At 66.3% G+C, this 110148-nt stretch carries 108 protein-coding genes, 3 tRNA genes and 2 pseudogenes (1 of these 113 only partly in view); 53 read left to right on the forward strand and 60 right to left on the reverse strand.

The genetic code is table 11. From position 1 onward, the window contains the following. Nucleotides 1–258: 258 nt before the first annotated feature. From EYE42_RS00005 to EYE42_RS00025, 5 genes are all read left to right on the forward strand, one after another. A complete protein-coding gene (locus EYE42_RS00005) occupies nt 259–846 on the forward strand; it encodes an HdeD family acid-resistance protein (protein WP_035715069.1) in 588 nt (195 codons plus the stop codon). Between the two features lie 63 nt (nt 847–909). Beyond that, on the forward strand, nt 910–1950 hold the full coding sequence (locus tag EYE42_RS00010) for a patatin-like phospholipase family protein (RefSeq protein WP_035715050.1): 1041 nt from the start codon (nt 910–912) through the stop codon (nt 1948–1950). A gap of 1 nt (nt 1951) precedes the next feature. Further along, on the forward strand, nt 1952–3388 hold the full coding sequence (locus EYE42_RS00015; protein WP_084684278.1) for a GntP family permease: 1437 nt from the start codon (nt 1952–1954) through the stop codon (nt 3386–3388). 29 nt (nt 3389–3417) lie between these two features. Beyond that, nucleotides 3418–3597: a hypothetical protein gene (locus EYE42_RS00020; RefSeq protein WP_130989279.1), complete on the forward strand. Its 180-nt coding sequence runs from the start codon at nt 3418–3420 to the stop codon at nt 3595–3597. Nucleotides 3598–3675: 78 nt separating this feature from the next. Next, nucleotides 3676–4902 (forward strand): IS256 family transposase, encoded by a 1227-nt coding sequence (locus EYE42_RS00025; protein ID WP_130989280.1) that lies wholly within the window; start codon nt 3676–3678, stop codon nt 4900–4902. A 76-nt stretch (nt 4903–4978) separates the two neighbouring features. Here the strand turns inward: EYE42_RS00025 and EYE42_RS00030 are convergent. The 3 genes and pseudogenes from EYE42_RS00030 to EYE42_RS00040 all read right to left on the reverse strand — a co-directional run. After that, nucleotides 4979–5452 (reverse strand): annotated as a pseudogene (locus tag EYE42_RS00030) (Bax inhibitor-1/YccA family protein); the annotation flags it as partial. Between the two features lie 52 nt (nt 5453–5504). Next, nucleotides 5505–6920, reverse strand: a complete 1416-nt coding sequence (chrA, locus tag EYE42_RS00035; RefSeq protein WP_130989281.1) for a chromate efflux transporter — start codon at nt 6918–6920, stop codon at nt 5505–5507. After that, entirely contained in the window at nt 6917–7753 is an 837-nt protein-coding gene (locus EYE42_RS00040) for a chromate resistance protein ChrB domain-containing protein (protein ID WP_130989282.1), read from the reverse strand. Before EYE42_RS00040 ends, chrA begins: the two co-directional genes overlap by 4 nt. Before the next feature lie 192 nt (nt 7754–7945). Here EYE42_RS00040 and EYE42_RS00045 point away from each other — a divergent pair, with 192 nt between their 5' ends. Further along, on the forward strand, nt 7946–8695 hold the full coding sequence (locus EYE42_RS00045) for an ABC transporter permease (RefSeq protein WP_130989283.1): 750 nt from the start codon (nt 7946–7948) through the stop codon (nt 8693–8695). Between the two features lie 178 nt (nt 8696–8873). On the opposite strand, the gene EYE42_RS00055 is transcribed toward EYE42_RS00045, so the two are convergent. The 14 genes from EYE42_RS00055 to EYE42_RS00120 all read right to left on the reverse strand — a co-directional run bounded on the left by EYE42_RS00055 (nt 8874) and on the right by EYE42_RS00120 (nt 22902). Further along, the gene (locus EYE42_RS00055; protein WP_425466546.1) at nt 8874–9128 is read right to left on the reverse strand and encodes a hypothetical protein; all 255 of its coding nucleotides are present in this window, start codon (nt 9126–9128) and stop codon (nt 8874–8876) included. Next, nucleotides 9125–9799, reverse strand: a complete 675-nt coding sequence (locus EYE42_RS00060) for a YcbK family protein (RefSeq protein ID WP_130989285.1) — start codon at nt 9797–9799, stop codon at nt 9125–9127. The genes EYE42_RS00055 and EYE42_RS00060 overlap by 4 nt, the downstream gene beginning before the upstream one ends. A 160-nt stretch (nt 9800–9959) precedes the next feature. Then, nucleotides 9960–10247 (reverse strand): DUF6127 family protein, encoded by a 288-nt coding sequence (locus tag EYE42_RS00065; protein ID WP_036708271.1) that lies wholly within the window; start codon nt 10245–10247, stop codon nt 9960–9962. A gap of 19 nt (nt 10248–10266) precedes the next feature. Continuing rightward, nucleotides 10267–11343, reverse strand: a complete 1077-nt coding sequence (locus EYE42_RS00070; RefSeq protein ID WP_130989286.1) for a DUF2793 domain-containing protein — start codon at nt 11341–11343, stop codon at nt 10267–10269. A gap of 10 nt (nt 11344–11353) precedes the next feature. Next, entirely contained in the window at nt 11354–15319 is a 3966-nt protein-coding gene (locus EYE42_RS00075) for a baseplate multidomain protein megatron (RefSeq protein WP_130989287.1), read from the reverse strand. 9 nt (nt 15320–15328) lie between these two features. Then, nucleotides 15329–15775, reverse strand: a complete 447-nt coding sequence (locus EYE42_RS00080) for a C40 family peptidase (protein ID WP_130989288.1) — start codon at nt 15773–15775, stop codon at nt 15329–15331. Beyond that, the gene (locus EYE42_RS00085) at nt 15772–16656 is read right to left on the reverse strand and encodes a DUF2163 domain-containing protein (RefSeq protein WP_130989289.1); all 885 of its coding nucleotides are present in this window, start codon (nt 16654–16656) and stop codon (nt 15772–15774) included. The genes EYE42_RS00080 and EYE42_RS00085 overlap by 4 nt, the downstream gene beginning before the upstream one ends. Next, nucleotides 16653–17279: a DUF2460 domain-containing protein gene (locus EYE42_RS00090; protein ID WP_130989290.1), complete on the reverse strand. Its 627-nt coding sequence runs from the start codon at nt 17277–17279 to the stop codon at nt 16653–16655. Before EYE42_RS00090 ends, EYE42_RS00085 begins: the two co-directional genes overlap by 4 nt. Then, nucleotides 17279–19696, reverse strand: coding sequence for a phage tail tape measure C-terminal domain-containing protein (locus EYE42_RS00095; RefSeq protein ID WP_130989291.1), 2418 nt, complete (start codon nt 19694–19696; stop codon nt 17279–17281). Before EYE42_RS00095 ends, EYE42_RS00090 begins: the two co-directional genes overlap by 1 nt. Next, on the reverse strand, nt 19689–19817 hold the full coding sequence (locus EYE42_RS16465) for a DUF7697 family protein (RefSeq protein WP_281277788.1): 129 nt from the start codon (nt 19815–19817) through the stop codon (nt 19689–19691). Before EYE42_RS16465 ends, EYE42_RS00095 begins: the two co-directional genes overlap by 8 nt. A gap of 98 nt (nt 19818–19915) precedes the next feature. Beyond that, nucleotides 19916–20353 (reverse strand): hypothetical protein, encoded by a 438-nt coding sequence (locus EYE42_RS00105; protein WP_130989292.1) that lies wholly within the window; start codon nt 20351–20353, stop codon nt 19916–19918. A gap of 18 nt (nt 20354–20371) precedes the next feature. Beyond that, on the reverse strand, nt 20372–21304 hold the full coding sequence (locus tag EYE42_RS00110; RefSeq protein ID WP_028718737.1) for an IS110 family transposase: 933 nt from the start codon (nt 21302–21304) through the stop codon (nt 20372–20374). 209 nt (nt 21305–21513) lie between these two features. Further along, nucleotides 21514–22458 carry a phage tail tube protein gene (locus EYE42_RS00115; protein ID WP_130989293.1) on the reverse strand — a complete coding sequence of 315 codons (945 nt, stop codon included), beginning with the start codon at nt 22456–22458 and terminating at the stop codon, nt 21514–21516. Nucleotides 22459–22482: 24 nt separating this feature from the next. Beyond that, nucleotides 22483–22902, reverse strand: coding sequence for an acyl-CoA transferase (locus tag EYE42_RS00120; protein WP_130989294.1), 420 nt, complete (start codon nt 22900–22902; stop codon nt 22483–22485). A gap of 156 nt (nt 22903–23058) precedes the next feature. Between EYE42_RS00120 and EYE42_RS00125 the strand changes: the two genes are divergently transcribed. Then, nucleotides 23059–23478 carry a hypothetical protein gene (locus tag EYE42_RS00125; RefSeq protein ID WP_165455661.1) on the forward strand — a complete coding sequence of 140 codons (420 nt, stop codon included), beginning with the start codon at nt 23059–23061 and terminating at the stop codon, nt 23476–23478. Here EYE42_RS00125 and EYE42_RS00130 read toward each other — a convergent pair. From EYE42_RS00130 to EYE42_RS00170, 9 genes are read right to left on the reverse strand one after another with little or no spacing between them, the layout of a single operon-like run. Next, a complete protein-coding gene (locus tag EYE42_RS00130) occupies nt 23466–24095 on the reverse strand; it encodes a DUF6441 family protein (RefSeq protein ID WP_130989296.1) in 630 nt (209 codons plus the stop codon). The genes EYE42_RS00125 and EYE42_RS00130 overlap by 13 nt on opposite strands. Next, nucleotides 24092–24403: a head-tail joining protein gene (locus EYE42_RS00135; RefSeq protein ID WP_130989297.1), complete on the reverse strand. Its 312-nt coding sequence runs from the start codon at nt 24401–24403 to the stop codon at nt 24092–24094. The genes EYE42_RS00130 and EYE42_RS00135 overlap by 4 nt, the downstream gene beginning before the upstream one ends. Next, complete coding sequence (locus tag EYE42_RS00140) at nt 24403–25416, reverse strand: major capsid protein (protein WP_130989298.1); 1014 nt, start codon at nt 25414–25416, stop codon at nt 24403–24405. Before EYE42_RS00140 ends, EYE42_RS00135 begins: the two co-directional genes overlap by 1 nt. Before the next feature lie 43 nt (nt 25417–25459). Further along, a complete protein-coding gene (locus EYE42_RS00145; protein WP_130989299.1) occupies nt 25460–25825 on the reverse strand; it encodes a head decoration protein in 366 nt (121 codons plus the stop codon). A 4-nt stretch (nt 25826–25829) separates the two neighbouring features. Beyond that, nucleotides 25830–26843 (reverse strand): head maturation protease, ClpP-related, encoded by a 1014-nt coding sequence (locus EYE42_RS00150; protein ID WP_165455662.1) that lies wholly within the window; start codon nt 26841–26843, stop codon nt 25830–25832. A gap of 4 nt (nt 26844–26847) precedes the next feature. After that, nucleotides 26848–28371: a phage portal protein gene (locus tag EYE42_RS00155; protein ID WP_130989301.1), complete on the reverse strand. Its 1524-nt coding sequence runs from the start codon at nt 28369–28371 to the stop codon at nt 26848–26850. A 3-nt stretch (nt 28372–28374) separates the two neighbouring features. Further along, nucleotides 28375–28584 (reverse strand): phage head-tail joining protein, encoded by a 210-nt coding sequence (locus EYE42_RS00160; RefSeq protein WP_246020529.1) that lies wholly within the window; start codon nt 28582–28584, stop codon nt 28375–28377. Nucleotides 28585–28593: 9 nt separating this feature from the next. Next, a complete protein-coding gene (locus tag EYE42_RS00165; protein WP_130989303.1) occupies nt 28594–30594 on the reverse strand; it encodes a phage terminase large subunit family protein in 2001 nt (666 codons plus the stop codon). Further along, on the reverse strand, nt 30542–31138 hold the full coding sequence (locus tag EYE42_RS00170) for a hypothetical protein (protein WP_130989304.1): 597 nt from the start codon (nt 31136–31138) through the stop codon (nt 30542–30544). The genes EYE42_RS00165 and EYE42_RS00170 overlap by 53 nt, the downstream gene beginning before the upstream one ends. A gap of 111 nt (nt 31139–31249) precedes the next feature. Here EYE42_RS00170 and EYE42_RS00175 point away from each other — a divergent pair, with 111 nt between their 5' ends. The 3 genes from EYE42_RS00175 to EYE42_RS00185 all read left to right on the forward strand — a co-directional run bounded on the left by EYE42_RS00175 (nt 31250) and on the right by EYE42_RS00185 (nt 32801). Continuing rightward, nucleotides 31250–31474, forward strand: coding sequence for a hypothetical protein (locus EYE42_RS00175; RefSeq protein ID WP_130989305.1), 225 nt, complete (start codon nt 31250–31252; stop codon nt 31472–31474). A gap of 90 nt (nt 31475–31564) precedes the next feature. Continuing rightward, nucleotides 31565–32131 (forward strand): DUF3489 domain-containing protein, encoded by a 567-nt coding sequence (locus tag EYE42_RS00180; RefSeq protein ID WP_130989306.1) that lies wholly within the window; start codon nt 31565–31567, stop codon nt 32129–32131. A gap of 115 nt (nt 32132–32246) precedes the next feature. Continuing rightward, the gene (locus EYE42_RS00185; protein WP_130989307.1) at nt 32247–32801 is read left to right on the forward strand and encodes a hypothetical protein; all 555 of its coding nucleotides are present in this window, start codon (nt 32247–32249) and stop codon (nt 32799–32801) included. Here EYE42_RS00185 and EYE42_RS00190 read toward each other — a convergent pair. The 16 genes and pseudogenes from EYE42_RS00190 to EYE42_RS00260 all read right to left on the reverse strand — a co-directional run bounded on the left by EYE42_RS00190 (nt 32798) and on the right by EYE42_RS00260 (nt 45707). Next, a complete protein-coding gene (locus EYE42_RS00190; protein ID WP_130989308.1) occupies nt 32798–33019 on the reverse strand; it encodes a DUF7220 family protein in 222 nt (73 codons plus the stop codon). The genes EYE42_RS00185 and EYE42_RS00190 overlap by 4 nt on opposite strands. Beyond that, nucleotides 33016–33498, reverse strand: coding sequence for a hypothetical protein (locus EYE42_RS16250; RefSeq protein WP_246020564.1), 483 nt, complete (start codon nt 33496–33498; stop codon nt 33016–33018). Before EYE42_RS16250 ends, EYE42_RS00190 begins: the two co-directional genes overlap by 4 nt. Nucleotides 33499–33706: 208 nt before the next feature. After that, nucleotides 33707–34288, reverse strand: a pseudogene (locus EYE42_RS16255) (DNA cytosine methyltransferase); the annotation flags it as partial. Further along, a complete protein-coding gene (locus EYE42_RS00200) occupies nt 34212–35606 on the reverse strand; it encodes a site-specific DNA-methyltransferase (protein ID WP_130989310.1) in 1395 nt (464 codons plus the stop codon). The pseudogene EYE42_RS16255 and the gene EYE42_RS00200, both read right to left, overlap by 77 nt. Nucleotides 35607–36010: 404 nt before the next feature. Further along, nucleotides 36011–36457 (reverse strand): DUF6362 family protein, encoded by a 447-nt coding sequence (locus EYE42_RS00205; protein ID WP_130989311.1) that lies wholly within the window; start codon nt 36455–36457, stop codon nt 36011–36013. After that, the gene (locus EYE42_RS00210; RefSeq protein WP_081969308.1) at nt 36450–36653 is read right to left on the reverse strand and encodes a hypothetical protein; all 204 of its coding nucleotides are present in this window, start codon (nt 36651–36653) and stop codon (nt 36450–36452) included. The genes EYE42_RS00205 and EYE42_RS00210 overlap by 8 nt, the downstream gene beginning before the upstream one ends. Next, nucleotides 36650–37168 (reverse strand): hypothetical protein, encoded by a 519-nt coding sequence (locus EYE42_RS00215; RefSeq protein ID WP_130989312.1) that lies wholly within the window; start codon nt 37166–37168, stop codon nt 36650–36652. The genes EYE42_RS00210 and EYE42_RS00215 overlap by 4 nt, the downstream gene beginning before the upstream one ends. 359 nt (nt 37169–37527) lie before the next feature. After that, nucleotides 37528–39822 (reverse strand): AAA family ATPase, encoded by a 2295-nt coding sequence (locus EYE42_RS00220; RefSeq protein WP_130989313.1) that lies wholly within the window; start codon nt 39820–39822, stop codon nt 37528–37530. Next, nucleotides 39819–40586: a hypothetical protein gene (locus tag EYE42_RS00225; RefSeq protein WP_130989314.1), complete on the reverse strand. Its 768-nt coding sequence runs from the start codon at nt 40584–40586 to the stop codon at nt 39819–39821. Before EYE42_RS00225 ends, EYE42_RS00220 begins: the two co-directional genes overlap by 4 nt. Beyond that, complete coding sequence (locus EYE42_RS00230; RefSeq protein ID WP_130989807.1) at nt 40586–40786, reverse strand: DUF6511 domain-containing protein; 201 nt, start codon at nt 40784–40786, stop codon at nt 40586–40588. The genes EYE42_RS00225 and EYE42_RS00230 overlap by 1 nt, the downstream gene beginning before the upstream one ends. 221 nt (nt 40787–41007) lie before the next feature. Beyond that, complete coding sequence (locus EYE42_RS00235) at nt 41008–42672, reverse strand: DEAD/DEAH box helicase (protein WP_130989315.1); 1665 nt, start codon at nt 42670–42672, stop codon at nt 41008–41010. 14 nt (nt 42673–42686) lie between these two features. After that, nucleotides 42687–43316, reverse strand: a complete 630-nt coding sequence (locus tag EYE42_RS00240) for a hypothetical protein (protein WP_130989316.1) — start codon at nt 43314–43316, stop codon at nt 42687–42689. A gap of 19 nt (nt 43317–43335) precedes the next feature. Next, nucleotides 43336–44208 carry an ATP-binding protein gene (locus tag EYE42_RS00245; protein ID WP_130989317.1) on the reverse strand — a complete coding sequence of 291 codons (873 nt, stop codon included), beginning with the start codon at nt 44206–44208 and terminating at the stop codon, nt 43336–43338. Further along, nucleotides 44205–44738, reverse strand: a complete 534-nt coding sequence (locus EYE42_RS00250) for a hypothetical protein (RefSeq protein WP_211657875.1) — start codon at nt 44736–44738, stop codon at nt 44205–44207. The genes EYE42_RS00245 and EYE42_RS00250 overlap by 4 nt, the downstream gene beginning before the upstream one ends. Next, nucleotides 44738–45091 (reverse strand): hypothetical protein, encoded by a 354-nt coding sequence (locus EYE42_RS00255; RefSeq protein WP_170309480.1) that lies wholly within the window; start codon nt 45089–45091, stop codon nt 44738–44740. Before EYE42_RS00255 ends, EYE42_RS00250 begins: the two co-directional genes overlap by 1 nt. A 22-nt stretch (nt 45092–45113) precedes the next feature. Next, nucleotides 45114–45707 carry a hypothetical protein gene (locus EYE42_RS00260; RefSeq protein ID WP_130989318.1) on the reverse strand — a complete coding sequence of 198 codons (594 nt, stop codon included), beginning with the start codon at nt 45705–45707 and terminating at the stop codon, nt 45114–45116. Between the two features lie 369 nt (nt 45708–46076). On the opposite strand from EYE42_RS00260, the gene EYE42_RS00265 reads away from it, so the two are divergent. After that, nucleotides 46077–46733 (forward strand): HNH endonuclease, encoded by a 657-nt coding sequence (locus EYE42_RS00265; protein WP_165455664.1) that lies wholly within the window; start codon nt 46077–46079, stop codon nt 46731–46733. A gap of 81 nt (nt 46734–46814) precedes the next feature. On the opposite strand, the gene EYE42_RS00270 is transcribed toward EYE42_RS00265, so the two are convergent. After that, a complete protein-coding gene (locus EYE42_RS00270) occupies nt 46815–47765 on the reverse strand; it encodes a helix-turn-helix domain-containing protein (RefSeq protein WP_130989320.1) in 951 nt (316 codons plus the stop codon). Then, nucleotides 47725–48966: a hypothetical protein gene (locus EYE42_RS00275; protein WP_130989321.1), complete on the reverse strand. Its 1242-nt coding sequence runs from the start codon at nt 48964–48966 to the stop codon at nt 47725–47727. Before EYE42_RS00275 ends, EYE42_RS00270 begins: the two co-directional genes overlap by 41 nt. Before the next feature lie 337 nt (nt 48967–49303). Here EYE42_RS00275 and EYE42_RS00285 point away from each other — a divergent pair, with 337 nt between their 5' ends. From EYE42_RS00285 to EYE42_RS00315, 7 genes are all read left to right on the forward strand, one after another. Next, complete coding sequence (locus EYE42_RS00285; protein ID WP_130989322.1) at nt 49304–49759, forward strand: DUF2924 domain-containing protein; 456 nt, start codon at nt 49304–49306, stop codon at nt 49757–49759. Continuing rightward, nucleotides 49756–51081, forward strand: coding sequence for a recombinase family protein (locus EYE42_RS00290; RefSeq protein WP_130989323.1), 1326 nt, complete (start codon nt 49756–49758; stop codon nt 51079–51081). Before EYE42_RS00285 ends, EYE42_RS00290 begins: the two co-directional genes overlap by 4 nt. Before the next feature lie 77 nt (nt 51082–51158). Continuing rightward, the gene (locus EYE42_RS00295; protein WP_425466547.1) at nt 51159–51479 is read left to right on the forward strand and encodes a hypothetical protein; all 321 of its coding nucleotides are present in this window, start codon (nt 51159–51161) and stop codon (nt 51477–51479) included. A gap of 154 nt (nt 51480–51633) precedes the next feature. Then, complete coding sequence (locus EYE42_RS00300) at nt 51634–54126, forward strand: type I restriction-modification system subunit M (protein WP_130989325.1); 2493 nt, start codon at nt 51634–51636, stop codon at nt 54124–54126. Then, nucleotides 54117–55325 carry a restriction endonuclease subunit S gene (locus EYE42_RS00305; protein WP_130989326.1) on the forward strand — a complete coding sequence of 403 codons (1209 nt, stop codon included), beginning with the start codon at nt 54117–54119 and terminating at the stop codon, nt 55323–55325. The genes EYE42_RS00300 and EYE42_RS00305 overlap by 10 nt, the downstream gene beginning before the upstream one ends. Continuing rightward, the gene (locus EYE42_RS00310) at nt 55318–58413 is read left to right on the forward strand and encodes a type I restriction endonuclease subunit R (protein WP_130989327.1); all 3096 of its coding nucleotides are present in this window, start codon (nt 55318–55320) and stop codon (nt 58411–58413) included. The genes EYE42_RS00305 and EYE42_RS00310 overlap by 8 nt, the downstream gene beginning before the upstream one ends. Further along, nucleotides 58413–59126 carry a M48 family metallopeptidase gene (locus tag EYE42_RS00315; protein WP_130989328.1) on the forward strand — a complete coding sequence of 238 codons (714 nt, stop codon included), beginning with the start codon at nt 58413–58415 and terminating at the stop codon, nt 59124–59126. The genes EYE42_RS00310 and EYE42_RS00315 overlap by 1 nt, the downstream gene beginning before the upstream one ends. 293 nt (nt 59127–59419) lie before the next feature. On the opposite strand, the gene EYE42_RS00320 is transcribed toward EYE42_RS00315, so the two are convergent. Then, nucleotides 59420–59509 (reverse strand) — tRNA-Ser (locus EYE42_RS00320). A gap of 48 nt (nt 59510–59557) precedes the next feature. Then, the gene (gene edd / locus EYE42_RS00325) at nt 59558–61360 is read right to left on the reverse strand and encodes a phosphogluconate dehydratase (protein ID WP_130989329.1); all 1803 of its coding nucleotides are present in this window, start codon (nt 61358–61360) and stop codon (nt 59558–59560) included. Nucleotides 61361–61484: 124 nt separating this feature from the next. Between edd and EYE42_RS00330 the strand changes: the two genes are divergently transcribed. From EYE42_RS00330 to pgi, 5 genes are read left to right on the forward strand one after another with little or no spacing between them, the layout of a single operon-like run. Then, the gene (locus EYE42_RS00330; protein WP_130989330.1) at nt 61485–62678 is read left to right on the forward strand and encodes an RSP_2647 family RNA methyltransferase; all 1194 of its coding nucleotides are present in this window, start codon (nt 61485–61487) and stop codon (nt 62676–62678) included. Next, nucleotides 62678–63232 carry an RSP_2648 family PIN domain-containing protein gene (locus EYE42_RS00335; protein ID WP_130989331.1) on the forward strand — a complete coding sequence of 185 codons (555 nt, stop codon included), beginning with the start codon at nt 62678–62680 and terminating at the stop codon, nt 63230–63232. Before EYE42_RS00330 ends, EYE42_RS00335 begins: the two co-directional genes overlap by 1 nt. A 44-nt stretch (nt 63233–63276) precedes the next feature. After that, nucleotides 63277–64728 (forward strand): glucose-6-phosphate dehydrogenase, encoded by a 1452-nt coding sequence (zwf, locus tag EYE42_RS00340; RefSeq protein ID WP_130989809.1) that lies wholly within the window; start codon nt 63277–63279, stop codon nt 64726–64728. 2 nt (nt 64729–64730) lie between these two features. Continuing rightward, nucleotides 64731–65402: a 6-phosphogluconolactonase gene (pgl, locus tag EYE42_RS00345; RefSeq protein ID WP_130989810.1), complete on the forward strand. Its 672-nt coding sequence runs from the start codon at nt 64731–64733 to the stop codon at nt 65400–65402. Nucleotides 65403–65425: 23 nt separating this feature from the next. Then, nucleotides 65426–67036: a glucose-6-phosphate isomerase gene (gene pgi / locus EYE42_RS00350; protein WP_130989332.1), complete on the forward strand. Its 1611-nt coding sequence runs from the start codon at nt 65426–65428 to the stop codon at nt 67034–67036. Nucleotides 67037–67042: 6 nt separating this feature from the next. On the opposite strand, the gene EYE42_RS00355 is transcribed toward pgi, so the two are convergent. Then, the gene (locus tag EYE42_RS00355) at nt 67043–67261 is read right to left on the reverse strand and encodes a SlyX family protein (protein ID WP_130989333.1); all 219 of its coding nucleotides are present in this window, start codon (nt 67259–67261) and stop codon (nt 67043–67045) included. Nucleotides 67262–67312: 51 nt separating this feature from the next. On the opposite strand from EYE42_RS00355, the gene hisS reads away from it, so the two are divergent. Genes hisS through hisG form a run of 3 tightly spaced genes read left to right on the forward strand, consistent with a single transcriptional unit; the run spans nt 67313 to nt 70529 of the window. Further along, nucleotides 67313–68794, forward strand: a complete 1482-nt coding sequence (gene hisS, locus EYE42_RS00360) for a histidine--tRNA ligase (RefSeq protein ID WP_130989334.1) — start codon at nt 67313–67315, stop codon at nt 68792–68794. After that, entirely contained in the window at nt 68794–69855 is a 1062-nt protein-coding gene (locus EYE42_RS00365) for an ATP phosphoribosyltransferase regulatory subunit (protein ID WP_130989811.1), read from the forward strand. The genes hisS and EYE42_RS00365 overlap by 1 nt, the downstream gene beginning before the upstream one ends. Next, nucleotides 69852–70529, forward strand: coding sequence for an ATP phosphoribosyltransferase (gene hisG, locus EYE42_RS00370; protein ID WP_130989335.1), 678 nt, complete (start codon nt 69852–69854; stop codon nt 70527–70529). The genes EYE42_RS00365 and hisG overlap by 4 nt, the downstream gene beginning before the upstream one ends. 68 nt (nt 70530–70597) lie before the next feature. Here the strand turns inward: hisG and ftsY are convergent, their stop codons facing one another. After that, nucleotides 70598–71608, reverse strand: coding sequence for a signal recognition particle-docking protein FtsY (gene ftsY, locus EYE42_RS00375; RefSeq protein WP_130989336.1), 1011 nt, complete (start codon nt 71606–71608; stop codon nt 70598–70600). 145 nt (nt 71609–71753) lie between these two features. On the opposite strand from ftsY, the gene EYE42_RS00380 reads away from it, so the two are divergent. The 4 genes from EYE42_RS00380 (at nt 71754) to ispG (ending at nt 75195) form a co-directional block, all read left to right on the forward strand. Beyond that, nucleotides 71754–73046, forward strand: coding sequence for an adenylosuccinate synthase (locus EYE42_RS00380; protein ID WP_130989337.1), 1293 nt, complete (start codon nt 71754–71756; stop codon nt 73044–73046). 71 nt (nt 73047–73117) lie between these two features. After that, entirely contained in the window at nt 73118–73330 is a 213-nt protein-coding gene (locus EYE42_RS00385; RefSeq protein ID WP_130989338.1) for a DUF2842 domain-containing protein, read from the forward strand. After that, nucleotides 73327–73989, forward strand: a complete 663-nt coding sequence (locus tag EYE42_RS00390; protein ID WP_130989339.1) for a thiamine diphosphokinase — start codon at nt 73327–73329, stop codon at nt 73987–73989. The genes EYE42_RS00385 and EYE42_RS00390 overlap by 4 nt, the downstream gene beginning before the upstream one ends. Before the next feature lie 75 nt (nt 73990–74064). Beyond that, nucleotides 74065–75195: a flavodoxin-dependent (E)-4-hydroxy-3-methylbut-2-enyl-diphosphate synthase gene (gene ispG, locus EYE42_RS00395; protein WP_130989340.1), complete on the forward strand. Its 1131-nt coding sequence runs from the start codon at nt 74065–74067 to the stop codon at nt 75193–75195. 242 nt (nt 75196–75437) lie between these two features. Here ispG and moaA read toward each other — a convergent pair whose 3' ends face one another. Continuing rightward, a complete protein-coding gene (gene moaA / locus EYE42_RS00400; RefSeq protein WP_130989341.1) occupies nt 75438–76445 on the reverse strand; it encodes a GTP 3',8-cyclase MoaA in 1008 nt (335 codons plus the stop codon). A 110-nt stretch (nt 76446–76555) separates the two neighbouring features. Between moaA and EYE42_RS00405 the strand changes: the two genes are divergently transcribed. Continuing rightward, the gene (locus EYE42_RS00405) at nt 76556–77065 is read left to right on the forward strand and encodes a hypothetical protein (protein WP_130989342.1); all 510 of its coding nucleotides are present in this window, start codon (nt 76556–76558) and stop codon (nt 77063–77065) included. Here EYE42_RS00405 and EYE42_RS00410 read toward each other — a convergent pair. Further along, the gene (locus EYE42_RS00410) at nt 77053–77727 is read right to left on the reverse strand and encodes a DNA alkylation repair protein (RefSeq protein ID WP_130989343.1); all 675 of its coding nucleotides are present in this window, start codon (nt 77725–77727) and stop codon (nt 77053–77055) included. The genes EYE42_RS00405 and EYE42_RS00410 overlap by 13 nt on opposite strands. A gap of 83 nt (nt 77728–77810) precedes the next feature. On the opposite strand from EYE42_RS00410, the gene aroA reads away from it, so the two are divergent. Beyond that, nucleotides 77811–79142, forward strand: coding sequence for a 3-phosphoshikimate 1-carboxyvinyltransferase (aroA, locus tag EYE42_RS00415; RefSeq protein ID WP_130989344.1), 1332 nt, complete (start codon nt 77811–77813; stop codon nt 79140–79142). On the opposite strand, the gene EYE42_RS00420 is transcribed toward aroA, so the two are convergent. The 3 genes from EYE42_RS00420 to EYE42_RS00430 form a co-directional block, all read right to left on the reverse strand. After that, on the reverse strand, nt 79139–79519 hold the full coding sequence (locus EYE42_RS00420; RefSeq protein WP_130989345.1) for a VOC family protein: 381 nt from the start codon (nt 79517–79519) through the stop codon (nt 79139–79141). The two genes, aroA and EYE42_RS00420, sit on opposite strands and share 4 nt — an antisense overlap. 54 nt (nt 79520–79573) lie before the next feature. Continuing rightward, nucleotides 79574–81466, reverse strand: coding sequence for a propionyl-CoA synthetase (locus EYE42_RS00425; RefSeq protein ID WP_130989346.1), 1893 nt, complete (start codon nt 81464–81466; stop codon nt 79574–79576). A 142-nt stretch (nt 81467–81608) separates the two neighbouring features. Next, nucleotides 81609–83888 (reverse strand): NADP-dependent malic enzyme, encoded by a 2280-nt coding sequence (locus tag EYE42_RS00430; RefSeq protein WP_130989347.1) that lies wholly within the window; start codon nt 83886–83888, stop codon nt 81609–81611. Between the two features lie 127 nt (nt 83889–84015). On the opposite strand from EYE42_RS00430, the gene EYE42_RS00435 reads away from it, so the two are divergent. The 6 genes from EYE42_RS00435 (at nt 84016) to EYE42_RS00460 (ending at nt 89549) form a co-directional block, all read left to right on the forward strand. Next, nucleotides 84016–84411, forward strand: coding sequence for a cytidine deaminase (locus EYE42_RS00435; RefSeq protein ID WP_130989348.1), 396 nt, complete (start codon nt 84016–84018; stop codon nt 84409–84411). Beyond that, nucleotides 84408–85691 (forward strand): thymidine phosphorylase, encoded by a 1284-nt coding sequence (locus tag EYE42_RS00440; protein WP_130989349.1) that lies wholly within the window; start codon nt 84408–84410, stop codon nt 85689–85691. Before EYE42_RS00435 ends, EYE42_RS00440 begins: the two co-directional genes overlap by 4 nt. Continuing rightward, nucleotides 85688–86887, forward strand: coding sequence for a phosphopentomutase (locus EYE42_RS00445; protein ID WP_281277790.1), 1200 nt, complete (start codon nt 85688–85690; stop codon nt 86885–86887). Before EYE42_RS00440 ends, EYE42_RS00445 begins: the two co-directional genes overlap by 4 nt. Continuing rightward, on the forward strand, nt 86884–87843 hold the full coding sequence (locus EYE42_RS00450) for an adenosine deaminase (RefSeq protein WP_130989350.1): 960 nt from the start codon (nt 86884–86886) through the stop codon (nt 87841–87843). The genes EYE42_RS00445 and EYE42_RS00450 overlap by 4 nt, the downstream gene beginning before the upstream one ends. After that, entirely contained in the window at nt 87840–88472 is a 633-nt protein-coding gene (gene upp, locus EYE42_RS00455; protein ID WP_130989351.1) for a uracil phosphoribosyltransferase, read from the forward strand. The genes EYE42_RS00450 and upp overlap by 4 nt, the downstream gene beginning before the upstream one ends. 66 nt (nt 88473–88538) lie before the next feature. Further along, complete coding sequence (locus tag EYE42_RS00460) at nt 88539–89549, forward strand: SPOR domain-containing protein (protein WP_165455667.1); 1011 nt, start codon at nt 88539–88541, stop codon at nt 89547–89549. Nucleotides 89550–89622: 73 nt separating this feature from the next. Here the strand turns inward: EYE42_RS00460 and EYE42_RS15885 are convergent, their stop codons facing one another. Next, entirely contained in the window at nt 89623–89766 is a 144-nt protein-coding gene (locus EYE42_RS15885; RefSeq protein ID WP_165455668.1) for a hypothetical protein, read from the reverse strand. A 122-nt stretch (nt 89767–89888) separates the two neighbouring features. After that, nucleotides 89889–91136 carry a tyrosine--tRNA ligase gene (tyrS, locus tag EYE42_RS00465; RefSeq protein WP_130989353.1) on the reverse strand — a complete coding sequence of 416 codons (1248 nt, stop codon included), beginning with the start codon at nt 91134–91136 and terminating at the stop codon, nt 89889–89891. Between the two features lie 59 nt (nt 91137–91195). Here tyrS and EYE42_RS00470 point away from each other — a divergent pair, with 59 nt between their 5' ends. From EYE42_RS00470 to EYE42_RS00485, 4 genes are all read left to right on the forward strand, one after another. Continuing rightward, nucleotides 91196–92317, forward strand: a complete 1122-nt coding sequence (locus EYE42_RS00470; protein ID WP_130989354.1) for an anhydro-N-acetylmuramic acid kinase — start codon at nt 91196–91198, stop codon at nt 92315–92317. 68 nt (nt 92318–92385) lie between these two features. After that, nucleotides 92386–92462 (forward strand) — tRNA-Asp (locus EYE42_RS00475). 23 nt (nt 92463–92485) lie between these two features. Further along, a tRNA-Asp gene (locus tag EYE42_RS00480) sits at nt 92486–92562 on the forward strand. Between the two features lie 147 nt (nt 92563–92709). Next, nucleotides 92710–93975 (forward strand): glutamate-5-semialdehyde dehydrogenase, encoded by a 1266-nt coding sequence (locus EYE42_RS00485; protein ID WP_130989355.1) that lies wholly within the window; start codon nt 92710–92712, stop codon nt 93973–93975. 7 nt (nt 93976–93982) lie between these two features. On the opposite strand, the gene EYE42_RS00490 is transcribed toward EYE42_RS00485, so the two are convergent. Continuing rightward, complete coding sequence (locus tag EYE42_RS00490) at nt 93983–94606, reverse strand: histidine phosphotransferase family protein (RefSeq protein ID WP_130989356.1); 624 nt, start codon at nt 94604–94606, stop codon at nt 93983–93985. Between the two features lie 39 nt (nt 94607–94645). Here EYE42_RS00490 and EYE42_RS00495 point away from each other — a divergent pair, with 39 nt between their 5' ends. From EYE42_RS00495 to arsJ, 8 genes are all read left to right on the forward strand, one after another. After that, complete coding sequence (locus EYE42_RS00495; RefSeq protein WP_130989357.1) at nt 94646–94825, forward strand: DUF3553 domain-containing protein; 180 nt, start codon at nt 94646–94648, stop codon at nt 94823–94825. Between the two features lie 129 nt (nt 94826–94954). Continuing rightward, on the forward strand, nt 94955–95764 hold the full coding sequence (olsB, locus tag EYE42_RS00500) for an L-ornithine N(alpha)-acyltransferase (protein ID WP_246020530.1): 810 nt from the start codon (nt 94955–94957) through the stop codon (nt 95762–95764). After that, nucleotides 95761–96621: a lyso-ornithine lipid O-acyltransferase gene (olsA, locus tag EYE42_RS00505; protein ID WP_130989358.1), complete on the forward strand. Its 861-nt coding sequence runs from the start codon at nt 95761–95763 to the stop codon at nt 96619–96621. Before olsB ends, olsA begins: the two co-directional genes overlap by 4 nt. A 62-nt stretch (nt 96622–96683) precedes the next feature. Further along, nucleotides 96684–98942, forward strand: coding sequence for an adenosylcobalamin-dependent ribonucleoside-diphosphate reductase (locus EYE42_RS00510; protein WP_130989359.1), 2259 nt, complete (start codon nt 96684–96686; stop codon nt 98940–98942). Nucleotides 98943–99186: 244 nt separating this feature from the next. Further along, nucleotides 99187–100425 carry an abortive infection family protein gene (locus EYE42_RS00515; protein ID WP_165455669.1) on the forward strand — a complete coding sequence of 413 codons (1239 nt, stop codon included), beginning with the start codon at nt 99187–99189 and terminating at the stop codon, nt 100423–100425. 366 nt (nt 100426–100791) lie between these two features. After that, nucleotides 100792–101664 carry a metalloregulator ArsR/SmtB family transcription factor gene (locus tag EYE42_RS00520; protein ID WP_130989361.1) on the forward strand — a complete coding sequence of 291 codons (873 nt, stop codon included), beginning with the start codon at nt 100792–100794 and terminating at the stop codon, nt 101662–101664. Nucleotides 101665–101669: 5 nt separating this feature from the next. After that, nucleotides 101670–102677, forward strand: a complete 1008-nt coding sequence (locus EYE42_RS00525; protein WP_130989362.1) for an ArsJ-associated glyceraldehyde-3-phosphate dehydrogenase — start codon at nt 101670–101672, stop codon at nt 102675–102677. After that, nucleotides 102674–103927: an organoarsenical effux MFS transporter ArsJ gene (gene arsJ / locus EYE42_RS00530; RefSeq protein WP_281277791.1), complete on the forward strand. Its 1254-nt coding sequence runs from the start codon at nt 102674–102676 to the stop codon at nt 103925–103927. The genes EYE42_RS00525 and arsJ overlap by 4 nt, the downstream gene beginning before the upstream one ends. Nucleotides 103928–104029: 102 nt before the next feature. Here arsJ and EYE42_RS00535 read toward each other — a convergent pair whose 3' ends face one another. From EYE42_RS00535 to EYE42_RS00545, 3 genes are read right to left on the reverse strand one after another with little or no spacing between them, the layout of a single operon-like run. After that, the gene (locus tag EYE42_RS00535) at nt 104030–104419 is read right to left on the reverse strand and encodes a GtrA family protein (RefSeq protein ID WP_130989364.1); all 390 of its coding nucleotides are present in this window, start codon (nt 104417–104419) and stop codon (nt 104030–104032) included. Further along, on the reverse strand, nt 104416–105411 hold the full coding sequence (locus tag EYE42_RS00540) for a glycosyltransferase family 2 protein (RefSeq protein ID WP_130989365.1): 996 nt from the start codon (nt 105409–105411) through the stop codon (nt 104416–104418). Before EYE42_RS00540 ends, EYE42_RS00535 begins: the two co-directional genes overlap by 4 nt. Continuing rightward, on the reverse strand, nt 105408–106937 hold the full coding sequence (locus EYE42_RS00545) for an ArnT family glycosyltransferase (protein ID WP_130989366.1): 1530 nt from the start codon (nt 106935–106937) through the stop codon (nt 105408–105410). Before EYE42_RS00545 ends, EYE42_RS00540 begins: the two co-directional genes overlap by 4 nt. 139 nt (nt 106938–107076) lie before the next feature. Between EYE42_RS00545 and EYE42_RS00550 the strand changes: the two genes are divergently transcribed. Both EYE42_RS00550 and EYE42_RS00555 read left to right on the forward strand, forming a co-directional pair. Then, nucleotides 107077–107748 (forward strand): winged helix-turn-helix domain-containing protein, encoded by a 672-nt coding sequence (locus EYE42_RS00550; protein WP_130989367.1) that lies wholly within the window; start codon nt 107077–107079, stop codon nt 107746–107748. 97 nt (nt 107749–107845) lie between these two features. Beyond that, complete coding sequence (locus EYE42_RS00555) at nt 107846–109120, forward strand: HAMP domain-containing sensor histidine kinase (protein WP_165455670.1); 1275 nt, start codon at nt 107846–107848, stop codon at nt 109118–109120. 48 nt (nt 109121–109168) lie between these two features. On the opposite strand, the gene EYE42_RS00560 is transcribed toward EYE42_RS00555, so the two are convergent. Next, complete coding sequence (locus tag EYE42_RS00560) at nt 109169–109846, reverse strand: PepSY domain-containing protein (RefSeq protein WP_165455671.1); 678 nt, start codon at nt 109844–109846, stop codon at nt 109169–109171. Between the two features lie 132 nt (nt 109847–109978). On the opposite strand from EYE42_RS00560, the gene EYE42_RS00565 reads away from it, so the two are divergent. Continuing rightward, nucleotides 109979–110148 carry the 5' portion of a VIT1/CCC1 transporter family protein gene (locus EYE42_RS00565; protein ID WP_130989370.1) on the forward strand. It continues 532 nt past the right edge of the window, so 170 of the gene's 702 nt are visible here — the first part of the coding sequence; it begins with the start codon at nt 109979–109981; its stop codon lies off the right edge, out of view.

Below are 110148 nucleotides of genomic sequence, written 5' to 3' on the forward strand. Positions count from 1 at the left end.
CTGGGAAACCCTTTCTCAGCCTCTAGTGCCGATGTCTCTTGACCTCGCGGCCTGACCGGAGCCAACGTTACATGCTCGGAGCGCGCTGCTCGCCAATTTCCACCACATTCGCGACACGACCGGCGATGAAAAATTGATTGTCTGGCATGGGCTTCACGGTCCTGTGCCAATTTTGATCCATATCCGGCCCTGCGGGTCGGGGAAGGCAACACCCGCTGCCCGGCGGGAAGCACCCTGTTGAACAAGGAAGTCAATGCCATGCCGATCAGTCTTGCCGCCGCTGCACAGACCTACCGCGAAGCCGCGCGCGATGCGGTGCGCCGCCATTCGACCTTCCACCTGGTACAGGCGGCGCTGCTGGTCGTCGCGGGGATCGTCGCCATCGTCTTCCCGGCCTTTTCTTCGGCTGCTGCCGTCGTGGTGTTCGGCTGGCTGCTGATCGCCAGCGGCATCATTCAGGCCATCGGCCTGATCAGCGCACGCCATGCGCCGAACTTCTGGCTGCAGATCATCTCGGCCATACTTGGTGTGTTGCTGGGCATTCTGCTCTTGCGCAACATCGCGCAGGGGATGCTGCTGCTGTCGCTTCTGCTGATCATCTTCTTCATGATCGAGGGGATGTCGAAGGTTGTCTTCGCATTGACGATCCGTCCCTTGCCCAACTGGCTTTGGGTTTTTGCCAGCGGGGTGCTCTCGGTCGTGCTGTCGCTTGTGCTTTTTGCCGCGATGCCGGTCACTGCGCTGTGGCTGATCGGGCTGATGCTGGGGCTCGACCTCATCGCCATTGGCGCGGCCCTTGGTGCGATGGCGTGGAGGCTTCGCGGGCAAGCGGTGCCCGCCGCCTGATCCCCTAGGGCGCCCGGCTTCGGGCGCCATTTTCTTGCAATGAATTGACTGAAAGGCGCCGAAATGGCCAGCAACCCGAAATCGCAGACGCGAAAAACCCTTCCCATCGACCTCGCCTTGCAGGGGGGCGGTTCGCATGGGGCGTTTACATGGGGCGTTCTGGACCGCATCCTCGAGGAAGACTGGTTCGAGATCGATGGCATTTCCGGCACCTCGGCCGGCGCCATGAACGCGGCAATCCTGGCGGCCGGCATGGCCACCGGCGGGCGGCAGACCGCGCGTGAGATGCTGACCGCCTTCTGGCGCCGGACGGCCGATGCCGCGCGCTTCAGCCCGTTCAAGCGCGGGCCGCTGGAGGTCCTGACGGGCAAATGGACGCTGGACAACTCGCCCGCCTTCATCGCCATGGATCTGATGGCGCGGCTGATCTCGCCTTATTCGCTGGGTGGGGCGGCAGGGAACCCGCTGCGCGACATCCTGACAGACCTGATCGATTTCGACGCGCTGGCGACCGGGCCGGTCAAGCTGTTCATCACGGCAACCAATGTGCACACCGGGCAAGGCAGGGTGTTCCGCAAGCATGAGGTGACGGCCGATGTGCTGCTCGCCTCGGCCTGCCTGCCATCGATGTTCCAGGCCATCGAGATCGACGGCGTGCCCTATTGGGACGGCGGCTATGCGGGCAACCCGACGATGACGCCGCTCGTGCGTGAATGTGAAAGCCTCGATACCGTTCTGGTGCAGATCAACCCGGTCGAGCGGCGCGAGACGCCGCGCACCGCGCGCGAGATCGCAAGCCGCCTGAACGAGATCTCTTTCAACGCCCAGCTACTGAAAGAGTTGCGGATGATGGCGCTGCTGCGCCGTGTCATCGACCCCGGCAATGGCGAGGCGCGGTACTGGAAAGAGATGCGCCTGCATCGCATCACCTCGGACATCATGGTGGACCTTGGACATTCCTCGAAGCTGAATGCCGAATGGGACTTCCTGAAGATGCTCTTCGACGAAGGGCGCCGCGCCGCCGAGGATTTCGGCCGCACCCATATTCAGGACATCGGGGTGCGTTCGACCTTCGATATCGACGCGCTGGCGGACGAGCTCTGACATGCTGGGTCTGCTGGGTATTCTGTTGGGCCTTGCCCTGATCATGGTGCTTGCGTTCCGCAGTTGGACAATCCTGCTGCTGGCGCCTTTGGCTGCTGCGGTGGCGGCGCTTTTTTCCGGTCAGCCGATGCTGGCGCACTGGACGCAGACCTTCATGCCTGCGGCGGCGGGGTTTGTGGCGCAGTTCTTTCCGCTTTTCCTGCTGGGCGCATTGTTCGGCAAGCTGATGGACGACAGCGGATCGGTTTCAGCGATCGCCGATTACATGACGCGCCGGCTCGGCCCCTCGCGGGCGATCCTTGCCGTGGTGGCTGCGGGCGCGATGGTCACCTATGGCGGTGTCAGCCTGTTTGTGGCGTTCTTCGTTCTGGCGCCAATGGGGCAGGCGCTGTTCAAGGCGGGAAGCGTGCCGCGCAGGCTGCTTCCGGCGGCACTCGCGCTTGGAACCTCGACCTTCACCATGTCGGCCATGCCGGGAACGCCTGCGATCCAGAACGCGATTCCGATGCCGTTCTTTGGTACCACCCCCTTTGCCGCACCTGGGCTTGGCATCATAGCCAGCATCATCATGGCGGCCATCGGCCTGGGCTGGCTTTCCTTCCGCGAACGTCAGGCCAAGGCGCGGGGCGAGGGTTATGGCGCGGCCGAAAAAGGCTCCGCCGTCTCGCGCGAGCTGGCCAGCACCGCACGCGAGTTTGACCCTGCCGAGATCAGCCGCGCCGGATCCTGGGGCGGGCGGCCACCGATCGGCCTGGCCATTCTGCCGCTGGTTCTGGTTGTCGTGGTCAACCTGATCCTGACGCAGTTCGTGCTGCCCAGCATGGATTTCGATTTCCTCTCGCAGCCCGCATGGGGCGAAACCACCCTGTCGGCTGTCGGCGGGGTCTGGTCGGTGGCGCTTGCGCTTCTGGTCGCCTGCATCGTGCTGGTTGCCATGAACCGGCGCCGCTTTCGCAATCTGCGCGAAAGCATCGACTCGGGCGCGACGGCCGCAGTACTTCCGATCATGAGCGTGGCAAGCCTTGTGGGGTTCGGCGCGGTCGTGGCGGCTCTGCCTGCGTTCGAGATGGTGCGGGACTGGGTTCTGGGCATCGGAGGCGGGCCGCTCGTGTCACTGGCGGTAGCGACGAACATCCTTGCCGCGTTGACCGGATCGGCTTCGGGCGGGATGACCATTGCGCTGCAGGCCCTTGGCCCCACCTTCATGCAGATCGCGTCAGACACAGGGCTGGACCCTGCGCTGATGCACCGGGTGGCCGTGATCGCCTCGGGTACGCTGGACAGCTTGCCGCATAATGGCGCGGTGGTCACGATGCTTGCGGTCTGTGGCTGCACGCATCGCGAAAGCTATCTGGACATCGTCATGGCCGCCATTGTCAGCGCGCTTGTTGCCCTTGTGGCCGTGATCGTGCTTGGCACAGCCTTCGGTTCCTTCTAACCCGATAGGGACAGAGCTTCGGGATCGTCATGACACAGCCCACGCCGACCGCCGCACCACCGGCCCTTTTGAACATCACGCTGGGCGTCATGCTGGCGCTGATGCTGGGGTGGTTCTTCCACATCGCCTCGGGCGTTCTGGTGCCAATGGTGCTGGGGCTGATGATCTCTTATGTGGTCATGGCGGTGGTCGTGTCTCGGAAGTGGTAGAAATTGTCTGGCGGCGTAATCTCCGGGTGAACCAACACCCACCCAACCGGCGGCGGCAACCGCCAGGGAGATCACGCCATGAAGCAGAATACCGATAGCTCGTCCTTTTCGCCGCTGCCCGACGCAGGCGGGTATGATCCGATCGAGGATCGCCTTCGGGCGAATGTCCGGGCCACCATTGAGGCCATGTTCGAAGAGGAACTGGCCGTCTTTCTTGGTCGGCTTCGTTACGGCCGCGGCAATGAGCGGGCCAGGGGCTACCGCCACGGGCACCGCGATCGGCAGCTGACCGGCACATTCGGCACCGAGACGGTGCGGGTTCCTCGTGCTCGGATCGAGAACGAAGCCGGCAAGATCACCGAATGGCGCTCGAAGGCACTGCCCCGCTACAGGCGGCTGACCAAGAAGGCCGAGGCCCTGATCGCGGCGGTCTATCTGGCCGGCACCAATACCCGGCGCGTCAAGCGGGCGCTGTTTGGCTTATTCGAAGGGGCGGTGAGCAAGGACGTGGTCAGCCGCGCCTGGCGCAAGGTGAAGGTCGACTGGGACGCCTGGTCCACCCGCGACCTGACCGGCGAAGAGATCGTGCGGCTCATCCTCGACGGCACCGTCATCAAGACCCGGCTGGACCGCAAGGCCACCAACATCTCGGTGCTGGCGGCGATCGGCATCCGCCGCGACGGACAAAAGGTGCTCCTCTCGATCAGGAACATGGGCGGCGAAAGCACGGCTGCCTGGAGCAGCTTCCTCGCCGACCTGGACGCGCGGGGCCTCAGGCGGCCCGAGCTCGTAATCGTTGACGGCGCCCCCGGCCTTGAAGCCGCGCTCGTGGCGCTCTGGGGCGGGGACCTGCCCATCCAGCGCTGCACGGTTCACAAGCACCGCAACCTGCTTGGCCACGCCCCCAAGCGCCTGCACGACGAGCTGAGCGAAGACTACCGCGACATGATCTATGCCGATACGGCCGCCGAGATCGAGACGCGCCGCAAGGCCTTCCTCCGCAAGTGGAAGCTCAAGTGCCGGGCCGTGGCCGATAGCCTCGAGGAGGCCGGCGATCGCCTCTTCAGCTTCACCCGCCTCGATCCGTCGCAATGGAAATCCGCACGGACCACCAACGCCATTGAGCGTCTGAACGAGGAGTTCCGCCGCCGCATCAAGACCCACACCGTGCTGCCCTGCGCCGAGACCGTGCCGATGCTGCTCTGGGCGCTCTTGGCGTCAGGGCAGATCCAGATGCGGAAGGTTGACGGCTGGGAAACTCTTTCTCAGCCGCTCGAGCCGATGTCCCTTGACCTCGCGGCCTGACTGGAGCCATCGTTACATGCCCGGAGCCCGCTGCTCGGCAATTTCCACCACATTCGCGACACGACCCTAGGCGCCCTAGGCGCAGCGCGCCCATGATTGCCGACTTCTGCAGCCACTCCTGGTCGCCTTGGGCGGCATGCGCAACGTATTCGTTCTTGATTGCCTGAGTGTCGTAGGCGGTGAGTGCGGCAAAGATGAGGACGCCGATGATCGAGATCGCGAACATCATCGCCGGCGACTGCAGGAAGATGTTGATGACCATGGCCACGATCAGACCGATCACACCCATCATCAGGAACGTGCCGAGACCGGACAGATCCTTTTTGGTCGTGTAGCCGTAAAGGCTGAGCCCGGCGAAGGCGACGGCGGTCACAAAGAAGGTCTGCGCGATTGAGACGCCGGTGAAGACGGCGAAAATCCAGCTGATCGACAGGCCCATGACCGCGGCAAAGCTGTAGAACACCAGCTGGGCGGTCGCGGCCGACATCCGGTTGATCATGCCGGCAAAAGCAAACACTATGATCAGCGGCGCGAACATCACCGCCCAGCCGCGGGCACGGTCCCTCTGCTTGCGACCATCCTGTCGAAAGAGGCTGAATGGATCAGCCGGAGAGCGAGGTCATCCCCAAACCATAAAGCATAAGGCCGAGAAGGGCGGACCCGCCCAGCACGATCGTCATGCCGAGTTTCAGCCGAAACACCGCGAAGAGCGCGAGTGCAGACAGTGCGGCTGCGGCCCAGTCGATCGAACCAAGGACCGGAAGCTCGAGCGAGAGCGGCCCCGCCTCGATCCGGCGCACTTCGATCCAGACGACGTGGATCGCGAACCAGATTGCGAGATTGAGGATCACGCCCACGACCGACGCCGTCACCGCCGTCAGCGCGGCCGAGAGGGACCGGTTCGAACGCAGCCCCTCCATGTAGGGCGCGCCGAGGAAGATGAAGGCAAAGCAGGGCGCGAAAGTGACCCAGGTCGCAAGAAGGCCGCCGAAAGTGCCGGCGAGGAGCGCATTGTCCCACCCGGCCTCGCGGAAGGCGCCGAGGAAACCGACGAACTGGAGCACCATGATCAGCGGCCCTGGCGTAGTCTCGGCCATCCCGAGGCCGTCGAGCATCTCGCCGGGCTCGAGCCAGCCGTAGGTACCGACGGCCTCCTGCGCCACATAGGCCAGCACGGCATAGGCGCCGCCGAAGGTGACCACCGCCATCTTGGAGAAAAAGGTGGCTATGTCGGCGAAGACATTGCCCGGCCCCAGGGCCAGCACCAGCACCACCACAGGCGCGAGCCAGAGCGCCAGCGCGACCCCGCCCGCCACGAGCGCGCCGCGCCGCGCCGAAGCCGGCATCTCAGCCATTTTTGGGCCAAGGAGCGTCTCGGCATCGTCGACATGGGTGCCGCCGACCGACCCGTGGCCACCACCAGGAGCAAACGCCTGCAGCCCGGCGCGCGCCCCGAGAAACCCGATGAGGGCGGCGGCGAGCACGATCAGCGGGAACGGGGCGCCGAAGGCAAAGATCGCGACAAAGGACAGCGCGGCGATCAAGCGCATCGCGTCGTTCTTCAAGGCTCGCCGGCCGACGCGAAAGACCGCCTGCAGCACGATGGCGAGCACCGCGGCCTTGAGCCCAAAGAAGAGTGCGGCAATGAAGCCGACATTGCCGAAGATCACGTAGACCCAGCTCAGCGCCATAATGGCGATGACGCCGGGGAGGACGAACAGGACCCCGGCGATCACGCCGCCCCAGGTCCGGTGCAGGAGCCAGCCGATATACACGGCGAGCTGCTGCGCCTCAGGCCCCGGCAACAGCATGCAGAAGTTGAGCGCATGCAGGAACCGGCCATCGCCGAGCCAGCGCTTTTCCTCGACGAGGATGCGGTGCATCACTGCGATCTGTCCGGCCGGTCCGCCGAAGGACAGCAGAGCCACGCGCGCCCAGACCCGCGTAGCTTCGGCGAGCGTCGGATACTCCTGCGCGGGCGCTCCGCTCCGCGGTGTGGCCAATGTCGCGTCCGTCATCGCACACCTCCCGGCCGGTTGGTCGGCCAGTTGTGCGTCTCGTCTGTGGCGTCGCGCGCCCACCGATAGAACGCGTCGTAGAGCGCCATGCCGGCATCGAGCTGCTCGAGGTCGTCGGCGTACATCCGGGAGAGTCCTAGGGAGGCGGCCAGAAGCCCTGCAGCCTCAGGCGCAAGGTCGAGACGCGCCGTGTCCGCCCCGCGAACGATGGAAGCCAGCCGGTCGAGCGCCGGGATCGAGAGCCCGAACTCCGCCAGCATCGTGTCGAAGGTGCAAAGCTCGCCGCGATGGCTCCAGAAGACCTTCTCTATGTCGTAGGGCATCGCCCCGAACAGCTCTGCCACGCCGACGACTTCCGCGGGCGCAACGTAGAGGAAGGTCGCGCGTGGGTCGACGAAGCGGCGGATCAGCCAAGGGCAGGCGATCCGGTCGATCTTGGGCCGGGAGCGCGTCACCCAAACCGTCCGGCCATCGGCGTCGCGTGCGGAGAGCTTGCCGGGATCGACGAGTGGAAGTCCCGCCGCGACCCACGCAGCCTGTCCGCCCTCCAGATACTCGGCTGGTATCCGCGCACTCCGGAGCACGGCGGCGACACCCTGACTGCGTCTGTGACCTTCGGCGCAGATGACGACAACCGGGCCGTCAAGCCTCGCCGTGAGGCGCGCCAAAGCATCGGAGGTGATCTCAGCCTCGCTGAGTGGCCGGGCAGCGGGAACGAGACGCGGCTCGGCGGCGCGGGCGGCTTCGGCGCGGACATCGAGCAGGATCGGGCAGCGGGGCGTGCCAATCAGCTTGGCGAGCTTGTCGGCAGGGATGGCGTCGGGCGCAGGCATCTGCGTTCCTCCTTGGAAACAAGGTTGAGGTGGAACGCGAGCTTCGGCTGTCGCCTCGTGGGGAGATCGCGGATCCCCATAGGAGAAGAATTTCGCAAGACGGGTGCGCTGTCAATTCCCGCCGCACCGGCCAAGTCGGACAGCGGGCCACCCACAACTGTCACCGATGGCCGATGCGGGTTAGATTGCCCTATGCTTTCAGAGAGCCTGGGGATTCTTTTCAGCCTGTGGGGATGGCTCGTCTCGGTTCAACGCGAGATCTCGGCCGAGCTCGCCCTCATGCTCCGCGCTTTCGCCGAGACCCGGGACTGGTCGGCATTGGCGGGCTTCCTGCCCTTCGGCATTGCATTCGGGGCGGCGCATGCCCTCACGCCCGGACACTCGAAGACCGTGCTGTCCCTGTTCGTTGCCGGAAGCGGCGCCAGCCTGTCGAGGGGCATCGGGACCGCTGTCATTCTCTCGGCCACGCATATCGCGATCTCCGTCCTCGTGGTCATTCTCGCCTTGCCGGTGGTTTCGCTGGCCTTTGGCGAAGTCGGACGAGCTCGGGTCCTGGAAGATCTGAGTCGAGGCCTGATCGGATTGATCGGCCTCTGGCTTCTCATCGCCGCCATCCGGGGACACGCTGCTCATGGCCATCGCGAGGGCGCGGCGTTCGGGGTGGTGGCCGGGTTGATCCCATGTCCACTGACCCTGTTCGTGATGACCTTCGCGAGTGCTCGAGGCGTTCCGGAAGCCGGGTTGGCTTTCGCGTCCATGATGCTGATCGGCGTTGCCGCCGTGCTGGCGAGCGTGGCGGCACTGGCAGTGGCCGCAAGAGCCGGTCATGGCGGCGCGCTCGCGCGCTTCACTCCGACCTTGGGTTGGCTTGCTCTCCTGGCGCTCGGAGCAACGGGGGCGGTTCTGATGCTGATCGCCCTCATGCAGTTGGGGCGCTCGTGATGAGGGCGCCGGGAGATCGGGTCAGCAGGCGCGATTCTGTGCACGCAGAACCGCATAGTCAGTCAGCATGATGGCGATCGCAGCCCCCTTGGGGAGTTGCGCCACCTCGTTTGACGCGCGGGCCTGAAACTCTCGGCTGTACTCCACCACCGGCGGACAAGCCGACACGCGACCTGATTCAGAACTCACCGTCGCGCAGCCGCTCAGCAAGCTCGTGGTGATCGCGAGGACGGCGAGCCGCCGCTTCCAGCATCCGGCGTTGGACATCATTGGCCTTCTCCGTGGTCACAAGGCGTTCGGCGAGGCGTCCCGCGCGCTCGCCGGACCGCCGAAGCGAAAGCAGGAACAGGAGCACGGCGAGCACGATCGCGCCGTAGCTCAAGGCAGTCCGCATCCATGGGCTGGCGGCGAACCCAGCGAGGAGCGCGATCACCGCCGCCCCCTGCGCCAGTCATCGAGACGCGCGTAGATCGTGACCGCGATGCCGCCGAGAGCCACCGCGATGAACACCCAGCGCAGCGTATCGAGATACGGGACCAGCGGAAGGATCGCGATCTGCGTTTCGGCCAGGGCGCTCTGCGCTACCTCGACGCCCGCCGCGCCCAGCGTCGCCACTCCGGCCGCGCCACCCCCCTTCATGGTGCGGCTGTCGGCGAGCACCTCGCGCGCGGGCGGCGTCTCCGCCGCGAAGGCAGTCGCCCGGGCCGGGAACCGCTCGCCCCACTGACGCGCAGGTCCGAGATCGACATGAATGAAACCCGAGCGCGGATAGAAACCGAAGCCGAGGAACCCGACCTCCCGTGCCGCTGCCTCGAACGCCGCAGGATCGTGGTTCGCCATGGCGATGTCGAAAGCCGTGCCGTCGAGGTGTTTGGAGCGGGTTGCGCCACCGACGGCGCGGTTGTGTTCCGGGCTACGATAGGCGGAACGCACAATCAGCGGCTTGCCGAGCCGATCACGGAGCGCCTGCAGCTTGTCGAGAGCGGGCTCGTTGATCAGCAGCTTGCCGGTGCCCCGGCAGGCGATCTCTGCAGGCGAGAAGTTCGGCCAGCGCCAGGTACGCTCGGGCACGTTGCGCCAATGGCCGTGGAATGTCGTTGTCATGGGGTCCTCCAAAAACAAGTTTCCGGCCCCTCGCAGGGCTCGGTGCGTTCGCCGTTCGGGAAGGTCCACTGGACCTTCCCGTCTGCCTGTCAGGCAGACCACTGCTCACCCCGCCACGAGGGCGGGTGCGGTTGGGCTGATGAACAGGGATGGCGAGCGGCTACGGGCTGCCGCCGAAGATCTTCAGCTTGATGGCGATCCCCGCCAGCAGCGCCAGCATGACGCCGGTGGTGATCATGCGGACGGCGGTCTGCATGGCGGTGCGGCGCACCAGCCGGATGCAGTCTACCAGGGAGCGCAGATCGCGGATGTCGAGCGCGGCCTCGTCGCCATCGAGGCCGACATCGGCGAGCGCGCGCTTCGCGCCTTCCTCCGCCGCCCGCGTCAGGATCGCCTCGAACTCGGCGTCGGGCATGCGCACGAAGCCCTCGGATCGGGGTGGGTTCATCGGTTCCTCCCTCCGCCGCTCAGCCGATCTTGCAGCCCCAGAAGGACGTGTGATCGGCGGCGAAATAGCCGTCCGCGACCCGGAAATACCCCTGCAGCTCGACGGTATCGCCCGCGGTCAGCGGGACCATCGTCTGCAGCCAGATGGCGGTGGCGAGCGAGACATGGGTGGCAGAGATTTCGCCGAGGGAGCCGCGGATTTCGGTCGTGCCGTTCAGCACCAGCCGCCCGCGCATGCGGGCCGTGGCGCTGGCGTTGATCTTGTAGAGCAGCGTCGCGCCGAAAAGGTAGGTGCCGTCGACCGGAGCCACGAAATGGTTGTTCGCGGCGTCGAACGCCCCCTGATCGTTGGTGTCGGTGTTGTTGAGGCCGATCTTCGTCCAGGTCCCGACGCCGACGTAGTTGTCGTAGTTCGTGTACGCCTTGAACCGCGGCAGCCGGGGCTGATCGACGATGCCGTTCGCGTTGTCGACGCTCAGCCCGTCGAAGAAAGTGCTGCCGTCGGCCGAGACCGCGAGGCGGAACCTGTCCGAGCCGAAGAGCCCCACAAGCGCCTTGGTGACGAAGCCGGTCTGGAGCGTCAGCCCGAGATCGTCGCCCGCCGCCTCCTTGTTCATGGTGTAGAACAGATCGCCGGTGCCACCCTCGGCGACGGTCTTCGCCGTCCAGAGCGCGGCGTTCAGCTTGGCCGAGAACGGGTTCGACCCATCCGCCGTGGTGCCGAGCCCCAGGAGTGCCATGTTCTGCAGCGCCGCCGGTGTGGTGCCGATCCAACTCGCGCCGTCATAGACCAGCAGCAGGCCCTCGCCTTCGACCCACGCGCGCCAGCCGGACCTCGGTGGCAGACGCATCCACGCCCCATCCGTCCAGAGCGCCACGTTCAGGTCCCAGCCCGCCCAGTCGCCCGTCGCGGCCGAGCCGACGATGTAACGGTCGCCATCGGCGGGACTTCCTGGCGGCAAGGTCAGGTCACGGGCGAGGACGGAGAGCTGGACGAGCCCGTCGAGCAGCCGCAGCGCCTCGTTGTGGGTGACGTGCTTCTGGGCCTGCGCCGCCAGGATGTAGGGCAGCAGGAGATGGGTCGTGGCGTCGGACATGGGATGGCCTTCAGAACAAGAGCGTGACGGTCTCGGGCGCGCCCCGCCCGACGAGGGCGGAGAGCTGGAAGATGCGGACGGTGAGGCTCTCGCCGGCGTCGAGTGGCGCGCCCCAATCGGCGGTCTGCTGGGCGGCGGTATAGACGGCGCTGGTGGTGGATGCGCTCAGCACCCGCTTCACGGTTGCGCCGTCAAGCATCTCGACCTCGTAGGCTTCGAGCTCCTCGGCCAGCGGCACCTCAAGCCCGCCCCAGCTGTCGGCCGCGAGCGCGCGGGACCGGCGCGTCCAACGGATGGTCAGATCGCCGGGCATGCGCGGCGTGCGCCATGGCTGCTCGACATGGGCGACCGAGAACGGCCGCAGCCCCACGCCCACTGGAGTGAAGGCCTGCGCCACATAGGTCTCGTCGCTGACCGGACGGCTCGCGGGGCCGATGCGCCAGTTCCACGGGATGCCGAGATCGGCCTCGGCGGTGGGCAGGGACGCGAGGCTGTCGTCCAGCACGACTACGCGCGCGCCTGCGGGCGCCGGATTGCTCATGGCGCTTTCGGTCCCGCGCTGGCCGCGCAGGAGCCGGGTCAGACGATACCGGCGGGGCGCCAGCAGCTCGGCCGCGCCCGCCTGCACGATCTCCCAGACGCCCGACGCGCTCTCGATAGCCAGCGCGTTGGCGCCGCCGAACAGCGTCAGATCGGTGACGCTTTCCAGCGTGCCAGTCAGCAAGTCGACCACAAGCGCATTGCCGAGATCAAAGCGCGAGGTGGGACCTGCGTAGAGGTCCGAGACCAGCGTGCCGATCCGTGCTCGTGTGCCGAAGCTGGTGAGCAGCTCGAACCCATCGGTCGACGGGCTGCGGAACACCGCCATCTCTCCCGGCCAGGGAACGGCGTGCGCGGCGACCAGCGGCCGATGCGCGGGCTGGTCCTCGGTCAGCTGCGGCAGGTCCATCAGCACCGCGTCCGGCACGCCGAACACGACGGCCCGCGTCAGCGAGGCTGCGCGGGGATCGCCGGGCGGCAGGTCGTAGGTTGCGCGGTCCTGGCGCACCGCCTCGATCCCGCGCGCCTCCGCGTCGGCGATGGAGACAAGCCGCAGATCGACCAGCCGCCCGTCATGCTCCAGCCGGACCGCATCGGCCGGATCGAGCGCGAGGCGCGAGGGCGGCAGACGGAACGCCGCCGTCTCGCGCCCGACCCATGCCTCCATCAGCGCGCGGCGGCAGCGGCGTTCGGCCTCCTCGGGCGGCACCGCCATCGGGAAGGATTCGGACGCGATCCGGGTCGTGTCGACCGTGATGCGCCGCGCTTCGACAAGGGCGGCGTCGTAATCCTCGTCGGCGCGGGCGACCTGCCACTTCAGCGCCTGCGGCAGTTCGGTCTCCTGGCCGCGCGTCAGTTCCAGCACGTCGCCCTCACGGGCGGCCACCAGGTCGTCGGGCCCGAGGGTGGCGACGGAGGCACGGCCGCGCATCACGAAGCGGATCACCCCCTCGGTCTCCACAGCGTCGAAGCCGAAGTGGCGCGACAGCGTGGTGATCGAGGCGCGCGGGCTCTCCAGCGCGGTGATGGCATAGCCTTCGACCGCGCCCCAGAGGCCGGTGACGTCGATGCGGGACTCGGGCAGCCCGGCGCGCAGACAGAGGTGCCGGACGAGCGCCGCCAGCGACACCGCGCCGAGCCGCCCGGTCAGCCAGTGGCCGAGCCGCCAGTTCGCCCCGTCCGTCCAGACATCGGTCAGCGCCGGGAAGAACGGGTACGGCCGCGCGTCCCAGGTCCAGGCGGCGCATTCGGGGACATGCACCATGCGGCCGCCGTAGACCGAGGACACCGGGTTGTGCGCGGCCTCGCCCCACCAGAGATACGTCGCCTCCAGATAGGCCCGCTGGATGGCGTCGTCCCGCCAGCCCCGCGAGAAATGCGGCGTGAAGCTCTCCGATGACTTCGGATCGAAGAAGACATTCGGCTGGTTTGTGCCCCGGTCGATGGCGGGGCACCCCAACTCGGTGAACCAGATCGGCTTCGACTGCGGCGCCCACGCCGTCGGCGTTGCGCTCTCCACACCGCCCGGACGGTCGTAATGCGGGTTCGACCACCAGGCGCGCAGATCCTTGTAGCGGAAGACCCACGGCTTGGCCGCCGCCCCATCGGTGATCGGGGTCCGGACCTGCGCGGTGCGATCCGCCGCGCTGGCATAGAACCAGTCGAAGCCTTCGCCGCCCGCGATGTTCCCCTGCAGATAGCCCCGGTCGTAGATCGCGGGCCAGCCCTCGGCCGCGTCGAGATGCTCGAAACCGTCGCGCCAGTCGGAGAGCGGCATGTAGTTGTCGATGCCGACGAAATCGATCTCCGGGTCCGCCCAGAGCGGGTCGAGATGGAAGAATACGTCCCCCGAACCATCGCCCGGCTGGTGCCCGAAATACTCGCTCCAGTCGGCGGCATAGCCGATCTTCGTGCCGGACCCGAGGATCGAGCGCACGTCTGCGAGCAGGTCCCGATAGGCCTGCACTGCCGGATAGGTGCTGGCTCCGGAGCGGATGGTCGTCAGCCCCGGCATCTCGGTCCCGATCAGGAAGGCGTCCACCCCGCCTGCCGCCGCACAGAGATGGGCATAGTGCAGCACCATGCGGCGCAGGCCCCAGTCGCCGGGCGTTCCGGTCCACGAAACCGACTGACCCGAGACGCTGAAGCTTGCGGGTGTGGCCGCGCCAAACAGCGCCGCGACCTGCGTGGTCGCAGTGGCGGTTTTGTCCACCGTCCCCGCGAAACCCGCCGCGGGAGAACAGGTAATCCGCCCCCGCCAGGGGAATACAGGCTGGCCGATCTCGGCGGCGTTGTCGGAATACGGGTTCGGCAGCGTGTTGCCGGGCGGCACGTCCATCAGGATGAACGGGTAGAAGGTGACGCGCAGCCCGCGCGCCTTCATCTCCTCGATCGCCTGCACCACGGCGAAGTCGGACGGCGTGCCGCCATAGACGGGGCGGTCCTGATCGTCGCGGCTGACGAGGAAGGCGCTGGCGCGGCTGACGCCGTTGACCGACCAGCTGGCGGGTGTGGTCGACTTGGCCGACACCTCGACGCCCGGCCGCACCTTGCACGATCCCGCGCGCAGGTCGTCGCCGAACCACGCCACGACGAGGCTCACGCTCTCGACCGCTGGCGCCATGGCCTGCAGCCGGTCCAGCGCCTCCACCATGTCAGTGGAGTCGGCCAGCGCGTTCAGGTTCTCGGGCACCGTCGCGCCGCCATCGGTCTTGCGGATCGCCTGCGTGGCATAGGTGAACTCGCCCGAGGCCGGGATCATGGTGACGGCCTGCGTCAGTCCCTCGGCCGTGTCGGGATCGACGAGCGGCCGGAACACCTCGAAGGACAGCTGCGGCAGGCGGTTGCCGTAGGTCGAGAGCGGCAGGTCCTCGAAGACGACATAGGCGGTGCCGCGATAGGCAGGCGTGCTGGCCGCGCCCATCTTCGCGGCGATGAACGGATCGGCGGTCTGGGTCTCGTCGCCCGGATACCAGCGCCAGGTGACGCCGGAGAGGTCCATCGACTTGCCGTCGGCCCAGATGCGTCCGATGCCGGTGATCGGACCCTCGCAGAGCGCCACGGCGAAGGAGGCGTAGTACAGATACTCGGTCGTCTTGACCTTGCCGCCCCCGCCGCCCTTGCCGCCGCCCTGCGTGGTGGTCTTGGTCTCCTCACGAAAATCGGTCGCCCAAGTGATGTTGCCGCCCATGCGAATGCGCCCGTAGAGCCGCGGGATCACCGCGCCCTCCGTGGCCGAGGTGATGCGCAGCGTGTCGAGCCGCGCGCCTTCGATGCGCTGCGTGGGCGCCAGCGACGAGATGATCCAGCTGTCGACGACCGAGCCGATGCTGGAGCCGATGAACCCGCCGATGGTCGCTGCGCTGACGCCGAGGATCGCGCCGCCGATCGAACCGCCAATGGCGGCGCCGGCCGCGCCGAGAACAAGCGTTGCCATGTGTGGATCTCAGCGTTGCGGGAACAGGAAGGCGAAGGCGATGCGACGCCGCCAGGCTTTGGTGAGCGGTTCCTCGATCACGCCGAGCCGCTCATAGGCATGGAGGAAGCTGTCGGGCGCGGTCAGGATCCCGACATGCTTCGCGATGGCGCGGGGCTTCATGCGGAAGAGGACCAGCGCGCCGCAACCGGCCTCGGCAGGCGACACCTCGATCATCATGGTCCGCGCGCCCTCGGCCAGTACCTCGCGCGGCCCGATCTCGCCCCAGTCGCGGCTGTAGGGCGGGATCGGGAACGGTTCGGGCCCGACGACCTCGCGCCAGATCCCGCGCGCCAGTCCGAGGCAGTCGCAACCGACGCACCGAAGGCTGGCCAGATCGTGATACGGCGTGCCGAGCCAGGACCGCGCGATGGCGATGACGCGCGCGGGGTCGGCCAATGCGAGGGGTTGCGTCACAGCACGTCTCCCTCGTGCCCGGCATCCTTGGTGGCGTAGCGGAGGACGGCGTCCTGGCCGGGGATGTGCGGGAAGCCGCGGAAGTTGACGGTGTTGGCGAACTTCGCCCCGCAGGTCTCCATGCGCTTGTCGCAGCCCGCGCGGATGGTGAAGGCATCGTCTTCGGCGATCGCGCGCACCGGCGCTTCGAGCAGGGTCAGCACGGCGATGCCATCCGTGACGTCATGGCCCAGCACTTCGGTGCGCCGCCCCGCGTTCGCGCCGCTGGTCCATTCGAGCGTCCCGAAGGTGAACCAGCCGGAGGTGAAGCCGCTAAGCCCGGAGGCGGTGAAGGCGCGATCCCGCAGCAGATCGATCACCGCGCCCGTGCCCTTGAAGGCCGGGTCCTCCAGATCGACGCCGCAGCGCGCATCGCCGAGCGCGGCGTCGCAGGTCGCCTGAAAGGTCCGCCCGACCGTCTGGCCGAGGACGTGGGCGAGCGAGCGGACCTCGGCGACGAAGGCCAGACGCCCACGCCGGATCTGGCCGATGGCCCCGCGCCGCATCAGCACGCGCTGGCTCGTATCGGCCCAGTTCGCCCGCCAGACTTCGACCTCCGCATTGTCCCAGCGGCCGTCGAGGATGTCGGTCTCGGTGATCCGGTCCGAAGTCAGCACGCCCTCGGCGTCCTGCGCATCGACCGATAGGTCCGAGCCCGAGCGCACCTCGGACGCGGTGAGTCCGCTCTCGGGCTCGAAAACCGTCCCGTCGAAGCTGAGCGTTCGGTCGTGGTCGGTGAAGCCGAAGCTCACGGCGTCGGCGCGCGTGATCCGCCAGCACCACGCGAGCGTGGTCGTGCCCTCGTCGAGATGGGCCTGCAGGGCGGGATCGAGGGTCTTCATCGGCGCAGTTCCAGAAGCGGAATGGAGGTGATCGAGCCGAGCCGCTCGAGGTCGAGCGTCACGTCGAGCGCGTCGGTGTCGAAGCGGACCGGCACGTCGAACTCGAAGCCCGCGGTGATCGCGACGCCAGCGCCCGGCGCGGCGCTGAAGGTGACGACGCCGGTCGCGGTGTCGACGGACCAGCCGGAGAGCTGCTCGATCCCGCCGAGCGCGATGCGCACGGTGCCCGCCACCGGCTTGGCGATGGCGCGCGTCCAGGATTGCGCGCCCGAGGCATAGCGCTTGACCAGCTGGAACGCAGTGGTGGTGCCGTCGCCGGTGCCGATTGCCTGATCCGTCGGCGACGGCGTACCCGAGGGCAGGCAGGACTTGTGATCGCCCCAGTCCTTGAACCGGAAGCCATGCAGCCGCCCGTTCCGCGCCTCGAAGAAAGCCACGACGGCCGCCAGATCGTCCGCGCGGCGGATGCCGTAAGCCACGTCGTAGCGGCGGCGCGAGTTCGCCCAGCTGGCGTTCCTCTCCTCGTCACCCGAGGCGAGCTCGACGATCTGCGTGCGCCGTTCCGGCCCGCCGCGCGCGCCGCGGCTGATGTTGTCGGGAAACCGGACCTCGTGAAACGCCATCACATGCCCCTCCGCCCGAGCGAGACCGCACGGGCGATGTCTGCCGCGACTTGCGTGCGGGATTGCCGAAAGCTCTCGGCGTCGCGCGCCATGATGGTGACGTTGACCCCGCCGCCCGCGCCGTAGCTCTGTGCCTCCCGCCGCGACAGCACCCGCTCGCCGCGCTGCAGGATCGCGGGCACCTCGTCATGGCGGAGGCCGGCCATGCCGCCGGAATGCATCCGCGGCGCAGCGGCGAAGGCCATCGCCGGGACCATGCGCGACGGCCCAGCCGATCCGACCATCCCGCCCGCATGCAGGACGTTGGCGAAGATGCCGCCCGCGCCGGAGAACACGCCGGAGAGCGCGTTTGCGATCGGCCCGAGGATGAACCGGCGCGCCGCCAGCTGGGCGAGGTCGGCGATCATCGACGTGACCATGTCGCGGAAGTCGAGCTTGCCGGTCTTCACGAACTCACCGACCGCGTTCTCCGCCGACTGGAAGGCGCCGACGAGGGTCTGGCCGATGTCGCCACCGATGTCGCGGGCCTTGCTGGCATAGTCCGATAGAGCGGCGGTGACGGCCTGCCAGCCGGTGACGGCCGCCTCGGTCGCGGGCTCCGCTGCCGCAGCAGCAGCCCCGGCCGCCGCACCCGCACCTGTTGCTGCGCGCCCGGCTTCACCAAGCGCCGTCTCCAGGCGCTCGGCCGCGCCGGTGGCCTCTGTCAGCGCATCCGCGCTCGCCTCGTCGGTGCCACGCACTGCTTCGCGCAGGGCCTGCCAGCTTTCCAGCGGGGCGCGGGCTCCCTCGGCCAGATCGCGCGCGGCGCCGCGATAGAGGTTCGCGGACTCGAGCGCCCGGTCCGCCGCCTCGGTCAGACCGAGGTCGGGCGCGGTGAGCGGGTTGTCCTCGAAGGCCCGGTCGAACGCCGCCTGCGCGGCGGTGGTCGCAGCGCTGGCCGCGCCCTCGAAACGGTTCTCGATCTCGCCGAGGTCGAGGTCGGGCACCAGCGAGATGCGCCGCTCGGAGCCGAGCGCTTCCAGCCCCTGGTTGATGCCACCGATGAAGCCGTTGATGCGGGAGACCACGCCGTTCAGCATCGCCTCGACGCCGTCGACCAGGCTGTTGGCGGCCTGGAACGCCAGATCGCCGACGGCGGCGGGCAGTAGACCCCAGATCGCCTTGATCGCCTCGTAGGCGCCCTCGAAGGTGTTCGCCGCCGTGTTGCCGAAGGCCACCACGCTCTCGATGGCGCTCTGCATGCCCGACGCGGCGTCGGCCTTCAGGTCGAAGAACATCGCCGTGGCGGCCGCACCCGCCGCAGCAGCGCCCATCTTGATCCGTTCCCAGACCTCGACCGCGACGTCCTTCAGAAGCGACATGGCCTCGCCAAAGCCACCCGCACCGGAGACGAGACGGGTGAACTGATAGACGAGCTCGCCCGCGCCAACGATCAGCGCCCCGATGCCGGTCCGGATCAGCGCCCCGCGCAGGACGACCAGCGCCGTGGCGAGGCCACGGACGGAAAGGGCAGCAGCGGCCATGCCGGCGACCCAGCGGCCCGCAAGGAACGCCGCGAAGGTGGCGGCATAGGTGGTCAGGCGGCCGATGTTGTCGAAGAGACCGCGGATCGCGATGCCGAGCGGCCAGGTGCGGCTGGCGACCGCCGCCATGGCGTTGGCGACGGCTTCCAGTGCCGGGGCTGCGGCGACCGCGAGCTGGTTCGACAACCCGCGCCAGATCAGCCCGAGCCTTGAGATGGCATCGTTCGTCCGCTCGATCTGGTCGGCGTCCTGCTCGGAGACGACGACGCCGAAGGCGAGGACGTCCTCCGTCGCCTGGCGCAGCGTCGCCGTGTCGATCCGGCTCATGGCGATGGAGCCTTCCTCGCCGAAGAGCTGCCCCGCGACCGCCGCGCGCTCGGCGGCGGGCACGAAGCTCTCGATGGCGGCGTTGATCGCGCCGACGCGCTGGTCCAGCGGCAGGGCGAACAGGTCTGACGCAGAAAGCCCGAGGCGATCCAGCGCATCGGCGGCAGGGCCGGTCCCGGCGGCCGCCTGGCTGAGGCGACGCGTCAGATCCTTGGTGGCCTGCTCGATGCCGGACATCGACACGCCCGCCAGCTCGCCCGCGCGCTCCAGCGTCTGGATCGAGGCGACGGTGGTGCCGAGGGACTGAGCGAGCTTGGCCTGCGCATCGACCGTCTGCAGACCGGAGCGGATCATCGCCACGCCAGCGGCGGTCGCGGCGGCAACTGCGGCAGCGGCGGCCACGCGCACCCGGCGCGAGAAGGCCGCAAGCCGGGCGGTCGCCGCCTCCATCTCGCGGCTCAGCCGCCCGAAGCCACGCGCCCCGGCTTCGCCCACGCCTTCCAGCTCGGCGCGCACCTGTCGCCCGCCGACCGCGGCGAGGCGGACGGACACACGCTTTTCAGCCATTGGGGCGTTCCATCTGTTCGTTGAGCTTGGCCACCATCACCGCTTCGATGACCGGCAGCAGTTCGGCCATGGCGAGCGGCGGCACGCCGAGCGCGTGACCGAGCGCCAGCGCTGCCGACATGTCCCAGCCGATCACGGCGCCGGGCAGGACGCGCAGTTGGCCGCCGAGGCGGCCGACGAGATCCCAGACCTGCCAACCCTCCGGTGTTTCCGGACGGTTCAGCCGCGCCGGGCAGTCTTCACACGCTTGCGCGCAGGCTTCGCAGTATCGCTCGCCCCCGCCGAAGGACCATTCGGCGAGAGCGCGGAGCCGTTTTTTTCCTGCTCCAGCAGCAGGCCCTTGGAGACGTAGGTCAGCTGGAAGGCCTCGAAGATCGGCCAGACATCGAGCAGCGCGTCGATGGCCTCGGGGCTGGGGTCGATGGGCTTGCCGTCCGCATCGCCGATGCCCTCCCAGGCGAGCACCGCCCGACGCGCCAGCGCCTTGGCGAAGGCGACCGCGCGCTCCTCGTCGGAAGCCTCCTCCGGAACTGCCTCGACGGCGGGATCGCTGCGCGTGGCCACCATCAGGGCGGTGGCCAGTGGGCGCAGCTGCACCCGGACGCTGGGGGCGAGGTCGTGCCAGCGCGGCGCGTTGGTCAAATCGAGCGTGAGCATCAATAGTATCCGTTTTGATCAAGGGTTGATTTCGGCCCATTTCCGGTCGTCCCGGATCAGGGCGTTGGCGAGGACGATGAGCTTTCGCATCACCGCCGTGATGGCGACTTTCCAGGGCTTTCCGGCAGCGATGAGCGTCCGGTGGACTTGCTGGAGCGGGGCGTTGAAGCGGGTCGCGATCACAGCGGGCATGAACAGCATGCAACGGAGAGCAGTGCGGCCTCCGCCGATACGGGCCTTGCCCTTCCACGTTCCCGACTGCCGCGTGATAGGTGCGAGGCCTGCGAGGCTCGCAGCTTCCTTCGAACTCATCGCCCCGAGCTCCGGCATCTCGATGATCAGGGCGATGGCGGCGACGGGCCCGACGCCGGGGATCGACGTCAGGATCTCGTAGCGCCTGGCGAGCCCGGGATCGGCTTTGATCCGGGAGCGCAGTTCCCTGTCGATCTGCGCGATCTGGGTGTCGATCTGGCGAAGGCGCGCGCGCAGCTGCGCTAGGACGATCTTGTTGCGCGCCATGCCGATCCGGTTTCGGCAGGCCGTCCGATCCTTGATCAGAGCAACCCGAGCGACATGCAGCTCCTTGATTTCGTGCAGTTCGTCAGTTTTGACCGGGGTCGCCTCGAGGCCGAGCACGGTACCCATCCGTGCAAGCATCTCCGCATCGACGCGGTCGGTCTTCGCTCCCTGTCCGGTAGCCTGCGCGAAGCGTCGCGCCCGTGCGGGGTTCACCTTGACGTTGTGATGGCCGAAAGCCGCAAGCGCGGCCTCCAGATCGCGGTGATAGCGCCCGGTCGCCTCGTAGACGACGCGGAGCGGTGCCGCCCCGAGCCACTTGCGCATGGCCTTCAAGCCGGACGCGTCGTTGCCGAAGCGGGCTCGTTTGCCGTCCGAGATACGGTAGATGTCGAGTGTGGTCTTCGAGATGTCGATCCCGATAGTGTCGGTCATGGTCTTTTCGCCTCCTGGCCTTGTCATTCGGGGCAAGGACGCGAGGTCTTCCCCATGTATCCGTTCAGGACATTCGAAAAGGCGGGGGCGATCACACTACTGACCGGCCCTCTCCGACCATCTCCACAACGATCCGTCCCCCGCCGCTGTCCGGCATATTTGAGGTGCCGGACAGCGGCTCCCGTATCGCACGGGAACCGGGGGAAATCTTAAGACAAGGTCTCCACATCGTTTACGAGGGTGGCGGTGCATATCCGGCCGACCACGCTGTCGCGCGCCGCCTGCCAGTCGAACGTCGCCTGCACGCCCTGCGGCCCGGAGATTTCGATGCGCGGGCGCGGCAGGTAGACGGCGTGCACGGTGAAGGTGAAGCTCTCGCCCGAGGGCAGGACGTAGGCGAACTCCATCTCGCAGGCCTCGCCGTTGATGGCCTGCGTCACCAGCGTCTGGTCGGCGAAGCGGACCTCGATCCGGCCGGTCAGCGCCGCGATGGACGGGTCCGCGCCGTCGATGCGGCCGTCGCTCCGGATGGTCTCGATCCGGTCGAGGTTGTTGGCATAGGTGATCTCGGCCGAGACCACGTTGCCAAGCGCGGTGCCGTTCCTCGAGATCGATCCGTTGAAATGGCCGAAGCGCTTCAGCTCCAGCGCGGCGGGCGTTCCGGCGCTTGTGGTCGTGCCCACACTCTCGCCCTGCGCCACCAGCCGCGCAGTCGCGGTCAGCAGCCCCGAGCGCTGCATCTGCCAGGTGATCTGGTCGAGTACACAGCCCGAGTACATCGCATAGCGCGGCACCTCCGGCATGCCGGTCTCGATCGACATCGACGGCAGCGTCCAGGACCCCGACTGGAACTCGTGGCTGTACGGGGCCTCCATGCCCGTGGTCGTCGGCGCACCGAACGCGGCCTTCAGCCAGAACCCGAAGGCTTCGGCGTCGAGAGGCACGACGACGTCGCCGTCGGCCGTCACCGCGTCCTTGATCGGCGCCAGCGGATCGCGGCCGTAGCCGAGCAGTTCCGAGTTCAGCAGCGGCTGCTCCGCACCGAGCGAGGTGCTGGCGAAGGGCATGCGGGTGAAGCCGCTGGCGGGCGGCGTTCCATAGGTCGTCTCGAATGCAAGCGCCATCAGCGCCCGCGCCCCCTGGGCTCGTGCCATGGTGTTCTCCTCGGGTTGTCGGGATCAGCCGAGCGGATCGGCCGTGGAATAGTGCAGCACCACCGGGATCACGGCAGCCTTCAGGCTCGCCGCGCCCTCGACCGGCAGATCGACCGGCCGCGGTGCTTCCGCCTCGACCCAATCACAGAGCCCGCCCAGCGTGCGGTCGGCGGCGAGCGCCATGCCGACGCTGGCGGTCAGCGTGTCGAATGCGACGTCTCGGGTTGCGCCCTGCACGACCGCCTCGATCTCGGCCCGATGCTGGTAGTGATAGCAAAGGGGCGACAGCGTCACCTCGGGCTCGCCCGGTTCGCCATCGCGCAAGATCAGCAGACCCTCGGCTGGAACGCGCTCGGGCAGCACCTCGCCGCGGAGGGCAGTGGCGGGCAGCGCCGAGAGCCGCGCGTGCAGCGCGGCGAGGATGGTTTCGCGGGGAGTGGGCATGCGGAAAACCCGTAGGGATGCGTTGCTAGCTCTTCGCGCTCCGCCTATTCAGCAGCTTCAAACGAGAGCGTTGGAGATAGTCTCTTGTCCGAAAAACAGGATCATGCGGCCGAAGACGCGCGAGAGATCTGGAACATTCTTCAGACGGCGAAATGCATGGCCCGCTATGACAAGATCAGCCACGAAATCTTGGCTGAACTCCTGGTCTCGATCGCAACCGGCGGCGAGGTGATTGGCGGGAACAACCGCGGATCCGATGTTCGCTCCCCGCAATTTGGCCTCATTGAAGTTAAATCGCGGATCCTCGGCACCGATGGCCCTTACCCCCGCGTTTCGTTGAAGCAGCACAATCTCGACAAGGCGGACTGGTTCGCGGCAGTTCGGTGGCACCGCAACTATGCCCTCTATGACGCGGTCATGCTCCCCAAGCTCGTCGCTCGGGAACTCTACGAGAAGAAGAGGCAGGCGACCGGGCTGGCGCATATTGGCTGGGCTGATTGGTCGTCAGCTGTGGGCGCTAAAAACATTCGGGCGGAATGCGAAGATGTGATGCATGGGTTGCGTCAGAACCGCTGATCCACCCAGTTCGCCACGATCAGCCCCGGCACGCCGTCCAGCGTCCGGTCCGCATCCCGCGCCAGGTCCAGCCGCTTCGGCAGCTTGACCTGAGGCACGAGCAGGAAGATCGGCGCGGTGACCTTGCCGCGTCCCGTCTTCGAGCGCGATACGACCGCCTGGCCCTTCGTGTTCAGCCGCCCCTCCGCCACCAGCAGGCTCGGGCCCGTGCGGCGATAGACGAAGCGTAGGCGCAGGCCGCGGCGGCGCTCCCATTCGCCGGGTGTTATCCGACCACCGCGCAAAGACTTCCCTGCCGCAGGCAGCGGGATCGCGAGCCAGAACCCGTTCTTCGAGCGGATCAGCGGCCCGGTGTCATGCGCGCCGACGATGACCGGGGCCTTCGACCAGACCAGCGCCGCGGCGTCCAGGCTCTCGCCCGACCGCGGGAAGTTCTGGCTCCGGATCGAGTTGGCCAGCCGGGGCCCAAGCCCCGCGCCGGTGATCTGCAGCCTCCACGCGGTCTTCAGCCAGGTTCCGGCCTCGCGCATGGCGGCCGTGACAGCGCGTTCGCCCGCCGCGACTTCGGCCGCCATCATCGCGACGATGTCGGGATCGATGTCGAGCTTCAGTTTCACGCGGGCCTCAGATCGACGGTCCAGACCAGCCGCTCGCGATCGCGCACCGGCTCGCCCTGAATGAGGAAGGCGTCGCCGTCGATTTCCAAGCGGTCACCGGGACGCGGATTCGGCACCTCGGCGACGCGCAGGTCGATGCGGGTCGTTTCCGACCAGATGCGCGCCTCGCCGAAGCCGGTTACCTCGTCCGTACGGCGAGTGACGACGCGGACGAGGACCGGAGTGCCACCGTCCGCGACATAGACGCCGTCGCGGGCGATGTTGCCGTCCGCGAAGAGCGCGTCGAGTGCCGCGACGACCGCGATCATCAGGTCCGTCGTGCCGAGCGCAGCACCTGCGGGCGGGTGCAGATCGGGAGCGGATTGCTCTCGATTTCGAGCCGTACCCATTCGTCGCGGTCCCGGTCGGGGATGGTGCGGGCGTAAAGCGGCTGACCGAGCGTATTGACCGTTTCGAAGGTGTCGGCCGGGGCGTAGTAGATCTCGAACAGGCCCTCGATGCCCTCGGGAAAGAAGAAGGCTTTGTCGGTCGGCACGCCGAAGCCCACTCCACCTCGATAGCGGCGGAAGGTGATGCCGCCGAAGCTGACTTCGTCGGCGACACGGCCGCGCAGATCGGCCGCGGCGGCGGTATTGAGATAGGTCTCCCGGACCTCCTTGTGCGCCACCAGATCGGCGAAAAAGGCCGAGCCGCATTCGGCGCGCACCTGCACCGCGCCCGCCGAGAGCCCGCCCATTGATGCCTCGACATCCTCGATCAGCGCCTGGCAGCGCTTGCGAAGCGCTCCCGAGGCGGGGCTCGCGTTGTCTAGGTCGAAGTCGATCTCTGCGGCGGGGCTAATGCCGAACTCGGTGAAGTAGTTCACTACCGTGGCGTTGTCCTTCGGGTCCTTCACGATCCCTTGGATGCCGTTAAGCAGATGGTACTCGAAGGTGGTCTCGGCGTCCTGACGCAGCTTGCGCAGCCGGTAGGCCACCTCTGTCTGGACCTGCTGGGTTGCGCTCTCCGAGCCGAAGTCGCGGACCGACTGGATCTCGGAGGCCCAGAGCACGTCCTGCTTCTTGAACTGGCGGCAGACGAAGGCGCGCATCTCGCGCCGGTCCGGCACCTGCTGCTCGTACGCCGAGCCGCGTTCGGAGAACGGGATCAGCGAGAGCGTGCCGTCGCGGCTCTCGATCACGACGGTGCGGGACCGCACGCCGCGCGGCGAGAAAAGATTCGAGCCCGAGAGCAGCGCCGGCTTGAATGGGATGTTCTCGAGCGCGCGAGTGAGTTCGACGATGGTGAAGGCATCGCCTTCGAAGATGTTCATGGTGGCCATGGGAATGCCTCCGGTTCAGAAATTTCGGGGATGGCGCGCGGGGTCAGCGCACAAGGATGCCGGCCGCGAGCAGCGCGGCATGCGCAGCGGTGATCTCGCCCTCGCTCGGCGTGCCCGTGAAGACGAGATCGTGGCGATTGACGATGGCGGGACCGCGGACGACGGCGACGGCGGGCGCATCGCCGCCAGAGGCGTCGGCCTTGCCCCAGAGCACGGCGACGGCGGTCTCGGTGCCGTCGACGGCGTCGGGATCGTGCGCGGCATACTTGCCGGACGCGGTGATCTTGCCCAGCACCGTGCCGGGCTCGAGCGTGCCCGCGGCGACGGCGATCGTCTCGCGGGTGTAGTCACGGAAGGCTTCCCATACGAGGAATCCGCCGGGGTGTTTGCCTTCAACCAGCGTGGTCATGGGTTCATCCTTTCAGCTTGAAGGTGCGGGCGACGATCTCGCCCCAGGGACTCGCGGCCGAGCTTCGGCCGGGTTGCGGGTGATGCGGGGCGATCTCCGGCTCGGCTTCCGCCTTCGCGGCGAGAAGGGCCGCCCGCACCTCGTCGAGGTTCGCGTCATGCTCGAGGAAGCGACTGGCCATCTGGGGCAGACCCGCGATGCGGCAGAGATCGACCACGGCGCGGGCATGGGAGATGGCCTCGGCCCGGATCGCCGCGGGCTCGGATGGCGCCCCGCTGGGGGTCGCCGTTTCGGCGGGGGCTTGCTCGGCTTCGGCTCCGACAGTCTCATCGTCCTCGGCGTCCGATGCCTGAGAGGACTCCTCGGGGTCAGCGGTCGCCTCATCGGGGTCGGCACGGTGGTTCTCGCCGGTCGTATCGGTCTCAACGGACTCGACCAGCTCGGGCGGCGCGTTGCGGAAGCGGGCGATGTCGAAGCGCGCGGCCATCCGGACCGGCTCGGCGATGCGGGTAGCGAGGCCCGCGTCCAGCGCGTCCTTTGCGTCGAACCAGGTCTCGGCCCTCATCAGCGCAGCAATGTCTTCGGCGGCCCGGCCGGACTTCGCCGCATAGCCCGCGACGAGGCTGCCCTTCACCTTGTCGAGCGCCTCGGCCATGGCGCGCATGTCTTCGGCCGTACCCATCACGAGGCCGGCCGGGTCATGGATCATCAGGAAGGCGTTCTCGGGCATGACGATTTCGTCGCCCGCCATCGCCACGTAGGAGGCGGCCGAAGCGGCGATGCCGTCGATCCAGACGGTGACCTTCCCCTCGTGCCGCTTCAGCGCGTTGTGGATCGCGACGGCGTCGAAGACCGACCCGCCCGGGCTGTTGAGCCTCAGATCGATCGGCGCCGCATCGGGCAGCGCCCCGAGTTCGGTCAGAAACCCCTTCGCCGAAACCCCGTAGGCGCCGATCTCGTCATAGATCGCCACTTCAGCGCCGGTCCCCCGGGCGCGGATCGCATACCAGCTTGCCATGTCGTCACTCCTGTTCGGTGGCGGGATCAGTCGCCGAGGCGCCGTCGCCCCTGTCCCCGCCGGTTCCACCGCCCGGCTGGGCCCGCGTCGCCGGTGTCGCACGCGCGCCCTGCGTCTCGCCGGGGCTGGTGCGGTAGCTGAGGCCCAGATCGGCGGCGCGCTTTGCATCGGAAGCGTTCTCGCGGTCCACTTCTCCGACGTCGTAGCCAGTGGCTTCGACCACCTTGCGCCGCGAGGTGATGCCTGCTTCCATCGCCAGCACTTGCGCCTGGATGTCCTTCAGAGGATCCACCCAGTCCCAGCGCGGCGGGATCCACTGCACCGGTCGCGCGGGCGTCGGGTCGTCGATGTCGAGCGCGCCCGAGAGGACGGCGATCTCCAGCCAGCGCAGCCAGACCGCCCTGCAGAACTGGTGCACGATCACGCCATGTTGCAGCTGGCCGATGCGGCGGCGGAACTCCACGAGCTCCGCCCTGAGGCTCGAATAGTTCGCCTGCCGTACATCGCCGGTGACAAGGTGATACGGCAGCCCCAAGGAGGCCGAGACCGCGAGTAGCGTCCGGTACTGGAATGCCTCGTAGCCACCGCCCACATCCGCAGGAGACGAAAACTTCACGTCCTCGCCCGGCAACAGCACTTGCATGGTGCCGGGCTCGAGGCTCGCGATGGCCGCGCCGTCAAGGCCCGCCTCGACCTCGCCCATCATCGGCTCTTCCGGCGCGGTCTTGGTGATGAAGCCCGCGAACATCGCCGCGGTCTTCTTTCGGTCGAGCTCGGCGTCGTCGTACTGATCGAGCAGAAACAGCCGCACCATCGCGGGCGCGATATGCGGCAGACCCCGGAGCTGGCCTGCGTCGATCGGCCGATATATGTGCAGCACGTCCACAGCCGGTACGCGCACCGTCTCCGGGATGACCGCGCCCTGATCGGTGCTGTCGCCGGGATGGCGGCGGCGGAAATGGTACGCCACGCGGCGGCCGATGGCGTCGAACTCGATCCCGCAACGAATGCGGTTGCCGTTCGCCGCCGACTCGGTCTTCTCGAACGGCAGCATTTCGGATTGCAGCAGCTGCAGCTGCAGCGGGACCAGCAGCCCGTCCTCTGCCCGGCGCGGGCGCATCCGGACGAAGCATTCGCCCGCCACGAACATCTCCCGCGCGACCATGGCCTGCAGTCCGTAGAGATCGGTCAGGCCGTCGGCATCGGCCTCGTCGGTCCAGGCGAGCCAGAGCCGCTGGACGCGGTCACGAAGTGTCGCGTCTTCGATCAGCGACGAGGGCTTGATGCCGTCGCCGACGAGGTTCGCGGCGAAGGCCTCGCAGGCGTTCGCGGCATAGCCGTTGGTGACGACCAGTTCGCGGGCGCGCGCAAGCAACCGCGGGCCGCCCGAGGCGACGAGCGTGTTCACGTTCTCAAGCGGCGGGTTCCAGCCCCTGAGGCGGCGCTTCGCCATGGCGCCTTCGAGGCGGGCACTAACAGCGGAGGGGCCGCCAGTCGCCGGGCGGCGAAAGCGATCGAAGAGACGCATCGGTCAGAGCCCCTTCGCCGTCGTCACGCGGACCTGCCGCACGATCCGTCGTCCCTCGGCCGCGGCGATCTCGCGGTCGAGCGCCTCGACGGCCCGGTCGATCTCCGCCACGCTGCGATAATCCACGGTCTTGCCGTCGTAGCTGACCCGTGCAACGCCCGAGGACCGCTGCGCGGTAAGCGCGTCGCGGCGGGCGCGAAGCTCTGCGGCCATGGCCATAGATCACCTCATGTAACTGGAGCGCACGGTGCGCCTGCGCGGCGCCGTCAGCCTCTGAGCGGGCGCCGCGCTTCCCGGCGCAGCTTCGGTCTCGTCCTGCTTCGTCACCCCGAGCTGAGATTCGAGATCCGCCCACCGCGCCTCGGGCCAGCGATCAGCCCCGAGGATCCACGCGGCGGCGCGGGCGTAGACGCGGGTGTCCAGCGCCTCGTTGCGTTCGCGCAGTTTCTGCCATTCGAGCCGGGCGAAGCCGCGCTTGGTGCGGACCGTCACCAGTTGCTCGGCGGTGAGCTGCTTCAGCCATTCGCCATCGGCCCAGTCGGGCAGATGGATCGTCCCGGGTGGACAGATGGCGCCCGCGTTCAATTCCTCGCGCGTCGGTCTGTCCTGCCGCAGCAAGCGATAGGTCTCGGCCTTGAAGGTCGATGTGGCGATCGTCCAGAGCCGTGCTCCACGGCGCAGGCGCTTGCCCGCAATGGTCGCGTCCACGTAGGTCGGGCCAGTGACGGGGCTTGAGCGGTTGAACCCTTCGACGCCCTTAACCGGCGCGACTTGCGTAAACCCGACCTGACGCGACCAGCCATAGACGGCCGAGGTTTCATAGCCGGTATCGATCGCAAGCCGTGCCAGCGTCATGTGTTGGCCGGAGGCGTGCGCCCAAGTGCGGCTGAGCAAATCCGTAAGCCGCCGCCAGCACGCCGGATCGCCGGGCCCGCCCTCAAGGACGAGATGATCGACGAGCCAGCTTTCGAGCCCGCGACCCCACGCCCAGACATCGACCTCGATGCGGTCCTTCTGTACGTCGGCGCCTGCCGTCAGGAACAATGCGCCCGCAGGCACCGTGCCAGTCGCCCATGCTTCGCGCCGGTCCGCCAATCGCTGCCAGTCCGGCGCCTCGCCGGTCTCGACCCAGGTCTCGCCGAGGATGGTGTTGCGGAACGCCTTGATCGCCTCGTCCGAGCCTTGGCACCCGTCCCATGCCCGCACGATCCGCTCCCAGCTCAGCCAGCCGATCGGCGAGTAGAGCGCCGAGAGGTGATACCCGACCGTGGTCGGATCGGCGGGCGTGGCGGTCGCCCGCCATTCGCCGTCCTCCAGCATCGCCGTCTTGTGATGCTCCGCGATGGGCGCGTCGCAGCCCTCGCAGTGATATTCCGCCGTCTCGGGACGGCCCTTTTGCCAGCGCAGCCGGTCGAATTTCAGCCACTGCATCGAGCCGCAATGCGGGCACGGCACGAAGAACCGGCGCTGGTCCGATGCCTCGTACTCGCGCTCGATCCGGCTCAGACCCCTGATGGTGGGTGTCGAGACCAGCAGCACCTTGCGCCGGTGGGCGAAGGTCAATGACCTGGCCTCGGCCAGCGTGACCGGATCGCCTTCCTCGTCGGCGGACGCCGGATAGGCGTCCACCTCGTCGAGGAAGATGTAGCGCGCCGGAGTGGACCGCAGTCCGACCGCCGAGTTCGCGCCCGTCATGATCAGGATGCCGCCCGCGAACTCCTTCGACAGCATCGTGTTGCCCGCGTCGCGGGACCGGGCCGGTTTGACCCGGTCCCGCAACTCCGGGCTTTCGTCGATCAGCGGGTCGATCCGCTGCCGCGAGTTGCGTTTGGCCAGTTCCACCGTCGGCTGGACCGCCAGCATCGGGCCCGGCGCCTGGTGGATGGCGAAGCCAATCCAGTTGTTGCCCGCCTCGGTCGCGCCCACCTGCGCGGCCTTCATGAACACGATCCGCTGCGTGGGATCGCCGGGGCTCAGCCGGTCCATGATCTCGCGCATGTAGGGCGTGCGCACCGTGCGATACCGCCCGGGTTCGGCCGAGGCGCGGCCCGAGAGCATCCGGTGCCGGTCCGCCCATTCCGAAACGGTCAGGTCCGGGTCGGGCCGCAGCCCGTTGCCCCAGGCGCGCAGGATCTCGCCCGCGCCGTCGAAGTCCGTCAGGCCCTCATCGTCACCGGAAGTCGGGCCGGACCTCGGCGAGTTCGTCGAGGTGGGCGCGTACATGTCTCTCCAGCACCTTCTGCATCACGGCTGGCTCCACGGTGATCTGCTGGCCTGTCGCGTCGCTGCATGAGGCCGAGAGTTCTGCCGCCATCAGCGCCGCCGCGCGCGCAGGCCAGTTCACCCACGAATCCCGTTCCTCCCGCGCCAGCCGGAACACCAGCGCCAGCGCGCGGGCCCGCTCGATCAACTCCCCCTTCAGCTTCTGGAGACGGATGCGCCGCTCCTGCGCCTTCAGCACCTCGTTCGCCGTCTTGGCCTGCAGGAAGGTCGTGCCGCCGCCGACCGCCGGGACCGCCAGCCCCTGCTCGCGCAGCGTGTCGCCGACGGCGGCCACCGCCGCCTCGGGGACGGGCTTCAGCTTCGGCGTGGGCGGCTTTCTCGTCTTCGACGGGTCCGTCGTCTCCGCGCGTCGGGCGTCGCTGGCAGCCGCGTTGATGCTGCCGTCGGGATAGAGGACCAGCCGCTCGGCCGTCTTCGCCTTCTGGATCGCGCCCCGCGACAGCCCGACATGGGCGGCGTACTGGCGCTCGCTCATGCCCTGCATCGACGGCTCCGATTATCATTCAGGATCATGTGCTTATCGAGTTGATAAGCGTCGAGACCGGAGCGAACGTCACTCCAACGAAGCGATGCAACTCACCAAGGAGCCTCCCCGATGACCCGCCGCGCGACCGACAACACGAAAGTCCTCGACGCCTTCATCGCCGCGAAGACCGAGATCGACGCGATGCTGGAGCGGCTCGCCGCCCTCAGCGCTGACCATTTCGAGACCAGCCCCGACGAGATCAACTGGGGCCATGTCGGCACCCTGAACCACTACCGCGCCAAGCTGCGCGAGATCACCGACATGGCCTTCAGCGAAGGCGAACACGCCGAGTGAGACGACCCGCTCCCGGTCCCGCCCGCCGACTGGCGGGCTCGACCTCGTAGAAGGGCCCGCATTCCGCGCGCCCCGATACGGGAGACGACGATGACCAAGCTTTCCGACACACAAGCCCTGATCCTGAGCGCCGCCGCACAGCGGCCCGAACATATCGCCCTGCCGCTGCCCGCGAGCCTTCGGGGTGGCGCCGCCGCCAAGGTGGTCGGCGCGATGCTCGCCAAGGGCCTTCTCGACGAGGTCGACGCCGACATGCGCAATGGCGAGCTAGTCTGGCGCGAGACCGGCGACGGCCACGGCGTCACGCTGATCGCCACCGACGCAGGCCTCGCCGCCATCGGGATCGAGCCCGAGGACGCGAACTCCGCGCCTGCGGGCGCGACGAACGCGCCGACCAAGGAGCCCGCGCCGGACACCCCCACCGAGACCGAGGCCGCCCCCAAGGCGCGCACGCCGCGCGAGGGCACCAAGCAGGCGACCATGATCGCGATGCTGCGCGCGCCGGACGGCGCGACCATCGACGAGATCATGGCCGCGACGGGATGGCAGTCGCACACGGTGCGCGGCGCGATGGCCGGGGCGCTGAAGAAGAAACTCGGGCTCGAGGTGACCTCGGAGAAGGTCGAGGATCGGGGGCGGGTCTACCGCATCGCTTGATTGGACGCAGCTTCGCGGAAGCACGACACGTCAAGGGGTATGAATCATACCTCTTGACGAATCCTATCGTTGGTCTGCAAGATGCGTGCATCAACCCTCTTGAATGGTGGCGCGCATGGTCGACTCTATCACGGTTAGACTGGATCCCAATCTGGCATCCCGTCTCGGCGAATTCTTGACTCAGAACCCTAGTCTATCGGCTGCATCCGTTGCCGCTCGTGCCTTGGACGAATTTCTGCCGAAGGCTCCCAAGGTCGTATCGACGAAACCCTCCAAGCCGAGTGGCGGACAGGACGAGTTCACCGGCCGCGAGGGGTATGAGTTTGGCATCTCAGCTGGCCGGGCACTTGCGAGCAAAATCGGCGACCTCGTCAGCCCTGTGGCAACAGAACTCAAGCTACCTGACGGTCGGCGAGCTACGCTGCGCACGGCGAAGGGGCGCAACACCCAATGGGGATGTCTCAACACCCTTCTCGAGCGGATCGATGTCGTTCTCTGTGCTTTCACCCCGGACGGATCGAACTTCGATGTCTGGGAAATTGACGCCAAGGTCTGGGCGCGCGAGGCCCGAAACGCTTCTCCCGGTCACAAGCTGCACAACAAGCTAACGTTGCTGGGCAAATCGGGCGTTGAGAAGTTCGGAAAGCCCTTCGGCAGCTACTCCATCTAGTCGCCCCGCATCCGGATCGCCTCGAACAGACGCCGCAGCACGTAGGACCGCGCGATGCTCACCACGGTGAATACCGCACCCATCTTGAGGTTCTGCGCCAGCGTCGTGTGCAGCCCGAAGACCGGGAAGATCAGGATCTGCGTGACCACGGCGACGCCGTAGCCCACGATGACGTTGGCGACGGACTCGACCAGCGACATGAGGCGGGACTGCTTCATGCCGCTGCCTCATCCATCGGCCAGCAATTCAGCCGCCAGAGTTCGCAGCGCATGCGCCGCAACCAGCGGGACCACGCCGTTGCCACAGAGCCGAAGCCGGTCCACCCGGTGGGCCAGCCCATCAGCGCCTCGACGAACAGCGGGTTCAAGGTCCGGCGCGGCTCGGAGGTATCGCTCCCAGCCATCGGCGTCACCAGGACCTGGCGGCCAAGCAAACCGTTCACCGGCGTGTTCGCCAATGTCGTCGCGCCATCCTTGTGATCGCGCGCCGTCGGCGTCATCCACATCCCCGCCGCATGGGTCAGATCGGCCGACCGCCGGTTGCCCGCGCTCGGTTTGCAGCCGTCGTTCGCCATCGGCGTCGGCCAGTCCCGCGCCATGCCGTCCAGACCCTTCTCGTGCTTCCGATCTCCGCCCCGGCTGCGGAAACTGTCGATCTGCGGCGTGGGCCAGAGCGCGGCCGTCGTCGCCAGGTTCATCCCGTGCTGGCCCGCTTCCTGCGACGGTGTCGGCTTCGTCTGCCGGTTTTCGTTGGCACTGGCCCTCGGCGTCGGCCAGAGCCGCAGCAGTTCCGTCCGGTTCCCGCCACTCGACCGGGTACCAGAGCAGGCGCGCGGGGTCGGCCAGCTCGTCCCCCCCGCGGATCGCGAGGATGAAGAGCCGCTCTCGCTTGTGGGGTGCGCCGACCTCCGCCGCCGTGAAGAGGCCTGCCGCAAGGCGGTAGCCCATACCGACCAGTCCGCTGGCGACTTCGGGGAAGCCGAGGCGGAGATGATGGGCGACATTCTCGAGGAAGACGAAGGGCGGCTCGACCTCGCCGATGATGCGGGCGACATGCGGCCAGAGGTGGCGCGGGTCGTCCGCGCCCCGGCGCTTGCCCGCGACGGAGAACGGCTGGCACGGATAGCCCGCAGTAACAATGTCCACCGCGCCACGCCACGGGCGGCCGTCGAAGGTGGCAACATCGTCCCAGACAACAGCCTGATCCATGGACGCGTCTTCCATCCGCGCCACGAGAGTGGCTGCGGCGTAGGTTTCCCGTTCGACATGGCCCACAGCACGATATCCGGGGATGGCGATGGTGAGCCCGAGGTCGAGACCGCCAGCGCCGGAGCAGAGGGAGAGGCCGAAGAGGCATGCGTCTCCGGCCCCGGAAGCGTCTCCGGAGGAAGGTAAAGCCAGGTCATGCATGTCACGCGGCGGTCTTGCGCTTGCGCGCGGGTTCGGGGGCGGCGTCCGTGACCGGAGCGACGTCGCCGTCCGGAACATCGGCGGGGGCTTCGACGCTGTCGCCCAGCCGCTCGGTTCTGACCTGCGCGAAGGTCCGACCGTCGCCGTCGAGGATCGCCTCACGCCCCGTCTCGGCCTGCCAGCGTTCCACGGCGACATCGACATAGGCCGGGCTGATTTCCATTGCGAAGACGCGGCGGCCATTGGCTTCGCCCGCCATGATCTGCGACCCGGACCCCGAGAACGGCTCGTAGCAAAGCCCGCCCCGCGCCACGTGCTGGCGCATCGGAATGCCGAAGGCGTCGAGCGGTTTCGGCGTCGGATGGTCGGGTCGATCATCCTTGGCGAAGCTGGGCAGCGCCCATGTCGATGGCAGGGTTTCCTCGGCCACCTTGGGCGGACGGTTCGGGCGACGCCAGCCCATGAAGCAAGGTTCATGCTTCCAGAGGTAATGCGACCGGGTCAGAACCCCGCGGTCCTTCACCCAGATGATCTGCTGGTGGACGAAGGCGCCCGCCTTCTCCCAGCAGGCTTCGAGCATCGCCTGGCGACGCGAGGCGTGCCAGCAGTACCAGGCGGCGTCCTCGGTGATCGCCTCGGCGACGGCGGCGGCGATGAAGCCGTCGTAGAGCTCCGCGCCCTGAGAGGAGTCGTCCCACGTGGTGCCGTAGGAGGCCGACCAGTCCTTGTTGCGGGTCGGATGGTTTGAGCCGTCGTAGTCCACCAGATAGGGCGGGTCGGTCGCGAACAGGACCGCGCGCTCGCCGTTCATCAGGCGGCGCACATCGGCAGCGCTGGTGCTGTCACCGCAGAGCAGCCGGTGGTCGCCGAGGATCCAGAGATCGGCGGTGCGCGACGCAGGATTGCGCGGCGGCTCGGGGATGGTCACCGGGGGCACGGAGCCCCCGGCGCCACCTTCTTCACCATCCCCCTCCGGCACGAAGGCCAGCAGCTTGTCCAACTCGCCATCGGAAAAACCAACGAGCGACAGGTCGTAGTCCTCGGCCAAGAGGTCGTTCAGTTCGGCCGACAGCAGCGCCTCGTCCCACGTGCCGAGTTCGGTCAGCTTGTTGTCCGCGATGCGGTACGCCCGGCGCTGCGCCTCCGTCAGGTGCCCGAGCACGATGACCGGCGCTTCGGTCAGCCCCAGCTGCGTCGCGGCCAGCACGCGACCGTGGCCCGCGATCAGTTCGCCGTCCTCGCCGACGAGGCAGGGCACGGTCCAGCCGAACTCGGCCATGCTGGCGGCGATCTTCGCAACCTGATCCGCGCCATGCGCCTTCGCATTCTTCGCGTAGGGCTGGAGGCGCGACAGCGGCCAGGTCTCGATCGCGTCCGGGGCGAAGCTCAGCGTCATGGTAGGCAAGGTTCCTCGTCGGGTGGATGCCGGTGGCTTCCGGACTCCGGATGCCGGGCTGGACCCCACACGGGGTCCAGCGGCGACCATCGGTGTCCGGTCGGAAGGCCAGCGTTCATTGGTGTTTGCGCGGGGAGCGCGTGGGTCCGGCTTCCGGGTGGCTTCCCAAAAATCCGGCCCTGTCGCTGGCGATGTCCCGCGCTTCGCCCGCCAGCATACGAATGTCGCCAGGAAGGAACCAAGAACTCAATGGGTTAGCCCATTGGACCCCGGCTGGACCCGTCTCTGGACCCCGGAAGCCAGTGGCGCGGCCTCTGCCTGCGCGCTCCTCTCCCGAGCATATTCGTTTTCTAACGGCCTCGTCGAAATGTGTAAGGGCCTGCGATGTACACCCGAAAATTTCCTCAGAGGACGATTTTTCTTGACAGCCGATTGGCGTTTTCAATGACGAACTGCTGCGAGCGTCGGGGCGACGGCACGCGACCGTTCAGCCGCCAGGTGATCACCGCAAGGCCGTACTGCCAGCGCTTGGTCGCCGCGGTGCGCGACAGGCCGAACTGCCAGCAGATCGGCTTCCACGCCATTCCGTCGGCGCGGGCCCAGACCAGGCGCCCATCCTCGGGCTCGAGCCAGCGCAGCCAGAGCATCGCTTCCTCGGCCTGCGTGATCTGTCGCGGGCTGGGCCTCGGGCGACGCATCTGCGGCTCCTGACCGACCTTGTCGGCGAAGCTGTGGAAATACTCGGGCCAGGCGTTGAAGAAGTCCTGTGGCATCACGCCCGGCATCTGTCGCATCACGCCCGCCGCAAGCTCCAGCCGGTCCTGCACTTGTGCTGTGGTCCACTCACCCATGACGCGCCTCCCGTTCCCGCTTGCCGTAGAGCCGCTCGCCGAGCTGGCGCACCAGCTCCCGCTCGGGCCAGGTCAGGCGGTCGTCGTCGATGGCGACCGCCAGCAGCCCCTGTTCCTTCCAGCCGTCGCGCTTGACCTCGTCGGGATTGCGGCGGTGACCGCCGTAGCCCTTGGGCGTGAACCGCATGCCGCTCATTGCACACCTCCCCGGGTCTCCAGTGCCCAGAGAAGGATAGCGATGGCGTCGGCCTCGTTGTCGTCGGCGGGCGAGAAGCCACGCGCCCGGGCGGCCGCCATCATGGCGTCCTTGTTCGCGTTGCCCTTGCCGGTGGCGTGGCGTTTGATGGTGCCGACCGGCACGCCTTGATAGGCGACGCCCGCGGTCTCCGCCCACGACGTCAGCGTGGCCAGCAGCCCGCCATAGACATGCGCCGCGTCGGTGCCGACGTGTCTGCGCACTTCCTCGAAGTGGATCGCGGTGATGGGACCGGCGTCGTGAGCCAGCTGCTCGAGCCAGCCCCGGAACCTCAGGTAGCGCATGCCGCCGCCGTCATAGCGGCTCGGCCGGAAGGACACGGTACCGCTGGTGATCAGACCGTCCGCCGCCTGCAGGGCCCACCCGGCCGTGGTGCCGAGATCGAGGGCGAGGACGACCGGCACGCCGGGGAACGGGGTGCTCATGGGTGTCGGGGTCAAAGATGCGTGGGCCATGATGGGCTCCTTTCCGGGTTGCTGCTCGATGGGGTGGCGGGCAGGACATCCAGCCCGAGAAATTGCCCAGGGGTAGGTGGTGACCCTCCCGCGCTTGGCGGGGAGGTCACCTACCCCTTTAGGGGGGCGTTTTCCGAATTCTGAAATTTGCCCCAAGGCATTGATCCGAAACAGAACTTCCAGAATCCGGAGCAGAATCCGGAAAGGCCCTTCCGGATTCTGGAAAGCATCTTCCAAGCCACTGAAATGAAATCGGAAAAGCCAGAATCCAGATTTCGCGCGGGGAGCAGAATCTGCGGATTCTGGCCAGAATCCGGGGCTGCAGAGCCAGAATTCGCGGCGCGGGAGGGCGTGAATTGTCATGCCTCGTCCTCCTCCTGGTAGACCCAGACGGAGGGGTTCTCGACGGGCAGGACGGCCCCGGTCTGCGGGCATTTGTAGTGGCTGGGCAGCGCCGGGATCAGCTCCGGCGTGACCTCGCCCGTGTCGGGATCGACGGTCTCGCCGCCCGTGCCGAGCAGCATTCCCTCGACGCAGAGATAGCCGTATTTGCTCCGCTCCGCGGCCAGGCCGATGCGCGTGGCGGCGGGGCCGCGGATGAACTTGACCTTGCCCTTGGTGGCGAGAACGCTGAGCCGGTCGTGGACGATGGTCCGCCCGCCGAGCCCCCCGGTATTCTCGAATGCCTCGGAAAACTGGGCGAAGGTGTAGAGCTTGCCGCGCCGCGCCTCCTCGTAGAGCAGACCGAGGATGACGTCGTTCTTGCGCATGCGCTCGGCGTCATGCTTGGCGCCCACCTCGGCGCGCACGAGGCGCTCGTTCATCGGGTTGATCTCGACCCATTGGCCGCGCACCTTGTCGATCAGCTTCGAAGGCAGCGCCGGGCCGTTGCGCAGTTCGATCTCCAGCTTGCGCTCTGACGCGTCCTCGTCGGGGCGGTGCAGGATGAGGCCGGACGTGTAGAAGCCCCGCAGCGCGCTGGCGCCCGAAAGCGCGAGGAACGGATCCTCCTTCACCTGATGCTTGCTCAGCTTCTTGGTGTGGTGGATCAGGATGATCCCGCAGTCGGGGTTCACGTGGTCGCGCAGCACCTCAACCCGGTCCATGAGAAAGAACATCATCGCGGCGTTGTCGTTCTCGCCACCGCCGTCAGGTCCGCCGTCGAACAGGTTGCGGATCGGGTCGATGCACAGGATGTCGACGGGCTCGTCCGGGAACGCCTGCTGGATCGCCTGCGCGACCAGCGCGCTGCCACCCGCATCGAGCAGCAGTTTCAGCTTCGGCGTGACGACAAGATTTTCGCGGGCGGCGGCCATCACCTCGGGTGGCAGGCCAATCTGCTGCATGCGCTCGCGCAGATAATGGTACTGGATCTCGGCCTGCAGATAGAACACGCGCAGCGGCCGTGGCGGCGTGAAGCCAAGGAACGGCACACCGGCAGCCATGTGCACCAGCCAGCTGATGACGAGATCGCTCTTGCCAACCTTGGGCGCGCCGCCGAGCACCAGCATGCCGCCCGGGGTCAGGACGCGCGGGCCGATGATGTCGTCGGGCATCGGCGTGCCGTCGTCCAGCAGCGCGCCCAAGGTGAAGGTGGCGATCTCTCTTGCCGCCGGAGCGCCGTCGTTCCGAATGAGCGGCGGGCCGTTCCTCGCGATGTGCAGCGCCCAAAGCCGCTCGTATTCGACCCAGAGACGGTCTTCTGGCCAGTTCGGCCGGATCATCGCCGCGTTGTATTCGCCGATCGCGCGCCAGGCTTCCTCCCGGCTCATCCGCCCCTCATGCGCCATGCGGACATAGTGTCCGATGGCCATGCTGACGCCTTCGAACCGCGTCCAGGCGTCCTGGCCGCCCTCGCGGACCGGTGTGGTAAGGGCTGCGTCCACGCAGGGTTTCTCGCGCAGCTCGGCCGTCGCCATGCCGACTCCGGGCATGGGCGGCATTTCGGCCGCGCGCTCGAGCATGTCGGCCAGATCGAACTCGAGATCGCTGGCTTCACGGATCAGGACGAGCCGTTCCTGGCCGCCCTTGTGATAGACCGTGCCGGGGACGCGGATCGGCTGGTGCGCCGAGCGGAAATGCATGTCGCCGCCGACCTTGAGCGCGATATCGCCCCGCAACTGGCAAAGCCGCGCGAGTTCGGCGCCTTCGGCGGGCTCGGTCAGCTTCCACCAGACATGGAGCTTGGTCGCGCCATCGGCTGTGCGCCCGCCGCTCTCGACGATCAGCGTCGGTCGCCCGAGGTGGTGGACGAGGTGATCGAGCTTGGCTGGGATGTCGCCTGCGTCCAGATCGACGACGACGCTCTGCATCTGCAGTACATCGGCGGCACGCGCCTGTCCGCTTTCCGCCACCGTGCCGGGAATGACATAGACCGCCGCTCCCTCGCGCGCGCCCCAGGCGGCGAAGGTGGCGAGCTTGTCGGGCGCCGCGCCGTTCGCGTCGATCCAGATGTTGTGGGGCCGGCCGTCCTTGCCCTGACCCTTGTCCACGAAGCCACGGACAGGGATCAGTCCCTCGGAATAGCCGAAGACCACGTCGACGAAGCGCGCGATCTGCGCGGGGTCCGGTTCCACGGCGAAGGGATCGGGCAGCGGCGCCGCGTCGTTGAAATCCCGCCATGGATTGAAGTGGATGATCTTGTCGTCGCTCATGCCGCCAACCCCCAGCACCGTTCGGCATGGGCGCAGAACCGGCATTCGAAGAAGTCGCGGCTGGCGGCGATGCGGGGCAGCAGCTCGCCGGCATCGGTGGCTTGGAGTATCCGCACCGCGCGGTCGGACATGCGCTGCGCCAGATCGGCATCGAAGGCGACCTGCTCGTGATGCAGTTCGGCCGTGTCCTTGTTGATCGCCGTGAACAGTGCCGGGGCTGAAGAAACGCCCGGCACCGAGGGCTCCATGTAGGCCTGGTAGATCGCGATCTGTGCGGCATAGACGGGCTTGGAGACGGCGACCCCGTCCTTGACGCAGGCCCGCCAGTTCTTCGCGTTCATCGTCTTGCATTCCCAGAGCGCCGGGGTGCGGAGACCGAGCGCGGCCGGTGCCGCCGCGATGACCCCGTCGACATGGCCACGGATGCGGCCGCCCGCGACAGAGAAGCCGAACTGTTCGCCATCGGGGCGGTTGCCCTTGCGGGTGTAGAGGTCCAGCCCGGCCGCCCGCAGCCAGCGGATCGCCAGATCCTCGAGCTGGTGACCGATCTCGAAGATCCGCAGAGTCTGCCCGCCGAAGTCCGAGCCCTCGTCCTTGGGCGCGCCTGCGAACTCGAACTGCAACGCGCGTTCGCAGGCATGTCCCAGACGGGACGCGCCGAGATAGGTTCGGGGCGGCGTGGCCTCCCGCTCGGCGATCAGCGCGGCGTCGACCAGCGCGTTGATCCGCTCGGCCATGGAGGGGCGCGGGTTGAAATCCAGCATCAGAACGGCACCTCGCTCCTGGCGGCGATGCGCGACATCTCGGCGCCATAGCCCTCCAGAACCTCCTCGATCAGCGCGGTGACCTCTGTCGCATCCAGATCCCGTAGCCGCTTGTCCCAGCCGATCTCGTCCATGGTCGTGCCGAGCCGCTTCATCACCATCGCTATGGCGAGGCGTTCTTCATCAGTGGTTCCCTGCATGGTCAGTCCTTTCCGGTGGCGGGCCGCGAAGAACGCCTGGCAGTGCATCGAGCAAAACCAGCGGTGTTCGCGGGGGCGGGGTCTGTTGGGGTTGAAGAAACCGAAGCCGCGCGCGGGGCGCAGACAGACGGCGCAAGGCTTGAGGCGCGGGTGCCAGAGCCGAATACGCTTCGGGCAATCCGCAGGCGCTGCGGGCGGGGATGGGACTTGCGCGACATGATTCACGCCGCCCTCCGCTCGGGCTCGGCCGCCGTGACGAGGCGCCGGATGTCGCGCTTGTTGAACTGGAACGAGATCAGCGCGGAGGCGCGATAGCGCGTCAGGCCGTAATCGCGCCGGAACTCGGGCGGCAGGCAGTTCAGCTGCTTCTCCGTCGCGTCCTGCTTCAGCCAGCCCTTCGACTTGAAGGCGCTCTCGTCGGTCTCATGCTCGTTCAGCCAGTCGTCGGCCTGCGCGAGACAGACGATGCGCTCGCCCACGCTCAGGAGCCGCGTCGCCTTGCCCTTGGCGCCCCCGACCGCGTGCCAGCGGCCCTCGAGGAAGAACACGCCGCCCCAGGCGTGAAAGCCGTTGGCCATCAGCGCGGCGTCGTCGCCGAACAGGTCCACCCACGCGAAACTCGATCGCTCGAGAAGATCGAGCTCGGTCATGACGAAGCTGTCGATTGGCTCCGCGCCTTCGCGCGGCAGTTCGCACCCGCAGATCGGGCATTCGGTGACCGCGATCGGGATCTCGGCCTTGCATTCCGGGCAGAGTTTCGTCGGCGCTTCCCCCGGCGTCGGGACCCGCCCGTCGAGATCGACATCCTGCTCCAGCGTTCCGTGCGTGAGGCTCGAAGTCCCGAAATCCAGCACGACGCAGTCGGTCTTCACGATGCCGGGATGTTCCTCGGGATCGACGGTGCGCAGTCCGCGCCCGACCATCTGGATCATGGTGGACTTGTAGGAGCTGGGGCGAAGCAGCACGACGCAGGAAGTGGGCGGATGGTCCCAACCCTCCGTCAGCACCGCCACGTTGACGATGACGTGGATGTCGCCCGCCTCGTAGTCGGCGAGGATCGCCTTGCGGGTCTCGGCCGCCAGATCGCCGTGGATCAGCGCGGCGGAAACGCCAGCTGCCCTGAACGCGTCGGTGACGTGTTCGGCGTGGGCGACGGTGGAGCAGAACACCACGGTCTGCCGGTCGCCTGCCTTCTCCTTCCAGTGCCGGATCACCTCGTCGGTGACGGGGGCGCGGTCCATGATGCCCGCCACCTCCGCCATGTCGAAATCCGACATGGTCTTGCGCACAGAACGCAACTCGTCCTGCACGCCCACATCGATGACGAAGGTGCGCGGCGGCACGAGATGGCCCGAGGCGATCAGTTCGCCCAGCCGCACCTGATCGGCGACGTTGTCGAAAACCTCGCGCAGGCCCTTCCTGTCGCCCCGGTTCGGCGTGGCCGTGACCCCGAAGATCCGGGCGTCGGGATTGGCCTCGCGCACCCGGTCGATGATGCGGCGGTAGCTGTCGGCGACGGCATGGTGGGCCTCGTCGACAACCAGCAGGTCGAGGCGCGGCATTTCGGCGAGGTTCGAGGCCCGCGCCAGCGTCGGCACCATGGCGAAGGCGACCTGGCCGCCCCAGGACTTCTCGGTGGCGTCGATCACCGAGGTGGCGACGCCCGGCACCACGCGCTGGAACTTGGAGCGGTTCTGCGCCGTCAGCTCGTCGCGATGGGCGAGCACGCAGGCCTTGGCGCCCTCGCCGATCATCTCGCCGGTGACCGCCGAGAGCATGATGGTCTTGCCCGCGCCGGTGGGCGCCACGCCCAGCGTGTTGCCGCGGGAAGCGAGCGCAGCCACGCTGCGCTCGACGAAGGTCTTCTGGCGGGGGCGCAGGCGCATGGCCGGTCTCCCCCTTACTGCGCCCAGCTCGGCCGACCGGCGAACCCGGGGGCGGAAGCGGGCTGGCTGGGCTGATGTGGCGCCGCCGCAGGGGTGGTCTGCTGCGGGGCATGTCCGGCTGCACCGTGTCCGCCGAACTGCAGCGGTGCAGTCCCCATGATCTGCGCGTAGTCGCGATGATCCGGCGTGACCGCGCTGCGGATCTCGTTCTTGTCGTCGCCGCTGGCGTCGGTGCCGATGTCGATGCGGGCGATGAACTCGATCCCGTCGAGATCGGCGAAGCCGTTGATCCGTCGTGCTGCCTGCGCCTCGGCCGACATGTCGTTGTCGGAAATCCCGCGGGCCGAGTTCAGCATGCCGCGCACGAGGCTGCGGCCCATATTCGCCCAGTCCGGCCCCTTCGGGCTGTAGAGCCCGATCAGGGTGAAGACCTTGCGCCGGGCGTACTGCCCCTCGGTCACCGTGAACTCGCCGTTCAGATAGACAGCACCCGTCGAGCCGCGCGTGGCATACCCGCCAGTCCAGCCCTGCGAGGCATCGTCGAAGCCGCCGGGGCGGATGGTCAGGCGCACCTTGGCCAGCGTGCCCTTCGGGATCAGGTTGCTGTTGCTCTGCGCGTCGTTGAAATCGTTCCAGGAACCCATGGGGAACCTCCTTTTCTGATCAGGATTGCGATGGGGATTCGGCGTCAGCCGCCGGATTGGCGGGCGGCGGGGAGTAGGTCAGGCGCTTGGGCGCTGGCGCGACGGGGGCGCGGATCTTCGTCATGAGGCGGCCGAGATGCGGCTCCTCGACCTGATCCAGCCGACCGGAGCGGTCCTTGGCCGGAAAGTCCCAGGGGTTGATCGTGTGGCAGACGAAGGCGCGATAGGGACCGCCATCGGCCTTCAGCTCCGCCATGGTGATCACCTCGTCGACGATCCCCGGCAGTTCGAGCCCGGTCTTCGAGCCGTCGATCTGCGGCTGGAACACCTTGCGGTTGAAGTCGTCGAGCTTCTCGTCGAGGATTCCGACGAACCAGACGTTCTTGGCCCGCGTGTGCTGGAGATGGGTGAGCCAGCCGATCATCTCGCGGCCGTGCAGCCCGTAGGCCCCGCGCACATCCGGCTTGCCGGTCTTCTCCGACAGCGCCTCGGGCTGGCCCTTGCACCAGCCGAAGCACAGCCGCCCGGCGACGGTGATCGAGTCCACGAAGATCGTGTCGTAGCGGTCGAGCGCGGCCGGATCGCCGAAGCGGTCGCAGACCGCCTTGTAGTGCGCCGGGCTGTAGGGCTGCTCGTCGCGCAGCGCCGGGTTCGACCCACCGATGAACACCGCGAAATCCCGGCATTCCGTCCATGTCCGCGGCCGGATGCTGTCGCCCGCCCAGCCCTCGATGGCGAGATCGCCCGCCTCGAGATCCATGAACAGCGTCGTCGATGCGTTCAGCGTCCAGAGGAGCGAGGTCTTCCCGATGCCGGACTTGCCGAAGATGCAACCCTTGATCCCACGCGGCTCGGCCAGCCGCTGGTCGGCGCTGATGATCGGGAGGCTCATTGATCGCCCCCCTGCGGGACGATCTCGATCTTCAGTGTGCCGGGCCGGACGGTGCGCGCGGGTTCGAAACCGGCACGGATGGCGTCGGGCCAGGCTGCGTATTTGCGCTCGGGCACCTTGAAGGCGATGTCCACGTACTGCGCGGGATCGTCCCCGGCGGCGCGGATGCGCTCGACCATGGCGGCGAGGCGATCCTGATCCCAATCGACCCGTTTCGGCAGATCGGCGACCACGGTGAAATCACCGTCGTCGAAGCGGATCGTGCCGGTGTCCTTGCCCGCCGCCTGCCGTTCCTCGGCGGCGCGGGTGGCGTAGCGGACGGTCAGCGCGCCATCGAGGCGGGCCTTCGCGGCCTTGTCGCGCTTGATGCGCTCGTCGACGTCGCGCTGCAGGATGGCCAGCAGTTCGACGGGCAGCTGGGCGATGTCCTGCAAGCCGAGGCCCGGCAGGTCGTCGACGGTGGGGGTGTTCGCGGGGAATGGCATGTAAGGGTCTCCATGATCGGCAAAAAGGAATTGGAAGGCGGTCATCACGCGGCCTCCCGCTCGGCGAGCAGAAGCGCGGACAGCGACACGGCTGCGGCCTTCGGTTTGGGGCGGGCGACGGCGATGTAGGCGAACTGGTCGGGGCCCGTGCGCTCCTGCACCAGGTGCACGAGGCCCTGTTCGGCGGCCCAGAAGGCGCGCGACCCGAGTCGGGCCAATTCCGCGCGCTGTTGATCCGGGAGCCGGGCGAACATCGGGAAGATGTCGAGGACCAGAAAGCCGCGATGGTATTCCAGCCGGTCGCCCGGCACGGCCTGCGCCACCCAGGCGCAGAACTCGATCTCGGTGAGCGGTCGGCGGGCGCGGACCGTGATAAAGGGGGTGGTGCCCATGAACATGATCTCCTCCTTTCGCCTCTACTCAGGCCGCCGCGAGATCGTCCCAGGCGGGACCGAGACCGTGGGCGGTGAGCACGTGACGGAGATCTGCGAGGCGGCGGTAGAGCGCGGACCGGCTGCCGAAACCCTCGGCCGCGAGCGCGGTCACGGGGCGATGCGCCAGCGCCGCGCAGAAGCGGCGATCCTCGGCCGGGAGCCGCGCGAGGGCGGCCTGCAGGGCGTGGTGAAGTTCGGTGACAGCGGCGGGGCAGCAGGTCTGGCCGTGCCAAGCGGCAAGCCCGTCGTCCTCGGTCAGCGTGTCGCCGACCGGCTCGCGGGCTCCGGCCAGCGGCACCTCCAGCGAGAGCAGCGACCCACCCTGCGCACGGCGCTGGCGGTGATGGCGCATCGCGATCCGCGAAGACTGGTTGCGCAGGACGATGTTGGCGAAGGCGCCGATGCTGCCACGCGAGGCATCGTAGGCGGGCAAGCGGCGGAGCAGATCTATCAGGAGGTCCTGGCCCAGATCCTGGCGTTCGCAGACCGGCAGGCACAGCTTGTGCCGGAGCCGCTGTGCCGCCGCATCGGCCTCGCGGATGATGGTTTCAATGTCGTCGGGGGAGAGTTCGATCTGCATCGGTGTGCGCCTCGGTCATCGTTTCTGATGAGCCCAAGGTGCCGGATGCGGTCGGCGCGCAGGTGGGAACGGGGTGGGAATAAGGTGGGGGTTTGGTGGGTCGCGCCATTTCCGGTCGCCGGGTTAGAATAGAAGGGCCGACGCGGACCGCTTAGCGGCCACTAAAACCATAAATCGCCAAACCACGCATGGATAACGCGCTCATTATATCTGCTGTCGATGGCGGATCCCCGCGGTGAATACTGTACTTCGACCGCGTGAAGCTGATGATTGCGCGACTTGAGAGTGCCGGGATAAGTTCCATGAACATTTATAGCGACGGAGGCGTGCTCGACGATGGCAGACCTAATTTTTGACCGGAAGCACGCCATGGAAGCGATCCGCTTGGCAAAAACCAACGGGCAGGAATGGCTATATGAAAGCTATCCCAAGCCAAACGGACAGAAGCGCCGGTCGAGCACGGGTTTTCTGATGCACGAAGGCGCGGCCTACCCGGTAAAACCGCTGGGACGTCTGGCAAACGAGATTGCCGGCAACCCAATGACCGCTAATCCCATCACGAATGTTTTCAGGAAATACTTCGAGAAGTTGGGGTTCCAGTTGATCGACAGCCCCGAGGACGAGGCGGAAAACGCGACTGAGCGACAGCGCCGCCTCGCCGAAGTTTGGGAGCGCCCGGGCCAAGCTCGGTTTCGCCGCGCCGTCTTTGAGATGTTCGGCGCGCGCTGTGTTGTGACAGGATGCGAGACGCTGATGGCGTTGGAAGCCGCACACGTTCTGCCTGTGTCCAGCGGCGGCGGCGATGAAGGATGGAATGGCATTCCTCTTCGCGCCGACTTGCACAGGCTCTTCGACGCTGGCGCCATCATGATTGATCCTACCTCGTGGAAACTCTCGGTGGCTGATGCCGTGCGTGAGGAATACGGCCAGTATCACGGTCTGGATCTCGAGCCGGTCATCGCCGAGATCGACGGAGCAGCGGAGCTGGCGGCGGCATTGCGGAAGCGAATGGCAATGATCGGCTAAATGCGAGCTGGACCGACCCGGCTCCAGCTGACGAAAGCGGACTCAAGGAAGGAAGCGCGCGAGACGCTGCTGGTTACCTTTTCAACCGTCGACCACGATGTCTGATGCATGGACGCTGAGCCGGTAGCCCCGGTTGCGCACCGTTTCGATCAGGGCCTTGCTCTCGCCATCGGTGAACCCGGCAGCCTTGAAGGCATCCCGCAGCTCCCGGATCAGATCCTTGGCTTCGCGCGCCGTGGTGCCTTCGACATGAGACCCGGAGGCGACCTGATCGCGCGACAGCGCCTTCTCGAGCAGGCGTTCGAACACGGGGAAAATCTGACGCGACAGGATGACGGAACGACCGTCCCAATGAACCTCGGCCGCCGCCCTCCGAACACGAAGCACGGGCGCCAGCGGGATCGGCGCCAGAGCCGCGATGTCGATTGTGCCGCCGAGGCCATTTGTGGCGGGCGTCAGCACCTCGAGGATTTCGACGAGATGAAAGCCCGCATCCTGGTGTCGCCGGGCAATCTCCGCTGGCAACTGCGGCGCGAGGATCGTGACGTCCGGGCCCTGCGCCGCTTGGCGCAACGATGCTATGATGCCGTCGCCGGTCAGGGCTGCGGGCTCCAGCGCAAGAAACACTGCGCGCCCCGATGGCGTATCGCCGAGCCGCCAGACCTTCTCCGCGGCGCGTTTCGGGGCTGCAGCGAACCCTGCTGCGGCGCCGATCACGGATGCCAGCCCATCAGCGCCGATGCGGAACACGCGCACATCATCTTCGGTGAGTTCGATGTCCTGTCGATGATCGAACGGGCACTCAGCCCGAAACGCATCGCCGATTTTCCGGATCGGCCGACAGGGGAGCCCGCATTCGCAGCCGTCGCAGACGTCCCAATCGGAGAGCGGCGCCTGTTCGACGAGGACACGTTTCGCCAGCAGCCGGTCGAAAACCGGACCAAAAAACGGCGCGGCAAGCTCGCCGGACAGGATCGCGTCGTTGCCAGCCTCACTCAGCCGCGTCAACAACCTCAAAATCGTCTCGGTCATTCATCAGCCCGTTCCGTTCGATCAGCTTCATCACCCGCGCCTCGTGCTGGGTGCGGCGGAACTGCACGACGCCCGGGGGCCGCAGCTTGACCGTGACCTGCGGCTGGCGCTTGCCGTCGCCCTTGAACAGGATCCGGAACACGAGCTCGCCCAGCCTCCAGGCGCCGCCGAAAGAGACCGGCGTGCCGCCGAAATGCTGGAGCGCGTCACCGCTGAGATCCCGCGACCGCAGGGTGCGCACCACGCGGGGATACCCCTTCTTGCCGGGTGCCATCAGGTCGGCCGCCGCCTCGATGATCAGCACCTTGTCGATCAGCGGATCGTAGGCGGCATCGAAGGCGAAGCCCGGTCCGGCCAGTTCGACCGGGCGCAGGGTATAGAGGTCCTGCGCATCGTCGCCGTCGAAGAAGCCGGGCCTGTCTAGGATGATCGAGGCGAAGAGTTCCGCGATCTCGGGCTGATGCGCCTTCCGGATGCGAGCCAGCCGCAACATGCCGGTGTTCTCGGAGTATCGCAACACGGCGTGAGAAATCTGGCGTACGCTGATGACCCGTTCGACCTGGCCCTCGACGACCGGCATGGTCGAGACCATGGAGCCGTGGCTGACCACGAGGTTGATCTCGTCATCGTCGTCGTAGTCGCCCACCCGGCAGTAGTCCCCGAGAAACGCGTCACGGAAGAGCGCGGCAACGGCCGTCCGGAACGCCTCGACCTTATCCTCAGTCAGGTCGATCGCGACGCCCCGTTCCCGTCCGGCATATTCATGCAGGCGGTCGGCAGTGAGCATCGCCATATGGTCGGCGGCCGCGTCGAAGAGGTCAGGATGCTCCAGAAAGACCCGGACGGCGATGTGCTTGGGATCATGCGCCTTGTTCGGCGCGTCCTCGTCGCCGGTCTTCATGTCGGGGAACAGATCGACGCCCTGACGGGCGGCCTGCGCCTGAATGATTTCGAGGCCGCGGGCATCGCCAAGTTCCGCGATGCGGTGCAGATCGCCGCGCAGCCCCTCCGGATAGCTGTCCTCGGCGCCGGTCAGCAGTTTCTCCAGCGCCTCGCGGGCGGCATCCTCCTCCTGGTCCAGCAGGTCGACGGAGAAGCCCTTGTACTTGCCCTCGTGCCGCGCCAGCAGCGGCTTCATAAGGGCAAGATCGATGGTCTTGATGAACCGGGGGTTCACGAACTTCTTCAAATTGCCGGCCACGACGAATCCCCTTTCCGGCAAAACCAGTGTTCTTGATACGTTCTTTCGTGTGATTCATCAACCTGCGCGGGATCGGCTGGGACGCTTTCCGACATCGACGAGTAGAGGCCAGAGGAGACGACTGCTCCGAGGCCCGCATGAAACGCCCCAATCCGCTCCCGCCCGACAAGATGACGCCCGCAGAACGCCGCGCCGAGTTGTGCGGCCTGCTGGCGTCCGGGCTGGTTCGGCTACGGATGCGGGATGGGGGCGAAGTATCTGACGATACTGGAGAACGTTGCCTACACTCTCCGCCCGACCAATGCCGTCATGCAACTCCAACTCACCGGAGAAATGCATGAACAAGCCCGATCCCATCCCCGCGCGCCTGGCCGCGCTCAAGACCACGCCGACGCCCGACCTGAAGAAGCAGTGGCGTGATCTATTCGACAGCGAACCGCCACCCTTCAACCGGCGCTACCTCGAATCCCGCCTGGCCTACCGCATCCAGGAACTCGCCTATGGCGGGCTGAGGCCGGAGACGATCCGGCGGCTGGAACGGCTGGGCGAGGAACTGGATGGCGGCGACAGGAAGAAGCGCAGCCTGCGCCTCGACCGTGACCGCCCGATCACTGGCACGCGCCTCCTTCGCGAATGGCAGGGCGTCGAGCAGATCGTCACCGTCACCGCCGACGGCTTCGAATGGCAGGGGCGGCCCTACAAGTCGCTGTCCGCCATCGCCCGCGCGATCACCGGCACCCGCTGGAACGGGTGGGTCTTCTTCGGCCTCAAGAACCACAGGAGGCGGAAATGACGAAGCCGCCCGAAAAATCGAAGGTCGTCCGTAAGCTGCGGTGTGCCGTCTACACCCGGAAATCCTCCGAGGAAGGACTGGAGCAGGAATTCAACAGCCTGCATGCCCAGCGCGAGGCCTGCGAGGCGTACATCGCCAGCCAGCGGTCTGAGGGCTGGGTGCTTGTCCGCGATCAGTATGACGATGGCGGCATCTCGGGCGGCACGCTGGAACGCCCCGGCCTGCAGCGGCTGCTGGAGGACATCGAGGACGGGCTGGTCGACGTGGTCGTCGTCTACAAGATCGACAGGCTCAGCCGCTCGCTGGCTGACTTCGCCAAGCTGGTCGAGGTGTTTGACCGGAACGGCGTGACCTTCGTCTCGGTGACCCAGTCCTTCAACACGACCACGTCGATGGGTCGGCTGACGCTGAACATCCTGCTCTCCTTTGCCCAGTTCGAGCGGGAGGTGACGGCCGAGCGCATCCGCGACAAGGTCGCCGCCAGCCGGAAGAAGGGTATGTGGATGGGGGGCGTGCCGCCCTACGGCTACCGGGTGGAAAACCGCAAACTGCTGGTGGACGAGGAAGCCGCCGCGCACGTCCGCTGGATCTTCGCCCACTTCCTCGAGATCGGGTCGGGCACGGAGCTGGCGAGAGAGATCACGAAACGCGGCATTCAGACGCCGCGCGGCAACCGGATCGACAAGAAATACATCTACCGGATGCTGAGCAACCGCGCCTACATCGGCGAGGCGGTGCACAAGGGCGACAGCTATCCCGGCGAGCACGACGCCATCATCGACCGCGAGACGTGGGACCGCGTCCACGCCATCCTGCAGGAGAGCCCGCGCAAGCGTGCCGCGCGCACCCGCGCTGAGACGCCCGCACTGCTGAAGGGGCTGCTGTTCGGCCCGGATGGCGCGGCCTTCTCGCCGACGCATACTCGGAAGGGGGATCGTCTCTACCGCTACTATGTCAGTCAGACCGTGCTGAAGCATGGTGCTGGTTCGTGTCCGGTCGGCCGCGTGCCTGCGGGCGAGATCGAGGGCGCCGTCATAGACCAGCTCCGCGCCGTGTTCCGCCAGCCGGAGATCGTGGCCGGCACCTTCAGAGCGGTGCGGACACATGACGAGGATATCACCGAGGCCGACGCCCGTGCCGCCCTTCAGCAGCTCGACCCGCTGTGGAACGAACTCTTCCCCGCCGAGCAGGCGCGCATCGTAGCGCTGCTGGTCGAGCGCGTGGACATCAGCTCTGACGGGCTCAACGTCCGCCTGCGCGTCGACGGGCTCGGCGGCCTTGCCCGCGAGATGCTGGCCGGTGGCATCGAGGCGGCAGCATGACCCGCGGTGCTCCGATCCCGGAGACGGTTACTCTCCACGTCCCATTCAGGATCGTGAAGCGCGGCGGGAGGAAGGAGATGCGGTTGCCCGAGGGCGCCACGCAACCGCGGCGGACGGACAACACGCTGGTCAAGGCGCTGGCCCGCGCGTTCCGCTGGAAGCGGATGCTGGAGTCGGGCGAGTTCGCGTCGATTTCCGAACTGGCTGAGAACGAAGGGATCGCCTTCACCTACATGGCCCGCGTCCTGCGCCTGACCCTGCTGGCGCCAGACATCGTTGAGGCGATCCTGGACGGAAGGCAGCGGCCGGAGGTGACACTGGCGCGGGTGCTGGAGCCGTTCCCGGTGGAGTGGATGAGCCAAGGCGCGGCAATCGAGCTCGACCGCGATCATTCGTAGCCGCCGCAGCGTTCTCGCAACGTAAGCCACTGCCACTCCATGGCAGTTGGCTCTGGAAGGCGGCCCCCTTGATCGCTACTCTGGCCCGAAAAATCACAATCAACCCGAAGAGCCCTCATGGCCTTCTTCGACGACATGGGGCCGAAAAGACGAAATGGCAGTTAAGAAATCAGATCTTTATTCCTCGCTCTGGGCATCATGCGACGAGCTGCGCGGCGGAATGGATGCGAGTCAATACAAAGACTACGTCCTGTTCATGCTGTTTATCAAATATGTTTCTGACAAATACGGCGACAGCGATGACTTGGAGCCGCCAATCATTATTCCAAAGGGCGCGAGCTTCAATGACATGGCCGCCCTAACGGGAAACCCGAATATTGGCGATCTGATCAACACGCAGGTGATTCAGCCGCTCGTTGATGCCAACGAGATGCTGGCGCGAACGGATTTTCCCGACTTCAACGATCCGAACAAGCTTGGCGAAGGCAATGACCGTGTTGACCGGCTGGGTCGCCTTATTTCCATCTTCTCAAGCCCGGATCTGAATTTCGCGAAGAATCGCGCGGACCACGACGATATTCTGGGCGACGCCTACGAATACCTGATGCGCCACTTCGCGACCGAAAGCGGCAAGAGCAAGGGGCAGTTCTATACCCCGTCGGAGGTCAGCCGGATCATTGCCAAGGTGATCGGCATTTCGCCTAAGAACACAGTTGCCGGAACCACCGCGTACGATCCCACATGCGGATCGGGCTCTCTGCTCCTCAAGGTCGCGGCCGAGGCAGGTAAGCGGATCACGCTCGAAGGCCAGGAAAAGGACGTGACCACCGCCGGTCTCGCCCGCATGAACATGATCCTGCACGACTTCCCGACGGCAAAGATCGTCGCGGGCAACACCCTGACAACCCCCAAATTCCTTGAGGGGGAGCGCCTGCGGACCTACGACTATGTCGTCGCCAATCCGCCGTTCTCGGATAAGGCATGGAGCACCGGCTTCAGCTATGACGACAAGGGCGCCATTACGGACAAGCATAAGCGGTTCGAATGGGGCGCGCCGCCCAAGAAGCAGGGCGATTACGCCTATCTGCTGCACATCATCCGCACCATGAAAAGCAGTGGCAAGGCCGCCTGCATCCTTCCCCATGGCGTGCTGTTCCGCGGCAATGCCGAGGCCGACCTGCGCGAGGCGCTGATCAAGTCCGGCTACCTCAAGGCGATCATCGGTCTGCCGCCGAACCTGTTCTTTGGCACCGGCATCCCCGCCTGTATCGTCGTCCTCGACAAGGAGAACGCCACCGCCCGCCGTGGCATCTTCATGATCGACGCGTCCAAGGGCTTCCGCAAGGACGGCGCCAAGAACCGCCTGCGCGAGCAGGACATCCACCGCATCGTCGACACCTTCCGCCGGGGCGAGGACGCGCCGGGCTATGCCCGGATGGTGCCCTTCGACGAGATCGCCGACCCGCGCAACGTCTTCAACCTCAACCTGGCGCGCTACATCGACACCTCGGAACCCGAGGATATCCACGACATCGACGCGCATCTGCAGGGCGGCATCCCGAAACGGGACATCGACGCACTGGAAGGCTGGTGGAAGGTCATGCCGTCGCTGCGCGGTGAACTCTTCGAAGACCTTCGGCCCGGCTACCTGTCACTGACCCGCCCGATCGCCGAGGTGAAGGCTGGCATCGAGGAGCATGAGGAATTCCGTACATTCACCACCGCAGCCGCGGGAACCTTTGCCGCTTGGCGGGGCAGGACGGATGCGGCCTGCCGGGCCTTCGCGCCCGGTGACCAGCCGAAGGAGCTGATCGAAACCACCTCGGAGGACCTGCTCGAAGCCTTCCGCAAGGTGCCGCTGGTCGACCCCTATGACGTGTACCAGCACCTGATGGACTACTGGGCCGAGGCGCTGCAGGACGACTCCTATGTCATCGCGGCCACCGGATGGGTCGCTGGCGCCAAGCCGCGCGAGATCGTCAAGCGCAAGAACAAGGACGGCAAGCTCGCCTGGCCGGAGCCGGGTGATTACGTCCTCGGGCGGCGGCGGTTCACCTCGGACCTCATTCCGGCCCGCCTAATGGTGGCGCGATTCTTTGCGGTCGAACAGGCCGAGATCGATGCGTTCGACGTCCGCATCGCGGAACTGGAACAGGACCTTGCCGAAAAGCTCGAAGAGGGCGCGGGCGAAGATGGGCTGCTGGCCGAAGTGATCGAGGGCGAAGGCGACAAGCAAAAGATCACCGTCAAAGCGCTCAAGGCCCGGCTGAAGGAAATCGGCCGCGATCCGGACATGGCCGACGAACGGAAGGCGCTTGAGGCCTACCAGAAGGTGATGACCGCGCTCGACGCCACGAAGAAGAAGCGCAAGGCGGCGGACGATGCCCTGTGGAAAAAGGTGCACGACCGCTATGGCACGCTGACCGAGGAGGAGGCCAAGACGCTGGTGGTCGCGGACAAGTGGCTCGACACCATCGAGGCCCGCGTGACCGATCAGGTCGCGCATGTGGCGCAAGCCCTTTCCACCCGGGTCAAGGGGCTGGCCGAGCGCTATGCCATGCCGCTGCCAAAGCTGGAGGAAGAGGTCGATGTGCTTGCCGCCCGCGTTGCAACCCACCTCAAGGCGATGGGGGCCGCATGGACCTGAGGCCCGGCTACAAGCAGACCGAGATTGGGCCGATCCCTGAGGACTGGGACGCCGTTCCACTTGGTTCTATCGGTGAGAGCTTGATTGGGCTGACCTATGCTCCGGCAGAGGTCCGAAATTCTGGCATTCTCGTTCTTCGGTCATCAAATATCCAGAACGACGAGCTCTCATTCGAAGACAATGTCTTCGTCAAAAAGGACGTCCCTTTCAAGATCATGGTCCGGCCTGGTGACGTACTTATCTGTGTAAGGAACGGTAGTGCTGACCTGATCGGAAAGTCGGCCCTGCTCGACGAACGCACCAACGGAATGACATTTGGTGCCTTCATGGCCGTTTACAGAAGCGAAATAGGGGTGTTGGTTAACTATCTGTTTCAGTCGAGCATCTTGAAGAGACAGATCAATGAGCACCTCGGTGCGACTATCAATCAGATTACCAACAAGAGCCTTAACTCGTTCCGAATCCCCTTGGCACGTGATCTGAGAGAGCAAAATGCGATAGCTAAGGCTCTACGTGATGTGGACGGCGCGATCAGTAGCATGACGCAGCTTCTCGCCAAGAAGCGCGATCTCCGCACCGGCACAATCCAGCAACTCGTGACGGGAAGAACCCGCCTTCTGGGCTTCTCCGAGCCATGGCAAAAGAGACCACTGGCGGAGCTTTGTGAAATGAAAAGTGGTGAAGGAATCACGAGTGCTCGGATCGACACGACGTCGCCGTTTCCATGCTACGGCGGAAACGGGTTGCGTGGGTTTGCAAAGACATACACCCATGAAGGTGATTTTGTTCTAATTGGTCGTGTGGGTGCCCTTTGTGGGAACATTCTTCGAGTTTCTGGACGCTTCTTCGCTTCGGAGCATGCTATCGTCGTAGCACCGCGCGAAACGACTGATCCGAACTTTCTTGGCATGGTTTTGTCGCGCATGAGACTTGGGCGTCTCTCTGAGTCCTCTGCGCAGCCCGTGCTTACGGTATCGAAACTGCTAAAGCTCGAAGTTTCGTATCCTCCAAGCAAAGATGAGCAAACTGCAATTGCAGGTGTCCTCTCCGACATGGACGCTGAAATCACCGCGCTCGCGGCCCGTCTCGACAAGACCCAGGCGCTCAAGCAGGGGATGATGCAGGCCTTGCTGACCGGCCGCGTGCGCCTACCGGTCAAGGGTGAGGCGCTGGATGAATTGGAGGCGGTGCATGCCTGAACGTCCCCGCAGCGAACGCGTCACGCAGGATCGCCTGGCGGCCCACATCACCACGCCCGAGGACAAGGGCGGCCTCGGCTACCGTCACCTCGGCGACTGGTCGGGCCGCCTGGGCAACCGCTGTGTCGAGCCCGACCTTCTGCGCGCCAACCTCTCCGCCCGCGGCTATTCCGATGACGAGATCAACGCCGCCCTGACGCGCCTGATGCAGGCGATCGAGGTGACCGGCACCACGCTCTATCAGGCCAACCTGCGCACCTACACGCTGCTGCGCTACGGCGTCGACGTGCAGACCTCTGTCGCCGCCCCGCACAAGACGGTGCACCTGATCGACTGGGACAACCCCGCCGCCAACGAGTTCGCCCTCGCCGAGGAGGTGACGCTGAAGGGTGGTCACGAACGGCGCCCCGATCTGGTCGTCTACCTCAACGGCCTCGCTGTCGCGGTGATCGAGCTGAAACGCTCCTCGGTCGAGATCGGTGACGGCATCCGGCAGCTGATTTCCAATCAGGACGAAATCTTCAACGCGCGGTTCTTCGCCACCGCGCAGCTTTTGCTGGCGGGCAGCGATGCGCAGGGTCTGCGCTATGGCACGGTCGGAACGCCCGAAACGCTGTTCGTCGAATGGCGAGACGAGGATCCGCCGACTGGCGATCTGGCGGCCGGTGCGCTTCTCGACCGCCCCGTTACGCAAATGCTGCGCAAGGACCGGCTGCTCGACCTGATCCGGAACTTCGTGATCTTCGACGCGGGCATCAAGAAAGTCCCCCGGCAACACCAGTTCGTCGGGGTGAAGCTGGGGCAGGAGCGGTTGGCGAAGCGCGAGGGCGGCGTCATCTGGCACACCCAGGGGTCCGGCAAGAGCATCCTGATGGTGCTGCTGGCCAAATGGATCCTTGAACGCGAGCCCGATGCCCGCGTGCTGGTCATCACCGACCGCGACGAGCTCGACAAGCAGATCGAAGGAGTGATGCGCAACGCGGGCGTCGTCGGCGCCGATGCGCCATCGCCTCGGGTGACGCGCCGCGACGAGTTCGTGAGCTGGCTGGGTGCGCCGTCGCCCCGGCTGATCTGCGCGCTGATCCACAAGTTCGACACGACGGAGCTTAAGGGGCCGCCCCCGCGTGTGACTGGCCGCTTCTACGTGTTCGTGGACGAGTGCCACCGCACCCAGGGCGGCGACATGAACAAGCAGATGAAGCGCTGGCTCGAGGGCGCGATCTTCATCGGCTTCACCGGCACCCCGTTGCTGCGGAAAGACCGCGAGACCACGCGCGAGGTCTTCGGCACCTACATCCACACCTACAAGTTCCAGGAAGCGGTCCGGGACAAGGTCGTGCTCGACCTGAAATACGAGGCGCGCGACGTGCCGCAGCGCATGACAAACCCGGTCGCAATCGACGCTTGGTTCGAGAAGAAGACCAAGAACCTCAACAACTTCCAGAAGGCAGTGCTGCGGAAACGCTGGGCCAACATGGAGGAGCTGCTCAGCGCGACAGAACGGAAACGCCGGATCGTCGCGGAGATCGTGCAGGACTTCGATCTGAAGCCGCGGCTGAGCGACGACAGGGGCACAGCAATCCTGGTGGCCTCCTCGATCCGCGACGCCTGCGAGTTCTACCGCGAGTTCCAGAGCACCCGGCTTGGGCCGCATGTGGGGATCGTCACGTCCTTCGAGCCGAACCACAATGCGATCTCGAGGGAGCCCGCCAACAGCGACGAGCGGTACAAGTACGACACCTACACGAAATTCGTGCTGAAGGGCGGCCAGAGCACGACAGCCTATGAGACCGAGGTCAAGCGGCGCTTCATCGAAGAACCCGCGAACATGAAGCTGCTGATCGTGGTGTCCAAGCTGCTCACCGGCTTCGACGCGCCGAGTTGCAGTTACATCTACCTCGACGACAAGCTGCGGGACCACACGTTGTTCCAGGCGATCTGTCGGACCAACCGGCTCGATGGCGACGACAAGGATTACGGCCACATCGTCGACTTCAAGGAGCTGTTCGGCGACGTCCAGCACGCGATCGCGGTCTACAGCTCGGATGAGCTGGATGTTGATGAAGGGAGCGGCGGAGAAAACAACGTCGAGATCAAGAATTGGCTCGAGGAAGGTAAGGCGCGCCTGGACGCGGCGCGGGAAGCGCTTCACTACCTGTGTGCGCCAGTGGCACCTCCGAGGGAGATCGAGCAGTTCTTGCGATACTTCTGTGGCGATGCCGGAGACCCGAACGCCTTGAACGAGACTGAGGCACTCAGGGTCTCATTCTACAAGACCGTCGCCTCCTTTGTCCGCGCTTATGCAGCGATTGCGCAGAATCTAGATGAAGCCGGGTATACCCCGTCTGAGCAGACGGACATCCAGCGGGAAATTGACTTCTACACCGACCTCCGCGCCGCAATAAAAAGGCACTCGGGAGAAGAACTCGACATCAAGCCGTATGAAGCGGACATGCGGCACCTGCTGAACACCTATATTCAGGCGGACCCAGCGCAGACGCTTGGTGCACTGTCGAACGTTTCGCTAACGCAAGCCATCATCGAAACCGGCATCCACGACGCCATTGCCAAACAACTCAACGAGAAGGGCAAGCTGTCAAAGAAGGCTGTCGCAGAGAGTATCATAAACAATATCCGAAAGACTATTATTCGTGATCAGCTCACGGACCCGCGGTTCTACGATGAGATGTCCAAACTCCTTGAGGATTTGATCAAACAGAGCCGCGATAGTGCGGAAGCCTACGAGGCGTTTCTGAAAAAAGCGGAAGAGCTGGTTCGAAAGCTGGCGGCGCGCGAAGCAGGTCCAGACTTGCCAGCCGGGCTCCACGGAAATCGTGAGGCTACGGTAGTGTTCAACAACCTCCAAAGTCTGCCTGCCGACAAGTTCACCTGTCCTGCCGATAAGGAACAAAGGGCGGAGCTCGCCCTTGAAATCGACCGGGCCATCCGCGAACACGCCCCTGCCGGCTGGAAGGGTGACCCAGTTCGCGAGCGGGAGGTCAAGAACGTGCTCTTCCCGCTCTTCAACCGAGATCGAGAAGCAACCCTCGCGATGTTCGAGATCATCAAGAACCAACAGGGGTATTGATGGGAGAGTCCATCGAAATTGGAGACATCACAATCAGCGTGACCCGGAAGGACGTCAAGAACGTCCACCTGTCGGTCCACCCGCCGGACGGGCGCGTCACTCTTGTAACCCCTACTTCGACGAGAATTGATGTTGCGCGCGCATATGCGATCACACGAATTGGATGGATCAGGCAGCAGCAAGAGCAGCTCTGCTCGCAGGCGAGGGAAGCCCCCCGTGAATTCGTCGGTCGCGAGACCCACTACCTTTGGGGACGGCGCCATCTCCTCCGTGTGACAGAGCTCGACGCGAAGCCTGAGGTAAGACTAGATCACCGCACGATCCATCTCCAAGTCCGCCCCGGAACTTCCCGCGACGGACGCGCCAAGGTGATTCACGCTTGGCATCTGAAGCTACTTCATAGCGCAGTCCCGCCCATCATCGACAAATGGGAAAGCCGCATCGGCGTTAAGGTCCACCGCTACTTCTTGCAGCGGATGACAACCAAGTGGGGAAGCTGCAACTCGAAGGCAGGCACCATTCGGCTGAACACTGAACTCGTGAAGAAACCGCGCGACTTGCTGGAGTATGTAATCGTTCACGAGATGGTCCATATTTCCGAGCCGACGCACAGCCCCCGGTTCTTTGCTCTGCTTTCTGAGCATTATCCGAGTTGGCCTGAAGCCCGGCGGGAGCTGAACGAACTACCCGTTCCTCAGCTTACCGGGAGCTGAGGCGACGACGGTCCCCCTGGAGCTGGCACCGGTTCGATTTATGACCCTTCTCGCGAAAGGTCCCAAGATCGAAGTGCCGAACTGCGGCCGTAAAGTATCCCTTTCTATCCATGCACTTACAGGCTTTGCACCGAAATTGCGCGGTCGAGAGGTCCGGAGAATATTGGCCCTGAGAGACGGCTTCCGGGCCACCTGGCGTCGGCACCGGTGGTCAGCCCCGCCCGCATAACCCTCGAAAACAACGAGAAAATCCGGCCGCAGCCGGATCGGGAGAACGCTTTCGCGCGGGCAAGTGGCGGAGCAGGTGGGATTCGAACCCACGGGACCATTTCTGGCCCGGCGGTTTTCAAGACCGCTGCCATCGACCGCTCGGCCACTGCTCCGCAGCCGTGCGTAAAGGGTGGCAGGGCGATTGCCAAGGGTTTCATGCGTCAGACAACGACGCCCGCACCCTCGGAGGCGGGGCCGGCGACCGCGCGGAACGCGGCAAAAAGTTCGCGGCCCATGCCCTCGCTGCTGGCTGACGGGTCGTATGCGGCGGCAGGGCGGGTTTCGAAGTCCGGGGCAAGACAGTCGATCGTGCCCCGGACCGCGTCCAGGCGCACGGGATCGCCGTCCCTCAGGCGGGCCAGCGGACCGCCCGACGATGCCTCGGGCGAGATGTGGATGGCTGCCGGAACCTTGCCCGAGGCGCCCGACATCCGGCCATCGGTCACCAGCGCGACCCGAAGCCCGCGATCCTGAAGCACGGCCAGGATCGGGGTCAGCGAATGCAGTTCCGGCATCCCGTTTGCACGCGGGCCCTGAAAGCGGACAACCACCACGGTATCCGTGGTGAATTCGCCGGCCTTGAAGGCCTCTTTGACCTGGTCCTGATCGCTGAACACGCGGGCCCTGGCCTCGATCAGGTGGCGTTCGGGGGCGACGGCGCTGACCTTGATGACCCCGCGCCCCAGGTTGCCGGCAAGCTGCTTCAGCCCGCCTGTCGGGGCAAAGGCGTTGCTGGCGGGCCGCAGGATCTTGTCGTTCAGGGTTTCGGGCGAACCGTCGGTCCAGCGGATGCGGTCGCCGTCCAGCCTGGGTTCGGCGGTATAGCCATCAAGGCCCGTGCCGTTGATCGTCTTCACGTCCGGGTGCAGCAATCCAGCCGCCAGCAACTGGCCGATCATGTAGCCAAGCCCGCCCGCCGCATGGAAGTGGTTCACATCGGCCAGACCGTTGGGATAGACGCGCGCCATCAGCGGCACGGCTTCGGAAATGTCGTGGAAATCCTCGATGTCGATCAGAATGCCCGCCGCCTTGGCCATGGCCGGGATGTGGATGACCAGGTTGGTCGATCCGCCCGTGGCCATCAGCCCGACGATGCCGTTCACGAAGGCCTTTTCGTCCAGAACCTCGGCCGCAGGCAGATAGTCGTTGCCCAGCCGCGTGATGGCGGCGGCGCGCTGAACGCCCGCCACCGTCAGGGCGTCCCGCAGGGGGGTGTTGGGGTTCACGAAGCTGGAGCCGGGCAGGTGCAGGCCCATGAACTCCATCAGCATCTGGTTGCTGTTGGCGGTGCCGTAGAAGGTGCAGGTGCCGGGGCCGTGATACGAGGCCATCTCGGCCGCCATCAGGGCGTCGCGGCCCACCTCTCCGGCGGCGAACTGCTGGCGGACGCGGGATTTTTCGTCATTGGGCAGGCCCGAGGGCATGGGACCGGCGGGCAGAAAGACGGCGGGGATATGGCCGAAGGTGGCGGCGGCCATGACCAGGCCCGGCACGATCTTGTCGCAGACGCCCAGATACAGCGCCGCGTCGAAACAGTCGTGCGACAGCCCGACCCCGGCGGCAAGCGCGATCACGTCGCGGGAAAACAGCGACAGTTCCATGCCCGCGCGGCCCTGGGTCACGCCATCGCACATGGCGGGCACGCCGCCCGCGACCTGCACGGTGGCGCCGGCCGCCGCACCGGCACGGCGGATCAGATCGGGAAAGCGTTCATAGGGCTGATGGGCCGACAGCATGTCGTTATAGGCGGTAATGACCCCGATATTCGGCTTGCGACTGAGGGCAAGGTCGTCCTTGGCCGACATGGCGGCATAGGCATGGGCCTGGTTGCCGCAGGACAGGTGGGCACGGCGCGGACCATCGGCGGCCGCGCGCGCGACCTTGGCCAGATAGGCCTCGCGCAGGGGGCGGGACCGGGTGCGAATCCGGTCGGTCACACGGTCGATGCTGGCGTGCAGGGTCATGGGCGGGCTCCTTCTGCTGGGCATCACTATAAGCCGTTAGCGATAACGCTTCAACATGGCGCGTTTGGGACGGGTTGTGCCGGTGGGGGCGGCGTGCCAGATCGGGTGCGAAAGGATTTCTGTCATGACCGACCTGCCCGTGCTGCGCCTGCGGCCCAAATCCAAACCCCAGGCCATCCGCCACGGGTTCCCCTGGGTCTTTGCAGACGAGGCCGTTCTGGACCGCCGCAGCCGTGCCCTGTCCCCAGGCAGCTTTGCCGTGCTGGAGGATTCCGAGCGCAAGCCACTGGCCCTGGTGACGATCAATCCCCAGTCCAGGATCGTGGCGCGGGTCATGGATTCCAATCCCGATGCCGTCATTGACGGCGCGTGGCTGGAAGGCAAGCTGATCCGGGCCTTGCAGATGCGGGAAAGGCTGTATGACGCGCCGTTCTATCGTCTGGTCCATGCCGAGGCCGATGGCCTGCCAGGCCTGGTCATCGACCGCTTTGGGGATACGGCGGTGTTCCAGCCGAATGCCGCCTGGGCCGACCGGCTGGCCGACCAGATCGCGGATGCTCTGATCGCCGTGACGGGCGTGGGCACGGTGGTCCTGAACGGGCAGGGCAGGGCGCGCGGCCTGGAGGGTCTGGAGGAGCGGACCGAGGTGCTGCGCGGCGATGCGCCGGCCGGACCCGTGCCGGTGCCGATGAACGGGGCAACCTATCTGGCCGACCTTCTGGGCGGACAAAAGACCGGGCTGTTCTTCGACCAGCGGCCGAACCACGCCTTTGCGCAGCGGCTGGCAAGGGATGCCGCAGTGCTGGACGTATTCAGTCATGTCGGGGGCTTTGGGCTGGCCGCGCTGGCGGCCGGGGCGGCACGGGCCACCTGTGTGGATGGCAGCGCCACCGCGCTGGAACTTGCCAAGGGCGGGGCAGGGCTGATGGGCATGGCCGACCGTCTGGAAACCATCCGCTCCGATGCCTTCAAGGCGATGGAACAGATGGCCGCCGCGGGCGGACACTTCGATCTGGTCGTGTGTGACCCGCCGGCCTTCGCCCCCTCGAAACCCGCCCTTGACGCCGGACTGCGCGCCTATGAACGCATTGCCAAATTGGCGGCTCCGCTTGTCGCGCCGGGCGGGTATCTGGTGTTGTGCAGTTGTTCCCATGCCGCCGATCTGGCGGCCTTCCGCAATGTCAGTGCGCGCGGCATCGGGCGCGGGGGGCGGCGAGGCGTGCTGATTCACACCGGGCAGGCCGGGCCCGATCACCCGACATTGCCGCAACTGGCCGAAACCGGCTATCTCAAGGCGCTGTTCTTCCGGCTTGACTGATGCACGCCCTGCTTGACGCCAATGTCCTGTTTCCAACCATCCTGCGCGAGATCCTGTGCGATCTGGCCGGGAACGGACTTTTCGTGCCGGTGTGGTCGCAACGCATTCTTGGCGAATGGCGCCATGCCGCAGCCCGGCTTGGCGGCGATCAGGACGCCATCGCCGGGGCCGAGATCGCCCTGCTGCGCGCCCGGTTTCCGGCGGCCGAGGTCGCCCATGACGGAACGCAGGCCATTGACCTGGATTTGCCCGATCCCGCTGACCGCCATGTCATCGAGGCAGCCGTCGCGGGACAGGCCGATCTGATCGTCACGGCCAACCTGCGCGACTTTCCCGGGCGGCCAATGGCGGGGCTTGGTTTGCGTATCCTGCATCCCGACGCCTTTCTGGTGGCGCTGCACGCCGACCACCCGTCCCCTGTCCGCGATGCCGTGGAGCGGGCACAAATCCGTGCGGTCGCCGCGGGGGGCAGCATGACTGTCGCACAGATGCTGCGCCGCAGCCGCCTGCCGCGCCTAGCCAAGGCCATGAGGGTTGATCGGAATTGCTGTTAACGCTAACAGACGCTATGGCGATCCTGAACCGCAAGGAGGACAGCATGGTCTCTCGGGTCATTCCGGTTGACGATTTCGATCTGGTGGTCTTCGGGGCCACGGGCGATCTGGCGCAGCGCAAGATCCTGCCGGCGCTGTTCCGCCGCTTTGTGGCGGGCCAGATCCCCGAATCGGCCCGCATCATCGGCGCGGCGCGCACCGAACAGGACGACGCAGCCTTCCGGGACGAGGCGCGGCGGGCCATTTCCGAACATGGCCGCGTGCCGCAGGACGATCCCAGACTGGCGCGGTTCCTTGAACTTCTGGCCTATACGGCGGTCGATGCCAAGGGCGATGGCGGCTGGGCCGATCTCAAGGCCCGGATGCGCGAGGGGGCCGTTCACGCCTTTTACTTCTCGGTCGCGCCGGCCTTGTTCGGAGATATCGCCGAACGGCTGGCGTCGCACGGGATCGCCGACCGGGACAGCCGGATCGTGGTGGAAAAACCCTTTGGCCGCGACCTGCAAACGGCGCGCGACCTGAACGACATGCTGGCCCGGCATTTCGGGGAACAGCAGATCTATCGCATCGACCACTATCTGGGCAAGGAAACCGTCCAGAACCTGATGGCCGTGCGCTTTGCCAACATCCTGTTCGAGCCGCTGTGGAATTCGCAATACGTCGATCACGTCCAGATCACGGTGGCGGAAACGGTGGGCGTGGCCGGGCGCGGCAGCTATTACGACAAGTCGGGCGCGATCCGCGACATGGTCCAGAACCACATGATGCAGCTTCTGTGCCTGATCGCGATGGAGCCGCCCTATCACTTCGACCCCAACGCCGTTCGGGACGAGAAGCTGAAGGTGATCCGTGCCTTGCAGCCGGTCGAACCCGACGACATCGTGCGCGGACAGTATCAGGGCGACGGCAAATCCACAGGCTATGCCGAGGATGCCGAAAATCCCGCGACGCGCACCGAAAGCTATGTCGCGATGAAGGTCTGCATTTCCAACTGGCGTTGGCAGGGCACGCCGTTTTATCTGCGCACCGGCAAGAAGCTGCGCGCCCGCACCAGCGAAATCGCCGTGGTTTTCCGCGAACCGCCCCATTCCATCTTTGACGACACCGGCGCCCCCAAGGCGAACGAGCTTGTCATCCGCCTGCAACCGAACGAAGGCATGAACCTCAAGGTCATGATCAAGGAACCGGGGCCCGGGGGGATGCGGCTGGTGCAGGTGCCGCTGGACATGTCCTTTGCCGATGCCCTGGGCCAGGACGGCAGCGACATGCCCGACGCCTATGAGCGCCTGATCATGGACGTGATCCGTGGCAACCAGACCCTGTTCATGCGCGGCGACGAGGTCGAGGCGGCCTGGGCCTGGACCGACCCCATCATCGCCGCCTGGGAGGACAGCAAGCGCCGCCCCGAACCCTATGACGCAGGGTCATCCGGCCCCGAAGAAGCGTTGCGCCTGATGCACCGAGACAACCGCCGATGGAGGGAAATCCGACCATGACCATGGACTTCAGGGAATATCCCGACCGCGAGATGCTGGCCCTGTCGCTGGCCGACCAGATCGCCTCGCAACTGGCCCAGCAGTTGCGCAGCAGCGACGAAACCAGCCTGTGCGTTCCCGGCGGCACGTCGCCCGTGCCGATCTTTGAAACGCTAAGCGGCGCCGACATCGACTGGGGTCGCGTGACCGTCTTTCTGGGCGACGAACGCTGGGTCGATGGCGAACACAAGCGGTCGAACAGCCGCCTTTTGCGCCGGCATCTGCTGCGGGATCGTGCGGCGGCGGCCCGTTATATCGATCTTTACACCGGCGCTGCCACGCCTGACGAGGCCGCGGGCCCCCTGGCCGAGGCGATCCGCCCGCATCTGCCGATCGGCGTGGTGCTGCTGGGGATGGGCAACGACATGCACACCGCCAGCCTGTTTCCCGGCGCCCCCCGGTTGGCCGAGGCCCTGGCCCCCGATGCGCCCCTTGTGCTGCCGATCCGGGCCGAGGGTGCCGACGAGCCGCGCATCACCCTGACACGCCCGGCGCTGGCCGATTCCATGCACCTGCATCTTCTCATCATGGGCCCCGAAAAGCGCGAGGCGCTTGAACGGGCACAGGCGCTGGATCCCATCGAGGCACCCGTTCGCGCATTCCTGGACAACGCAACCGTTCACTGGGCCGAATAAGACGGCCGCAAGGGGCTTTTCGCATGACCGACATCTGGAACCGTCTCGCATCCCATCGGCAGTCTCGGGGCGATACCCGCATCGCCGACCTGTTCACGGCCGACCCTGACCGGGCACGGGCGTTCTGCACCAAGGCCGATGGAATGGTGTTCGACTGGTCCAAGACCGCGATCGACGCCGGCGCCCGTGACCTGCTTCTGGAACTGGCACAGGGGGCGGATGTCGCGGGCCGCCGCGAGGCCATGTTCACGGGCAGGAAAATCAACGAAACCGAAGATCGCGCCGTTTTGCACACGGCGCTGCGCAACCTGCGGGGCAGCGTGACGGTGGATGGCCGGGACGTGATGCCCGCCGTCCGCGAAACGCATGACCGCATGGCCGATTTCGCCCGCGACGTGCGGTCGGGCGCCTTTCAGGGGCAGGGGGGCAAGATCACCGATGTCGTCAACATCGGCATCGGCGGATCGGATCTTGGCCCCTATATGGCGGTGCTGGCGATGGCGCCCTATCACGACGGGCCACGCGCCCATTTCGTCAGCAATGTCGATGGCGCCGACATCGCCGATACGCTGAAGGGGCTGGACCCGGCGACGACGCTGGTGATCGTGGCGTCAAAAACCTTCACCACCATCGAGACGATGACCAATGCCCGCACCGCGCGCGACTGGATGGGCAAGGTGGTGACCGATCCGGCCGCCCAGTTTGTCGCCCTGTCCTCGGCGGCGGATCGAACGGCAGAGTTTGGCATCGACCCGTCTCGGGTATTCGGATTCGAGGATTGGGTCGGCGGGCGCTATTCCGTCTGGGGACCGATCGGTCTGTCGCTGATGCTGGCCGTCGGCGACGAACGCTTTGACGAATTCCTGGGCGGAGCCGCGGCCATGGACGCGCATTTCCGCACCGCGCCCCTTGGGGAAAACCTGCCGGTGCTGCTGGCGCTTGTCGGCATCTGGCATCACCAGATCTGCGGCTATCCGACCCGCGCGGTGCTGCCCTATGACAACCGCCTGCTGCGGCTGCCCGCCTATCTGCAACAGCTCGAGATGGAATCGAACGGCAAGCGCGTGGCGATGGACGGCAGCGACCTGGGCGTTCCGTCCGGGCCTGTCGTCTGGGGCGAACCCGGCACCAACGGGCAGCACGCCTTTTACCAGTTGATCCACCAGGGCACGACGCCCGTTCCCTGCGAATTCATCCTGGCCGCCCAGGGGCACGAGGACGATCTGGCCCATCACCACATCCTGCTTGCCGCCAATTGCCTGGCGCAGTCCGAGGCGCTGATGCGCGGCCGCACGCTGGCGGAAGCGCGCGCCCTGATGGCCGCCAAGGGGCTGGAGGGCGCCGAACTGGACCGGCAGGCCCGCCACCGCGTGTTCCCCGGCAACCGGCCATCCACCACGCTGCTGATCGAAAAGCTGACGCCCTTTACGCTGGGCCAGATCGTCGCGCTGTATGAACACCGCGTTTTTGTCGAGGGCGTTATCCTGGGCATCAACAGTTTCGACCAGTGGGGGGTCGAACTGGGCAAGGAACTGGCGCTGAAGGTCAAACCGCTGTTGAAGGGGGAAACCGCGCCGGGCCACGACCCCTCGACCGAACATCTGGCGGCGCTGTTCCGGCAGATGCGCGCCTAGCAGCGCCTACCAGTGGGGGGGACGCTGATCGGCCAGCGGGATCTGGCCTTCGGCGCCCGCCTGCTGTTCGGCGGCAAAGCGCATCAGCATCTCGACCCGGCGGGTCAGGGTGGCGATCTCGGCGTCCTGGCGGGCGATGACCTCGTGCAGGTCGTCGGTCAGGCGGGTCAGGTGCGCCAGCGTTTCCTCGACGGCATGGATTCGCGTTTCGGTATCCTTGTCCATATCGGCCCCTTCGGTTAAGGCAGCCACGGATTTGGCCGGAAAGGCAGGACCATGGCGAAAGATCAGAAAAAACAGCCCCGTCCCCGCGCGGAAACGCCCAAGGGCTTTCGCGACTATTTCGGCGCGGACGTGACCGAACGCAAGGCGATGCTGGACCGGATCGCCGAAATCTATCACCGCCATGGCTTCGATCCCCTGGAAACCAGCGCCGTCGAGACGGTCGAGGCCCTGGGCAAGTTCCTGCCCGACGTGGACCGCCCCAACGCCGGGGTGTTCGCCTGGCAAGAGGAAGCCGTGCCCGGCGGCGGGTCGGGCGACTGGCTGGCGCTGCGATATGACCTGACGGCGCCGCTGGCGCGGGTGGCGGCGCAGTTCCGCAACGACCTGCCGTCGCCTTACCGGCGCTATGCCATGGGGCCGGTCTGGCGCAACGAAAAGCCGGGGCCGGGGCGGTTCCGGCAGTTCTATCAATGCGATGCGGATACGGTTGGCAGCGCCTCGGTCGCGGCGGATGCCGAGATCTGCGCGATGCTGGCCGATGCGCTGGAGGCCGTGGGGATCGCGCGCGGCGACTATATCGTGCGGATCAATAACCGCAAGGTTCTGAACGGCGTGCTGGAGGCCGCCGAGGTGCGCGCCGATCAGGCCGAGGACGTGCTGCGCCAGATCGACAAGTTCGACAAGGTGGGCCGGGACGGCGTGCTGGCGCTGCTGACGGTGGGGCGCAAGGACGACAGCGGTGCGGTGATCGAGGGGGTGGGGCTGACCGAGGCGCAGGCGGCGCCGGTGCTGGCCTTCCTGACCTCGAAAGGGGCGGACAACGCGGCGACCCTGGACAACCTGCGGGCGGCGGTCGGCGCGTCGGCCATCGGGGCCGAGGGTGTGGATGAGTTGGCCGAGATCGCCGGGCTTCTGGTCGCCATGGACGTGGCCGAGGATCGGGCGGTCATCGACCCGTCCGTCGTGCGCGGCCTTGGCTACTACACCGGCCCGGTGTTCGAGGCCGAACTGACCTTCGAGATCCTGGACGACAAGGGCCGCAAGCGGCAGTTCGGATCGGTTGCGGGCGGCGGGCGTTATGATGGGCTGGTCGAACGCTTCACCGGCCAGAAGGTGCCCGCGACCGGCGTGTCCATCGGCGTGGACCGGCTGCTGGCGGCGCTGCGCGCCAAGGGGCTGGCGGGGACCGAGGCGCAGGGGCCGGTGGTCGTGACGGTCATGGACCGCGACCGGATGGCGGATTATCAGACAATGGCCGCCGAACTGCGCGCGGCGGGCATCCGGGCCGAGGTCTATCTGGGCAATCCCAAGAACTTTGGCAACCAGTTGAAATACGCCGACAAGCGCGGCGGGCCGGTGGCGATCATCCAGGGCGGGGACGAGGCCGCGCGGGGCGTCGTTCAGGTCAAGGATCTGGTCCTGGGCGCGCGCATCGCCGCCGAGGCGAGCCTTGACGAATGGAAGGCCCAGCCGGCCCAGACCGAGGTGCCGCGCGCCGATCTGGTCGCGGCGGTCCGGCGCATCATCGGATGATTCCCAAGCACGACAAGCAGGCCGTCGGCCAGCGGTTCCTGACGGCCTTCCGCGAGGCGGGCGCGGTCGAGGTTGCGCCCGATATCCTGCTGCCAGCGGCCACGCTGCTGGATCTGTATGGCGAGGATATCCGCGCCCGCGCCTATACCACGACCGATCCCCTGCGGGGCGAAGTGATGCTGCGTCCCGATTTCACCGTGCCGGTGGTGCAGATGCACATGACGGAGGGCGCGGAACCGGCACGCTATTGCTATCTGGGCGAGGTGTTCCGCAAGCAGGATCCGGGCGACGAACGCCCGGTCAGCCCGCGCGACAACGAATACCTGCAAGCAGGGTTCGAGCTGTTCGCCCATGATCCGCAGGCCGATGCCGAGGTGTTCGCCCTGTTCCACCGGTTGCTGTCCCCTTACCCCCTGCGGGCGGTCATGGGCGACATGGCGCTGTTGATGGATGCGGTGCGCGCCCTGCCGCAGGCGGATGCCCGGCGCGATGCGTTGCTGCATCATGTCTGGCGGCCCGGTCGCTTTGCCCGGCTGCTGTCGCGCTTTTCCCGGCCCGCCGCGCCGCGCGACCTGCCCGACACCGCTGCCGCATGGGCCGGGTTGCGGAGCCGGGACGAAATGGACGCAAGGATCGCCCGGCTGACCGCCGATCGTGATGCAGGGCCGCTGGACCCGGTCTGGATCGCGCGGCTGGAGCGGCTGTTTGCCATTCGCGCGCCGCTGCCGGTGGCCCTGGCGGATCTGCGCGGGCTGATGGGCGAATGGCCCGACTTGGCGCCCGCGGTTCGTCGGATCGAGGTTCGGACAGGGATGTTGTCGTCTGCGAAGATCGCGCCCGAATCCGTTCTGTTCGATGCAAGCCACGGGCGGCACACGATGGAATATTACGACGGCTTCACCTTCAGCTTTGCGGCCGAAAGCCGCCCGGACTGGCCTCCGGTGGCCTCGGGCGGGCGATACGACGCGCTGACCGCCGTGCTGGGCCGGGGGGGCCGCGCCATTCCCGCCGTGGGCGGCATCATCCGCCCCGGCCTGGTCGCCGAACTGGAGGCCGCATGATCCGGCTGGGCGTGCCGTCCAAGGGGCGGCTGATGGAGCAGACCTTCGATTGGTTCGCGGCGCGGGGTGTGACGCTGTCGCGCAGCGGGTCGGACCGGGAATATGCCGGGCGGGTGGCGGGCGCGGACGGCGTGTCGCTGGTCCTGCTGTCGGCGGGCGAGATACCGCGCGAACTGGCCGCAGGGCGGATCGAACTGGGCGTGACCGGCACCGATCTGGTGCGCGAAAAGCTGGCGGGCTGGCGGTCGGACGTGGCCGAGATCGCGCCCATGGGCTTTGGCCGTGCCGACCTGATCCTGGCGGTGCCCGAGTGCTGGCGCGACTGCGTCGATCTGGACGATTTCGCCTCAATCGCCCGCGATTTCCGGGCGGCGCATGGGTTCCGCCTGCGGATCGCGACCAAGTATCATCGCCTGGTGCGCGCCTGGCTGGCGGCGCATGAGGTGGCGGATTACCAGTTGGTCGATTCGCAGGGCGCGACCGAGGGAACGGTAGCCAACCAGACGGCCGAGGCAATTGCCGACATCACCTCCTCGGGCGAGACGCTGCGGGCCAACAGCCTGAAAATTCTGGGAGCCGAGCCGATCCTGCGGTCGCAGGCGACGCTGTTCGCCAATCGGGCGTCATTGGACAAGGCGCGTCCGTTTCTGGCGCAGCTTGGGATCGCAATCTAGCCGGGGGGCTGTCCGCCCCCCGCCTCCTTCGGAGGCTCCCCCGAGGGTATTTGGGCAGCGAAGAAATCCTAGAGGCCGACAAGCGCGCGGGCAAAGTCGTTCGGATCGAAGGCATCGAGGTCGTCGATCTGCTCTCCGACGCCGATCGCATGGATCGGCAGGCCAAAGCGGTCGGCCAGGGCCACCAAGACGCCGCCGCGCGCCGTGCCGTCCAGCTTCGTCATCACCAGCCCCGATACATCGGCCAACTGGCGAAAGGTTTCCACCTGGTTCAGGGCGTTCTGGCCGGTGGTCGCGTCCAGCACCAGCAGGGTGTTGTGCGGGGCGGTCGGGTCTTTCTTGCGGATGACGCGGACGATCTTGGCCAGTTCCTCCATCAGATCCTGGCGGTTCTGCAACCGGCCCGCCGTGTCGATCATCAGCAGGTCGGCGCCTTCGGCCTCGGCGCGCGTCATGGCGTCGAAGGCAAGGCTGGCCGGGTCGCTGCCCTGGGCCGCGACCATCACCGGCACGCCCGCCCGCTGGCCCCAGATCTGCAACTGTTCGACCGCCGCCGCGCGGAAGGTGTCGCCCGCCGCGATCATCACCGACTTGCCCGCCGCGCGGAACTGGCTGGCCAGCTTGCCGATGGTGGTGGTCTTGCCCGCGCCATTGACGCCCACGACCAGCACCACCTGCGGCTTTTTCGGATAGATCGGCAGGGGGCGGGCCACCGGGGTCATGATCCGGGCAATCTCGGCCGCCAGCAGTTCCTTGAGCTCGGTTGACGACATCCTGCGCCCCATCCGGCCTTCGGCAAGATTGGCGGTGATCCGCAGCGCGGTATCGACGCCCAGATCGGCCTGCACCAGCATATCCTCCAGTTCTTCCAGCATGGCGTCGTCAAGGGCGCGGCGGGGTTCATCGGGACGGGCGGCGGGACCAGTGCCGAACAGGCGCCCGACAAGGCCGGGCGAAGGCGCGGGGGCCGGCTGCGGGACGGCGGGGGCGGATGTGACCTCGACGATGCCGTCGAGCCCTTCGCCGATCTTCGAGGAAGACCGTGTCAGCCGGTCGCGCAGTTTCGTAAAGAACGACATGGTCCGCACCCTTTCCGTGTGACGGCGAACCTAGTCCCTGCCGGTCGAAAGGAAAAGGCCGCCCGGCAAATCGCGGCTTTTCCCTGGCCCGGCCTTGCGCTAGACCCGGCGGCGGACATTTTCCTGGCAGATGGAAGGACCGTTCATGGCCAATGTGGTGGTTGTCGGCGCGCAGTGGGGCGACGAGGGCAAGGGCAAGATCGTCGACTGGCTGAGCGAGCGGGCCGACGTCATCGCCCGGTTCCAGGGCGGCCACAACGCGGGGCACACGCTGGTCATCGGCAACACCGTCTTCAAGCTGTCGCTGCTGCCGTCGGGCATCGTGCGGCCGGGCAAGCTGGCCGTGATCGGCAACGGCGTGGTGCTGGACCCTTGGGCGCTGTTTTCGGAAATCGAGAAGCTGTCGGCGCAGGGTGTCAAGATCGGCACCGACAACCTGATGATCGCGGAAAACACCCCGCTGATCCTGCCGCTGCACCAGGATCTGGACCGGCTGCGCGAGGAGGCCGCGGGCAAGGCCAAGATCGGCACCACTGGGCGCGGCATCGGCCCGGCCTATGAGGACAAGGTGGGGCGCCGGACCATCCGGGTGGCGGATCTGGGCGACGAGGAAACCCTGGAGGCACGCCTGGACCGCCTGCTGGCCCATCACGATGCGCTGCGCCAGGGTCTGGGCGCGGACCCCATCGACCGGGCCGATCTGAAGTCGCGGCTGATGGAGATGGCGCCGAAGCTGCTGCCCTATGCCCAGCCGGTCTGGAAGATCATGGCCGACGCCCGCAAGGCCGGCAAGCGCATCCTGTTCGAAGGCGCGCAGGGGTCGCTGCTGGACATCGACTTTGGCACCTATCCCTATGTGACCAGTTCGACCACCACGTCCGGGATGGCGGCATCCGGGACCGGTATGGGGCCATCGGCCATCGGCTTCGTGCTGGGGATCGTCAAGGCCTATACGACCCGCGTGGGCGAGGGGCCGTTTCCGACCGAACTGCACGACGCTGACGGCCAGAGGCTGGGTGAACGCGGGCATGAATTCGGCACCGTCACAGGGCGCAAGCGGCGCTGCGGGTGGTTCGACGCGGTGCTGGTGCGCCAGACCTGCGCGATCAGCGGCGTGAACGGCATCGCGCTGACCAAGCTGGACGTTCTGGACGGGTTCGACACCCTGAAGATCTGCGTGGGATACGAGATCGATGGCGTGAAATACGACTATCTGCCGACCGCCGCCGCATTGCAGGCCAGGGTCGTGCCGATCTATGAGGACATGGAAGGCTGGCAGGAATCGACCCGGGGCGCGCGGAGCTGGGCCGATCTTCCGGCGGCGGCAATCAAGTATGTGCGGCGGGTCGAGGAACTGATCCAGTGCCCGGTCGCGCTGCTCTCGACCAGCCCCGAGCGGGACGATACCATTCTGGTGACGGACCCGTTCGCTGATTGAGGGCCGAGGCCGGGGTTCCCAGGCCAATCCCTCGGGAGAGTATCTGGGCCAGGATGAAAGGAGAGGCGCCGATGAACCTGAAAACGCGGAAGCGGCTGTCGTTGCTGATCCTGGTCATCGGCCTGCCGCTCTATGTCGTTGTGGCGGTTTCGCTGGTCAACTGGATGGATGCCCGTTTCGGCCGGCAGCCGATCCTTGTCGAACTGGCGGTCTATGTCGCGCTTGGGATCCTGTGGGCGCTGCCGTTCCGGCGGGTCTTTACCGGCATCGGGCAAGGAGAATGATTCCCCCCCTGGTCATCTCGGACCGGGGCGTGACCGTGATCGGCGGCGGGGCGACGACGCAATACGACCTGCGCACGGCGCTGGCGGTGGCACCGACGCTGGTGGCTGCCGATGGCGGGGCCGATCGCGCCCTGGCGCTGGGGCAGGCGCCCGATTGGGTGATCGGCGATCTGGACAGCATCACGCCCCAGGCGCAAAAGCTGATCGCGGCCCGGCGCATCCACCATGTCGCCGAACAGGACAGCACGGATTTTGCCAAATGCCTGTCCCGGATCGCCGCGCCCTTTGTGATGGCCGTGGGCTTTGCGGGATACCGCCTGGATCACACCCTGGCGGCGCTGACCACCATGGCCAGTATCGCCCGGCCCCTGGTCATCATGCTGTCCTCGGACGATGTGGTGTTCCTGGCGCCGCCCCGGATAACGCTTCCGCTGATGCCGGGCACGCGCCTGTCGCTTTATCCCATGGGTCCGGCCCGGGGAATCAGTGCGGGCCTGGAATGGCCAATCGAGGGGATCGAGTTCGCTCCGGGCGGACGGGTCGGCACCTCGAACCGGGCAAGCGGAGTGGTGACCCTGCGGATCGAGGGCAAGATGCTGCTGATGCTGCCGCGCAGCACGCTGGCGACCGTCATGACCGCCCTAAGATTGCCGGCCTGACGCCATCACAGCCCCGTGCGGCGGTTGCTGCGGCGGCCCGGATGGCTTATCTGAGGGCGAACCGCGGAGGCATCCATGTCGCTGAACCCCATCCGTCCCTGGCGCAATATCGAGCGGCGGAAATCCCGACAGATCATGGTAGGCCGCGTTCCCGTCGGCGGCGATGCGCCGATCAGCGTGCAGACCATGACGAATACCGACGGCCATGACGTGCGCGCGACGCTGGACCAGGTGATCCGGGCGGCCGACGCGGGCGCCGACATCGTGCGCATCAGCGCCCCGGATCAGGAAACCACCCGCGCGCTGCGCGAGATCTGCCGCGAAAGCCCGGTGCCGATCGTGGCCGACATCCATTTCCACTACAAGCGCGCGATCGAGGCCGCCGAGGCGGGCGCCGCCTGCCTGCGGATCAACCCCGGCAATATCGGCGACGCGGCCCGCGTGCGCGAGGTGATCCGCGCCGCCAAGGACCACGGCTGTTCGATCCGCATCGGCGTCAATGCCGGATCGCTGGAGCGTCACCTGCTGGAAAAATACGGAGAGCCGTGCCCCGATGCGATGGTGGAATCGGGTCTCGACCACATCAAAATCCTGCAGGACAACGATTTCCACGAGTTCAAGATCAGCGTGAAGGCCAGCGACGTGTTTCTGGCCGCCGCCGCCTATCAGCAACTGGCCGAGGCGACCGATGCGCCGATCCATCTGGGCATCACCGAGGCGGGCGGCTTCGTGGGCGGTACGGTGAAATCCGCCGTCGGGCTGGGCACCCTGCTGTGGATGGGCATCGGCGACACGATTCGCGTCAGCCTGTCGGCCGATCCGGTCCAGGAGGTCAAGGTCGGCTTCGAGATCCTGAAATCGCTGGGCCTGCGGACGCGGGGGGTGCAGATCATTTCCTGCCCGTCCTGCGCCCGCCAGGGGTTCGACGTGATCCGCACGGTCGAGGCGCTGGAACAGCGGCTGGAACATATCAAGACGCCGATGAGCCTGTCGATCATCGGCTGCGTGGTGAACGGCCCGGGCGAGGCGCTGATGACCGATATCGGCTTCACCGGCGGCGGCGCGGGCAGCGGCATGGTCTATCTGGCCGGGCGGCAGAGCCACAAGATGACGAACGACCAGATGATCGACCATATCGTGCGGCTGGTCGAGGAACGGGTGGAAAAGATCCAGTCCGAGGCGGGGACGCAGACGGCGGCGGAGTAGGCGTCCGGCGGCGGCCAGGGCTTAATGGCAGTGAACGCGACCTTCGCTGTTGTCCATATGGCAGCATTGGCCTGGAGAAGAACTCTTGCGGCATCCGCCGCCATGAGCCTCGATCTCGGAGGCAAAAAGGCCCGTCGCAAGAAACGCAATCATGAGCCGAGATATCATTGAAACCTTCCCAACAGGATGCGCTGTTAAGAAGGATTAACAGATCGAAAGACGGTTCTCGACTTTCCTTATGGTCACCCCCCCGTATGGCTCATATGCCGCGTCATCTGCCCCGCGACCGCCTGCCGGGAATAGTCGAAATCGTGGCCCTTGGGCTTTCTTGCAATGGCTGCGCGGATCGTGTTCTTCAGCATCGCATCGTCGAGGCTGGCGCGCAGCGGCGCGCGCAGGTCGGCGTTGTCCTCTTGCCCCAGGCACATGAACAGCTCTCCGGTGCAGGTCACGCGGACGCGGTTGCAGCTTTCGCAGAAATTGTGGGTCAGCGGGGTGATGAAGCCGATCTTCTGACCGGTTTCCCGCAACTGGACATATCGCGCCGGCCCGCCCGTCCGTTCGGCAAGGTCGATCAGCGTAAAGCGTTCGGCCAGTCGGGCGCGCAGGTCGGACAGGGGCCAGTACTGGTCCAGTCGATCCTCGTTTCCCAGATCGCCCATCGGCATGACCTCGATAAAGGTCAGATCATGGCCCTGATCGCCGCACCACTGGACCAGATCGAACAATTCGCTGTCGTTCACGCCCTTGAGCGCCACGGCGTTGATCTTGACCCGCAGCCCGGCGGCCGATGCGGCACGGATGCCGTCCAGAACCTGCGGCAGGCGTCCCCAGCGGGTAATGGCCGCGAATTTGTCGGGGTCCAGCGTGTCCAGCGACACATTGACGCGCCGCACCCCGCAGTCGGCCAGTTCAGGGGCGAACCGCCCAAGCTGGCTTCCGTTGGTGGTCAGGGTCAGTTCCGACAAGCCCTGGCCCAGATGCCGCGACATCGCCCGGAAAAATCCCATGATGTTGCGGCGAACCAGCGGCTCGCCCCCTGTGATGCGCAGTTTGCGCACGCCCAGGCCCACAAAGGCGCTGCACAGGCGGTCCATTTCCTCAAGCGTCAGAAGCTCGGCCTTGGGCAGGAACTGCATGTGTTCGGCCATGCAATAGACACAGCGGAAATCGCAGCGATCCGTGACGGATACCCGCAAATAGGTGATCGGCCGCGCAAAGGGGTCGATGAGAGGGATTGCCTGTTGCATGATCCCAATCTAGGCGCACGGAAGGCCGCAGGCAAGTTGCGACAGACGGTGGACTGTGCCGCATCGGGCAGGCTAGGCTGCGGGCGATAAGGGCACAAAAGGGACAACCCATGCGTATCACCACTGTCGCACCGGCGATGATCCTGACAGCGGTCGTCCTGGCGGGCTGCGCGCCGGGCGTCATGACGTCCGGCCGCACCGAGGCGCCAGCCGCCCCGCAGACGCAGATGACCACCCAGCAGGTCGCCGCGGCCACCGCCATCACCCGCGCGCCCGCGCCGCGACCGGCGGCCCGTGCGACGCCGGCGCAACTGGACACCACCACGCCCGACCAGCGCGCCGCCGCCGCCCGGCCGGCCGAGGCCGCCGAGACCCGGCTGGGAACCACCATCGCCTCGCTTGGCAACCCGTCCGAGGGCGGGTTCTGGATCAAGACGCCCCTGGTCCGCGAACGCGGCGTCGGCCGGATCGTCGATCCGTCCACCGGCAAGTCCGCCAAGGTCGACCTGATCCCGCTGGACGGCCCGGCCAGCGGCGGATCGCAGGTGTCCTTGCCCGCGCTGCAACTGCTGGGCGTGTCGCTGACCGACCTGCCGACGATCGAGGTTTATCGGTCCTGAACCAGCCACAGGGCCTCTTTGCGGGCAAAGGGCTTCATGCGTGCCCCGTGATCGGCCAGAAAGGCCCGGACGCGGGGCGCGTCGCGTTTCGACAGATCGCGCAGCCACCAGGCGATGGCTTTCTGGATGAACCCGTCGGGGTCATCGGCCAGCCGCGCGGCCCAGTCCAGCACGCGTTCGCGTTGCGCAAGATCGCCGGGCTTCGGGTTGTTCATCTTGGCCCAGGGCAGGGTGCCGACCAGGGCGGCGCGTCGGGTCCATGTGTTGGGGTGGTCCAGCCAGGTTTCCACCTGATCCAGCCTGCCGGGATCGGCCGACAGCCGCTTTTGTCCCGCGATCATCGCCTGGTCGGCGATGGCCCAGCCGTCGAAACCGGGAACCCATCCGGCGATCAGCGACCACACCGCATCGTCGGGACGGATGCGGGCCTGGACCAGCAGCTTGGCCGCAGCGATGCGCGCCTCGTGGATGTCGCTGTCCCAGAGGTCGCGGGCAAGGGCGATGCGTGTGTCAAGATCGCAGGCCGCCCGCCATTCGGCCACCAGGGTGTCGATCCGCGGGTTCGGCACCCCCAGATAGAGGCGCGGCGTCTTGTGATAGGCCTGCATCTGTTCGGCCCTGTCGGCATCCGCCTGCGCCCGCAATGCGTCCAGTTCTTTCATCGCAGCCTCCGTCCCGCCGTTCTAGGGGTGGCAGAGGCGGGCTGCCAGCGGTAAAAGATCCCCGCAATCAACAGGTGTGCCCCATGTCCCATTCGCCCGACCCCCGCCCGATGACCGCCCGCCGCAGCGGCCCGCTGCGCGGCGTCGCGACCGTGCCGGGCGACAAGTCGATCAGCCACCGCGCGCTGATCCTGGGCGCGCTGTCCGTGGGCGAGACGCGCATCACCGGCCTGCTGGAGGGAGAGGACGTTCTGGACACCGCCAAGGCGATGCGGGCCTTCGGTGCCCAGGTCGAACGGCTGGGTAACGGGGAATGGTCGGTGCACGGAGTGGGCGTCGGCGGATTTTCCGAACCCGAGGGCGTGATCGATTGCGGCAATTCGGGGACCGGCGTGCGGCTGATCATGGGGGCCATGGCCACCACGCCGATCACCGCGACGTTTACCGGCGATGCCAGCCTGTGCCGCCGCCCCATGGCCCGCATTACCGACCCCTTGTCCCAGTTCGGCGCGCAGATCACCGCGCGTGAGGGCGGGCGCCTGCCGATCACCATACAGGGCGCGGACGATCCGCTGCCGGTGCGCTATCGCACCCCTGTTGCCAGCGCGCAGATCAAGTCGGCGATCCTTCTGGCCGGCCTGAACGTGCCCGGCGAAACCGTGGTGATCGAGGCCGAGCCCACACGCGATCATTCGGAACGGATGCTGGCCGGGTTCGGCGCCGAGATTCGCGCGGAACAGACCGATCAGGGGCATGTCATCACCTTGCAGGGCCGCCCGGAGCTGCGCGCGCAAGCCGTGGCCGTTCCGCGCGACCCGTCAAGCGCGGCCTTTCCCGTGGCCGCTGCCTTGATTGTGCCGGGATCGGAAATCCGGGTGCCCGGTGTCAGCCGAAATCCGACCCGCGACGGATTGTATGTGACGCTGCTGGACATGGGCGCGGACATCGTCTTTGAAAACAGCCGCGAGGAAGGCGGCGAGCCGGTCGCCGATCTGCTGGTGCGGCATGGGCCGCTGAGGGGTGTCACCGTGCCCGCCGAACGCGCCGCCAGCATGATCGACGAATTCCCGATCCTGTCCGTGGTCGCGGCCTTTGCCGAAGGACCGACGGTAATGAACGGGGTGGCCGAACTGCGGGTCAAGGAAAGCGACCGCATCGACGCCATGGCGCGGGGGCTCGAGGCGAATGGCGTGCGGGTCGAGGAAACGCGCGACAGCATGACCGTCCACGGGCAGGGCCGCGTTGCCGGCGGCGGAACGGCGGCGACGCATCTGGATCACCGGATCGCCATGTCGTTTCTGGTTCTGGGCCTGGCAACCGATGCACCCGTCCAGATCGACGATGGGGCGCCGATCGCGACGTCCTTTCCGGACTTCGTGCCCCTTATGCAGGGATTGAGGGCCGATCTGGGTTAGGCCCCGCGTTCGTCGAACTTGGCCTCGATATTGTTCCCGTCGGGGTCCAGCAGATAGGCCGCATAATAGCCCGGATGATAGTCGCGCAGGCCGGGGGGGCCATTGTCCTTGCCCCCGGCCTTCAGCCCGGATGCGTGAAAAACCTGCACCTCGGTCCGCGACCGGGCGCTGAATGCCAGGTGAACGCGGCTGGGGGGCATCCCCTCATCCGCCTGACCCAGATAAAAGCCGCTCAGCTCCAACCAGTCCCGCCCGGCGCGAATTTCCGAGACCCGGCCCAGTGCCTCGAACACGGCGCGATAGAACGCGATGGCCTTGTCGAGATGCACCGTTCGCAGATGAACATGGTCGAGAATGGGCGGTGTTTTTTCGGTCATGCAGGCCTCCGGCAGAGCAACGCCGATCATCGCCATTGGTTCGCTAAAACTTTGTCAGCTTGATCGCGGATAGCCGACACGGCCCAGGGCGCCCGCGATTTCGTCCAGAATGGCCGGGTCGTCGATGGTCGCGGGCGGCTTGAAGGGCTGACCGTCGGCGATCTTGACCATCGTGGCCCGCAGGATCTTGCCCGACCGGGTCTTGGGCAGGCGATCCACCACGCACGCCGTCTTGAACGCCGCAACGGGGCCGATCCGGTCGCGCACAAGGCCCACGACTTCGGACAGGATCTGGGTTTCCGGGGTGGTGGTGCCCTTTTTCAGGCACAGCAGGCCCAGCGGCATCTGCCCCTTGAGGCTGTCCGACACGCCGATCACGGCACATTCGGCCACCGCGGGATGCGTGGCCAGAACCTCCTCGATCGCGCCGGTGGACAGCCGGTGGCCCGCGACGTTGATGACGTCATCGGTGCGCGCCATGATATAGAGATAGCCGTCCTCGTCGATGTAGCCCGCGTCGCCGGTCTCGTAATATCCGGGAAAATGGGACAGATAGGACCGGATGAACCGATCCTCGGCGTTCCACAGGGTCGGCAGGGTTCCGGGCGGCAGGGGCAGGCGGATGGCGACGCTGCCCAGAGTGGCGGGCGGGACCGGATGACCCTCGTCGTCCAGAACCCGCACATCGTATCCCGGCATCGCGACGGACGGGCTGCCGCGCTTGACGGGCAGGCGTTCCAGGCCCATCGGGTTGGCGGCGATGGGCCAGCCGCTTTCGGTCTGCCACCAGTGGTCGATCACGGGCACGCCCAGCTTGTCCTCGGCCCAGCGGACCGTGTCGGGGTCGGCGCGTTCGCCCGCCAGATACAAGGTCTTGAAATGACCCAGGTCGTATTGCGAAATCAGGTCGCCCTCCGGGTCTTCGCGTCGGATGGCGCGAATGGCGGTGGGGGCGCTGAGCAGGCATTTCACGCGATGGTTCCGGATCGCCCGCCAATAGGCGGCGGCATCAGGCGTACCCACCGGCTTGCCTTCGAACACGATGGTGGTGGCGCCGACCGTCAGCGGTCCATAGCAGATATAGCTGTGACCCACGACCCAGCCCACGTCCGAAGCGGTCCAGAAAACGTCGCCCGCATCGATGTCGTAGATATTCTTGATCGACCAGGCCAGGGCCACCAGATGCCCGCCGGTGTGGCGCACGACGCCCTTGGGCTGTCCGGTCGTGCCCGAGGTATAAAGGATATAGGCGGGGTGGTTTCCCTCGACCGGGACGCATTCGGCAGGTTCGGCACCGTGCTGAAAACTGTGCCACTCCACGTCGCGGCCGGGGATCAGGGGCGCGGTCTCTTGTTCGCGCTGGAGGATCACGCAGAAATCCGGCTTGTGCGAGGCTTCGTCGATGGCACGGTCCAGCAGCGGCTTGTAGGCCACGATACGGCCAGGCTCCACCCCGCATGAGGCGGTGATGATCGCCTTGGGCGTGGCGTCGTCGATGCGGACAGCCAGTTCATGCGCCGCAAAGCCGCCGAAGACGACCGAATGGATCGCCCCCAGCCGGGCGCAGGCCAGCATCGCCTCAAGCGCCTCGGGAACCATGGGCATGTAGATGATGACCCGGTCGCCCTTTCCCACGCCCTTGGCTCGCAAGGCGCCTGCCAGGGTGGCCACGCGGTCGCGCAGCTCGCGATAGGTGAGGCTGCGCGTCGAATCGGTGATGGGGCTTTCATGGATGATCGCCACCTGGTCGCCCCGTCCGGCCTCGACCTGGCGATCGACTGCATTCCAGCAGGCATTCACCATGCCGTCCGCGAACCATTCGCCCGCAGGGCCCTGCTGGAAAAACGCGCGGCTGGGCATCCGGTCCCAGTCGATCGCGCGGGCGGCATCCATCCAGAACCCTTCGGGGTCGGCCTGCCATGCGGCATAAACGTCGCGGTAAGACATGTGTGTTTCTCCTCGCTCCCTGGTCCTGTGTTATGCAGGCGCGGGGGCCGCGCGCAATGCTGTTAGCGGGCGCGGTGACACTCGAACCGGCCGATTCCGCATCGGCCGAACGCAGTTGTCGCAGGGGAATCACCTGCCAAGGTTAGCCGTAATGGGCGACGGGAGTGCCGGCCAGCACGCTCATGTTCAGCAGGCCGCGCGCGGTGATCGAGGGGGTAATGATATGCGCCCGGTTTCCCATGCCCATCAGGATCGGCCCGACCTCCAGTCCGTTGGCCCGCATCTTCAGCGCATTGCGCACGCCCGATGCCGCATCGGTTCCGGGGAACACCAGCACATTGGCGATCCCTTCCAGCCGCGAACCCGGAAAGATCCGTTCCCGCAGGGCAGGATCCAGCGCCGCATCGACATGCATTTCTCCGTCGTACATGAAATCCGGCTTCTTCGCATCCAGCAGGGCCAGCGCCTCGCGCATCTTGCGGCCGGTATAGGTGTCGAGGTTGCCGAACTGCGAATGGCAGCACAGCGCGATCTTGGGTGTCAGGCCGAAGCGGCGGACATGGCGGGCCGCGCCCATCACGGTGTCCATGACCTGATGCGGGGTGGGGTCGTCGTGGCATTGCGTATCGGCGACGAACAGCGGCCCGTCCTCCAGGATGATCATGGACAGGGCACCCACCGGCGACAGCCCGTCGCGGGCCAGCACCTCGCGGATATAGCGCAGATGCCAACTGTATTGGCCGAAGGTTCCGCAGATCAGGCTGTCGGCCTCGGCCCGGTGGACCATGACGGCGGCGATGGCGGTGGTGTTGGTGCGCATGATCGCACGGGCAATGTCGGGCGTCACGCCGCGCCGGGCCATGAGCTGGTGATAGGTTTCCCAGTAATCCCGATAGCGGGGGTCGTTCTCGGGGTTCACGATTTCGAAGTCGCGCTCGGGACGGATGGGCAGGCCTGCCCGTTCCGCGCGCATGGCGATGACCTCGGGACGGCCGATCAGGATGGGCGCGTCGGTGGTCTCCTCCAGCATGGCATTGGCGGCGCGCAGCACGCGTTCGTCCTCGCCCTCGGCAAAGACGATGCGCCGTGTCGCGGTGGCGGCGGCCTCGAAGACCGGCCGCATGATCAGCGCCGAGCGGAAGACGGAACTGTCCAGCTTGCGCTTGTAGGCGTCCAGGTCGGCCAGGGGACGCGCGGCCACCCCGGTGTCCATCGCCGCGCGCGCGACGGCGGTGCTGACCACGCCCACCAGGCGGGGATCGAAGGGTTTCGGAATCAGATAGTCGGGACCGAAGGTCAGCGTTTCGCCGCGATAGGCGGCGGCGGCCTCGGCCGCGGTGGTGGCGCGGGCCAGGGCGGCGATGCCTTCGATGCAGGCCAGTTCCATTTCCGCGTTGATCGTCGTGGCCCCCACATCCAGCGCGCCGCGGAAGATGAAGGGGAAACACAGGACGTTGTTCACCTGGTTCGGATAGTCGCTGCGACCGGTTGCGATGATGGCGTCGGGTGCCACGGCGCGGGCATCGTCGGGCAGAATCTCGGGCGTGGGGTTCGCCAGGGCAAAGATGATCGGGCGCGGCGCCATCCTTGCCACCATTTCGGGTTTCAGCACGCCGGGACCGGACAGGCCCAGGAACAGGTCGGCGCCCCCGATCACCTCGGCCAGCGTTCTGGCCGGAGTGTCCTGCGCAAAGGCGGCCTTCTGGACGGTCATGTCCTCGACCCGTCCACGATAAACGACGCCCTGGATATCGCACAGCCAGACGTTCTCGCGCCTGACGCCCAGCTTCAGCAGCATGTTCAGGCAGGCGATCCCCGCCGCGCCACCGCCGGTCGAGACGACCTTGATGTCCTCGAACCGCTTGCCGGCGACATGCAGCGCATTGGTGGCGGCGGCGCCCACGACGATGGCGGTGCCATGCTGGTCGTCGTGAAAGACGGGAATGTTCATCCGTTCCCGGCACAGCTTTTCGACGATGAAGCAGTCGGGCGCCTTGATATCCTCGAGGTTTATCGCGCCAAAGGTCGGCTCCAGCGCACAGACGATGTCGGCAAGTCTTTCAGGGTCGGATTCGTTCACCTCGATATCGAAGCAGTCGATGTTGGCGAACTTCTTGAACAGGACCGCCTTGCCTTCCATCACCGGCTTGGACGCCGCCGCCCCGATATTGCCCAGGCCCAGCACGGCCGTGCCGTTCGACACCACCGCAACCAGGTTCCCGCGCGATGTATAGCGGCTGGCATTCGCCGGATCGGCCCTGATTTCCAGACAAGCCTCGGCCACGCCGGGGGAATAGGCGCGGGACAGGTCGCGGCCGTTGGCCAGGGGTTTGGTGGCGCGGATCTCCAATTTGCCCGGACGGGGAAATTCGTGATAATCCAGCGCCTCTTGCCGGGCGTTGTCCTGCCTGCGGTCGTCCATTCCAGCCCCCATGGTCACAAACTGGTTGACCGTTAAACCAATTCCGATCCGGCGAACAGAAGCCTTTGCCTTGCGTTGCCCGCCGGCCTGCGCGAAACTGTTGCGAGAATTCAGGGAGAGTTACGGAATGTCGCTTGTGGATGCTGCCCGCGAGGTGCGCGAGATGGCCTATGTTCCGTATTCGCGCTTCAAGGTCGGGGCTGCCGTCAGGGGCGTGTCAGGCAATGTCTATCGCGGCTGCAACGTCGAAAACGTCGCCTATCCCGAGGGCACCTGCGCCGAGGCCGGGGCGATCGCCGCCATGGTCGCGGCGGGCGAGACCGAACTGGTCGAGGTGGCGGTGATCGCCGACAGCCCGTCGCCGGTGCCGCCCTGCGGGGGTTGCCGCCAGAAGCTGGCCGAGTTCGGCCGCCACGACACGCCGGTGCTGCTGGCCACGACCGATGGCGTGACGCTGGCCACCACGGTGGGGGAACTGCTGCCGGGCCGCTTCGATGCCGGTCACATGGCCCGGACGGTATGACCGATCCCCGCCCGGTCATTGCGGCGATTCGCGATGGCCGAGGGCTTGACGGTCCCGGCGCGGCCCTGATCGCACAGGGCCTGGTCGATGGATCGGTCAGCGACGCGCAGGCGGGGGCCTTCGCGATGGCGGTGCTGACCCGCGGCATCGGCGTGCCGGGGCGGGTCGCGCTGACGCGGGCCATGTGCGATTCGGGCCATGTCATGCAATGGGATCTGCCTGGCCCGGTGGTGGACAAGCATTCGACCGGCGGCATTGGCGATACCGTCAGCCTGGTGCTGGCGCCCCTTCTGGCGGCGCGGGGATTGTTCGTTCCCATGATCTCGGGCCGGGGTCTTGGCCATACCGGGGGAACGCTGGACAAGCTCGAATCCATCCCCGGCTATCGCTGCGACCAGTCCGAGGGCGACTTTCGCCGCATCGTGCGCGGCGTCGGCTGTGCCATCGTGGCCGCCAGCGGCGAATTCGCCCCCGCCGACCGCCGACTTTATGCGATCCGCGACGAATCGGCGACGGTGGAATCCATCGACCTCATCACCGCCTCGATCCTGTCCAAGAAGCTGGCCGCAGGGTTGGCGGCCCTGGTCCTCGACGTGAAGGCGGGATCGGGGGCGTTCCTGCGCACGCCCGAAGCCGCCCATCGCCTGGCCCAGGCCCTTGTTGAAACCGCCAATGGCGCCGGATGCCCGACCACCGCCCTGATCACCGACATGGACCAGCCTCTGGCCAGCAGCGCGGGCAACGCGCTGGAGGTGGCCGAGGCGATCCGGGTCCTGCACGGCGAGGCGGGCGCCCTGCGGGATCTGACCCTGGCCCTGGCGTCCGAGGTTCTGGACCTGGTCGGGCAGGGGGACGACGATCTGGCCCGGCTGCTGGATTCCGGCGCCGCGGCCGAGATCTTCGGCCGCATGGTCGCGGCCCAGGGCGGACCCGCCGATCTGCTGGACCGCCCCGATGCCTATCTGCGGGCGGCCCCCGTGATCCGTCCCGTTCCCGCCCCAGAGGGACGCGTGTCTCGCATCGACGTGGCCGCGCTGGGCCATGCGGTCGTGGCGCTGGGCGGCGGGCGGGTGCGCGCGGGCGAGGCGATCGACCATCGCGTCGGCCTGTCCATGCTGGCAAAGCTGGGCGACGCCACGGGACCGGGCCGCCCGCTGGCCTTGGTCCATGCCGCCGATGACAGCGCCGCGGACATCGCCGTCGCCGCCGTGAAGGCCGCCTATCACCTGGGTCAGGACGGCGTGGCAGGCCCCCTGGTCCGTGGCAGGATCGCACCGTGATCAGACCCGCTGCGGCAAGACGCGCCTTTCTCATCGTCATGGACAGCGTCGGCGTCGGCGGCGCGCCGGATGCCCACGCCTTCTTCAACACCGGCTTGCCCGACACCGGCGCCAATACCCTGGGCCACATCGCGCAGGCGCGCGCCCTGCATATGCCCCATCTGGCGCAGCTTGGGCTGGGCGCGGCGGTGCGCCTTGCCTCGGGGCAGGATGCGCCCGGCCTGATGATCCCGCCGCAGGGTCTGTGGGGCGCGGCGACCCAGATCTCGCGCGGCAAGGACACCCCGTCCGGCCATTGGGAAATCGCGTGCGTCCCGGTGCCCTGGGACTGGCATTATTTTCCGGACAGCCGTCCCGCCTTTCCGCCCGAGATCACGGCGCGGATTTGCGAACTGTCAGAAACCGGCGGAATCCTTGGCAACTGCCACGCCTCGGGCACGCAGGTGATCGAGGATTTCGGCGCCGAGCATCTGCGGACCGGATGGCCGATCTGCTATACCTCGGTGGACAGCGTGTTGCAGATCGCCGCGCACGAGGTCCATTTCGGTCTGGACCGCCTGATCGCGCTGTGCAAGGCGCTTGCCCCCACCCTGCACGCGATGCGCGTCGGCCGGGTGATCGCGCGACCTTTCGTGGGCGAAACGCCCGGCGATTTCCGGCGGACCGGCAACCGGCGCGATTTCGCCATTGCCCCGCCGGGCCGCACGATCCTGGACATCGCTCAGGGGGCCGGGCGCGTGACCCATGCCATCGGCAAGATCGGCGACATCTTCAGCCACCGCGGCATCACCCACCTGCACAAGGGCAAATCCGACGCGGATCTGGCCGATCACCTGATCGCGTCGGGACGGAATGCCGAACCGGGCAGCCTGACCTTTGCCAATTTCGTGGAATTCGACACGAATTTCGGCCACCGCCGCGACAGTTCCGGCTATGCCGCGCAACTGGAATGGTTCGACGGCATCGCGGGCCGGTTCCTGGCCGGACTGCGCCCTGGCGATCTGGCGATCTTCACCGCCGACCACGGCAACGACCCGACCTGGCACGGCACCGACCACACCCGGGAACGGGTGCCGGTGCTGGGCCACGGCGTCGGAATGCGCGCGGTCGGGCTGGTGGGGTTCAGCGATATCGGCGCCTCGATCCTGGCGCATCTGGATCTGCCGCCGCCCGATCATGGAAGGTCGTTCCTGTGAAGAAGATCGAACTGCACCTGCACCTGGAAGGCGCGGCCCCGCCCGATTTCATCCGCGGCCTTGCGGCGGAAAAGGGCGCCGATCTTTCGGGCGTTTTCGACGAACGCGGCGCCTATGCCTATGACGGCTTCGACGGTTTCCTGCGCTGCTACGAGGCCGCGACCAGCGTGCTGCGAACCCCGCGCGACTATGCCCGCCTGCTGGAGGAGGTTCTGGAACGGTCGGCCGAACAGGGCGTCGCCTATACGGAACTGTTCGTATCGCCCGAATTCTGCGGCGGCGGCGATCTGTCGGCCTGGCGCGATTATCTGGCCGCCATGACCGAGGTTGCCGACAAGGCGCGCAGGCAGGGCATCGACAGCCGGGCCATCCTGACGATCATCCGCCATTTCGGGGCGGATCGCGCCCGGAAAACCGCAATCTGTGCCGCCGAGACAGCGGGCACCTGGGTCACGGGGTTCGGCATGGGCGGGGCCGAGGCCGTGGGCCGCGCCACCGATTATGACTGGAGCTTCGATTGCGCGCGCGAGGCCGGGCTGGGCCTGACCTGCCATGCCGGGGAATGGGGCGGTCCCGACAGCATCCGCGACGCCCTCGTGCTTGGCTGCACCCGCATCGGCCACGGGGTGCGCGCCATCGAGGACCCCGCGCTGGTCCGCGATCTGATCGACAAGGACATCACGCTGGAGGTCTGTCCCGGATCCAACGTCGCGCTTGGCGTCTATCCGTCCTGGCGCGCCCATCCCATCACCCGGCTGGCCGAGGCCGGGGTGCGCGTCACCGTATCGACCGACGATCCGCCGTTCTTCCATACGACGATGCGTCGGGAATACGACCGGCTTGCCGAAACCTTTGCTTGGGGCGATACGGAATTCGGGCAGATCAACCGCTGGGCCGCCGACGCCGCCTTTTGCGACGAGACGACCCGCGACCGGCTTTTGAAGGAGTTCTCGTGAGCCAGCACCTGACCGTCATCGACCACCCGCTGGTCCAGCACAAGCTGACGATCATGCGCCAGAAGGATGTATCCACCGCCGGTTTCCGCCGCCTGCTGCGCGAGATCAGCCTGCTGCTGGCCTACGAGGTCACGCGCGAACTGGAACTGACCACGACCCGCATCGAAACCCCCCTGTGCGAAATGGATGCCCCGACGCTGGAGGGAAAGAAGCTTGCCCTGATCTCGATCCTGCGGGCGGGCAACGGGCTGCTGGACGGGATCCTGGAGATGATTCCCGGCGCCCGGGTGGGTTTCGTGGGCCTGTATCGCGATCCCGAAACGCTGCGGCCGGTGGAATATTACTGCAAGGTTCCCAAGGAACTGGACGCACGGCTGACCATCGTCGTGGATCCGATGCTGGCCACCGGCAATTCGTCCGTCGCGGCCATCGACATGCTCAAGGCGCGGGGGGCCACCAACCTGCGTTTCCTGTGCCTGCTGGCCGCACCCGAGGGTGTCGAACGGATGCGGCAGGCCCATCCCGACGTGCCGATCTTTACCGCCGCGCTGGACGACCGGCTGGACGACCACGGCTATATCGTGCCCGGCCTGGGCGATGCGGGCGACCGGATGTTCGGAACCAAGTGACCGATTAACCGGACCTTCAGGCTTTGGCCTTATTCGGGGTTCATGGAATCGAATCGCGGGTGGCCAATGCGGGTCTGGGGTTGGGTGGTGCTGGTGATGTGGCTGCCGGGACGGATTTTGGCCGCGCCGGAACCGCCCCCGCCTGGTGATTATCCAGGCGCGCAATATATCGACCGCACCGGCTGCGTTTTCCTGCGCGAGGGAACGGAATGGATGCCCCGTCTTGACGGGCAGGGCCAGCCGGTCTGCGGTTTCCCCCCCAGCAAGCCCGCCGAACCGGATCTTGCAGCCGCCCCTCCGCCCTCGGTGGAGGAGGTCCTGACCGATGCACTGGCCGAAGGGTTGAAGCCCGGCGATCTGCTGACAGACAAGCCTGCCGAGCCGCTGCGCGAGGTCGCGCCCGATCCCGCGCAGGCGGCCCTGGTCGAAACGCTTGCCCGAGAGGCGGCCCTTGACCGACGTCTGCGCGACATCACGGCGCCTTCTGCGCCCGTCGGTCTTTGCGCGCGGCTGGGCTATCGCCCCGCAACGGCGGCCGACCAGCAACCCGGAAACGATGTCACCCAGGGGCTGTGTCCCGGCATGGTGGCCGATCCCAAGCCCGTGCTTGCGCAATCCACGGTCCAGCCGGCTGCGGATGCGGATAGGGCGCCGCAGCCGGACACTGCCCCCGTTCCCCAGGACGCAACCCCGCCGAAGTCCGCCGTTCAGCCTGCGCCGACCCGATCGGCCAAGCCGCAGGCCCCGGCGGTGCCATCCCGGCCCAGTTCGGTGGTGGCGCGTCGCGACGCGCCCGGCAGGACGGGGCCAAACCGGACGGCATCGCCCGGCGCGGTCGAGATGATCCCGGCCCATGCCCGCTATGTCCAGATCGGCGTTTACGCGGACGAAGGGAATGCCCTGGCCGCCTTGCGGGGATTGTCGGTCATGGGATATCGCACCGCCCAACGGAGCGAGCGGATCGGCGATGGGATCGCAAAGGCCATCCTGGCGGGACCGTTCACCGACCGGCAGGCCCTGGTCAGGGCTCTGACCCTTCTGCGGTCCAGCGGGTATCCGCGCGCCTCGGCCAGATAGGCCCAGGGCATCGACAGACCCATACAAAAGGGGGCGCGAACGCCCCCGGACACTTCTGTGCTGTCGATGCGGATCAGGCGGCGCGGCGGGGGGCCTCGGCCAGGCGCGGCGCATCCTCACGGGTGAAATAGCCGAACATCTGCTCCAGCACGGCATCGGCTTCGGCCTGCAAGGTGCGGGCGACGAGGCCAAGGGGTCGGTTTTCGGTCTGTGCCATCTTTTCAGTCTTTCGGATCAAGTTGATCCTCCCGACCACACAGATAGGGTCGCGCCCCCGTTCCGTCCACCCGCGCGACGCGGCGTCATGGGGCCGCGCAAGGCTGCCATGCAGCCCCTGCATCAGGCCAGCGTGACCATGCGGTGACGCTTTTTGCCGATCGACACCTTCAGACCGTCACCGATCAGCGCGGCATCGACCGGCATCTGCGGGTCCAGAACCGCCTGGTTGTTCAGCCGCAAGCCGCCCTCGGCAATCAGGCGCTTGGCCTCCTTGCCCGAGGACAGGATACCGGCCTGGACCAGCAACTGCATCACCGTCAGCCCGCCCGACAGGGCCTCTGCGCCGATGGTCGTGACCTCCAGATCACCGCCAGCACCGCCCTGCTCGAACACCTCGCGCGCCGTGGCCTCGGCGCGGGCGGCGGCGTCCTCGCCATGCAGCAGGGCTGTCACCTCGTTGGCAAGCCGCACCTTGGCCTCGTTGATCTCCGAGCCCCGGAGGCCCCCCAGGCGGTTGCACTCCTCGACCGGCAGTTCGGTATAAAGCTTGAGGAACCGGCCCACATCGGCGTCGGTGGTGTTGCGCCAGAACTGCCAGAAGTCATAGGGCGACAGCATCGCCCCGTTCAGCCACACCGCGCCGCCCGCCGACTTGCCCATCTTGCGCCCGTCGCTGGTCGTCAGCAACGGAGAGGTCAGGCCCCAGACCACGGCATCGTCGACCCGCCGCGTCAGGTCGATGCCGTTGACGATGTTCCCCCACTGGTCCGACCCGCCCATCTGCAACCGGCAGCCGTGGCGGCGATGCAGTTCCAGGAAATCATAGGCTTGCAGGATCATGTAGTTGAATTCCAGAAAGGACAGCGACTGTTCGCGGTCCAGGCGGGATTTCACCGATTCGAAGGACAGCATCCGGTTGACGCTGAAATGCCGGCCGATGTCGCGCAGGAATTCCAGATAGTTCAGCCCGTCCAGCCATTCGGCGTTGTCCAGCATGGTGGCCGCGCCATCGCCATAGGACAGGTAGCGCGCAAAGACCTGCGCCATCCCGTCGATATTGGACCGGATCGCCGCATCGTCCAGCAGGGGCCGTTCCTCGGACCGGAATGACGGATCGCCCACCTTGGTCGTGCCACCGCCCATCAGCGTGATCGGCCGGTTGCCGGTCTTCTGGAACCAGCGCAGCATCATGATGTTCAGCAGATGCCCCACATGCAGCGACGCCGCGGTCGCGTCATAGCCGATATAGGCCGTGACCGGGCCGTCCAGCAGTGCCTGGTCCAGCCCCGTGTAATCCGTGCAGTCGGCGACATAGCCGCGTTCGATCATCACGCGCAGGAAGTCGGATCTGGGGCTGAAAGGGGTCATCGGCTTTTTCCTTCTGATCGGCGCGGATATACCGGCTGGGTCAGGCAAGGGAAAGCGCGATGATCCGGGTTCTGGGAATGATGTCGGGCACCTCGATGGACGGGGTGGACGCGGCGATGATCGATACCGACGGGGTGCGGATCGGCCGGTTCGGACGCAGCGCGTTCAGGGCCTATTCCGACAACGAAGCCGCCGCCCTGCACGCCAGCCTCGGCCGCTGGCCGGGCGAGGACGGGGTGGCCGACGCGGCGGCCCTGTCGGTCGCAGGCCATGCCGCGATGGCCGCCGATTTCCCCGAGGCCGAGTTGATCGGCTATCATGGGCAGACGCTGGCCCATGATCCGCAGGGCAGGGGGACGCATCAGGCGGGCGACGGTTTTGCCCTGGCCTGCGAAACCGACCGCCCCGTGGTCTGGGATTTCCGCAGCGAGGATGTGCGGCAGGGGGGCGAAGGCGCCCCGCTGGCGCCATTCTTCCACTGGGCCTGCGCGGATTGGGCGGTCGGGCAGGGGCATCTGCCCGCGCAACCGGTCGCCTTTCTGAACCTGGGCGGGGTCGGCAACATCACCTGGGTCGATCCCACCGCCGCCGCGCCTGAATCGCCGGGCGCTTGCCTTGCCTTCGATACCGGACCCGCGAATGCACCGATCAACGACCTGATGCGGCGCCGGCTGCGCCGGAGCCATGACGAGGGCGGGGCCCTTGCGGCAAGGGGCCGGGCCGAGGCTGGCATCGTCGCAGATTTCCTGCGCCATCCGTATTTCGACCGCCCGCCGCCCAAGTCGCTTGACCGCGACCAGTTCGCCGATCTCGCCGCCGCCATCACGCCGCTGTCCGATGCCGATGCCGCCGCCACCCTGGTCGCGGCCCTGGCAGGCGCGGTCGCGGCGGGGTTCCGCTGGCTGCCCGATGTCCCCTCTGTCCTGCTGGTCTGCGGCGGCGGCCGGCGCAACCCGGTCATCATGGCGCGGCTGGCCGAGGTGCTGCCATGCGAGATTCGCCCGGTCGAGGCCGCGGGCCTTGACGGCGACATGCTGGAGGCGCAGGCCTTTGGCTGGCTGGCCGCGCGGGTCATGCGGGGCCTGCCGACCTCGGGGCCGACGACGACCGGGGTTCCGGCGCCCTGCTGCGGCGGGCGGATCAGCCATCCGCGCCGCCGATTTTTTGTGACGCGCCCTTGACGGGGGCGCACGGCCTGCGTAAACCGCCCCTCACCCCGGCGGGCGATACGGTCGGGGAAGGTGAGTGTGCGGTTGTAGCTCAGTTGGTTAGAGTACCGGCCTGTCACGCCGGGGGTCGCGGGTTCGAGCCCCGTCAACCGCGCCACCACCCTTCGCCCATGATGCAGCGCGGTTGTAGCTCAGTCGGTTAGAGTACCGGCCTGTCACGCCGGGGGTCGCGGGTTCGAGCCCCGTCAACCGCGCCACTCCTTTATCACGATATGCTATGCCGCTCCGGGCACTTGCTCCGGCCGCCGGGGCCTGCCCCTGATCTTCGTTCCGGGTCGAAGGGGCGGGTTGAAGCCCTGGCCGGGATGGGTCATGTCATCAGCAAGAACCGCGGGGTGGTTGTCATGATCGAGCACAAGGATGCAGCGGCGCTGATCGCGCGGATGGGCGAGGCGGCGCGGCAGGCAGCGGTTGAGCTGGCGCAGGCATCGTCCGAACGCAAGCAGGCGGCCCTGACCGCCGCCGCAGATGCGCTGCATCGCCGCCAGGCCGATATCCTGGCGGCGAACAATCAGGACATGGAGTTTGCCCGCAACAAGGGCCTGGCCGATTCGATGCTGGATCGGCTGCGGCTGGACGCGGACCGCCTGGGCGGGATCGAACAGGGCCTGCGCGCGGTCGCCGCCCAGCCCGATCCGGTCGGCCAGGTCATGGCCGAATGGGATCGGCCGACCGGGCTGCATATCCAGCGCGTGCGCACACCCATCGGCGTGATCGGCGTGATTTACGAAAGCCGTCCCAATGTCACCGCCGATGCAGGGGCCCTGGCGCTGAAGTCGGGAAATGCGGTGATCCTGCGCGGGGGGTCGGAAAGCCTGCATTCCAGCCAGGCGATCCACGCCTGCATGGTCGAAGGGCTGCGCCAGGCGGGCCTGCCCGCGGCGGCGATCCAGCTTGTGCCGACGCGGGATCGGGCGGCCGTGTCCGCCATGCTTCAGGCCCAGGGGCTGATCGACGTCATCATCCCGCGCGGCGGCAAGGGGTTGGTTGGCCTTGTCCAGCAACAGGCGAGGGTGCCCGTCTTTGCCCATCTCGAGGGGATTTGCCACGTTTACGTGGACCGGCGGGCCGATCCGGACAAGGCGCTTCGGGTGGTCCTGAACGCCAAGACCCGCCGCACCGGCATCTGCGGCGCTGCCGAGTGCCTGTTGATCGACCGCCGCTATGACGAACGCCACCGTGCCGCGCTGATCGGGGCGTTGCTGGACGCCGGGGTCGAGGTCAGGGCCGAAGGCGAGTTGGCGACCATCGCGGGAACGGTTCCGGCGCAGGCCGACGATTTCGGGCGCGAGTTTCTGGACATGATCATCGCCGCCAGACTGGTCGACGGCGTGGAAGGCGCCATCGACCACATCAGGCGGTTCGGCAGCCAGCATACCGAATCGATCATCACCGAAGATGCCGCCGCAGCCGACCGTTTCCTGGGGGCCCTGGACAGCGCGATCGTGATGCACAACGCCTCGACCCAGTTCGCGGATGGCGGAGAATTCGGGATGGGGGCCGAAATCGGCATCGCCACCGGCAAGATGCACGCCCGCGGCCCGGTGGGGGCGGAACAGTTGACAAGCTTCAAGTATCTGGTGCGCGGCGACGGAACGGTGCGCGCCTGACGGGTTTTCAGAAAACGATCTCGGCCCCGGCCTCGTCCACCTCCCACCGGGCCGCGCGGCCGGCCTGGCCGATGGCTTCGGCCAGCAGGGGGAAATGCACCTCTGACGGCTGGGGGCTGCGCGGGGCATCGCCGCCAAGCCATGCCCACAGCGCGGGGTCTGCCTTGGTCCGCGACGCCTCGGCCACAAGCCGCCACCCAAAGGGGCCGTGCAGCACCGTCACCTTGCCGCCCCAGGGCATCGCGGTTTCCAGGCACATCATCGCCAGGATCAGCATCCGGATTTCCGCCCGGGAAAAATCCCCCTCGGCATCCAGCATCACGGTCATCTTGCCATGCCCGGAAAACCCGTCCAGCAGTTGTGTCAAGGCCGCGCGGGATATGCGCTGTTCCCCCTGCGCCTGTCCGAAGGCCACGCGAAAGATCTGGATGCGGTCGCGGGCCGAGGACACGCTCTCTGCGATCAGTTTCAGTTCGGGACTGGCATTGATGCCGGGAAATTCGGGCGACATTTCCAGCAGTTCCACCCCGTTGCCGATGGCGCCCAGGGGGGACACCAGGTCGTGGCAAAGCCGCGATCCCAGCAATTGGGCCAGTTCGCCGGGTGAGATGCGCGTTGTATCCGGGTTCATCGGGCATTACCTTTCGGATGACAGGCAGGGGACAAGGCCGTGAACGATATTCTGGAACCCGGCATGATCGTGCGCCATCCCGGCGCCCCCGAATGGGGGGTGGGACAGGTCCAGTCGCGCATCGGCGACCGCATCACGGTCAACTTTTCCGAAGCGGGAAAGCAGGTGATCGACGGCAGGCGGATTTCGTTGGACATCGTTTGGTCGCAACCGGGCTGATGACTGGTGCAGCCGTCACGATTGCAACCTTTGATTGTTTTGCGCAACCCTTGACGCACCGTAACCTTTCGGATTTGCGCAGATTGCGCACCGTTGCAATGCGCCGCATGGCTGCCTAAGGAGAAAGCGATGTCCATGTCAGTGCCCGTCAGCCGGCTCGGATCCGATCCGCCCCTGTTCGATATCCGTCTGGCGGTGTCGGAACGGGATCTGCTGGCGGCGCAGCGGCTGCGCTATCGGGTCTTTATCGAGGAACTGGGCGGCGACGGTCCCCATGTCGATCACGCTGCCCGGTTGGAACGCGACGATTTCGACCCTGTGGTCGATCACCTGTGCCTGATCGACAACCGCCGGTCCGCCGATGACCTGGATCATGTCGTGGGCGTCTATCGCCTGCTGAGGGGCGACCGTGCCGAGGCGTTCGGCCGGTTCTATTGCGACGGGGAATACGACCTGACTCCGCTGAGACGCTGCGGCCGACCGGTTCTGGAGCTGGGCCGGTCATGCGTCGATCCGGCGCAGCGCGGCGGCACGGGGATGTTCCTGTTGTGGAACGCCCTGGCCGACTATGTCCTGGATCACGGAGTCGAGATCCTGTTCGGGGTGGCCAGTTTCCATGGCACCGACCCGACGATGCTGGCGCCTTCGCTGTCGTGGCTGCACCACCACCATCTTGCGCCGGGCGACCTGCGCCCCCGCGCCTTGCCGCCGGGCTATCACCGGATGGACCTGATCGCGCCCGATCGTCTTGACCGCCGCGAGGCGATGCTGGGAATGCCGGCGCTGATCAAGGCCTATCTGCGGCTGGGCGGCATGGTGGGCGACGGCGCCTTCGTGGACCGCGCTTTCAACACAACCGACGTGTTCCTGCTGATGGACACGGCAGCCATGTCGGACAAGCACCGGCAGTTCTACGAAAGCCGGTGGCAGCCGCGATGACCGATACCGGTTGCGCCGACCCCCGGCCGGCCGGGGTGACATGGCGCGACGGTGTTCCCCCCCCGCTGAAAGGCCCGAGGGGATTGCGCGACTGGCTGCGCGTCGCGCGCCGGGGCGCCGCCGCCGTCGCCATCCTGCTGCTGGGCGTGGTGCTGATCCTGCCCCTGCGGCTGGTGGAACGGGCGTTCCATGGCCGGCGGCGCCCGTGGACGGGACCGCATGTGCAGCTTGTCTGCCGCCTGACGCTGGCCGTCATGGGCATCGGCTGGGAAAGGCGGGGCACCCCGATGCAGGGGCCGGGCGCCGTGGTGTCCAACCATTCAAGCTGGCTGGACATCCTGGCACTGAACGCCGCAATGCCCGTGTTCTTTGTCAGCAAGGCCGAGGTGGCGGGTTGGCCTGGCGTCAATATCCTGACCCGCGTGACGGACACGCATTTCGTGGTCCGCGACCCCAGGCTGGCGCGGGCGCAGGCCCGTGAATTCGCGCTTCGCGTCGGGGCAGGGCACCGGCTGTTGTTCTTTCCCGAGGGAACCTCCAGCGACGGTCGCCGGCTGCTGCCGTTCAAGCCGACCCTGTTCCAGGGGTTTCTGGACCCGGAACTGCCTGCCGGTCTTGCAATCCAGCCGGTCACCGCAGTCTATCGCGCGCCCCTGGATGCCGATCCGCGATTCTATGGCTGGTGGGGCGACATGGAACTGGGCCCGCATCTGCTGGCGGTTCTGGCGGCGCGGCGGCAGGGGCGGATCACGGTGATCCTGCACGATCCCGTCCGGGTGGCCGGGCACACGCGCAAGACGCTGGCCGCCGCCTGCGAACAGGCCGTGCGCGGGGGGCTGGACCGTCTGGACGCTTGATCGGACCATCGGAACAAACCATATCTTGTGGAAGATTTATTCCATGCCCCAAGAGGTCTGACATGGCCCTTTTTGCAGCCCCCATCGCCGAACAGATCTGGGATATGAAATACCGCCTGAAGGACCCGACCGGGCAGCCGGTCGATGCCACGGTCGAGGACACCTGGCGCCGTGTGGCGCGCGATCTGGCGCGGGTCGAGGCCGATCCCGCGATGTGGGAGGACCGCTTCCAGGCCGCGTTGCGGGATTTCCGCTTCCTGCCGGCCGGTCGCATCCTTGCAGGCGCGGGGACGGGCCGATCGGTGACGCTGTTCAACTGCTTTGTCATGGGCACGATCCGCGACAGCATGGCCGGCATCTTCGACGCCCTGAAGGAAGCGGCCCTGACCATGCAGCAGGGCGGCGGCATCGGCTATGACTTCAGCACCCTGCGCCCCAGGGGGGCGGCGGTGCAGGGGGTGGCTGCCGATGCCTCGGGTCCGCTGTCCTTCATGGATGTCTGGGATTCGATGTGCCGTACCATCATGTCGGCCGGGTCGCGCCGGGGCGCAATGATGGCCACCATGCGCTGCGACCACCCCGACATCGCGGACTTCATTGCCGCGAAACAGGACAGCACCCGGCTGCGCATGTTCAACCTGTCGGTTCTGGTGACCGACGCCTTCATGCAAGCGGTCAGAGAGGACGCATCCTGGGATCTGGTCTTTGGCGGGCAGGTGTTCCGGACGGTCCGCGCCGGGGATCTGTGGGACCAGATCATGCGGGCGACCTATGATTATGCCGAACCCGGCGTGATCTTCATCGACCGGATCAACCAGCAGAACAATCTGCACTATGCCGAAACCATCTCGGCCACCAATCCCTGCGGCGAACAGCCCCTGCCGCCCTATGGCGCCTGCCTGCTGGGGTCGGTGAACCTGGCGCGGCTGGTCGGCGATCCGTTCACGCCGCAGGCCCGGCTGGACATGGCCGAACTGGATGATCTGGTCCGCGTGGCGGTGCGGATGATGGACAATGTGGTCGATGTGTCCCGGTTTCCGCTGCCCGAACAGGCGGCCGAGGCGCAGGCCAAGCGGCGCATCGGCCTGGGCGTGACCGGGCTGGCGGACGCGCTGCTGATGCTGGGCCTGCGCTATGGGTCGCCCGATGCCGTGGACTGGACACGGGCCGTGACCAGGGCCATCGCCCGGTCGGCCTATCTGGCATCAGCCGATCTGGCGCGCGAGAAAGGCGCCTTTCCCCTGTTCGACCGCGACGCCTTTCTCGCATCGGCCTTCATGGGGCGCATGGATGCCGACGTGCGCGAGGCGGTGGCACGGCATGGCATCCGCAATGCCCTGCTGACCAGCATCGCCCCCACCGGCACCATCAGCCTTTATGCCGGCAATGTCAGTTCGGGGATCGAACCGGTCTTTGCCCCTGCCTATACGCGCAGGGTCCTGCAGAAGGACGGCTCGGTGACGCACGAGGAGGTGGTCGATTACGCCGTCCGCCTGTGGCGCGACCTGCATGGCGAGGCGCCCTTTCCCGACCATTTCGTGAATGCCCAGACCCTGGCGCCCCAGGACCACGTGGCCATGCAGGCGGCGGCGCAGGAATGGGTGGACAGCAGCATTTCCAAGACCATCAACTGTCCCCCGGACATTTCCTTCGACGCCTTCAAGGATGTCTATCTGCTGGCCTGGGATCTGGGCTGCAAGGGCTGCACGACCTATCGCCCGAACGATGTCACCGGCAGCGTGCTGTCGGTCGGCGAGGCATCGCGGCCCGAGCCACCGGCCAGCGGAACCGGCCTTTCCATGGCCGAGCCGCTCGGCCGTCCCGCCACGCTCGAAGGGGCGACCTACAAGCTGCGCTGGCCGGTCAGCGAACACGCCATCTACATCACCATCAACGATGTCGTGCAGGACGGACGCCGCCGCCCGTTCGAGATCTTCATCAATTCGAAGAACATGGAGCATTTCGCCTGGACGGTGGCCCTGACCCGGATGATTTCCGCCGTGTTCCGGCGTGGCGGCGATGTCAGCTTCGTGGTCGAGGAACTGAAGGCCGTGTTCGACCCCCGCGGCGGCGCCTGGATGGAGGGTCGCTATGTCCCCTCGATCCTGGCCGCCATCGGGGGCGTGATCGAACGCCACATGATCGCCATCGGATTTCTGGCGGCCGAGGGGCTGGGCCTGAAATCCGACCCTCGCGCGGATTTGGCGGACGACACAGAACGTCCCCTGGGTCCTGCCTGCCCGAATTGCGGCCAATACGGAATGCGCATGAACGAAGGATGCATGATTTGCCCAAGTTGCGGACATTCGAAATGCGGATAGGATTGGAGGAGATAGTTCTTGTGTCCTGCCAGCCAAAAATTTTCCTTTTGCCTCCCATAATTATTCCTTTCGCAAGGCAAAAGTTTTCCTCCGCGCGAAGAGAGAAAAAGTTATGGCTGGCATGACCATCTGGCAGCCGGTTTTCAACGTTTGGGTTGCAACAGCTTGCTTTACACCGTTCCGTCACCATGATTGAGCCAGCACACGAAGGACGTGCGGGGGAATCCCACAGGCAAGGCGAAGAATGCGCTATCTCAGCATCAGACGACAAATCGAAGGCGCACTTCCAACGGTTGTCGAGCTACTCAGGGCGAAAGGTGAAAATGATGCTCTGCGTGTAATTACGCAGGCCGAAATCGATCTCCAACAAACCGGCATGGACAACTGGAACGGTGGAACGGAGCTATGGACCATTTACATAAGGCTCCCCGTATCCGTCTTTGTTTCAGTCGATGCGCTCCGGCAAGAGATAGCGGACGTCATCAACGCAAACATCCAACTTGTGTTCCGAAAAGACGAAGGGTTCTGGGTCCATGCGGAAATAGCCCTGCTCCGAACTGCTCAGAACGGTTCGAAGGTTGCTGACGGAAAAATTGGTCCGCGAACCCGGGCCGCCTTGCTGGACGAGATGCGGGCTCGCGGCACGATCTGGTACGGGGCGCTGGACGAGATCGCGTTCCTCAGTCGGATCTATGACCTGTCCTCAATGTCCTCCAGCGACAGCCGTTACGGAACGGCTGAAGGGGACATCTGGCAGCATTGTATCAACAACGATGACTGGCCGCTGGACTGGGTCTACAGCGATCCCCGCTTTAGGCTTTACGCAACGGATCAGGAAACATTGCTGAAGTTCATCTGCGAGGTCGTTCACCCAATCGTGCGAACCGATGCGGACGAACAGGCCACGCTCGTTCAAGCGTTCAACGGACACCTGGCGGCGGACGGATGGGAACTCGTCGAAGACACGGTGCTTGCTGGTCGGCCCGTCTTCGAAGCCCAGCGGAAGGTTCATGCCCTCGGAATGCCTTTGCAGCGCATCAAGGCGGTCGCCGCTACCCTGAACTCGGAAACGCTGTATGAGGATCTTCGCAGGCTGGAGCGCATAGGCGACAGCGAGCCGGGGGAGGCAATTGCCCTAGCCAAGGAGATTGTGGAAAGCTGTTGCAAGCTGATTCTGGACGACCGCAAGGTTGAGTATTCCAGCAAGGCTGAAATCCCAGATCTGTTGAAGCTCCTGCGCAAGGAGCTAAAAATCATGCCTGAAGGGATCGAAGATACCACTAAGGGCGCCTCGGAAATCCGTGACATCCTCACCAGCTTGGGCAGAATCGCCCACTCTCTGGCACCGCTCAGAAACGCCTACGGAAAAGGGCATGGCCGTGGAAGGGGGTTCAGGGGACTTCAGCCACGGCATGCCCGGCTGGCAATAGGTGCGGCCAGCACCTTCGTGGACTTCGTGCTTGATCGTCATTCGAGTCAGTAATGTCGTGCGTTTGATCGGAGGTGCCAGTAGGACTTCGTGGCTGGCGATCTCTCGGCATTTAATAATGAAACTTCGGCTCGGGCGTATCACCCAACGGAGTGTGCAGTGCGTCCACGTCCGAAAAAAGCGCCTTTCCCTCCAGTTTGACGGTCGGCCCTCCATAGCAAGTTTCACCTAAAGAGCAGTGAGACGCGCCTTGCCCAAGCAACTATGCATCCCAGTTCATGTGTTAACCTAACTTTGTCTTTTAATAACCAAAGACCGCCCGCATCCCCGCCGGCGTCATTCTGCCGCGCAGGCTGCACAGCTCCGGCTGTCATGAAAACTTCATTCGACCGCGAAGATCAATTCCATTATTCCTGAATCATGGAACAGACTCGCGCCGCCCAAGCCTTCACCATGCTCGGCCATCCCGGACGGTTGGCGGTGTTTCGCCTGCTGATGCGCTTTGCCCCTCAGGGCGTGCGCCCGACCGAGATCGCCCAGGCGCTTGGTCTGAAACAGAACACGCTGTCCCATCACCTTGCCGACCTGACCGTCGCGGGCCTGGTCCAGGCGACACGCCAGGGGCGATCGCTGTTCTACTCGGCCGATCTGGACACCGCCGAGGATCTGATCGGCTATCTTGCCCTTGATGTCGGCCGGGCGCGGCCCGACCTGCTGGCCCCCGTGCTTTCCCCCCAGAAAGATGCAGCCCCCATGTCCCCCATGTCCCCCATGTCCCCCACATCCCGTGACACCGGCTTCGATGTCCTTTTCATCTGCTCGGGCAATTCCGCCCGCTCGATCTTTGCCGAGGCGCTGCTGCGCGATCTCGGCAAGGGACGGTTCCAGGCCTTTTCGGCCGGAACGCGCCCCAATACGGAACTCAATCCCTTTGCGCTGGATGTCCTGACGCGCAACGGCCATGACATATCCGGCCTGCGGTCCAAGCATGTGTCGGAATTCCAGCAGCCCGGATCGGTCGTCATGGATTTCGTCTTTACCGTCTGCGACACGGCGGCGGCCGAGGAATGCCCGCCCTGGCCGGGCCAGCCGATCACCGGCCACTGGGGGCTGCCCGACCCGGTCAAGGCCACGGGAACGGACGCGGAAAAGGCCCTGGCCTTTGCGCAGACCTATGCGGCCCTGCGTCACCGGATCACGGCCTTTGTGGAACTGCCGTTCGCCAGTCTCAGCCGGATGTCCCTGCAATCCCATGTCGATGCCATCGGCACCGACCACGCCGCGAAAGGCTGATCCCCATGCCCCGCATTGCCCTGAACGGTCTTGGCCGGATCGGAAAGCTTGTCCTGCGCGACCTGATCGACAGCGGTGCGGGGGGCGAGATCGTGCTTCTCAACGACGCCGGGGGCGATGCCGAACAGCACGCCCTGCTGATGGAATTCGATTCGGTCCATGGCCGCTGGCGCACGCCCGTCGGCCACCGGGACGGCGCATTGGTGCTGGATGGCCGATCCATCCGCCTGACGCATGAAAGGACCATCGAGGCCATGCCGCTGGCCGAACTGGGCGTCGATCTGGTGATCGATTGCACGGGTGTCTTCAAGACCGCTGCCAGGGTGGCGCCCTATTATGCCGCGTGCGTGAAAAGGGTCGTGGTCAGCGCGCCGGTCAAGGACGGCGGGGCGCTGAACCTGGTCTATGGCGTGAACCATCATCTTTACGACGGCTCGCAAGCCCTGGTCACGGCGGCCTCCTGCACCACGAACTGCCTTGCCCCGGTGGTCAAGGTGATCCACGAGGCGATCGGCATCCGCCACGGCTCGATCACGACCATCCACGATGTGACCAACACCCAGACGATCGTGGACCGCCCCGCCAAGGACATGCGCCGCGCGCGGTCGGCGCTGATGAACCTGATCCCCACCACCACCGGATCGGCCACGGCCATCACGCTGATCTATCCCGAACTCAAGGGCCGCCTGAACGGCCATGCCGTGCGGGTGCCGCTGCTCAATGCCTCCCTTACCGATTGCGTGTTCGAGGTCGAGCGCGCGACGACGGCCGAGGAGGTGAACGCCCTGTTCGCCGCCGCCGCAAGCGGCCCGCTGAAGGGCATCCTCGGGTTCGAGACCAGGCCGCTGGTGTCCTGTGATTTCACCAACGATCCGCGCTCGTCGATCATCGACGGGCCGTCGACCATGGTGGTCAACGGCACGCAGGTCAAGATCTATGCCTGGTACGACAACGAATGGGGCTATGCCTGCCGGCTGGCCGACATCGTCCGCATGGTCGCGGGGTCGTTGTGAGCCGCGTTGCCACCCGTGCCGATCCGCTTCGCGCCTATGCGGCCGTCACGGCGGCTTACTGGGCCTTCATGCTGTCGGATGGCGCGTTGCGGATGCTGGTGCTGCTGCATTTCAACACGCTGGGCTTTACCCCCGTCCAGCTTGCCTGGCTGTTCCTGCTGTATGAGGTCGCGGGGATCGTCACCAACCTTGCCGCCGGATGGCTGGCCGCGCGGTTCGGGCTGGCGGCGACGCTGTATGGCGGTCTTGCGTTGCAGATCGGTGCCCTGGCCGCACTGGCGCAGCTTGATCCCGGCTGGGGCGTCGCGGCCTCGGTCGCCTTCGTGATGGCGGTGCAGGGCGTGTCGGGCGTGGCCAAGGATCTGGCCAAGATGTCGTCGAAATCGGCCGTCAAGCTGCTGGCACCGTCCGAGAACGGCGGGCTGTTCCGCTGGGTGGCGGTGCTGACCGGATCGAAGAACGCGGTCAAGGGACTGGGCTTCTTCCTGGGCGCGGCGCTGCTGGCGCTGGCGGGATTTCAGGCGGCGGTCTGGGGCATGGCCGGTGTGCTGGCCCTGATCCTGATCGCGGTCGTCCTGTTCCTGCCCGCCGGGCTGCCGGGCCGCATGAAGTCGGACGAGGGATGGAGCGGCTGGCGGTCGAAGGACGCGCGGGTGAACCGCCTGAGCCTGGCCCGCATGTTCCTGTTCGGCGCGCGGGACGTGTGGTTCGTCGTCGGCATCCCGGTGTATTTCCAGTCGGTCCTGTCCGACGGCACGGCCGAGGGACGGCGCGAGGCGTTCTTTCTAATCGGCGGTTTCCTCGCCCTCTGGATCATCGCCTATGGCGCGGTGCAGGCCCTTGCGCCGCGCCTGCTGGGCCGCAAGGGTCAGCCCGAGGCCGAAACGACCCGCAAGGCGATCTTCTGGTCGGGACTGCTGGTGCCGGTGCCCTGGGTGCTGGCCGCGGCGGCCTGGGCCGCGGACGGGCCGTCAGCCTGGCTGACCGCGACGCTGATCGGCGGGCTGCTGGTGTTCGGCTTTGTCTTTGCCGTCAATTCCTCGGTCCATTCCTACCTGATCCTTGCCTTCGGATCCGCCCGGCGTATCACCCGGGACGTGGGCTTTTATTACATGGCCAACGCGGCGGGCCGTCTGATCGGCACGCTCTTGTCGGGCCTGACCTATCAGATCGGCGGCCTGCCCCTGTGCCTGGCCACCGCAGGAGGCATGGCGCTGGCAAGCTGGCTGGCCGCACGGCGCCTGGCCTGAGGCGGCAGGACAGCCGCCCGTGTTCCCAGACCGGGCGGGCCGGGCCGCGGCGCACCCCCGTGGAAGGATGCCCCTGTCGAGTCCGGGCGGTGACTGCCGCAATCAGGACCGGATGCTTCTGGTGCTGAATGCCCAATACTTGCCCATCAGGAATGTGAGGAATACCACGCATGTCGTGGTTGCGATCAACGCCGGAACCTCGGGGATCGAGGTATTGGACAGCAGGATCGCCAGCAGGATCTCGTTGCAGGCAAAGCTGGACAGGGACACCAGCCCGAACCGCCAGAACGATGCCCTGAAATCCGGTTCCTGATCGGCAAAGGAATATCCCAGATGCCCGACAAAGCTGACAAGGAAGGCAAAGCCGAAGGCGATGGCATTGGCGATCAGCGGATGCCGACCGGACCCGATCAGGATGGTCCCGATCAGCAGGTGAACCAGCGTTGCCAGCACGCCGACCATGCCAAACCGCAAAAGCTGCTTCGGCATCATGTCTGCCGGGGATTCGCTGAATAATCTTCGGCGATGATAAAACCGGGCCGTCCTTTGACCTCGGTGAATACCCGGGCAAGATACTCTCCCAGAACGCCGATCGAAATCAACTGGACGCCGCCCAACAGGGAAATCGCCACGACCAGCGTGGACCAGCCGGGCACCTCGGTCCCGAACAGAATGGTTCTGGCGATTATCCACAATCCGTAAAGAATCGAGCCTGCTGCAACCAGCATTCCGATGCTTGTCCAGACCCGCAGCGGCCAGGCGGTGAAAGAGGTCAATCCCGTCACGCCGAGCCTGAAGAGCTTGTGAAAGCCGAATTTCGACGTGCCCGCGCGGCGCGGCTCCAGATGGATCGGGATGGCCTTGGACCGAAAACCGACCCAGCCATAAAGACCCTTCATGAAGCGATTGCGTTCGGGCAGCGCGCACAGCGCATCCACGACCCGCCGGTCCATCAGCCGGAAGTCCCGGGCATCGGGCGGAATCTCGACATCGCCGCCCAGATTCAGCAGGGCATAGAACAGCCTGGTAAAGGCCCGTTTCCGCCAGCTTTCGTCGTCGCGTCGGGCACGGGTTGCATAGACCACGTCAAAACCTTCTGCACGATGCGCCAGCATGGTTTCCAGATGGGCCAGCGGCTCTTGCAGATCGGCGTCCAGAATCACCACGGCGGCGCCGGCGGCCTTTTCCAGCCCTGCCATGATGGCATGTTCCTTGCCGAAATTCCGCGACAGCCGCAGGATCCTGACGGGAAGGCGGTCCGCCTGCGCCTTGGCGACGGGAAAGGTCGCATCGGTGCTGCCGTCATCGACCACGATGATCTCGAACAAACAACCCAGACGCAGCGCCTCGGTCGCGATGCGGTCGATGGTTTCGGCGATATTGTCCTGTTCGTTGAATGCCGGAACGACGAACGACAGATCCGGGATCTGGTGAAGCTGTGCCGTAATCCCGGATGGCTGCAGCTTGGCGGGGTAATGCTTCATCGTCCGATTTCCGTATTGGGGGTTTCGACGAACAGGATGCGTCGTCCGAACGATCCGACCCGGGTAAAGCCCGGGGCCAGGGCGGCGGCCAGCGTCTGGGCATCCGCCTGCGGGATCGCCACGCCATCACGGCGCTGATTGGCGGCAAGCAAGGAAATCTGCGCGGCGTCCGCGATGAAGTCGACTTTGCCGGCGGTATAGAATTCTGCCGAATAGCTGCGGGAACCCCAGTATGTCAGGTGGATTGCAGGATCGACCCCCTGGGCGGCGGCCACCAGCTCTCGTTCGGTTTTCAGGCGCAGGGTCTGGGGCATGACGCCGGACAGAATCGAGACCGCCAGCAACAGCCCGGCGGCGGCCGTCATCGCGGCCACAGCGGCCCGGCGTTCCCATCGTCCCGGCGCGCCGCGCGCCCCGGCCCAGAGCGAAACCAGAAGAACCGCTGCGGGCGGCAGGGCGGGCAGGGCATAGGCCGCCAGGATATTGGCCGCCGGGGTGAACAGCAGCAAAGGCGACAGCGTCCACAGCGCCAGATAGCTGGACCAGCCTTGCGGGGCGGACCGCAGGCTGTCCGCCAGGGCGCGGGGCCGCGCGATCAGGGCCAGAGCGAACAGGGTCCAAGGCAGAAAGGTCGCCAGACCGTACAGCCAGATCATTCCCTTGGGACGGGCGTGGCCGGACCCGTAAAGATCCCCTTGCCAGCCCGGAACCACGAAACGGTCGAAATGTTCACCGATCAGGAAATAGCGCAGAAAGCCGGGCGTTTTGATCTCGGCCGCGACATACCAGGGAAGCGTCAGCAGCGCCGCCACCAACAGCCCGCTGCGCCAGGGCAGGACCAGGCCACGGCGCCAGCGGCCCTCCAGCGCCAGCCAGCCCAGGATCGGAATTGCGGTGACGACCAGGGCGACCGGCCCCTTGGCCAGCAGTCCTATCGCCACGCCGACGAAAAACAGATGCCCCCACAGCCGCCGGGTCCGGGGGTCGGTCGCGCAGGTGTGGAATGCCACCATGCTCAGGGTGGTCCCCAGCACCATCGCCATGTCGGTCATCACAAAGGCAGACGCACCATAGAACAGCGCCGATGACGCCAGCACCGCCGTCGCCAGCAGCGCCTGGTCGATGCCGCGGTTGCGGTGCACCCAGCCAAACAGCAGCCCCAGCACCGCAACCGCCGAAGCCAGGATCAGGATTCGCGCGCCGAAAGGGTTGACCCCGAAGATCTTCATTCCCAACGCTGACAGCCAGGTGTGCAGGGGCGGCTTGCCCCAGAACGGCACGCCGTAATCGAATTGCGGGGTGATCCAGTCCCCTGTTTCCACCATCTTGCGGGCGATCTCGGCGTAACGTGCCTCGGTCGTATCGACGAAAGGCAGCCACGCCACCGCCAGCAGCCGTGCCGCCAGCAGGCCCGACAGCACAACGAACAGCCAGCGTCGATCCGCGCGGCTCAGGAACAAACCGGCAGGCCTGGCCTGTGGCGCTGCGCTGCCGGAGAAAAGACTTGGAACGTCGGTTGCGGTCATTCGGGCCCACCTTTCACGGGCGAATTAAGCCATCAACCTTGTCCGCAGCATCGCGGGCACTATACAGATCGGTAATCTTGCCGCAATGGGCGGGCAGTCGGCCGCATCCCGCCACGCGCGTGCGGAGCAGGAGGAAACCATGCGCGTTCTGGTGATCGAGGATGACCGCGAGACGGCGGACTATGTTTGCTCCAGCCTGCTTGCGCTTGGCCATCTGGTCGACCATGCGGCTGACGGAAAACACGGTTTTCTTCAGGCGCTGGATAATGACTTCGACGTGATGGTGATCGACCGAATGCTGCCCGGCCTCGATGGGCTGACGCTTCTCAGATCCCTGCGCGGGGCGGGGGTGACCACGCCGATCATGCTTCTCAGCGCAATGGACGGGCTGAAGGACCGGGTGGACGGACTGGAGGCCGGAGCCGACGATTACCTGGTCAAGCCGTTTGCCTTTTCCGAATTGTCCGCGCGGTTGTCGGCCCTTGCCAGGCGGCCGCCCATAAAGACCGAAGAAACGCATCTGCGGGTTGCCGATCTTGACCTGGACCTGCTTCGCCATACCGTTTGCCGCGCAGGACAGGCCATTGCCGTGCAACCCCGTGAGTTTCGCCTGCTGGCCTATCTGATGCGCCACGCCGACCGGGTCGTGACCCGCACGATGCTTCTGGAATCGGTCTGGGAGTTCAACTTCGACCCCGGCACCAACATCGTCGAGACGCATATCAGCCGGTTGCGCAACAAGATCGACAAGCCCTTTGATCGTCCGCTGATCCACACGGTGCGCGGTGCGGGATACAGCCTGCATGGCTAGGCCTTCAGCCCCGAAAGCGGGCGGTTTGCCGACATCGGTCCGCCTTTCGCTGCAATTTTCCTTTTTGTATGCGGTCTTGTCGGCCGTTGTCTTTGCGATGGCCTATTGGTTCACCCAGTACGAAGTCCATGACTGGGTGATCGACCAGATGCGTGGTGACGCAGGGACATTGCAGGCGATCTACCAGACCGGCGGGGCGGCGATACTGGTCGATCACCTGAATGCCCTGGCCGCCGTCAGCTTCGAGGATGCGCGGGTTTACCAACTGCAGGATGCCAGCGGCGCGGTCTTGGCGGGCAATATCGACCTCCCGATAGGCCGTCCGCTTCCTGCCATGATCCCGGCGGACCAAATCGCCGCTGCTGGCTCGATCATTCACGAAGTGAACGGTTACTGGATGCAGGAAACCCCGATCGGTCCTTACCGGCTGATCCAGGGGTCGGGCGATCACATCGTCAGGGAAGTCCTGGAGGCCCTGGGCACCGCGCTGGTGCTGGGCTATCTGACGGTCATCGTGCTGGGACTGGTCGCAGGGATCCGGGTTGGCCGTATCACCGAAAAACGCATCGCCGCGATCCTGAATGCCCTGACGCGGCTGTCGGACGGCCAGCTTGCCGTCCGGCTTCCCGTTCCCGCAGGGGGCGGGGATGACCTGTCGCGGGTCTCGGTCAAGGTCAACGACATGCTGGACGAAATAGCACAGCTTGCCGAAAGCCAGCGGCAGATCGCCAACGACATAGCCCACGACATGCGCACACCGCTGCAAAGACTGCACCAGCGGCTGGAACGGCTGCGCGCAACGCCCGGCGTCGCGGCTGATGAAATAGACGCATGTCTTGGCCAGACCCGGGACATCATCTCGACCTTCAATGCGCTTTTGCGGATCGCCCAGCTTGAAGGCGGGGACCGGCAAGCCCGCTTTGGTCTGGTGGATCTGGCGCCGATCCTGTCCACCGTCATCGACGCCTTTCGTCCGGTGGCCGAGGATCGCGGCATTGACCTGCGTCTGTCTGATCCCCCGCAGGCGCTGATGGTGCGGGGCGATCAGGGACTGCTGACCCAGATGTTCTCGAACGTGGTCGAAAATGCAATCAAGCATTGTCCATCAGGCACGACGGTTGCCGTTGACGGGCTGTCCGACGACCGGACGATCGTTGTGCGGATTGCCGACAATGGTCCGGGAATCTCGGCCACGGACCGCGAACGGGTGTTCCAGCGTTTCTTCCGAACCGAACGCAGCCGGCATACGCCCGGGAATGGCCTGGGGTTGGCCTTGGTCAAGGCCATCGCCCAAATACACCACGGGACGGTTTCGGTTCAGGGAAACAATCCCGGGGCGGTCTTTAGGGTCGAGTTTGCCGCCTGCAAATGAAGGCCGCCCCGGGAACCGGGGCGGCGATAGAGTGGATCAAGGGGGCGCTCAGCCTTCGTTTTCCTCGCCGGCCTCCTGCTGCTCGCCGGCTTCGTTGCCCTCGTCGGCTTCCTGCTGCTCGCCTGCCTCGTCGCCCTTGTCATCGGCCGAATCCTGGTCCCCCTGGATAGCAGCCCCGGTTGCGGCGTTGACCATGCTTTCCGAGACGGCGCCCGAAGTGTCGGCGGTCTGGAGTTCGATGCCGAGCGTGCCGTCCTCGGTTTCGTATTCGATCCCCATTACCTTTGCGCCCTGTCCCTCGGCCGTCGAGATCGCCTGCAACAGCGACACCTTTGCGCCCTGGATTGCCGCCAGTTCCTGCGCCTCGTCCGCATTACTGTCGCCGTCGTCCTTTTCCACGTTGGGCGTGCTGGCAAGGATCGCGCCGGTCATCGGGTCGATGCGGTGGTCGATCTCGGTCGTTCCGTTCTGGGTGGTGACGTCGAAATAGGTGCCATCCTTTGTTGCATCGAATTCGGCGCCGGTGACGATGCCTTGACCAGCCGCCTCGGCCGTGCGGATCGCGTCGGCAAGCGTCACCTTGGCGGTGGACAGGGCCTGAACCTTGGCCGAAGCGTCATGGTTTCCGGCATAGGCAAGCGTCGCACCCATGCCGCCCAGCGCCACGGAGCCCGCCAGCGCCGCCATCATCACGCGCGAAAAGCGGGATTTCGGTTTCGTTTCCATCTGTGTCATCCTTGCTGTCGGCAACGACCATCGCTGCCATGACACCAATCTGGCGGTCGTCCCTGCCGGACTGCTGTCATGAACATTGAAACTTTGTTATGTGAGCCAAAATGTGTCGGGAAGGTTCAGATCATGTCAGTGCCGCGCCATGACGAGCGCCATCTCGTTCACCGCATCGGCTGGCTGCGGGCCGCCGTGCTGGGTGCGAACGACGGGCTCTTGTCCAGCGCGAGCCTGATCGTGGGCGTGGCCGCCGCCGGTTCTGCAAAGCCCGCGGTGCTGGTCGCCGGGCTTGCGGGGCT

This window comes from Paracoccus subflavus (genome assembly GCF_004310345.1).
GTDB classification, from domain to species: domain Bacteria; phylum Pseudomonadota; class Alphaproteobacteria; order Rhodobacterales; family Rhodobacteraceae; genus Paracoccus; species Paracoccus subflavus.

Excerpts from the sequence above, each read along its gene's own strand:
- EYE42_RS00555 (WP_165455670.1), top strand. The coding sequence starts at position 107,846 with ATGGCCTATTGGTTCACCCAGTACGAAGTCCATGACTGGGTGATCGAC.
- EYE42_RS00330 (WP_130989330.1), top strand. The coding sequence starts at position 61,485 with ATGACCGACCTGCCCGTGCTGCGCCTGCGGCCCAAATCCAAACCCCAG.
- EYE42_RS00310 (WP_130989327.1), top strand. The coding sequence starts at position 55,318 with ATGCCTGAACGTCCCCGCAGCGAACGCGTCACGCAGGATCGCCTGGCG.
- moaA (WP_130989341.1), bottom strand. The coding sequence starts at position 76,445 with ATGCAACAGGCAATCCCTCTCATCGACCCCTTTGCGCGGCCGATCACC.
- EYE42_RS00215 (WP_130989312.1), bottom strand. The coding sequence starts at position 37,168 with ATGGCCCACGCATCTTTGACCCCGACACCCATGAGCACCCCGTTCCCC.
- EYE42_RS00380 (WP_130989337.1), top strand. The coding sequence starts at position 71,754 with ATGGCCAATGTGGTGGTTGTCGGCGCGCAGTGGGGCGACGAGGGCAAG.
- EYE42_RS00185 (WP_130989307.1), top strand. The coding sequence starts at position 32,247 with ATGGTCGACTCTATCACGGTTAGACTGGATCCCAATCTGGCATCCCGT.
- EYE42_RS00175 (WP_130989305.1), top strand. The coding sequence starts at position 31,250 with ATGACCCGCCGCGCGACCGACAACACGAAAGTCCTCGACGCCTTCATC.
- EYE42_RS00460 (WP_165455667.1), top strand. The coding sequence starts at position 88,539 with ATGCGGGTCTGGGGTTGGGTGGTGCTGGTGATGTGGCTGCCGGGACGG.
- EYE42_RS00240 (WP_130989316.1), bottom strand. The coding sequence starts at position 43,316 with ATGGGTTCCTGGAACGATTTCAACGACGCGCAGAGCAACAGCAACCTG.
- EYE42_RS00220 (WP_130989313.1), bottom strand. The coding sequence starts at position 39,822 with ATGAGCGACGACAAGATCATCCACTTCAATCCATGGCGGGATTTCAAC.
- pgi (WP_130989332.1), top strand. The coding sequence starts at position 65,426 with ATGACCGACATCTGGAACCGTCTCGCATCCCATCGGCAGTCTCGGGGC.
- EYE42_RS00125 (WP_165455661.1), top strand. The coding sequence starts at position 23,059 with ATGGCCCGCTATGACAAGATCAGCCACGAAATCTTGGCTGAACTCCTG.
- EYE42_RS00110 (WP_028718737.1), bottom strand. The coding sequence starts at position 21,304 with ATGACCGACACTATCGGGATCGACATCTCGAAGACCACACTCGACATC.
- EYE42_RS00190 (WP_130989308.1), bottom strand. The coding sequence starts at position 33,019 with ATGAAGCAGTCCCGCCTCATGTCGCTGGTCGAGTCCGTCGCCAACGTC.
- EYE42_RS00285 (WP_130989322.1), top strand. The coding sequence starts at position 49,304 with ATGAACAAGCCCGATCCCATCCCCGCGCGCCTGGCCGCGCTCAAGACC.
- EYE42_RS00300 (WP_130989325.1), top strand. The coding sequence starts at position 51,634 with ATGGCAGTTAAGAAATCAGATCTTTATTCCTCGCTCTGGGCATCATGC.
- EYE42_RS00015 (WP_084684278.1), top strand. The coding sequence starts at position 1,952 with ATGCTGGGTCTGCTGGGTATTCTGTTGGGCCTTGCCCTGATCATGGTG.
- hisG (WP_130989335.1), top strand. The coding sequence starts at position 69,852 with ATGATCCGGCTGGGCGTGCCGTCCAAGGGGCGGCTGATGGAGCAGACC.
- EYE42_RS00545 (WP_130989366.1), bottom strand. The coding sequence starts at position 106,937 with ATGACCGCAACCGACGTTCCAAGTCTTTTCTCCGGCAGCGCAGCGCCA.
- EYE42_RS00265 (WP_165455664.1), top strand. The coding sequence starts at position 46,077 with ATGGAAGCGATCCGCTTGGCAAAAACCAACGGGCAGGAATGGCTATAT.
- EYE42_RS00540 (WP_130989365.1), bottom strand. The coding sequence starts at position 105,411 with ATGAAGCATTACCCCGCCAAGCTGCAGCCATCCGGGATTACGGCACAG.
- EYE42_RS00010 (WP_035715050.1), top strand. The coding sequence starts at position 910 with ATGGCCAGCAACCCGAAATCGCAGACGCGAAAAACCCTTCCCATCGAC.
- EYE42_RS00045 (WP_130989283.1), top strand. The coding sequence starts at position 7,946 with ATGCTTTCAGAGAGCCTGGGGATTCTTTTCAGCCTGTGGGGATGGCTC.
- EYE42_RS00355 (WP_130989333.1), bottom strand. The coding sequence starts at position 67,261 with ATGGACAAGGATACCGAAACGCGAATCCATGCCGTCGAGGAAACGCTG.
- aroA (WP_130989344.1), top strand. The coding sequence starts at position 77,811 with ATGTCCCATTCGCCCGACCCCCGCCCGATGACCGCCCGCCGCAGCGGC.
- EYE42_RS00315 (WP_130989328.1), top strand. The coding sequence starts at position 58,413 with ATGGGAGAGTCCATCGAAATTGGAGACATCACAATCAGCGTGACCCGG.
- EYE42_RS00085 (WP_130989289.1), bottom strand. The coding sequence starts at position 16,656 with ATGAAGACCCTCGATCCCGCCCTGCAGGCCCATCTCGACGAGGGCACG.
- chrA (WP_130989281.1), bottom strand. The coding sequence starts at position 6,920 with ATGACGGACGCGACATTGGCCACACCGCGGAGCGGAGCGCCCGCGCAG.
- pgl (WP_130989810.1), top strand. The coding sequence starts at position 64,731 with ATGGACTTCAGGGAATATCCCGACCGCGAGATGCTGGCCCTGTCGCTG.
- EYE42_RS00095 (WP_130989291.1), bottom strand. The coding sequence starts at position 19,696 with ATGGCTGAAAAGCGTGTGTCCGTCCGCCTCGCCGCGGTCGGCGGGCGA.
- tyrS (WP_130989353.1), bottom strand. The coding sequence starts at position 91,136 with ATGACCCCTTTCAGCCCCAGATCCGACTTCCTGCGCGTGATGATCGAA.
- EYE42_RS00090 (WP_130989290.1), bottom strand. The coding sequence starts at position 17,279 with ATGGCGTTTCACGAGGTCCGGTTTCCCGACAACATCAGCCGCGGCGCG.
- olsA (WP_130989358.1), top strand. The coding sequence starts at position 95,761 with ATGACCGATACCGGTTGCGCCGACCCCCGGCCGGCCGGGGTGACATGG.
- zwf (WP_130989809.1), top strand. The coding sequence starts at position 63,277 with ATGGTCTCTCGGGTCATTCCGGTTGACGATTTCGATCTGGTGGTCTTC.
- edd (WP_130989329.1), bottom strand. The coding sequence starts at position 61,360 with ATGACCCTGCACGCCAGCATCGACCGTGTGACCGACCGGATTCGCACC.
- EYE42_RS00335 (WP_130989331.1), top strand. The coding sequence starts at position 62,678 with ATGCACGCCCTGCTTGACGCCAATGTCCTGTTTCCAACCATCCTGCGC.
- EYE42_RS00155 (WP_130989301.1), bottom strand. The coding sequence starts at position 28,371 with ATGCGTCTCTTCGATCGCTTTCGCCGCCCGGCGACTGGCGGCCCCTCC.
- EYE42_RS00150 (WP_165455662.1), bottom strand. The coding sequence starts at position 26,843 with ATGGCAAGCTGGTATGCGATCCGCGCCCGGGGGACCGGCGCTGAAGTG.
- EYE42_RS00200 (WP_130989310.1), bottom strand. The coding sequence starts at position 35,606 with ATGACGCTGAGCTTCGCCCCGGACGCGATCGAGACCTGGCCGCTGTCG.
- EYE42_RS00290 (WP_130989323.1), top strand. The coding sequence starts at position 49,756 with ATGACGAAGCCGCCCGAAAAATCGAAGGTCGTCCGTAAGCTGCGGTGT.
- EYE42_RS00430 (WP_130989347.1), bottom strand. The coding sequence starts at position 83,888 with ATGGACGACCGCAGGCAGGACAACGCCCGGCAAGAGGCGCTGGATTAT.
- olsB (WP_246020530.1), top strand. The coding sequence starts at position 94,955 with ATGTCCATGTCAGTGCCCGTCAGCCGGCTCGGATCCGATCCGCCCCTG.
- EYE42_RS00510 (WP_130989359.1), top strand. The coding sequence starts at position 96,684 with ATGGCCCTTTTTGCAGCCCCCATCGCCGAACAGATCTGGGATATGAAA.
- EYE42_RS00535 (WP_130989364.1), bottom strand. The coding sequence starts at position 104,419 with ATGATGCCGAAGCAGCTTTTGCGGTTTGGCATGGTCGGCGTGCTGGCA.
- EYE42_RS00025 (WP_130989280.1), top strand. The coding sequence starts at position 3,676 with ATGAAGCAGAATACCGATAGCTCGTCCTTTTCGCCGCTGCCCGACGCA.
- EYE42_RS00425 (WP_130989346.1), bottom strand. The coding sequence starts at position 81,466 with ATGTCTTACCGCGACGTTTATGCCGCATGGCAGGCCGACCCCGAAGGG.
- EYE42_RS00490 (WP_130989356.1), bottom strand. The coding sequence starts at position 94,606 with ATGAACCCGGATACAACGCGCATCTCACCCGGCGAACTGGCCCAATTG.
- EYE42_RS00135 (WP_130989297.1), bottom strand. The coding sequence starts at position 24,403 with ATGATCGCGGTCGTCGCGGCACTCGACGCGCTCTTCGCGGACGGCAAC.
- EYE42_RS00060 (WP_130989285.1), bottom strand. The coding sequence starts at position 9,799 with ATGACAACGACATTCCACGGCCATTGGCGCAACGTGCCCGAGCGTACC.
- EYE42_RS00105 (WP_130989292.1), bottom strand. The coding sequence starts at position 20,353 with ATGCTCACGCTCGATTTGACCAACGCGCCGCGCTGGCACGACCTCGCC.
- EYE42_RS00255 (WP_170309480.1), bottom strand. The coding sequence starts at position 45,091 with ATGTTCATGGGCACCACCCCCTTTATCACGGTCCGCGCCCGCCGACCG.
- EYE42_RS00140 (WP_130989298.1), bottom strand. The coding sequence starts at position 25,416 with ATGGCCACCATGAACATCTTCGAAGGCGATGCCTTCACCATCGTCGAA.
- EYE42_RS00235 (WP_130989315.1), bottom strand. The coding sequence starts at position 42,672 with ATGCGCCTGCGCCCCCGCCAGAAGACCTTCGTCGAGCGCAGCGTGGCT.
- EYE42_RS00250 (WP_211657875.1), bottom strand. The coding sequence starts at position 44,738 with ATGACCGCCTTCCAATTCCTTTTTGCCGATCATGGAGACCCTTACATG.
- EYE42_RS00115 (WP_130989293.1), bottom strand. The coding sequence starts at position 22,458 with ATGGCACGAGCCCAGGGGGCGCGGGCGCTGATGGCGCTTGCATTCGAG.
- EYE42_RS16465 (WP_281277788.1), bottom strand. The coding sequence starts at position 19,817 with ATGTCGGCAGCGCTGGCGCTCGGTCACGCGCTCGGCGTGCCGCCGCTC.
- EYE42_RS00230 (WP_130989807.1), bottom strand. The coding sequence starts at position 40,786 with ATGCAGGGAACCACTGATGAAGAACGCCTCGCCATAGCGATGGTGATG.
- EYE42_RS00020 (WP_130989279.1), top strand. The coding sequence starts at position 3,418 with ATGACACAGCCCACGCCGACCGCCGCACCACCGGCCCTTTTGAACATC.
- EYE42_RS00205 (WP_130989311.1), bottom strand. The coding sequence starts at position 36,457 with ATGGGTGAGTGGACCACAGCACAAGTGCAGGACCGGCTGGAGCTTGCG.
- EYE42_RS16250 (WP_246020564.1), bottom strand. The coding sequence starts at position 33,498 with ATGAACCTGGCGACGACGGCCGCGCTCTGGCCCACGCCGCAGATCGAC.
- EYE42_RS00295 (WP_425466547.1), top strand. The coding sequence starts at position 51,159 with ATGCGGTTGCCCGAGGGCGCCACGCAACCGCGGCGGACGGACAACACG.
- EYE42_RS00120 (WP_130989294.1), bottom strand. The coding sequence starts at position 22,902 with ATGCCCACTCCCCGCGAAACCATCCTCGCCGCGCTGCACGCGCGGCTC.
- EYE42_RS00485 (WP_130989355.1), top strand. The coding sequence starts at position 92,710 with ATGATCGAGCACAAGGATGCAGCGGCGCTGATCGCGCGGATGGGCGAG.
- EYE42_RS00390 (WP_130989339.1), top strand. The coding sequence starts at position 73,327 with ATGATTCCCCCCCTGGTCATCTCGGACCGGGGCGTGACCGTGATCGGC.
- EYE42_RS00305 (WP_130989326.1), top strand. The coding sequence starts at position 54,117 with ATGGACCTGAGGCCCGGCTACAAGCAGACCGAGATTGGGCCGATCCCT.
- EYE42_RS00405 (WP_130989342.1), top strand. The coding sequence starts at position 76,556 with ATGCGTATCACCACTGTCGCACCGGCGATGATCCTGACAGCGGTCGTC.
- EYE42_RS00005 (WP_035715069.1), top strand. The coding sequence starts at position 259 with ATGCCGATCAGTCTTGCCGCCGCTGCACAGACCTACCGCGAAGCCGCG.
- EYE42_RS00180 (WP_130989306.1), top strand. The coding sequence starts at position 31,565 with ATGACCAAGCTTTCCGACACACAAGCCCTGATCCTGAGCGCCGCCGCA.
- EYE42_RS00160 (WP_246020529.1), bottom strand. The coding sequence starts at position 28,584 with ATGGCCGCAGAGCTTCGCGCCCGCCGCGACGCGCTTACCGCGCAGCGG.
- EYE42_RS00410 (WP_130989343.1), bottom strand. The coding sequence starts at position 77,727 with ATGAAAGAACTGGACGCATTGCGGGCGCAGGCGGATGCCGACAGGGCC.
- EYE42_RS00440 (WP_130989349.1), top strand. The coding sequence starts at position 84,408 with ATGACCGATCCCCGCCCGGTCATTGCGGCGATTCGCGATGGCCGAGGG.
- EYE42_RS00210 (WP_081969308.1), bottom strand. The coding sequence starts at position 36,653 with ATGAGCGGCATGCGGTTCACGCCCAAGGGCTACGGCGGTCACCGCCGC.
- EYE42_RS00225 (WP_130989314.1), bottom strand. The coding sequence starts at position 40,586 with ATGCTGGATTTCAACCCGCGCCCCTCCATGGCCGAGCGGATCAACGCG.
- EYE42_RS00560 (WP_165455671.1), bottom strand. The coding sequence starts at position 109,846 with ATGGAAACGAAACCGAAATCCCGCTTTTCGCGCGTGATGATGGCGGCG.
- EYE42_RS00515 (WP_165455669.1), top strand. The coding sequence starts at position 99,187 with ATGCGCTATCTCAGCATCAGACGACAAATCGAAGGCGCACTTCCAACG.
- EYE42_RS00270 (WP_130989320.1), bottom strand. The coding sequence starts at position 47,765 with ATGACCGAGACGATTTTGAGGTTGTTGACGCGGCTGAGTGAGGCTGGC.
- EYE42_RS00435 (WP_130989348.1), top strand. The coding sequence starts at position 84,016 with ATGTCGCTTGTGGATGCTGCCCGCGAGGTGCGCGAGATGGCCTATGTT.
- EYE42_RS00040 (WP_130989282.1), bottom strand. The coding sequence starts at position 7,753 with ATGCCTGCGCCCGACGCCATCCCTGCCGACAAGCTCGCCAAGCTGATT.
- hisS (WP_130989334.1), top strand. The coding sequence starts at position 67,313 with ATGGCGAAAGATCAGAAAAAACAGCCCCGTCCCCGCGCGGAAACGCCC.
- ftsY (WP_130989336.1), bottom strand. The coding sequence starts at position 71,608 with ATGTCGTTCTTTACGAAACTGCGCGACCGGCTGACACGGTCTTCCTCG.
- EYE42_RS15885 (WP_165455668.1), bottom strand. The coding sequence starts at position 89,766 with ATGGCACAGACCGAAAACCGACCCCTTGGCCTCGTCGCCCGCACCTTG.
- EYE42_RS00260 (WP_130989318.1), bottom strand. The coding sequence starts at position 45,707 with ATGCAGATCGAACTCTCCCCCGACGACATTGAAACCATCATCCGCGAG.
- EYE42_RS00145 (WP_130989299.1), bottom strand. The coding sequence starts at position 25,825 with ATGACCACGCTGGTTGAAGGCAAACACCCCGGCGGATTCCTCGTATGG.
- ispG (WP_130989340.1), top strand. The coding sequence starts at position 74,065 with ATGTCGCTGAACCCCATCCGTCCCTGGCGCAATATCGAGCGGCGGAAA.
- EYE42_RS00075 (WP_130989287.1), bottom strand. The coding sequence starts at position 15,319 with ATGGCAACGCTTGTTCTCGGCGCGGCCGGCGCCGCCATTGGCGGTTCG.
- EYE42_RS00385 (WP_130989338.1), top strand. The coding sequence starts at position 73,118 with ATGAACCTGAAAACGCGGAAGCGGCTGTCGTTGCTGATCCTGGTCATC.
- EYE42_RS00470 (WP_130989354.1), top strand. The coding sequence starts at position 91,196 with ATGATCCGGGTTCTGGGAATGATGTCGGGCACCTCGATGGACGGGGTG.
- EYE42_RS00165 (WP_130989303.1), bottom strand. The coding sequence starts at position 30,594 with ATGTACGCGCCCACCTCGACGAACTCGCCGAGGTCCGGCCCGACTTCC.
- EYE42_RS00170 (WP_130989304.1), bottom strand. The coding sequence starts at position 31,138 with ATGCAGGGCATGAGCGAGCGCCAGTACGCCGCCCATGTCGGGCTGTCG.
- EYE42_RS00065 (WP_036708271.1), bottom strand. The coding sequence starts at position 10,247 with ATGAACCCACCCCGATCCGAGGGCTTCGTGCGCATGCCCGACGCCGAG.
- EYE42_RS00520 (WP_130989361.1), top strand. The coding sequence starts at position 100,792 with ATGGAACAGACTCGCGCCGCCCAAGCCTTCACCATGCTCGGCCATCCC.
- EYE42_RS00245 (WP_130989317.1), bottom strand. The coding sequence starts at position 44,208 with ATGAGCCTCCCGATCATCAGCGCCGACCAGCGGCTGGCCGAGCCGCGT.
- EYE42_RS00525 (WP_130989362.1), top strand. The coding sequence starts at position 101,670 with ATGCCCCGCATTGCCCTGAACGGTCTTGGCCGGATCGGAAAGCTTGTC.
- EYE42_RS00420 (WP_130989345.1), bottom strand. The coding sequence starts at position 79,519 with ATGACCGAAAAAACACCGCCCATTCTCGACCATGTTCATCTGCGAACG.
- EYE42_RS00550 (WP_130989367.1), top strand. The coding sequence starts at position 107,077 with ATGCGCGTTCTGGTGATCGAGGATGACCGCGAGACGGCGGACTATGTT.
- EYE42_RS00070 (WP_130989286.1), bottom strand. The coding sequence starts at position 11,343 with ATGTCCGACGCCACGACCCATCTCCTGCTGCCCTACATCCTGGCGGCG.